The 115,343-nt window shown below is 68.4% G+C and carries 105 protein-coding genes, 3 tRNA genes and 4 pseudogenes (1 of these 112 running past the window's edge); 36 read left to right on the forward strand and 76 right to left on the reverse strand.

Going from position 1 to position 115,343, the window contains the following annotated elements; genetic code table 11:
- From H590_RS15505 to H590_RS17625, 9 genes are all read left to right on the forward strand, one after another.
- The coding region (locus H590_RS15505; RefSeq protein WP_036981548.1) for an ISL3 family transposase at window positions 1-364 on the forward strand (364 nt) is incomplete at its 5' end.
- 84 nt (window positions 365-448) lie between these two features.
- Window positions 449-1,243, forward strand: a complete 795-nt coding sequence (locus tag H590_RS0107305; protein ID WP_245569817.1) for a hypothetical protein — start codon at window positions 449-451, stop codon at window positions 1,241-1,243.
- Window positions 1,240-2,730: a VirB4 family type IV secretion system protein gene (locus tag H590_RS0107310; protein WP_028703041.1), complete on the forward strand. Its 1,491-nt coding sequence runs from the start codon at window positions 1,240-1,242 to the stop codon at window positions 2,728-2,730. Before H590_RS0107305 ends, H590_RS0107310 begins: the two co-directional genes overlap by 4 nt.
- 165 nt (window positions 2,731-2,895) lie before the next feature.
- On the forward strand, window positions 2,896-3,501 hold the full coding sequence (locus H590_RS0107315) for a helix-turn-helix domain-containing protein (protein ID WP_028703042.1): 606 nt from the start codon (window positions 2,896-2,898) through the stop codon (window positions 3,499-3,501).
- Window positions 3,494-4,219, forward strand: a complete 726-nt coding sequence (locus tag H590_RS0107320) for a B3/B4 domain-containing protein (protein WP_036981550.1) — start codon at window positions 3,494-3,496, stop codon at window positions 4,217-4,219. The genes H590_RS0107315 and H590_RS0107320 overlap by 8 nt, the downstream gene beginning before the upstream one ends.
- On the forward strand, window positions 4,216-5,121 hold the full coding sequence (locus H590_RS15510; RefSeq protein WP_232020973.1) for an EamA family transporter: 906 nt from the start codon (window positions 4,216-4,218) through the stop codon (window positions 5,119-5,121). The genes H590_RS0107320 and H590_RS15510 overlap by 4 nt, the downstream gene beginning before the upstream one ends.
- A gap of 179 nt (window positions 5,122-5,300) precedes the next feature.
- The gene (locus H590_RS18905) at window positions 5,301-5,465 is read left to right on the forward strand and encodes a hypothetical protein (protein ID WP_197720489.1); all 165 of its coding nucleotides are present in this window, start codon (window positions 5,301-5,303) and stop codon (window positions 5,463-5,465) included.
- Complete coding sequence (locus H590_RS0107335; RefSeq protein WP_028703044.1) at window positions 5,462-6,367, forward strand: dihydrodipicolinate synthase family protein; 906 nt, start codon at window positions 5,462-5,464, stop codon at window positions 6,365-6,367. Before H590_RS18905 ends, H590_RS0107335 begins: the two co-directional genes overlap by 4 nt.
- Window positions 6,324-7,556, forward strand: coding sequence for an MFS transporter (locus H590_RS17625; RefSeq protein ID WP_211221181.1), 1,233 nt, complete (start codon window positions 6,324-6,326; stop codon window positions 7,554-7,556). Before H590_RS0107335 ends, H590_RS17625 begins: the two co-directional genes overlap by 44 nt.
- Here H590_RS17625 and H590_RS17885 read toward each other — a convergent pair.
- Both H590_RS17885 and H590_RS19410 read right to left on the reverse strand, forming a co-directional pair.
- Complete coding sequence (locus H590_RS17885) at window positions 7,506-7,904, reverse strand: arsenate reductase/protein-tyrosine-phosphatase family protein (protein WP_084149349.1); 399 nt, start codon at window positions 7,902-7,904, stop codon at window positions 7,506-7,508. The two genes, H590_RS17625 and H590_RS17885, sit on opposite strands and share 51 nt — an antisense overlap.
- Window positions 7,877-8,302, reverse strand: a complete 426-nt coding sequence (locus tag H590_RS19410) for an arsenate reductase/protein-tyrosine-phosphatase family protein (protein WP_425393486.1) — start codon at window positions 8,300-8,302, stop codon at window positions 7,877-7,879. Before H590_RS19410 ends, H590_RS17885 begins: the two co-directional genes overlap by 28 nt.
- Between H590_RS19410 and H590_RS0107355 the strand changes: the two genes are divergently transcribed.
- Window positions 8,256-9,356, forward strand: a complete 1,101-nt coding sequence (locus tag H590_RS0107355; RefSeq protein ID WP_211221182.1) for a calcium:cation antiporter — start codon at window positions 8,256-8,258, stop codon at window positions 9,354-9,356. The two genes, H590_RS19410 and H590_RS0107355, sit on opposite strands and share 47 nt — an antisense overlap.
- Window positions 9,357-9,384: 28 nt before the next feature.
- On the opposite strand, the gene H590_RS0107360 is transcribed toward H590_RS0107355, so the two are convergent.
- Genes H590_RS0107360 through H590_RS0107370 form a run of 3 tightly spaced genes read right to left on the reverse strand, consistent with a single transcriptional unit; the run spans window position 9,385 to window position 12,534 of the window.
- Entirely contained in the window at window positions 9,385-11,058 is a 1,674-nt protein-coding gene (locus H590_RS0107360) for a hypothetical protein (protein WP_028703047.1), read from the reverse strand.
- A gap of 59 nt (window positions 11,059-11,117) precedes the next feature.
- Complete coding sequence (locus tag H590_RS0107365; RefSeq protein WP_028703048.1) at window positions 11,118-11,444, reverse strand: helix-turn-helix domain-containing protein; 327 nt, start codon at window positions 11,442-11,444, stop codon at window positions 11,118-11,120.
- Between the two features lie 7 nt (window positions 11,445-11,451).
- Complete coding sequence (locus H590_RS0107370) at window positions 11,452-12,534, reverse strand: tyrosine-type recombinase/integrase (RefSeq protein WP_051238288.1); 1,083 nt, start codon at window positions 12,532-12,534, stop codon at window positions 11,452-11,454.
- Between the two features lie 196 nt (window positions 12,535-12,730).
- Here H590_RS0107370 and H590_RS0107375 point away from each other — a divergent pair, with 196 nt between their 5' ends.
- From H590_RS0107375 to H590_RS15520, 6 genes are all read left to right on the forward strand, one after another.
- Entirely contained in the window at window positions 12,731-13,267 is a 537-nt protein-coding gene (locus H590_RS0107375; protein ID WP_036981576.1) for a hypothetical protein, read from the forward strand.
- Window positions 13,264-15,045, forward strand: coding sequence for a type IV secretory system conjugative DNA transfer family protein (locus tag H590_RS0107380; protein WP_028703051.1), 1,782 nt, complete (start codon window positions 13,264-13,266; stop codon window positions 15,043-15,045). Before H590_RS0107375 ends, H590_RS0107380 begins: the two co-directional genes overlap by 4 nt.
- Window positions 15,046-15,134: 89 nt before the next feature.
- Complete coding sequence (locus H590_RS0107385) at window positions 15,135-15,593, forward strand: single-stranded DNA-binding protein (protein ID WP_028703052.1); 459 nt, start codon at window positions 15,135-15,137, stop codon at window positions 15,591-15,593.
- Window positions 15,594-15,612: 19 nt separating this feature from the next.
- Entirely contained in the window at window positions 15,613-16,194 is a 582-nt protein-coding gene (locus H590_RS0107390; protein ID WP_028703053.1) for a hypothetical protein, read from the forward strand.
- Window positions 16,191-16,400, forward strand: coding sequence for a hypothetical protein (locus tag H590_RS0107395; protein ID WP_211221183.1), 210 nt, complete (start codon window positions 16,191-16,193; stop codon window positions 16,398-16,400). Before H590_RS0107390 ends, H590_RS0107395 begins: the two co-directional genes overlap by 4 nt.
- A 143-nt stretch (window positions 16,401-16,543) precedes the next feature.
- Window positions 16,544-18,532, forward strand: coding sequence for a recombinase family protein (locus H590_RS15520; RefSeq protein WP_084149352.1), 1,989 nt, complete (start codon window positions 16,544-16,546; stop codon window positions 18,530-18,532).
- Here the strand turns inward: H590_RS15520 and H590_RS17895 are convergent.
- From H590_RS17895 to H590_RS0107430, 6 genes are all read right to left on the reverse strand, one after another.
- Complete coding sequence (locus tag H590_RS17895) at window positions 18,526-19,356, reverse strand: toll/interleukin-1 receptor domain-containing protein (RefSeq protein ID WP_084149353.1); 831 nt, start codon at window positions 19,354-19,356, stop codon at window positions 18,526-18,528. The two genes, H590_RS15520 and H590_RS17895, sit on opposite strands and share 7 nt — an antisense overlap.
- Window positions 19,353-22,292: a type I restriction endonuclease subunit R gene (locus tag H590_RS0107410; protein ID WP_036981553.1), complete on the reverse strand. Its 2,940-nt coding sequence runs from the start codon at window positions 22,290-22,292 to the stop codon at window positions 19,353-19,355. The genes H590_RS17895 and H590_RS0107410 overlap by 4 nt, the downstream gene beginning before the upstream one ends.
- Complete coding sequence (locus H590_RS0107415) at window positions 22,292-23,362, reverse strand: ImmA/IrrE family metallo-endopeptidase (protein WP_028703056.1); 1,071 nt, start codon at window positions 23,360-23,362, stop codon at window positions 22,292-22,294. The genes H590_RS0107410 and H590_RS0107415 overlap by 1 nt, the downstream gene beginning before the upstream one ends.
- Window positions 23,363-23,373: 11 nt before the next feature.
- The gene (locus H590_RS0107420; protein WP_232020974.1) at window positions 23,374-23,610 is read right to left on the reverse strand and encodes a type II toxin-antitoxin system RelE/ParE family toxin; all 237 of its coding nucleotides are present in this window, start codon (window positions 23,608-23,610) and stop codon (window positions 23,374-23,376) included.
- A 108-nt stretch (window positions 23,611-23,718) separates the two neighbouring features.
- A complete protein-coding gene (locus H590_RS18325; RefSeq protein ID WP_126412621.1) occupies window positions 23,719-24,984 on the reverse strand; it encodes a restriction endonuclease subunit S domain-containing protein in 1,266 nt (421 codons plus the stop codon).
- A 98-nt stretch (window positions 24,985-25,082) separates the two neighbouring features.
- Window positions 25,083-27,053: a type I restriction-modification system subunit M gene (locus H590_RS0107430; protein ID WP_028703059.1), complete on the reverse strand. Its 1,971-nt coding sequence runs from the start codon at window positions 27,051-27,053 to the stop codon at window positions 25,083-25,085.
- 240 nt (window positions 27,054-27,293) lie between these two features.
- On the opposite strand from H590_RS0107430, the gene H590_RS17290 reads away from it, so the two are divergent.
- The 3 genes and pseudogenes from H590_RS17290 to H590_RS19415 all read left to right on the forward strand — a co-directional run.
- A complete protein-coding gene (locus H590_RS17290; RefSeq protein WP_060761032.1) occupies window positions 27,294-27,896 on the forward strand; it encodes a TetR/AcrR family transcriptional regulator in 603 nt (200 codons plus the stop codon).
- A gap of 139 nt (window positions 27,897-28,035) precedes the next feature.
- On the forward strand, window positions 28,036-28,239 hold the full coding sequence (locus tag H590_RS18330) for a hypothetical protein (RefSeq protein WP_060762966.1): 204 nt from the start codon (window positions 28,036-28,038) through the stop codon (window positions 28,237-28,239).
- A gap of 12 nt (window positions 28,240-28,251) precedes the next feature.
- Window positions 28,252-29,283 (forward strand): annotated as a pseudogene (locus H590_RS19415) (recombinase family protein); the annotation flags it as partial.
- Here H590_RS19415 and H590_RS19120 read toward each other — a convergent pair.
- From H590_RS19120 to uvrC, 27 genes and pseudogenes are all read right to left on the reverse strand, one after another.
- On the reverse strand, window positions 29,203-29,637 hold the full coding sequence (locus H590_RS19120) for a hypothetical protein (RefSeq protein ID WP_028703062.1): 435 nt from the start codon (window positions 29,635-29,637) through the stop codon (window positions 29,203-29,205). The pseudogene H590_RS19415 and the gene H590_RS19120 sit on opposite strands and share 81 nt — an antisense overlap.
- 250 nt (window positions 29,638-29,887) lie before the next feature.
- Window positions 29,888-29,960: transfer RNA gene (locus H590_RS0107460), tRNA-Ala, on the reverse strand.
- A gap of 42 nt (window positions 29,961-30,002) precedes the next feature.
- A tRNA-Ala gene (locus tag H590_RS0107465) sits at window positions 30,003-30,075 on the reverse strand.
- Between the two features lie 91 nt (window positions 30,076-30,166).
- On the reverse strand, window positions 30,167-30,814 hold the full coding sequence (locus H590_RS0107470) for a histidine phosphatase family protein (protein WP_028703063.1): 648 nt from the start codon (window positions 30,812-30,814) through the stop codon (window positions 30,167-30,169).
- Window positions 30,811-31,194 (reverse strand): ribosome silencing factor, encoded by a 384-nt coding sequence (gene rsfS, locus H590_RS0107475; RefSeq protein WP_028703064.1) that lies wholly within the window; start codon window positions 31,192-31,194, stop codon window positions 30,811-30,813. Before rsfS ends, H590_RS0107470 begins: the two co-directional genes overlap by 4 nt.
- Window positions 31,191-31,853 carry a nicotinate-nucleotide adenylyltransferase gene (gene nadD / locus H590_RS0107480; protein WP_036981555.1) on the reverse strand — a complete coding sequence of 221 codons (663 nt, stop codon included), beginning with the start codon at window positions 31,851-31,853 and terminating at the stop codon, window positions 31,191-31,193. Before nadD ends, rsfS begins: the two co-directional genes overlap by 4 nt.
- Window positions 31,854-31,869: 16 nt before the next feature.
- Entirely contained in the window at window positions 31,870-31,992 is a 123-nt protein-coding gene (locus H590_RS19300) for a hypothetical protein (RefSeq protein WP_268919831.1), read from the reverse strand.
- Window positions 31,993-32,001: 9 nt separating this feature from the next.
- Entirely contained in the window at window positions 32,002-33,246 is a 1,245-nt protein-coding gene (locus H590_RS0107490) for a glutamate-5-semialdehyde dehydrogenase (RefSeq protein WP_028703066.1), read from the reverse strand.
- 150 nt (window positions 33,247-33,396) lie between these two features.
- Window positions 33,397-34,527: pseudogene (gene proB, locus H590_RS15535) on the reverse strand (glutamate 5-kinase); the annotation flags it as partial.
- On the reverse strand, window positions 34,517-36,043 hold the full coding sequence (gene obgE / locus H590_RS0107500) for a GTPase ObgE (protein WP_028703067.1): 1,527 nt from the start codon (window positions 36,041-36,043) through the stop codon (window positions 34,517-34,519). The pseudogene proB and the gene obgE, both read right to left, overlap by 11 nt.
- 63 nt (window positions 36,044-36,106) lie before the next feature.
- On the reverse strand, window positions 36,107-37,105 hold the full coding sequence (locus H590_RS17295; protein ID WP_051238290.1) for a hypothetical protein: 999 nt from the start codon (window positions 37,103-37,105) through the stop codon (window positions 36,107-36,109).
- Between the two features lie 301 nt (window positions 37,106-37,406).
- On the reverse strand, window positions 37,407-37,676 hold the full coding sequence (gene rpmA, locus H590_RS0107510; RefSeq protein WP_028703068.1) for a 50S ribosomal protein L27: 270 nt from the start codon (window positions 37,674-37,676) through the stop codon (window positions 37,407-37,409).
- 12 nt (window positions 37,677-37,688) lie between these two features.
- A complete protein-coding gene (gene rplU / locus H590_RS0107515; protein WP_028703069.1) occupies window positions 37,689-37,997 on the reverse strand; it encodes a 50S ribosomal protein L21 in 309 nt (102 codons plus the stop codon).
- Between the two features lie 172 nt (window positions 37,998-38,169).
- Window positions 38,170-39,786: pseudogene (locus H590_RS19420) on the reverse strand (Rne/Rng family ribonuclease); the annotation flags it as partial.
- A 1,242-nt stretch (window positions 39,787-41,028) separates the two neighbouring features.
- Complete coding sequence (locus tag H590_RS15545) at window positions 41,029-42,669, reverse strand: glycoside hydrolase family 3 protein (protein ID WP_051238291.1); 1,641 nt, start codon at window positions 42,667-42,669, stop codon at window positions 41,029-41,031.
- A complete protein-coding gene (gene ndk / locus H590_RS0107530; protein ID WP_028703071.1) occupies window positions 42,666-43,103 on the reverse strand; it encodes a nucleoside-diphosphate kinase in 438 nt (145 codons plus the stop codon). Before ndk ends, H590_RS15545 begins: the two co-directional genes overlap by 4 nt.
- A 23-nt stretch (window positions 43,104-43,126) precedes the next feature.
- Window positions 43,127-43,450 carry a DUF4233 domain-containing protein gene (locus H590_RS0107535; protein WP_084149364.1) on the reverse strand — a complete coding sequence of 108 codons (324 nt, stop codon included), beginning with the start codon at window positions 43,448-43,450 and terminating at the stop codon, window positions 43,127-43,129.
- 38 nt (window positions 43,451-43,488) lie between these two features.
- Window positions 43,489-44,952 (reverse strand): bifunctional folylpolyglutamate synthase/dihydrofolate synthase, encoded by a 1,464-nt coding sequence (locus tag H590_RS0107540; RefSeq protein ID WP_028703073.1) that lies wholly within the window; start codon window positions 44,950-44,952, stop codon window positions 43,489-43,491.
- A complete protein-coding gene (locus tag H590_RS0107545) occupies window positions 44,949-45,305 on the reverse strand; it encodes an RNA polymerase-binding protein RbpA (protein ID WP_051238292.1) in 357 nt (118 codons plus the stop codon). The genes H590_RS0107540 and H590_RS0107545 overlap by 4 nt, the downstream gene beginning before the upstream one ends.
- Before the next feature lie 62 nt (window positions 45,306-45,367).
- On the reverse strand, window positions 45,368-45,610 hold the full coding sequence (gene secG, locus H590_RS0107550; RefSeq protein WP_051238293.1) for a preprotein translocase subunit SecG: 243 nt from the start codon (window positions 45,608-45,610) through the stop codon (window positions 45,368-45,370).
- A gap of 111 nt (window positions 45,611-45,721) precedes the next feature.
- Window positions 45,722-46,501: a triose-phosphate isomerase gene (gene tpiA / locus H590_RS0107555; protein ID WP_028703076.1), complete on the reverse strand. Its 780-nt coding sequence runs from the start codon at window positions 46,499-46,501 to the stop codon at window positions 45,722-45,724.
- Complete coding sequence (locus H590_RS0107560; RefSeq protein ID WP_028703077.1) at window positions 46,501-47,709, reverse strand: phosphoglycerate kinase; 1,209 nt, start codon at window positions 47,707-47,709, stop codon at window positions 46,501-46,503. Before H590_RS0107560 ends, tpiA begins: the two co-directional genes overlap by 1 nt.
- Window positions 47,710-47,837: 128 nt before the next feature.
- A complete protein-coding gene (gene gap, locus H590_RS0107565) occupies window positions 47,838-48,845 on the reverse strand; it encodes a type I glyceraldehyde-3-phosphate dehydrogenase (protein WP_028703078.1) in 1,008 nt (335 codons plus the stop codon).
- A 148-nt stretch (window positions 48,846-48,993) separates the two neighbouring features.
- Window positions 48,994-49,980, reverse strand: a complete 987-nt coding sequence (whiA, locus tag H590_RS0107570) for a DNA-binding protein WhiA (RefSeq protein WP_028703079.1) — start codon at window positions 49,978-49,980, stop codon at window positions 48,994-48,996.
- A 69-nt stretch (window positions 49,981-50,049) separates the two neighbouring features.
- Window positions 50,050-51,015 (reverse strand): gluconeogenesis factor YvcK family protein, encoded by a 966-nt coding sequence (locus H590_RS0107575; protein WP_028703080.1) that lies wholly within the window; start codon window positions 51,013-51,015, stop codon window positions 50,050-50,052.
- 53 nt (window positions 51,016-51,068) lie between these two features.
- Window positions 51,069-51,959, reverse strand: a complete 891-nt coding sequence (gene rapZ, locus H590_RS0107580) for an RNase adapter RapZ (protein WP_084149355.1) — start codon at window positions 51,957-51,959, stop codon at window positions 51,069-51,071.
- Between the two features lie 28 nt (window positions 51,960-51,987).
- Window positions 51,988-54,003, reverse strand: a complete 2,016-nt coding sequence (uvrC, locus tag H590_RS0107585) for an excinuclease ABC subunit UvrC (protein WP_028703082.1) — start codon at window positions 54,001-54,003, stop codon at window positions 51,988-51,990.
- A gap of 249 nt (window positions 54,004-54,252) precedes the next feature.
- Here uvrC and H590_RS0107590 point away from each other — a divergent pair, with 249 nt between their 5' ends.
- Window positions 54,253-55,002, forward strand: a complete 750-nt coding sequence (locus tag H590_RS0107590; RefSeq protein WP_028703083.1) for a histidine phosphatase family protein — start codon at window positions 54,253-54,255, stop codon at window positions 55,000-55,002.
- Between the two features lie 11 nt (window positions 55,003-55,013).
- Here the strand turns inward: H590_RS0107590 and H590_RS0107595 are convergent, their stop codons facing one another.
- On the reverse strand, window positions 55,014-55,469 hold the full coding sequence (locus H590_RS0107595) for a hypothetical protein (protein ID WP_232020975.1): 456 nt from the start codon (window positions 55,467-55,469) through the stop codon (window positions 55,014-55,016).
- Between the two features lie 365 nt (window positions 55,470-55,834).
- On the opposite strand from H590_RS0107595, the gene H590_RS0107600 reads away from it, so the two are divergent.
- Window positions 55,835-56,245, forward strand: coding sequence for a Rieske (2Fe-2S) protein (locus H590_RS0107600; protein WP_028703085.1), 411 nt, complete (start codon window positions 55,835-55,837; stop codon window positions 56,243-56,245).
- An 87-nt stretch (window positions 56,246-56,332) separates the two neighbouring features.
- Here the strand turns inward: H590_RS0107600 and H590_RS0107605 are convergent, their stop codons facing one another.
- Window positions 56,333-56,686, reverse strand: coding sequence for a hypothetical protein (locus tag H590_RS0107605; protein WP_028703086.1), 354 nt, complete (start codon window positions 56,684-56,686; stop codon window positions 56,333-56,335).
- Between the two features lie 89 nt (window positions 56,687-56,775).
- Window positions 56,776-59,805, reverse strand: coding sequence for an excinuclease ABC subunit UvrA (gene uvrA / locus H590_RS0107610; protein WP_028703087.1), 3,030 nt, complete (start codon window positions 59,803-59,805; stop codon window positions 56,776-56,778).
- 202 nt (window positions 59,806-60,007) lie between these two features.
- On the opposite strand from uvrA, the gene H590_RS0107615 reads away from it, so the two are divergent.
- Window positions 60,008-60,643, forward strand: a complete 636-nt coding sequence (locus H590_RS0107615; RefSeq protein WP_028703088.1) for a maleylpyruvate isomerase family mycothiol-dependent enzyme — start codon at window positions 60,008-60,010, stop codon at window positions 60,641-60,643.
- On the opposite strand, the gene H590_RS0107620 is transcribed toward H590_RS0107615, so the two are convergent.
- The 4 genes from H590_RS0107620 to rpsA form a co-directional block, all read right to left on the reverse strand.
- Entirely contained in the window at window positions 60,632-61,633 is a 1,002-nt protein-coding gene (locus H590_RS0107620) for a TerC/Alx family metal homeostasis membrane protein (protein WP_028703089.1), read from the reverse strand. The genes H590_RS0107615 and H590_RS0107620 overlap by 12 nt on opposite strands.
- 181 nt (window positions 61,634-61,814) lie before the next feature.
- Entirely contained in the window at window positions 61,815-63,899 is a 2,085-nt protein-coding gene (uvrB, locus tag H590_RS0107625) for an excinuclease ABC subunit UvrB (RefSeq protein WP_028703090.1), read from the reverse strand.
- A 36-nt stretch (window positions 63,900-63,935) separates the two neighbouring features.
- Window positions 63,936-64,568 carry a dephospho-CoA kinase gene (gene coaE, locus H590_RS0107630; protein WP_084149358.1) on the reverse strand — a complete coding sequence of 211 codons (633 nt, stop codon included), beginning with the start codon at window positions 64,566-64,568 and terminating at the stop codon, window positions 63,936-63,938.
- Between the two features lie 82 nt (window positions 64,569-64,650).
- Complete coding sequence (gene rpsA, locus H590_RS0107635; RefSeq protein ID WP_028703092.1) at window positions 64,651-66,153, reverse strand: 30S ribosomal protein S1; 1,503 nt, start codon at window positions 66,151-66,153, stop codon at window positions 64,651-64,653.
- Window positions 66,154-66,428: 275 nt separating this feature from the next.
- Here rpsA and H590_RS0107640 point away from each other — a divergent pair, with 275 nt between their 5' ends.
- Complete coding sequence (locus H590_RS0107640) at window positions 66,429-67,184, forward strand: class F sortase (protein ID WP_084149359.1); 756 nt, start codon at window positions 66,429-66,431, stop codon at window positions 67,182-67,184.
- A gap of 121 nt (window positions 67,185-67,305) precedes the next feature.
- Window positions 67,306-70,152, forward strand: coding sequence for an FAD-binding and (Fe-S)-binding domain-containing protein (locus tag H590_RS0107645; protein WP_028703094.1), 2,847 nt, complete (start codon window positions 67,306-67,308; stop codon window positions 70,150-70,152).
- Between the two features lie 220 nt (window positions 70,153-70,372).
- On the opposite strand, the gene H590_RS0107650 is transcribed toward H590_RS0107645, so the two are convergent.
- Genes H590_RS0107650 through cobF form a run of 3 tightly spaced genes read right to left on the reverse strand, consistent with a single transcriptional unit; the run spans window position 70,373 to window position 74,526 of the window.
- A complete protein-coding gene (locus tag H590_RS0107650) occupies window positions 70,373-71,002 on the reverse strand; it encodes a LysE family translocator (RefSeq protein ID WP_028703095.1) in 630 nt (209 codons plus the stop codon).
- Window positions 71,003-71,045: 43 nt separating this feature from the next.
- Window positions 71,046-73,727, reverse strand: coding sequence for a DNA polymerase I (gene polA / locus H590_RS0107655; RefSeq protein WP_028703096.1), 2,682 nt, complete (start codon window positions 73,725-73,727; stop codon window positions 71,046-71,048).
- Window positions 73,728-73,767: 40 nt separating this feature from the next.
- Window positions 73,768-74,526, reverse strand: a complete 759-nt coding sequence (gene cobF / locus H590_RS0107660; RefSeq protein ID WP_028703097.1) for a precorrin-6A synthase (deacetylating) — start codon at window positions 74,524-74,526, stop codon at window positions 73,768-73,770.
- Window positions 74,527-74,653: 127 nt separating this feature from the next.
- Here cobF and H590_RS0107665 point away from each other — a divergent pair, with 127 nt between their 5' ends.
- Window positions 74,654-75,088 (forward strand): PaaI family thioesterase, encoded by a 435-nt coding sequence (locus tag H590_RS0107665; protein ID WP_028703098.1) that lies wholly within the window; start codon window positions 74,654-74,656, stop codon window positions 75,086-75,088.
- 157 nt (window positions 75,089-75,245) lie between these two features.
- Here H590_RS0107665 and H590_RS0107670 read toward each other — a convergent pair whose 3' ends face one another.
- Window positions 75,246-75,923: an ANTAR domain-containing response regulator gene (locus H590_RS0107670; protein ID WP_028703099.1), complete on the reverse strand. Its 678-nt coding sequence runs from the start codon at window positions 75,921-75,923 to the stop codon at window positions 75,246-75,248.
- A gap of 164 nt (window positions 75,924-76,087) precedes the next feature.
- Here H590_RS0107670 and H590_RS0107675 point away from each other — a divergent pair.
- Window positions 76,088-76,170, forward strand: a tRNA-Leu gene (locus tag H590_RS0107675).
- Window positions 76,171-76,307: 137 nt separating this feature from the next.
- On the opposite strand, the gene pyk is transcribed toward H590_RS0107675, so the two are convergent.
- From pyk to mraZ, 21 genes and pseudogenes are all read right to left on the reverse strand, one after another.
- Complete coding sequence (gene pyk / locus H590_RS0107680) at window positions 76,308-77,735, reverse strand: pyruvate kinase (protein ID WP_028703100.1); 1,428 nt, start codon at window positions 77,733-77,735, stop codon at window positions 76,308-76,310.
- Window positions 77,736-77,917: 182 nt separating this feature from the next.
- Entirely contained in the window at window positions 77,918-78,859 is a 942-nt protein-coding gene (locus H590_RS0107685; protein ID WP_028703101.1) for an RluA family pseudouridine synthase, read from the reverse strand.
- A complete protein-coding gene (locus H590_RS15550; RefSeq protein WP_051238306.1) occupies window positions 78,856-79,308 on the reverse strand; it encodes a signal peptidase II in 453 nt (150 codons plus the stop codon). The genes H590_RS0107685 and H590_RS15550 overlap by 4 nt, the downstream gene beginning before the upstream one ends.
- A gap of 134 nt (window positions 79,309-79,442) precedes the next feature.
- Complete coding sequence (locus H590_RS0107695) at window positions 79,443-79,877, reverse strand: TraR/DksA family transcriptional regulator (protein WP_051238307.1); 435 nt, start codon at window positions 79,875-79,877, stop codon at window positions 79,443-79,445.
- Window positions 79,878-80,038: 161 nt separating this feature from the next.
- Entirely contained in the window at window positions 80,039-81,148 is a 1,110-nt protein-coding gene (locus H590_RS0107700; RefSeq protein WP_028703103.1) for a DivIVA domain-containing protein, read from the reverse strand.
- A 200-nt stretch (window positions 81,149-81,348) separates the two neighbouring features.
- Entirely contained in the window at window positions 81,349-81,639 is a 291-nt protein-coding gene (locus tag H590_RS0107705; RefSeq protein WP_028703104.1) for a YggT family protein, read from the reverse strand.
- 29 nt (window positions 81,640-81,668) lie between these two features.
- Window positions 81,669-82,205 carry a cell division protein SepF gene (locus H590_RS0107710; protein ID WP_028703105.1) on the reverse strand — a complete coding sequence of 179 codons (537 nt, stop codon included), beginning with the start codon at window positions 82,203-82,205 and terminating at the stop codon, window positions 81,669-81,671.
- 116 nt (window positions 82,206-82,321) lie between these two features.
- Window positions 82,322-83,101 (reverse strand): purine nucleoside phosphorylase YfiH/LACC1 family protein, encoded by a 780-nt coding sequence (locus H590_RS0107715; protein ID WP_028703106.1) that lies wholly within the window; start codon window positions 83,099-83,101, stop codon window positions 82,322-82,324.
- A 133-nt stretch (window positions 83,102-83,234) separates the two neighbouring features.
- Window positions 83,235-84,282 (reverse strand): annotated as a pseudogene (gene ftsZ / locus H590_RS0107720) (cell division protein FtsZ); the annotation flags it as partial.
- Between the two features lie 175 nt (window positions 84,283-84,457).
- A complete protein-coding gene (locus H590_RS0107725) occupies window positions 84,458-85,177 on the reverse strand; it encodes a cell division protein FtsQ/DivIB (protein ID WP_028703108.1) in 720 nt (239 codons plus the stop codon).
- Window positions 85,174-86,595, reverse strand: coding sequence for a UDP-N-acetylmuramate--L-alanine ligase (gene murC / locus H590_RS0107730; protein ID WP_028703109.1), 1,422 nt, complete (start codon window positions 86,593-86,595; stop codon window positions 85,174-85,176). The genes H590_RS0107725 and murC overlap by 4 nt, the downstream gene beginning before the upstream one ends.
- Complete coding sequence (murG, locus tag H590_RS0107735) at window positions 86,582-87,736, reverse strand: undecaprenyldiphospho-muramoylpentapeptide beta-N-acetylglucosaminyltransferase (protein ID WP_028703110.1); 1,155 nt, start codon at window positions 87,734-87,736, stop codon at window positions 86,582-86,584. The genes murC and murG overlap by 14 nt, the downstream gene beginning before the upstream one ends.
- 76 nt (window positions 87,737-87,812) lie before the next feature.
- The gene (ftsW, locus tag H590_RS0107740) at window positions 87,813-88,988 is read right to left on the reverse strand and encodes a putative lipid II flippase FtsW (protein ID WP_028703111.1); all 1,176 of its coding nucleotides are present in this window, start codon (window positions 88,986-88,988) and stop codon (window positions 87,813-87,815) included.
- Window positions 88,989-89,095: 107 nt separating this feature from the next.
- Window positions 89,096-90,595 carry a UDP-N-acetylmuramoyl-L-alanine--D-glutamate ligase gene (gene murD / locus H590_RS0107745; RefSeq protein ID WP_028703112.1) on the reverse strand — a complete coding sequence of 500 codons (1,500 nt, stop codon included), beginning with the start codon at window positions 90,593-90,595 and terminating at the stop codon, window positions 89,096-89,098.
- Window positions 90,577-91,641 (reverse strand): phospho-N-acetylmuramoyl-pentapeptide-transferase, encoded by a 1,065-nt coding sequence (gene mraY, locus H590_RS0107750; RefSeq protein ID WP_028703113.1) that lies wholly within the window; start codon window positions 91,639-91,641, stop codon window positions 90,577-90,579. The genes murD and mraY overlap by 19 nt, the downstream gene beginning before the upstream one ends.
- Window positions 91,638-93,074 (reverse strand): UDP-N-acetylmuramoyl-tripeptide--D-alanyl-D-alanine ligase, encoded by a 1,437-nt coding sequence (locus H590_RS0107755; RefSeq protein ID WP_028703114.1) that lies wholly within the window; start codon window positions 93,072-93,074, stop codon window positions 91,638-91,640. Before H590_RS0107755 ends, mraY begins: the two co-directional genes overlap by 4 nt.
- Window positions 93,071-94,780 carry a UDP-N-acetylmuramoyl-L-alanyl-D-glutamate--2,6-diaminopimelate ligase gene (locus H590_RS15555; protein ID WP_084149361.1) on the reverse strand — a complete coding sequence of 570 codons (1,710 nt, stop codon included), beginning with the start codon at window positions 94,778-94,780 and terminating at the stop codon, window positions 93,071-93,073. The genes H590_RS0107755 and H590_RS15555 overlap by 4 nt, the downstream gene beginning before the upstream one ends.
- A complete protein-coding gene (locus H590_RS0107765; RefSeq protein WP_051238308.1) occupies window positions 94,777-96,510 on the reverse strand; it encodes a peptidoglycan D,D-transpeptidase FtsI family protein in 1,734 nt (577 codons plus the stop codon). The genes H590_RS15555 and H590_RS0107765 overlap by 4 nt, the downstream gene beginning before the upstream one ends.
- 137 nt (window positions 96,511-96,647) lie before the next feature.
- Window positions 96,648-97,100, reverse strand: a complete 453-nt coding sequence (gene ftsL / locus H590_RS15560; protein ID WP_051238295.1) for a cell division protein FtsL — start codon at window positions 97,098-97,100, stop codon at window positions 96,648-96,650.
- Window positions 97,097-98,113, reverse strand: a complete 1,017-nt coding sequence (gene rsmH / locus H590_RS0107775) for a 16S rRNA (cytosine(1402)-N(4))-methyltransferase RsmH (protein WP_051238296.1) — start codon at window positions 98,111-98,113, stop codon at window positions 97,097-97,099. The genes ftsL and rsmH overlap by 4 nt, the downstream gene beginning before the upstream one ends.
- A 145-nt stretch (window positions 98,114-98,258) precedes the next feature.
- Window positions 98,259-98,696: a division/cell wall cluster transcriptional repressor MraZ gene (mraZ, locus tag H590_RS0107780; RefSeq protein WP_028703117.1), complete on the reverse strand. Its 438-nt coding sequence runs from the start codon at window positions 98,694-98,696 to the stop codon at window positions 98,259-98,261.
- Between the two features lie 288 nt (window positions 98,697-98,984).
- Here mraZ and H590_RS0107785 point away from each other — a divergent pair, with 288 nt between their 5' ends.
- From H590_RS0107785 to H590_RS15565, 3 genes are all read left to right on the forward strand, one after another.
- Window positions 98,985-99,905 carry an AAA family ATPase gene (locus H590_RS0107785; protein ID WP_036981598.1) on the forward strand — a complete coding sequence of 307 codons (921 nt, stop codon included), beginning with the start codon at window positions 98,985-98,987 and terminating at the stop codon, window positions 99,903-99,905.
- Between the two features lie 70 nt (window positions 99,906-99,975).
- Window positions 99,976-101,169, forward strand: coding sequence for a DUF58 domain-containing protein (locus H590_RS0107790; RefSeq protein ID WP_126412623.1), 1,194 nt, complete (start codon window positions 99,976-99,978; stop codon window positions 101,167-101,169).
- Entirely contained in the window at window positions 101,166-103,490 is a 2,325-nt protein-coding gene (locus H590_RS15565) for a transglutaminase TgpA family protein (protein WP_051238298.1), read from the forward strand. The genes H590_RS0107790 and H590_RS15565 overlap by 4 nt, the downstream gene beginning before the upstream one ends.
- 22 nt (window positions 103,491-103,512) lie before the next feature.
- Here H590_RS15565 and H590_RS0107800 read toward each other — a convergent pair whose 3' ends face one another.
- Together H590_RS0107800 and H590_RS18925 are read right to left on the reverse strand one after the other, a co-directional pair.
- On the reverse strand, window positions 103,513-103,818 hold the full coding sequence (locus H590_RS0107800; protein ID WP_051238299.1) for an excalibur calcium-binding domain-containing protein: 306 nt from the start codon (window positions 103,816-103,818) through the stop codon (window positions 103,513-103,515).
- Between the two features lie 63 nt (window positions 103,819-103,881).
- Complete coding sequence (locus tag H590_RS18925; RefSeq protein WP_028703121.1) at window positions 103,882-104,316, reverse strand: DUF3040 domain-containing protein; 435 nt, start codon at window positions 104,314-104,316, stop codon at window positions 103,882-103,884.
- A 328-nt stretch (window positions 104,317-104,644) separates the two neighbouring features.
- Between H590_RS18925 and gcvT the strand changes: the two genes are divergently transcribed.
- The 3 genes from gcvT to gcvP all read left to right on the forward strand — a co-directional run bounded on the left by gcvT (window position 104,645) and on the right by gcvP (window position 109,260).
- Complete coding sequence (gene gcvT / locus H590_RS0107810; RefSeq protein WP_028703122.1) at window positions 104,645-105,757, forward strand: glycine cleavage system aminomethyltransferase GcvT; 1,113 nt, start codon at window positions 104,645-104,647, stop codon at window positions 105,755-105,757.
- Between the two features lie 78 nt (window positions 105,758-105,835).
- Window positions 105,836-106,210 carry a glycine cleavage system protein GcvH gene (gene gcvH / locus H590_RS0107815; RefSeq protein WP_028703123.1) on the forward strand — a complete coding sequence of 125 codons (375 nt, stop codon included), beginning with the start codon at window positions 105,836-105,838 and terminating at the stop codon, window positions 106,208-106,210.
- An 89-nt stretch (window positions 106,211-106,299) separates the two neighbouring features.
- The gene (gene gcvP / locus H590_RS0107820; protein WP_028703124.1) at window positions 106,300-109,260 is read left to right on the forward strand and encodes an aminomethyl-transferring glycine dehydrogenase; all 2,961 of its coding nucleotides are present in this window, start codon (window positions 106,300-106,302) and stop codon (window positions 109,258-109,260) included.
- Here the strand turns inward: gcvP and rarD are convergent.
- Window positions 109,257-110,213 carry an EamA family transporter RarD gene (gene rarD / locus H590_RS15570; RefSeq protein ID WP_232020978.1) on the reverse strand — a complete coding sequence of 319 codons (957 nt, stop codon included), beginning with the start codon at window positions 110,211-110,213 and terminating at the stop codon, window positions 109,257-109,259. The two genes, gcvP and rarD, sit on opposite strands and share 4 nt — an antisense overlap.
- A 94-nt stretch (window positions 110,214-110,307) precedes the next feature.
- Between rarD and H590_RS0107830 the strand changes: the two genes are divergently transcribed.
- From H590_RS0107830 to H590_RS0107845, 4 genes are all read left to right on the forward strand, one after another.
- The gene (locus tag H590_RS0107830; RefSeq protein WP_028703125.1) at window positions 110,308-111,237 is read left to right on the forward strand and encodes an ABC transporter ATP-binding protein; all 930 of its coding nucleotides are present in this window, start codon (window positions 110,308-110,310) and stop codon (window positions 111,235-111,237) included.
- 4 nt (window positions 111,238-111,241) lie between these two features.
- The gene (locus H590_RS0107835; RefSeq protein ID WP_028703126.1) at window positions 111,242-112,102 is read left to right on the forward strand and encodes an ABC transporter permease; all 861 of its coding nucleotides are present in this window, start codon (window positions 111,242-111,244) and stop codon (window positions 112,100-112,102) included.
- A complete protein-coding gene (locus H590_RS0107840; protein WP_197720492.1) occupies window positions 112,099-112,941 on the forward strand; it encodes an ABC transporter permease in 843 nt (280 codons plus the stop codon). The genes H590_RS0107835 and H590_RS0107840 overlap by 4 nt, the downstream gene beginning before the upstream one ends.
- Window positions 112,942-113,043: 102 nt before the next feature.
- The gene (locus H590_RS0107845) at window positions 113,044-113,580 is read left to right on the forward strand and encodes a gluconokinase (protein ID WP_028703128.1); all 537 of its coding nucleotides are present in this window, start codon (window positions 113,044-113,046) and stop codon (window positions 113,578-113,580) included.
- 7 nt (window positions 113,581-113,587) lie between these two features.
- Here H590_RS0107845 and H590_RS15575 read toward each other — a convergent pair whose 3' ends face one another.
- The 3 genes from H590_RS15575 to H590_RS0107860 all read right to left on the reverse strand — a co-directional run.
- On the reverse strand, window positions 113,588-114,025 hold the full coding sequence (locus H590_RS15575) for an Hsp20/alpha crystallin family protein (RefSeq protein WP_036981563.1): 438 nt from the start codon (window positions 114,023-114,025) through the stop codon (window positions 113,588-113,590).
- A gap of 129 nt (window positions 114,026-114,154) precedes the next feature.
- A complete protein-coding gene (locus H590_RS0107855; RefSeq protein ID WP_028703129.1) occupies window positions 114,155-114,838 on the reverse strand; it encodes an alpha/beta fold hydrolase in 684 nt (227 codons plus the stop codon).
- 50 nt (window positions 114,839-114,888) lie between these two features.
- Window positions 114,889-115,343: the 3' portion of an ABC transporter ATP-binding protein gene (locus H590_RS0107860; RefSeq protein ID WP_028703130.1), read on the reverse strand. 370 nt of this gene lie beyond the right edge of the window; the window shows 455 of its 825 coding nt (coding positions 371-825); its start codon lies off the right edge, out of view; the stop codon is at window positions 114,889-114,891.

The following is a 115,343-nucleotide window of genomic DNA, read 5'->3' on the forward strand; positions in this document are numbered from 1 at the left end:
CGAGGCGCACACCGAACTTGAGGTCACCTGGGCGGCCTACCAACGCATGGTCACCGCCTACCGCGACCCCGACCCTGCTCGCGGCCGAGACCTCATGAACAAGCTCATCGCCAGCCTCGCCAGCGGCGTCCCAGCAGCGCTGGTCGAACTCCGCACACTGGGCCGCACGCTGAAGCAGCGGGCGGTCGACGTGCTGGCCTACTTCGACCAGCCCGGCACCAGCAACGGTCCCACAGAGGCGATCAATGGCCGCCTCGAGCACCTCCGCGGATCAGCCCTCGGCTTCCGCAACCTCACCCACTATGTCGCCCGATCCCTCCTCGAAACCGGCGGGTTCAGACCTCAGCTACACCGTGGATTGTGATGAGCCGGGAAAGTCATAGCCTAAGCGTACGGATGGGCACCGACATTGTGATGGTCCAGCGGCGCACCTGTCTCCCACACGACCATGAGGGAGACTGTCATGCCCACGTTCTACGATTCCGGCGCGGACGCCGGGGAAGCATCCGAGGCGCTGCGCGGGCTCGCGCACGCCACCCGCGCCATCGAGCACCCGCAGGACATGTACTCGGTGCTCGGTGACCTGCTCTCGGGAGTGAGGTCGCTGCGGCAAGTCCTTGACCAGCTCGCGTCGGCTCACGCCAGCAACCGGGACCTGGCGTTCGACGACTACGGGGACCACGCATCCGGCTCGGCCGACGCTCTGGCCGCCGCGGACGAACTCCACCAGACCGCGACCTTGATTGACCAGGCGGAGGACCGGCTCAACGTGGCGATGTCGGCAGCTGGGCGGATCGCCTGGCACAGCGAGCCTGCCACCGAGGAAGTGCCGGTGCGTCGCTGGATCTCCGTGGTGTTCCTTCAAGGGTCGGAGGCTGACGAGGTGCTCGACATGATCGACCGCGACGGCCCCGACGCCGCCATGGAGTACTTGAAGAACTGGGACTACGGGGACGAGACGACCGACGCGGCAATGGAGAACGGCCACGTCTACGACCTCCCACCGGCAGGCATGCTGGACCGGGAAGTCCGCGACGGGGACTACCAGATGACCTACAACCACACTTTCGGCCACGTCGGCCTCTGTCGCCTCCACACCATCGAACCCGACGACGTTCTCGACGACGAACCCGCCCGTCATGCTGTCGGACACGCGGAGTCGCTGCGGGCGGTGCCCGACGGGTCGTGGTTTGAGCATCCGGGCGTCGCCGCCGTGAAGCAGTCGCGGGGGTTGGGACTGTGACCGCCCGAGAGCCCGAGACTCTGCACACCGCAGTCCTTGTCGCCCCGGCGAAGGAACGGCGCCGCCTGCGGAAGCAGCGTCGTCAGGCTGCGGCCCGGCTCCAGGCCGAGCAGCGCGCCACTGAACGTGAGGCGGCCCGTGCGAAGGCCGAAGCGGAGCGCGCCGAGCGGAAAGCGATCACGTACCTGCCTGCCGCCGGTGAGCCCGGGCACGCCCAGCTGCGTTCACCCGGACGGTTTCGGCTCCCTCGCCATCAGGACACCTCCGCCACCCTGGCCGGGGCCTACCCGTTCCTCGCAGAGGGTGGGCTGGGCTCCGATGGCGTCTTCGTCGGCCAGGACCTCTACTCGGGAGGCAGCTTCGTCTACGACCCGTGGGTGCTCTACGCCCGCGGCGTCATCACCGCCCCGAACCTGGTACTCGCGGGCATCGTCGGCTCGGGCAAGTCATCGCTCGCGAAGAGCCTCTACACCCGCTCACTGCCATTCGGGCGCCGCGTGTACGTGCCGGGGGACCCGAAAGGCGAACACACCGCCGTCGCCGAAGCCGTCGGCGGCCGGGCCATCGTCCTTGGCCACGGCCTGTCGACCCGGCTCAACCCCCTGGATGAGGGATACCGCCCCTCCGGCATGGACGATGCCGGATGGGCCTCCACCATCGCCTCCCGCCGCCGCGACCTCATCGGGGCGCTGGCCGAAACCGTACTGACCAGACCCCTGTCACCGTTGGAGCACACCGCCATCGACACCGCCCTGACCCAGACGGTGCGCGGCAATGACGTGCCGATCCTGCCCATGGTCGTCGACCACATCCTCAACCCTAGCCAGGCGGCAGATCCGGATGGGCGGCTCGCCGAGGATGGGCGCCTCGTCGGCCACGCCCTGCGCCGCCTCGTCGCAGGTGACCTGGCCGGGCTCTTCGACGGCCCCTCAACCGTCACCTTCGACCCGGCCCTGCCGATGATCTCTCTCGACCTGTCCCGCGTGACCGAGAACTCCACCCTCATCTCGGTGCTGATGACGTGCTCCAGCGCGTGGATGGAGTCCGCCCTGCTGGACCCGGCCGGTGGGCAACGGTGGTGCATCTACGACGAGGCCTGGCGCCTCATGTCCCACCCGGCCCTGTTGAAGCGGATGGATGCGCACTGGCGGCTGGCCCGCCACTACGGCATCGCCAACATGCTGATCTTTCACAAACTCACCGACCTGGAAAACGTCGGCGACCAAGGCTCCGCCATGCGATCCCTCGCCAACAGTCTCCTGGCGAACGCGGAGACCCGGATCATCTACCGGCAAGAGTCCGACCAGCTCGGCACCACCGCCCGAACCCTCGGGCTGACCGGCACGGAGCAGAAGCTCTTGCCAGGGCTGGGGGTCGGCCAGGGACTTTGGCGCATCAAAGACCGCTCCTTCCTCTGCCAGCACCAGCTCCACCCCGACGAACTCGCCCTCTTCGACACCACCACCCGCATGACCAGCAAAGTTTAAAAGTTCCCTGGAATATTGAAGGTTTTCGTCGGAACTTGAGTACTCGACACCTGTTCAGACTAGCTCTTGTTTAATGTTCGCGGAACCTGTCATCGGAGTGCTTTGGCGGTTGCTCGGAGCGCCGGAATCTAGACCATGCCCGCGTAGTGCACTATCATGCACTGTATGGATGTGAGTGCGGAGTCGTTGGCGCGTGCGATCGGTACGCGAGTCAAGCAGCAGCGCAAAGACCGGGGATGGACTCTCGATCAGCTCGCCGAGTTCGCTGGGGTGAGCCGCCGCATGCTCGTGAACGTCGAGCAAGGTGCCGTGAATCCGAGCGTGGGCGCGCTGTTGCGGCTCTCAGATGCGCTCAGGGTGGGCCTTCCGGCTCTTGTGGAGCCTCCGGCCTCGCGTGCAGCGAAGCTCACTCGCAATGGACAGGGCGCTGTCCTCTGGACTGGCGACGCAGGGGGCCAGGGTGTGCTGGTTGCGGGCACGGAGCCGCCGGATGTGGTCGAGTTGTGGGACTGGACGCTCGCGCCGGGTGAGCGGCACGACAGTGAGGCGCACAGCCACGGCACCCGTGAGCTCCTGCACGTCCAGGAGGGAACGGTCACGGTCGAAGTCGACGGCGATCGCTATGACCTCGCACCCGGCGACGCTCTGTCGTTCCACGGCGATGCTCCCCATGCCTATATCAACTCGACCGATGCTTCTACCCGGTTCTCGCTGACGGTGTTCGAGCCGGGCGTGGGAGCCGCACACCGAACGGAGACCCCGAATGCCTGAGCCCATCACCCCCGAACAGTTCCTCAACGCCTGCACCGTGGATGCGGCGGTGTTCGAGCTGCGCCCGGACTACCGCACCCTCCTGCTCGTGGTCGATGGCCTCGACCCAGCTACGTCCGGTGAGGGCAACACCATGGTCGATGAGCTCATCGCCGCGGCTGAGGCACACGCGCGTGATCTCCTGGTGGGATCGCCGGTGGATGAGCTGCCGCATATCGCGTCGTGGCGTGAGGCGTATCGGGGGTTCGGGGCGAAGCCGCAGCGCACTCGCAACAGTCTCGAAGCCCTCACCCGCCGAGCCGAGAAGGGTCTGCCGCGCGTGAACGCGCTCACCGATATCTACAACGCAATCTCGGTGCTGCACCAGATCCCCCTCGGCGGTGAAGACTACGCGCACTATGCCGGGCCTGCACGTCTGGTCCGGGCCACGGGTGAGGAGCCGTTCGACACGACCGCGAACGGGGAGAGCGTGATCGAGCACCCCGAGCCCGGCGAGGTCGTCTGGTGCGACGAGGCCGGGGCGACGTGCCGCAGGTGGAACTGGCGGCAGGGCCGGCGCACCGGGCTCACCGATACGACCCGGACGGCATTGTTCATCCTCGACGCCCTCACCCCCGTCACCGACGAGCAACTGCACGCGGCCGGCGACACACTGGCGGACGCGCTGGGGAGCCTGGGCGAAGACGTGCAGGTCGCGAGACGGCTGGTGGGCGCGTGATCCGGCAGCGCATGACGGGGATACCGCCGTGGACGATGGCGGTCGCGGCCATGCTGTCCGTGCAGCTCTCCAACGCCCTGTCTGTGCCGGTGATCGACCAGGTCGGGCCGGCGGGTACTGCGTGGCTGCGCATGTGCTTTGGCGTCGTGTTCCTCTGGCTCATCGCCCGGCCCGCGATCCGCTCCCTCCGCAAGAAAGACATCCCCGCGCTGATCGTACTGGGCGTGGTGACGGGGTTCATGACGACGTTCTTCCTCGCAGCCGTCGACCGCATCCCGCTAGGTACCGCGGTCGCGATCGAGTTCCTCGGCCCGCTCACGGTCGCCGGGATCATGAGCAAGCAGCGCAAGGCCCTCATCTGGCCGCTGCTCGCCCTCATCGGCGTCGTACTGCTCACGGAGCCGTGGCACGGGAGCATCGATCTCGCAGGCGTCGGCTTCGCCCTCGCCGCGGGCACCTGCTGGGGCCTCTACAACGTGTTCACCCAGCATGTCGGAGACCGGTTCTCCGGCATCAGCGGGCTGTCGCTGACGATCCCGGTCGCAGCAATAGCGACTCTGCCGGTGGGGTTGCCGCAGGTGATCGTGGGCGAGTTCACCTGGTGGGTACTGCCCGCTGCGGCGGGGATCGCGCTCATTACGCCGGTGATCGCGTTCGGTCTCGAGATGCTCGCCCTGCGCCGCATGACCCACAACGCGTTCGGCACCCTGCTGTCGATCGAGCCCGCGTTCGGGATCCTCATCGGCCTGCTCGTGCTCGCCCAGACTCCCACGCTCGTGCAATTGGCCGGTATCGCGCTGGTCCTTCTCGCGGGAGCGGCGGCGCAACGCGGAGGCAGACGAACGACCGAACCCGTTGCGACAACTGACCTGCCCGCATCTACAGCGAAGGAGACCCGATGACCGCCACCCCGAAATACAGTTCCACGTTCATCTTCTAAACCCGGAACCTCACCGAGGAGTTCGACCGGATCGACAGCGAAATCGCCACCCGTGCCCGCCAGATCCCCGGCTTCCTCGGGGAAGAGGCGTGGCACAACGAGGACACGGGTCTGCACGCTGAGGTCTACTACTGGACCGACATGGACGCCCTGAAACAGCTCATGGGCATGGACACCCACCGTCTCGCCAAATCCCGGTATGGGGAGTGGCTGGGCGAGTACCGGGTCGTGATCTCCGAAGTGCAGACCGTCTACGGCAATCCGATCCTCGGCCTCGAACACCGCCCCGAACAGGAGCAGTCATGACCAGCAGCATCTTCACCGGCCTCTCCGCGTTCCCCCTCACCCCGCTCCACGACGACCACGTCGACGAGCGGGCCTTCACGGGCCTCATCGAGCGGCTGGCCGCGGCGGGGGTGGATTCGATCACCGCGCTCGGGTCGACCGGCTCCTACGCCTACCTCACCCCGGAGGAGCGCGCCCGCGTCGCGAAGCTCGCGGTCGAGCATGCCGGGTCGACGCCGGTGTTCGTCGGCGTCGGAGGCTTGCGCACCTCGCACGTCCTCGCCCATATCGATGCCGCGGAACAGGCGGGAGCTGCGGGGGTGCTGCTGGCTCCGATGACTTACCAGGCGCTTACCGCGGATGACGTGTTCGAGTTGTACCGCACTGTCACCGAGCATACGGAGTTGCCGGTGATCGTCTATGACAACCCCGGTACTACTCACTTCACGTTCACCATCGACCTCTACGCTCGCGTCGCAGAGCTGCCGGGGATCGCGTCGATCAAGATCCCCGGCGTTCCCACCAACCCCGAGGAGGCGCGCGAGCATGTCGCGGGGATTCGTGCGGTCGTGCCCGAGCATGTCACGATCGGGGTTTCCGGTGACGCGTTCGCCGCGACAGGCCTGAACGCGGGCTGCGAGGCCTGGTACTCCGTGATCGGCGGCACCCTCCCCGAACCGGCCCTCACCATCACCCGCGCCGCGCAAGCGGGCCGCACGAGCGAGGCGGTGGCGGAGTCGGAGCGCCTCGCGCCCCTGTGGGGGTTGTTCACCGAGTTTGGGGGCAGCCTGCGCGTGACCGCCGCGATCGCCGAGCACCTCGGCCTCGCACCGCACCAGTGCCTGCCCTTACCGATCCAGGGCCTCACCGAGGCGCAGCGTGCTCGCGTCGCGCAGGTGGTGGACGAGCTCGACCTTGCCTGACCAGACGAACCACGCCGCGGTGTCGGGTGGGTCGGGGTGGGCGCTGGCCCGGTATGTGTTCGCGGCCACGCTGGTACGTTCCGCAGACGGCGGCGCCGTCGTCGCGATCGGGCTCCTCGCCCACACATCCGGGCACCCCGGCTGGGTGGCCGGGCTCCTCGGGGCCGCGATCACGGCCCCGCACCTGCTGGGCCCGTTCATCGCCCGCCGCCTCGACACCGCCACAGACGGCCGCAAAGTCATCGCCCTCTCCGCCCTCGCACACGGCGCCCTCCTCGGAGCATCCGGGCTACTCCTCCCGGTGACATGGGCGCTGGTTCCGGCGGTGTTGTTGATCGTGTCGGGCTTATTCGGGCCGATGCTCACCGGCGGGGTCAGCAGCCGCCTCCCCTCGATCGCTGGGCCCTCGCAGCGGAGCCAACGGCGGGCGCAGAGCTGGGATGTCGCCAGCTACGGCATCAGCGGCACTCTCGGCCCCGCCGTCGTCGCCTCCATCGCCGCCACCACCGGCCCGATGGCCGCGACCCTGATCCTCGCAGCCGCGGCGATCATCGGCGCAGGTGCCGTGCTCGCCCTCCCACGGCAAGCCCCGGTCACTGATCCGGGGGCGGTGCCCTCTCCGGCGCGGACACTGGTGACGATCTGGCGCTCCGGTCCACTGCGCCGCACGCTCACACTCACGGTCGTGGTCGCGTTCTCTGTCGCGGCGCTGCCGATCTACGCCGTCGCCATCGCCCCGAGCCTGGGCAGCGCGGCCCTGGCCGGCACCCTCGTCGCCGGGTACGGGGTCGGCAACCTTGTCGGGTCCGCGCTGCTGATGGTCTGGCCGCTGCGCGGCGACGCCGACAAACTCACCACCCTCCTCGCCGCAGCCGTCGCGGTCACCCTCATGGTCGTGATCCCCATGCCGAACCTCACCGCCGCCTTGATCGCGTTCACCCTCGCGGGGGTCGCGAATGCGGTCTTCTTCGCGGCGACGCTCGCCGCCCGCAGCGAATACGCCCCCGACGAAGCCCGCGGGCAGGTATTCATCTGGGTCGGCGCCTTAAAGATCGCCGCAGGCTCGGCCGGAACCGCGACCGCCGGGGCTCTCATCGGCGGCGTCACCTGGATGCCCGTCGCGGCCGTCGCCGCCCTGTCAGCGCTCGCTGCTCTGGTGTGCGGGATCGAACGCTCCCGCACCACCTGACATAGGCTCATCACCCGTCGGCTCAACGCGGAGGCGGTCGCGGATCTCCGCCATCAAGCCGAGCATGCACCACATGATCCGAGTCAGGGTGTGCTCATAGGCGCCCTGGTCGGACTCGAACGGATCGGCGACATCCACCGGCGCGTCCGATTCCGGATCGAACCCTCCCAGCAGTAGTACGTGGTCGTTCGGAGCCCCGAGTTCACGCAGACGGTCGGCGTGACTGTGGTCGAGGGCGACGAACAGATCGGCCTCGCCGACGTCGCTCGTCTGGAGCGGCCTAACATGATGGTCGTCGCCGGGGTCGATGCCGCGCCCAGTCAGGGCGCGCACGGCCCGCAGATCCATCGGCGCACCCCCCCGACCAAAACGCGAACGCCCCGCGACGAGACCGTGCACGAGTCATCTAGCCCAGCCGAGCGGAGATAGTCGATGAGGACGCGGGCGGCTATCGGCGAGCGGCACGTGTTCCCCGTGCACACGAACACCACCCGAAACCCCGACTCCATGCACCCATTCTCCAAGCAGGTGCAGAACGGGGGCAAGTGGCCGGATGCCGGGGTGCGGGCTAGAATAGTGGGGTTGGAGAATGCTGCCGGGACGACCCGGGCAGCGACGAGAATGAGCCGGGACGACCCTGCAGAACAGGCCGTACCCGTGCCACACACTTCCACCCTGCGCACTATCCTCACGCCGTCGGTGATCGTCCGGATCGTGCTCGGCTGGGCCGCATTCGCAGCCCTCATCCTCGCCCAACCACTCCTCGCCGGGCACCTGCCCACACCAGTGCTGTTCCTGGTGCTTACAGCGATCGTGGGCGTGATCATCGTCTGCGCCGGCGGGGTCGTCACCCAGGCCGAGCACCTCGCACACCGCCTCGGCGACCCCTACGGCACCCTCGTGCTCACGCTCTCGATCGTGCTCATCGAGGTCATCCTCATCTCCGCAGTCATGCTCGGACCCGGCGAGCACGCCACCATCGCCCGCGACTCCGTCATGGCCGCCACGATGATCGTGCTCACCCTCGTCATCGGCGCCGCCCTCCTGGTCGGCGGGCTCCGCCACGACAATCTGCGTGTCAACCGCACCGGGATCTCCGCCTACCTCTCGCTCCTGGTCGTGCTCGTCGCCGTCGCGTTCGCGTTCCCCGCCGTCATCGGCGTCGACGGGGCGTACACGCCGGGGCAGGCGATCCCGATCCTGATCCTCACAATCCTGCTCTACGGGTTCTTCCTCTACCGGCAGACCGGAGCGCAGAACACCGACTTCCAGGAAGTCACCACACCGACGGCCGGCACTGAAGCGCACGATCCGCGCCCTGGCGTCACGGTCGTGCTGCGTGAGCACCGGGCCGAGGTAGTCGCGCGGGTGTTGGTGCTGCTGGTCACGGTCATCCCGATCGTGCTGCTCTCCCACGACATGGCCGTCTTCCTCGACGACGGGTTGAACCGGCTCGGTGCTCCGATCGCGCTCTCGGGCATCCTCATCGCGATGATCGTGTTCCTGCCCGAAGCGATCACCACCGTGCGTGCCGCGTGGATGGGAGAGGCACAGCGGGTGACGAACCTTGCCCACGGAGCCCTCGTGTCCTGCGTGGGGCTGACTCTGCCGGTGGTGCTCGCGATCGGGCTGTTCACCGGGCAGACCGTGATCCTCGCCGAAAGCCCCGTGAACCTGCTCTTGCTCGGGGTCAGCCTGCTGCTAAGCCTGACCACATTCAGCGCCAAACGCGTCACCGCGCTCCACGGCGCCGCCCACCTGTTCGTGTTCGTGCTCTACGGGCTCAGCGTCTTCGCTTAACCAACGATCTGAGCCTGATCTCTGAGTCCTACGTGGGCGTCGTAAGGTCGGGGTGTTCGAGAGTGTCGACGTAGCGGTTGGTGCCCTCGATACTCAGCCCGAACAGGTCCTTGAGGCGGCGCTGGTCGCCGCCGGTCGCATGGACTTCTGCGAGGATACGGTCCTCCCGGAGAGCCTTGGCGGAGATGCCGGCTTTCTTCCAGGGGAACTGATGGCCGGGCGAACTCAGTCTGGGAGCAGTCTGCATCGTGACGAACAGGTGCGGGTTGCGGGTGTTCGGCCACTTCGCCGCGCGGTAGTCCAGCCATCGGGCGAGACGGTCGCGGACCGGCCCTGCGAGCAGGACGGCGCGACCGTCGGGCATAGTCAAGCGTCCGTCACTGATGTCGGTGAGCTGGAGGTTGCGGACTTGGAGATTCGTGAGCGCGTGGAAGGCCACGATCGCGACGGCCAGAGCGATCGCCGGGTCGTCGTGGCCCAGGACGGCACGAATCTGCGCGGGTTCCAGCGGCAGCGGCGTGGTGCTGCTGAACTGGTAGGAGCCCAGGCTGCTGGTCGGGTCGGTGAAGACGAGCTTGCGGCCTTTGAGAATCGCGAACAGGGAACGCAGGCCGAGCATCGCGACCTGCCTCTTGGCCGATTCCTCGGGAAGGGAGTCGACCAGGACGGCCGGGCTGATCTCGGCAAGGGATTGGTAGCCGGCTTCGGCCCAGGCGGTGACGATCGGGGCGAGACCGATGATCTGAACGCGCACGGTCGTCTCCTCGCGGGGCTTGCGGCGAGGAGGGATGCGACTGCCATTGAGCATGATGTCGAACCAGAGCTCGAGCTGGGTGCGCATCGTATCGGGAAGCTGGTCGAACTTGCCCGCGAAGTAGCGGTCGATGGTCGGGATACGGTCGTCGATGAGGATGCCAGCGGCGTCGAGAACGTCGAGGGTGGAGCGGACGTTGCTGTCGCTGTCGTACCGGCGAAGCCGGATCACTTCGCTCGCGCGGATGGTCATCGCGCCCTCGGGGGCGAGAATCTGGAGCATCTTCACCGAGCGGCGCACCTGGTTGGTCTGCCGTTTGGACCAGCCGAACCGTTCGGCGTGCTCGAACACGATGCCATCAGTTCGCCAGGACCAGTCGCGAGCCTGAGCTGTGGTGAGCTCGCGGAGCACGTCCGGGTCAGGGGCAAGATCGAACAGGGCCGGCTGCTCCCAGTCGGAGATTTCCTCGGCCTGCTGCGCCAGGAGGATGCGGGCGGCCCGCACCGACTGCCTGGGCTGCTTCGGCTTGCGGCGGGGAGCCATGTTCGCGAAGAAGAGCTGCAGCCCCAGCCGGGCACCTTCCTCGAAGTCGAGGGGCCGGCCGGGTACCTGGATGCGGCGGGCGTTCTCAAGACAGAGGCGGCAGGCTCCCTGGTCGCCGACGGTGACGTGGCGTCCGCAGTAGAGGCAATCGCCGACCGGATAGTGACTCGACCACCAGCGGCATTGCCAGCACTTCCAGTTGTGTCGGCGGTAGACGCCCCAGGCGAGGCTGTCCTTGCAGGAGCCGACGTACTCCGGGCTGCCGGGGTGACAGCGGTCGCAGAGGCCCTGGCTGTAGTAGTTCTTCGACCCGCATCGCTCGCAGGGCGGAGCGGGGAACGGACCACCGGGCAGGCAGTCGTAGCAATAGTCGACGGCAGGCCAGGTCCATGCCGCCGCGTTCACGCCGCAGGTGAAGCACGTGCGAGGGGGCCGGAAGCGTGAGTTGAGCCCCTTCCTGGTGCTCACAGCGGCGGCTCGGACCGCGGGTTCCCGAACCTCGGAGAGACACGCGGTCCGGTCTCGTTCTCGCCGTTGATCGTCTCGGCCTTCTTCGGTCGGCGGGCGGCGACCTTCTCCGGCTCAGGGGTCATCAGGTCAGAGGGGGTGCAGCCGAGGATCGCGCAGATCACGTCGAGTTCTTCGAGCCGGATCGTCGGCGGAGTGCCCGACCACCAGCCCGACATCTTCCCGGCGCTGATCTCCACTCCGGCCGCGGCGAGCTGGCGGCGCAGCTCGGCTGACTTCCAGATGCCTCGTTCGGCGGCTCTCATCCGCAAGTTCCACTTCACGGTCTTCTCACCCTTCCCCTGTCAGGCGGGCCTCGACCCGCTGGTTGGCGTTGCGCCACGCGAGCTCGACGTGCTCGCTGCGCACATGGATATAACCCGATGTCGTCGCCAGCCACTGATGGCCCAGCAGTTCTTGGAGGGCCTTCAAGTCCATCCCGGTCCCATACAGCGACGAGGCGCAGTAGTGCCGCAGCACATGCGGCGTCAGCCGCCCCGCCCACGCGGGCAGGAACCGTTCGGTCTGGATCGTCAGCGCCCGCCGCAGCGAGTTGTGACCGATCCGCCCGCACCGGCCGAGTTCGTCATCGAACCGCTCGGAGGGCATCAGCGGCGCGTCGGGGTTCTGCCAGTCTTCGCCGAACTGGTGGCGGACCTCGGCCAGCCACCAGTCGATGAGCTGGTCGGCGCCGTTGATCGCCGGCACCAGTCGCGGCTTGAAGCCACGCCCGCCCGAGCCTTTCCCGAAGCGAACATGCAGTTTGCCGAACCCGCCCAGGTCAGGTCGCCAGTCGCGGATGTCGAGCATCACGGACTCGTTGATCCGCAGCCCCAGCCGCCGCCACAGCGACGCCGCGAAGTAGTCGCGGGCAGCGGGCAGATACTTTCTCGCACCGGGGATCGAGCCGCGCCACCGGGTGAACAGCTCCTCGATCTCAGCATCGGACGGCGGCACCCTGATCTTGCCCAGCGACTTGCCCTTTTGCCGGTTGAACTCGTCGATCGGCTGCTCGACCGTTACCCCGGTCATCCGGCGAATCTTGCCCTGATAGCGGGTGATTAGGAACTCGTAGAACTGCGCCAACGATCCGGCCTTGCCCGCCCGCGTCGTCACCGACAGGCCCCTGCGCCGCTGCTCGGCGAGGAAGCGGTCGGCATCGTCAGCCGACGCCTCCCACAACGGGCACGTCAACGACCGGGCGAACTCGATGACCGTCGCCCGTGTCGACCGCACATGCCCATCGGTGAGCCCGGCAGCAGCCATCGCCAGCGCGTACTCGTCGACGAGCTCCTGCTCGAAATCCTCCGCATCCTGCGCGCTGCGCAGCACCTCGTCAGCCACACCACCACCTTGCAGCGCGACGAGCTTCATGAACTTCTCGGTTCACTGTGACCGACCATGCTTCAATCATACCGACGAACCTTCAGTCACAGTGACGGTTCTTCAACATGTCTTCCGGGCACGGAGAACCTTGCACCACCTGGGAAGCAGGCCCCTTAGACAGCCGGGGCGTCAGGAGGAACTTGAGTGCATGGAGATTTGATACCAGGGACGACTGGTGCACCTGATGGGCATGAGTATTCACCACAGCCACTCAGGCGACCCGGAGGAGACGCCAGTCAGTCTGCCGCTGGCCGTCATCACGGTCGATTCCTACGGGGTCCTCAACGTCAGCTTGGATGGCGCCGAGTATCCGCCGCCCTCACCGACCGAGCCGTGGACGAAGGGCCGGTTCGGGGAACTTCTCGACGTCCTGACCGCGGACCGTACGCGGACCATCCGAGTCGAGATCCACGAGTCCGACGGAAGCACATTCACCGACATCATCAATGTAGCCCGCACCCCACGCTCGGAGCCGACGGATGAGTCGCCTGCGCCTCGTCGGGCCCGGCACCGCCACGTACCCGAAACCATCGAGGTGACTGGGGCCGGGTTCCAGCCGGGTGAAGAGGTGACGGTCGCCCTCGTCCGCACCACCGCCGAAGCGACCGCGGCCGGGACAGTCCGCGTGACCCTGGATCTCGGGGAACTGCCCACGGGTGGCGCGGACATTGTGCTGGTTGGCATCACCTCCGCACGGGTCGTGGCGCGGCGGGTGCCATGAGCACGCAGCGCCAGTCCGGCTCGATGGGTGACGAGCTGACGAACATCCTCATGGTCGGGCTCGCCGCCCTCTTCGGCCTCATCCTCACCCTCCGCGGCGCAGGGTCCGTCGCTGCGTTCGTGACCGGCGCCGACCAACCACAAGTAGGTGTCGCCGGTGGGCTGGCGGTCCTGTTCAGCCCCGGAGATCCTGCGGGCGCGCTCCACGCCGACGGGCTCAACCCCATCGCCTACTGGATCACCCTGACACTCATGCTCGGCCTCCTTGGAGCCGGAGGGACCTGGGGGTGGATCAAGTGGCGACGCCACTCCCGCGCGGTCGATGTGGACCCACACCGGTTGGCGGGCACGGCCACAAGCCACGAAGTCGCCACCGCAGCCTCCGCGAATACACTCGTCCGCCACGCCGGGACACTCCGCCCGTCCCTCGATACGCCAAAACCGCACGATGTGGGGTTCCTGCTCGGCCAGTCGAAGGGCAAACAGGTGTGGGCCAGCGTCGAGGACTCCATCCTCCTCATCGGCCCGCCCCGCTCCGGCAAGGGCCTACACATCGTCATCCCCGCGATCCTCGACGCACCCGGTGCCGTGGTCACCACCAGCACCCGGCCCGACAACCTCACCGCCACACTCAAGGCCCGGCAGCAGATCGGGCCAGTCGCCGTCTTCGACCCCCAACACTTGGCCGACGGCGTTCCCGCAGGTCTTCGCTGGTCACCCATCCGCGGCTGCGACGACCCACTCACCGCCATGATCCGCGCCACCGGGCTGGCCGCCGCGACCGGCCTCGCCGACGGCGGGGTCGATGGAGGCGGATTCTGGGAAGGCAAGACCCGCGTAGCGCTGCAAGCCCTCCTGCATGCGGCCGCACTGGATCACCGCACACCCGCCGAACTGTTCCGCTGGACCCTCGACCCCTCCGCCGCGGCAGACGCCGTCGCCATCCTCACCGGTTCACCCCACTCAGCGACAGGCTGGGCCGAATCCCTGGAAGCCAGGATCGACGCTGACCCGCGCACCCGCGATTCCATCTGGCAAGGCGTCTCCCTGGCACTGGCGGCCCTGGCCGACCCCCGCGTCCTCGACGCTGTCAGCCCCGGGCCCGGTGAACAGTTCGATCCCGAAGCCTTCATCCGCGACAAGGGCATCCTCTACCTGCTCGCCACCGGAGCCGGGGCGGGCAACAGTGCCGCCCTCGTCGCAGCGTTCGTGGAAGACCTCGTCGAAACAGCCCGGCGTATGGCCGCCCGCAGCCCGGGCGCACGGCTCGACCCACCACTCCTGCTCGCCCTGGACGAGATCGGCAACCTCGCACCCCTCCCGTCACTCCCGACTCTGATGGCAGAAGGCGGCGGCACCGGGATCACGACCATGCCCGTTCTCCAGTCCCTGGCCCAGGCCAGGGACAAGTGGAGCGAGAACCAGGCCGGGGCCATCTGGGACGCCAGCATCGTCAAGATCATCCTCGGCGGCGCCTCAAACAGCCGCGACCTTCAAGACCTCGCCACCCTCATCGGCGAACGCGACGAGTACACCGACTCCATCACCCTCGGCGACCACGGCACCCGCTCAAACCAGCGTTCCGTACGCCGTGTGCCGATCCTGCCACCCGACCGCATCCGCACCCTCCCATTCGGCACCGGCGTCATCCTCCTACGCTCCACACCGCCGATCATCACCGACCTACATCCCTGGCCCAAACGCGGCGACGCTGTACAGCTTCAACGCGACCGGGAAGGTATCGAGGCCCTCCTGCAACGGCCACCCAGCACCGAGTAGTCGAACGCCGGGAAGCCACGTGCACCTGCCTGTCAGAGCGACCCTGTCCGATGGGGCCGCCCCGATATGAAGGGCAGGAGGACAGTCCCATGGCTATCCGCACCCAGCAGTCCATCTCCGGCTTCATCGCCACCGACCCGCAGCTGACCGTGACGGATCGCGGGGAGGCGCGCTTCTACGCGAGGTTCGGTCAGGAGAACTTCCACCGCGAGGAGGATGGCTCGTTCACAAAGCTGGAGCCGACCTTCCACAACCTCGTCATGTACCGGGCCACCGCCGAACGCGCTTTCGAGCGGTTCGCCAAGGGCGACAGCTTCGTCGCCGAGGGCTACGCCCACGAGTACTCCTACGAGCGAGACGGCCAGTCCCTGTCCGGGGAGGAGTTCGTCGCCAAGAAGATCGGCCACGACACAGCCCGCACCCGCTACGACGTCGACCGAACGCCCCGAAACTCCCAGACCCGTGAGGCGGCCACGCGAGACCAGGAGCGCGCGTTCGACCCTCCAGTCTCGCGGCCGACCACCAGCGCTCCCGTGCTCGGCCGCTGAACCTGGAGAGGAGCGCACCATGACCACTCACACGCCGGGCTTCGACGAGGAGCCTGACTACGACGACACGCAAAATCTCATCGCCGAGCCGCCACACCCTGTCAACTGGAATCTGTTGACCGCCACCGACCTGGAGCAGGAACTCCTTGAGCTGAACCGGTGGGTCGACTGGCTGCGCCACACCTACGGACTCCCAGCCTCCATCATCCCGCCCTACTGGCACCGCCACCCCGAACTCCTCTGGGAACTCTCCGCCCTCCACCTGCACTGGCTCTGCGCCTACGACCCCGACCAGAACGGCTCCGCGCCGCTGGGCTGGCACCGCGACTTCGCCGACGCCCGCCAACGCCTGCGCGACTGGGTCACAGCCTCCGGAACCCGCCTCGACCGCGACCGCCCCACACGACAAACCACATGGCCCGGGGAATCGCCCGCCGAACACGCGGAAGAGACCGCGATCACCGACCGGGACCAGGACTTCGTCCAGTACGTCCTCGACGAGGTCCACCAGAGGCAAGAAGCCGAAGACGCGTTCTATGCGAGCATCGACGAACGCACCGGCGAGATCCACGACCACCCCGAGAGTGCCCAGGGCGGGTGAGGATGATGGTCCGCTCCTACAAGCGCACGACGGACCGGTCGGACGCCAACCGGCCGGTCCGCGTGCGCTACATCAAACGCAGCGAGATCGACGCCGAGAAGGTCGCCGAGGTTCTCATCCGCATCGCCCTGCGCGCTGCGGGCAACGGCACGACCACCGGGAACGCCGGTTCCTACGTCCGGGATCTTCTCGTCAGCGCCCGGTAGACTGTTGGGCAAGCTCAACGAACCGGCGTCGTTGGCACCAGACTCTTAAGCCCCGCACTCGGGGTGTTCTTCCTGCTTCTTGACGTGACCGCCATCCGGCGCCCCACAAGACCCCGCTCAGGGGTCCGTGAAAGGCGGTCACCATGACTCTCACGTCCCTCCCGTCCGGAATCGATATGGGCGAGCTGCGCAAGCTCGCCGCCACCGCCGCCAAGATCCAGCAGGCCGCGGGCGCGACTGACACGAATGGTCTGGTCCCTGCGATCAGCTACCTTCGGGTCTCCACCAAGGACCAGGCCACCCGAAACGGTCTTGAAGAGGGCCTGTCGATCCCCGCCCAGCGCAAGGCGGCTCAGCGAAAGGCTGACCAGCTTGGCGCCGTCATCGTCAAGGAGTTCATCGAGCCTGGCGAGTCCGCCAAGACGGCGCAACGCCGCGCCCTCCAGGACATGCTCGACTACGTCACCGAGAACCCCGTCCAGTACTGCATCATCAACAAGGTCGACCGCCTGGCTCGCAACCGCCTCGACGACGCGATCATCCACGCGACGCTTCGGGATGCGAACATCAGCTTGGTCTCCGTGACGGAGAACATCGACGAGACGCCCTCAGGGATGCTCATGCACGGCATCCTCGCCTCCATGGCCGAGTTCTACTCCCTGAACCTCGCTCAAGAAGTCCTCAAAGGAATGACCCAGAAAGCCAGCATGGGCGGCACTCCTGCCAAAGCACCCCTCGGGTACCTGAACGTGCGCACCACCGACGCGAAGGGCCACGAGATCCGAGACGTCACCGTCGATCCCGAGCGGGCAGATCTCATCACGTTTGCCTTCACCGCCTACGCCACCGGCGACTGGACCCTCTCCTCCCTCGCCGCCGAGCTGGAAGCCCGAGGACTCACCACCAGGCCGACGCCGTCCTTCCCGTCGAAGCCCGTGACGACGAAGGCACTGCACAAGATCCTCACCAACCCCTACTACCAAGGCAGCCTCACGTTCCGCGGCGTCACCTACGACGGCGCTCACGACCCTCTCGTCGACACCGAGACATGGCTACGCGTCCAGACCGAACTGGCCGCCAAGAACCAGCGCGGAGAGAAGCCCCGCACCCACGACCACTACCTCAAGGGACCGCTCTACTGCTCGTGCGGGGCGAAGATGATGATCGAATGCCCCACCGGCAAGTCCGGCATCACCTACGAGTACTTCACCTGCTCCGGGCGCCGCAAGAAGAACGGTTGCACGCGGTCCGCCATCCTCACCGACCGCATCGAGGACCGCATCGACTCCACCTACGGCGCCAACGGCCTCACCCCCGACGAGGCCGATCGTGTCCGCGAAGTCCTCGGAGCCGTCTTCGACCAGCTCGAAGCCACCACCGACCACGAACGTGCACTCCTGACCACCCAGAAGGAGAAACTCGACGCCGAGCGACTCAAGCTCGTCCAAGCCCACTACGCCGACGCCATCCCGCTCGACCTCCTCAAGTCCGAGCAAGAGCGCATCCGCACCACCCTCGACGCCATCGAACACCGACTGGAGAACCTCGCCACCAGCTACGAGGACGCCCGTGAGGGCCTCGACCAGCTCGCCGACATCCTCACCGATCTCGGCGACGTCTACACGCGATGCGAACCTGCTGAACGCCGCATCCTCAACCGAGCCCTCTTCGACAAGATCATCCTCGACGACGAGGAGACCGTCCGATACCAGCCCGACCAGGCCGTCCAGGCAGCGTTGGACTGCGTCATCCCTGGTCACGCACCGATCGCCGCGGCCGAAGCATCCGACCCCGAAGACACTTCGAACCCTGCCCGCTTGTCTGCGGGGCAGGGTTCGAAAATGTCACTTTTGGTGGACGTGGGTGAGCGTTGCGGGAACAAGCGACGGGTGGTCAAGAGGCTGAACACGGCATGGAACCGCAGCGTTGGCAATGCCTGCACTCCAGTCGAGCCGGTGGCCTACGCCGAGAGCGGGGTTGTCTCCGAGCCAAGGAGACGATCTCGAACACCGCTGACCGAGCAGGAAGTGGACGCCATGCGAACAGCCCGTGCCAACGGCGTCAGTGTCTCAACGATCGCGCGGCAGTTCAGAGTTCACCGTGGCACGGTCTGGGAGAAGACGCACTATTGACCGTCTTCCGCGACCGTTTCGGCGATGGCGTCGGCTATCTCCGAGAGCGTCATCGTCGCCGAGTTGAGGGCAAGGAGTCCTGCGAGTAGCGGCGAGTGAGCGGCCACCTCGTCCTTGGTCACACGGTGCCACACTGGGAGGATCATGCTGCGACTGCTATCAATCTTCTTCGTGAAGAGGGCGTCCAACTCTGCCTGTGTCCATTGCTTCGCGAAGAAGCTCGGGGAGAGTATCACTACGCCGAACCTAGCACCCTCAATACCCTTCTCAATCTCCTGTCGGATGCTGTGCCCGACTTTGATCTTCAATTCATCGAACCAGACTGTGAGGCCGCGGTCCTCTAGGGCTTTACGCAATGGCCGAGCGATCTCGTCTTTGTCCTCACTCGCGTGTGAAAGAAAGATGTCTGTCACGTCCGCGTTCTCTGGTTGGCGAACCAGTGGAGCTTCCGTTCTGGAGAAGGGCCCAAACTGGGAGGTTGCTGCGGAAGAGGCTTTGCGGATTGCATTGAAAGAGCGCTGAGACTCCGCTCGTTGCTCCTTCTCGTACCGAGCTTGAAGACGACCGAGCTTCCTCTCCACATCTGCAAGCTTCTTCTCAGCATCTGCGCGCTTCCGCTCGGCAGAGTTCGCCGCAGTCGTCGCAGCTTCCACCTCACGCCGCTTAGACCGAACCGTAGACACCGATCGGCTCCGAGAAGCCGCCGACTGGGCGTCCGCAGCCTTTTTTCGCTTGTCAGCAACAGTCTTCGAGTGACGACTGATCTCGGTGTGTAGCCGCGCAGCCTGATCCCGATAACGGTTCAGCTCGCTCACAGTGCTCATGCACTCCTCCTGTAGGTCGCGTTGAACACGGCGGCCGCGAGCCAGCGTTTGAAGCTCTCGTTATCTTGAAACTCCTTGAAAAGCTGGGTGTCGTCGGAGATAAGGCGCAGCATGACTTGTCCGAGAGCCCGATCACTTTCGACGCGCGCGTTGACCGGGTCGTTGTTGGTCTGAGCGTTCTTGTATGCCTCGTCTTCGGAGACGAGGCGCGGGATCTCCTCGGTGATGAAGCGCTGGACACGGTCGGCATCGTTCCACTCAATGTCGCCGAAGTGCGCGTTGAAACTCTTCACGATATCCGAGAGCATCTCCAAGTCGGGATCGACCAGGCCAGCGCCTCCAGCTGCGGGGACCGGCGCAATCAGACCGGCCTCATCGTCAAGGACGATCTGCATCGACGCAAGCTTCTCTGCCCGGTAGGACTCCAGGTCGACGTTCTCCAGAATCCCAGCCGCGAGGTCTTCCTCCTTCGGCGCGGGAAGTTTCGGGACGAGGTGGTCGAGGAAGATCGAGTGCTTCTCCCAGTCCGCGCTTCCGTAAGGAAGAACCGTGGACAAGAAGTTGTAGGTACGCAGGAACGCCTTCGCGTCTCCTTTGAATTTCACCTGGTCGTCTTCGTCGGACAGCTCGACGTACTCGGCGACGCACTCATCGAGCAGCGGATCGAGGCGGTCGCGAGTCTCGCCTCGCAGGTAGCGTTCGACGAACTCATCAATGTGTTCGGGCGTGTAGATGCCGAATGCGTCGAGGTCATGCACGAGATCGTGGAGCTTATTCGCGTCGGTAGCCTCAGCGAGCACTGTGGTGCGGTAGTACGGAGCGAAGGCACTCTGGATGTCGTCAGCAGTGTTGGCGAAATCGAGGACGAACGTCTCGTGCTTGGCAGGGTGCGCACGGTTGAGTCTTGAGAGCGTCTGGACGGCAAGCACCCCCGAGAGAGTCTTGTCGACATACATCGTGTGCAGCAGCGGCTCGTCGTACCCGGTCTGGAACTTGTTGGCGACTACGAGAATCCGGTAGGGGTCCGTCCGGATCTGCGCGGCGATGGCACGGGAAGGGAACCCGTTGAGGCTCGCCTCGGTGACCTGAACCCCGTTGTCGTCGTGTTCACCGGAGAACGCAACGATCGCCTTATACGGGCTCTTGCGGGCAGCCAGCACCCCCTCCACGGCGTGGAAGTACTCGATACACCGGGCGATGGACGAGGTGACGATCATCGCCCGGGCTTGGCCGCCGATCTTTTGCTTCGCGATGACCTGGCTGAGAAAGTGCTCGACCATGATGTCGGCCTTCTGCGCGATCGCGTGCTCGTTGCCCTCGACGTAGGCGCGCAGCTTCTTCGATGCCCGCCTCGCATCGAATTCGGGATCATCCTCGACCGTCTTCATGAGCTTGTAGTAGCTACCTACAGGCGTGAAGTTGGCGAGCACGTCAACGATGAAGCCCTCCTGGATGGCCTGCTTCATGGTGTAGGAGTGGAATGGCCGGTATCCGGTCTTGCCGTCGGGATTCGGAACCGGCTTTCCGAACATCTCCAGGGTCTTGTTCTTCGGCGTCGCGGTGAAAGCGAAGTAGCTCGCGTTGGGCAACAGTTTCTTGGATTCGATGATCCGGTTGATCTGGTCCTCGACGCTCTCTTCTTCGGCGGAATCTTCTCCACCTGCGAGCGCGCGCGAGATCGCCGCTGAGGTCTTCGAGCCCTGCGAAGAGTGGGCTTCGTCGATCACGATCGCAAAGCTTCGTCTTTGATGCTCCGTGCCGATGTCATCGAGGATGTAGGGAAACTTCTGCACCGTGGTGACGATGATCTTCTTGCCTGCTGTGATCGCTCGGCGAAGGTCACCGGAGCGGTCCGCATGAACAACGGTGGAGCCAACTTGGAGGAACGACTTGATGGTCTGGGAGAGCTGATCATCGAGGATGATCCGGTCAGTCACGACGATGATTGAGTCGAACGCGACGCGTCCGTCATGTCTGGTTTCGGCGAGCTGGTGGACGAGCCAGGCGATCGAGTTGGACTTGCCACTGCCCGCTGAGTGCTGGATAAGGTACTTTCGGCCAGGCCCGTTTTTCGCGACGTCGGCGAGCAGGCACCGCACCGCGTCGAGTTGGTGGTAGCGGGGGAAGATCGCCTTCTTCGTCTTCTTGCCCGTCGCAGGGTTCTTCTCGGTGAGGATGTGGGCGTAGTTTTCGATGATTTCCGCGAGACTCTTGGGGGCGAGGATCCGCCGCCACAGATAGTCCGTCTTCACCCCGTTGGGGTTAGGAGGGTTACCTGCGCCGTCGTTGTATCCCTGGTCGAACGGCAAGAACCATGATGCGGCGCCCTTCAGATGGGTGCAGAATTTCACCCGCTGGTCATCAACGGCGAAGTGCGCGAGCGTGCGTCCGAAGGCGAACAGCAGCTCCTTCGGATCGCGGTCGCGCTGGTATTGCTGCACCGCATCATCCACGGTCTGCTTGGTGATGTTGTTCTTCAGCTCGAAGGTGAACACTGGCAGCCCGTTGACGAACGCCACCAGATCCACCGCGTCGCCGCGGTTGCTCGGGCTGTGGTGCACCTGCCGGGTGATCACGAAGCGGTTGGCAGCAAACAGCGTGCTCGCCTTCACATTGCCCACGGTCGGTTTCGGGTAATAGAGGTCCACGTGCTGGCCGTGATGGTCGACACCGCCCCGGAGGATGTCAACGACCCCACGCTTCGTGATCTCCCCCTGCAACCGGGCCAGGAATCCGTGACGCGTGGGTGTCGGCTCGTCAAGCGACATGGCTTTCGAGACGCGCGGCTGGGTCGCCTCAATGAAGGCCGTCAAGTGGCCGAGGTCAAGCGCGTAGGACGGGTCGAAATCGGATGCTCGGCCCTCAGTCCAGCCGCCCTCGACCATCTGGGCGACGATGAGCTCTTCGAGGCTCGCTTCATCAAGACGCTGTGACATCACCGCTCCGGATCCGTGTCGTCCCACACCAGCTTCGCGCGCAGCTGCTGGCCCCACGCGAAGTCCTTCGTGGCCCGCTGCACCTGGCCGAGGACGATGCTCGGCGCGATGCCAAGTTCAGCGGCAAGGTCACGCACAGCAGCGATGTTTCGGCCGCTCGGCAGCCGATCGTGGTACTGCTGCGGGATCAGGGTCGATGAGGCGAAATCGTCGGCCTCGGCCTCGGCCTGGTCGCCGGCGCCTTGCAGGAAGATGGCCTTCTGACTGTGCAGCAGCACATGCCCCAGCTCGTGGAAGAGCGTGAACCACAGCTGGTCGTCGGTCTTTCCCCGCACCGAGAGCTGCACCACCGGATGACCTGCGATCCAACGGGTGGCGCCATGGACGCCGAAACCAGGAATTGGTGGGATCAGACAGAGCGCGACTCCCACGCCACCCAGCAGCTCGGTCGCCTCGCCGACCGCCTCGACGGGGTTCGGACGCGCCGTCAGCGCACGCAGCTGCGGGATCAACGCGTCGAGCCCGGCCCGGTCGTAGTCGCCCAAGCTCTCCACCTCGGCCGCACGCTCGCCGAGCGCGAGCCAGGTCGCTCGCTCGTAGACCTTGTCTGTGGCGAGCGTGACCCTGCGATACGCGACTTTCCCATGAACCCAGGTCGCGTCGAAGGCGTCCAGGTGCGCGATCCCGAAGAGGCTCAACAGGTCGCGCACCGTCCCCGCTTTGTCGCGCGCCGGGGCCGAGATGTACTTCCACTTGCGGAGGTATGCCAGCGGGAAGTGCTTCGCCTGCTCGAACTGGGCCGCAAGCCGGTCACTCTCCGCCAGGCGAGCTAAGTCCTCGCGATAGCCCGCCTCGAAGCGATTCCAGATGCGGGCTGGAATCCCGGTGACCCGCTCCAGGCCCAGCGCGACTGTCGCAGACAAGGGTGCCTTCCCCGAGAGCAGCTCCGAGACATGCTTCGGAGTCACGTCCAGGCGGCGCGCCAACTCGGCGGCGTTGATGCCATGGTCGTCCAACCACTCCCGGATGTGCTCGCCCGGGGAGACAGCGTAGTCGGGAAGGTTCGTCATGTCAGCTCCTCTCAGTGATAGTCGACGATCTCGCAGACCAGAACGATGGTGATGACGGTTTGGTCAGGCTCGATGATGAGGCGCCAATTGGCAGTCAGCCGACCCGACCACTGCCCGGCCCGGTCACCCGTGAGCTCCTCCCACTTGCCGCCGAAGAACAGCAGGTCGGCGAGTTCTTCGGCACGACGGAGTTCGTCGAGGCGCAGCCGCAAAGCCTTCGCCCGCTGAGCTCCGAGCTTGCGCTGCATGTAGCGCTGCTCGGTGCACCGGCGCTCCAGCTCACGATCCGCGTACCTCAGCTCCATCGCGTTACCTAAATCGTAACACTGGCGAGGTGGATGCGGTAGCCCTCCGCGTCATTCATCACCACCAGCCACCACCTCGGCCAACTCCTCACCGAGCATGGGATCGTCCTCCTCGGCAACATCGGCAGCCGCCTCAGCGAAGTCAGGCAACGTCGCCGCTACCGCGCGCACGTCCACCTGGCCCGTCACCACATCAGCCACGAGACGGACGCGGAACTCCTGGAGGAGGCCGATCTCATGATGGATACGAGAGACGACGGTGTCGACTTCACGGAACTCAGATTGGATATCTGAGACAACTCTCCGTTGCTCCAAAACAGAAGGCATTGGAATTCTATGCGTCAAATACGCGTGAAGATCCAGATTCTGGATACCGGTTGTTTGCTTGATGTATCTGCGGACTTCACCACTCATATGAACTCGTCTGAGCATCAGCATAAGAAACTCAGATTCAACATCGTCAGACGATCTTAAGCGCTGTAAGAAGTTCGAGCATACAGCATCATCATCGTAATCGAACAGCACTACACGCCCAACGGGAGTCTTTTCCCCTCCGCCAGAACCTTCCAGTAGAAGGTCCCCACGTCTGAGAGAACGCCTCGAAAACTCTCGGTCTGAGATGGCGCGATACGTTTTTGGAGAATCAGCCACACCTCCTGAGGAGTAGTCAAAGTCAGCCACTCGAACACACCATTTCACAGGATCATTCGACTCTTCGACGGCAGCTCCCCAACTACCCGCCGTGACCGATCGCAGTGCTCGCTTAATGGGAATCCTGGGCCAATCTGCACGGATAACACTGTTGACAACCGCCACCTTCTGCTCCTCGAGGAAAGCGATGAGGCGACGCTTGGCGGCGATGGCCTTGTTGATGCGGGCGTTCGCGTGGGCGAGGTACTTCACGATCGCCGCCTGCTCATTGAGAGGAGGCGTCGGAACATGGCTCGCTAGAAATTCCTCAACGGGTATCGTCTTGCGCAAGCCGCGATACAGGGGCCGTAGTGCTTTCGTGTTGTCCATCGCGATATAGAACCAGTTGAGATATTCCGCGAGAGTGTCGCCCGTAGCCACAAACCTTTCGTAGGCTCCGGTAATCATCCCATCTTGTCGTGCCCGACCCACAGTACGCGGCGTCTCATCGACGTCGAACAGACACATCACCATGTCGCCCGAGCGAATTCGCTGGTAGTTCTCGAAAGACGCGGGTATCTTCCCCTTGCCTGTTGACAGGTCTCGCGTAACAACACCAAGTTTCGTCAGCGATAAAAGCTGATATTCACCGCTGAATGCGCCGACCGGCTCGGCTCGCCACACCATCACTGTCTTGTTTCGAGGGGTGTCCCAATGCGAGGGGACTTTGGGACACCAAGGGATGCCGGTGTCCCGTTGCGAGGAGTACTGAGCAAACCGAAACATCAGTCTTCACCCGCGATCTCGGTGATGAGATCGTCGGTTTCGGCGGCGAGGGCTCGAATGTCGGCCTGAATCTCGACGAGCGTACGCATTGGCGTGGGCTTGTAGAAGTGGCGAGTGAAGCTGATCTCGTAGCCGATCTTCGTCTTCGACGCATCGATCCAGGCATCAGGAGCGTAGGGCAGCACCTCTCGACGGAAGAACGCCTCAATCCCGTCGGCGTACTCGCCGGCAGGCTCAGTGAGTGCTACCTGTTCGGTGTCGCGCAGTTCGGGGTCGGGTTCGTACTCGACCACGCGGGTGCGCCCGTCGATGACCGCTTTGTAGCGTCCGTGCAGCGGGTCGGGCTTCGCGGCGTAGGGCAACGCCTTCTTGATGACCGGTGACGCGGACTCGTCGCGGACGCCTTCTTCCTTGAGCTTCTTGATCTCAGCCGCCTTGTAGACCCGGTGCGGGTCGACCCCGGCAATGCGCAAGGGGCGCTCGACGGCGATCTTGGAGTAGCCGAAGTCCACTCCGTCGAAAACCTTCGAGTGGTCGGGGTCGTCGGCTTGGTCGAAGGCCTTGAGCGTTTGGAGGACGCGATCGGCGTCGGTGGTACTGATCTCGACCCCTTTCTCGCCAAGATTCTTGCGCAGCGGTGTGAACCAGCTGGTCGCGTCGATGAGCTGCACTTTGCCGCGCCGACGTTCTTCCTTGCGATTGGTGATCACCCACACGTAGGTGGCGATGCCGGTGTTGTAGAACATCTTCAGCGGTAGGGCGACGATCGCCTCCAGCCAGTCGTTCTCGATGACCCACCGTCGAAAGTTGCTCTCACCCTGACCCGCATCACCGGTGAACAGCGAGGAGCCGTTGTGCACCGAGGCGATGCGCGACCCCAGCGCCGTGTGGTGCTTCATCTTCGAGATCAGGTTCGCCAGGAACATCAGCTGCCCATCGCTCGACCTGGTAACCAGCGAGTACTCCGGGTCTCCGTCATGGGTGACGATGAATCGCGGGTCGATGACATGGCTCTTGCCCCCGAGTCGATTGAGGTCGGTCTTCCAGCTCTTGCCGTAGGGAGGGTTGGAGAGCATGAAGTCGAACTCCTGGCCGGCGAACGCGTCGTTGGACAGCGTCGACCACTCCGGTCCGCCCACGATGTTGTCGGCCGCCTGGCCGTCGCCTTTGAGGATCAGGTCGGCCTTCGCGATGGCATAGGTCTCTGCGTTGATCTCCTGCCCATACAGGTACGTGGAGATCTGCTTGCCGGACGGCGCGGTGAGCCTCTTGAGGGTCTCCTCGGCGACGGTGAGCATGCCCCCGGTGCCCATCGCACCGTCGTAGAGGCGGTAGGTGCCCGATGGGATGACATCGGCGATCGGCTCGAACATGAGGCGGGTCATCAGCCGCACAGCGTCGCGGGGCGTCCAGTGTTCGCCAGCCTCCTCGTTGTTGTCCTCGTTGAACCGGCGCACGAGCTCCTCGAACACGGTGCCCATGCCGTGGTTGTCCAAGCCAGTCGGGGACAGATCAAGGTCTAGCGAGAGGAACTTCTCGATGAGCGCGCCCAGTGCGTCAGCCTTGGTGAGCTTCGGAAGCTGGTGACGCAGGTCGAAGTTTTCGATGATCTCCTGCACGTTCGGCGAGAAGCCGTCGAGGTACGCCTCGAAGTTCTGGCGGAGCCGGGTCTTGTTCGCTGTGCTCCGCAGATCCTTGAACGTAAAACCCGACGTGTTGTAGAACGCCTGCTTTGCCGCGTCGCGCAGTGGCGCGTCCTGATCGACGATCCCAGCATCGTCGAGGAGCTTCTTCATCTCCATCACCGCGTCGCGGGTAGACTCCAGCACTGTATCGAGGCGCCGCAGCACCGTGAACGGCAGGATCACGTCGCGGTACTTGCCGCGCACATAGAGATCACGCAACACGTCGTCGGCGATGCCCCAGATCAGTGAGACGATCCTGGCGTGATTGATGGAGTCGTGCGGCAATGAGGGTCCTTCGTCTTGTGATTCCAGTGGCTGAAAAACGGGGAGACAAGCGACTGCCGACGAACAGATCGCGACAGCCCCGCTTCCCCCGAGGGGGGACGATACGAGTCCCCACCGACATTTTCGCAGACGACCACGTCGACGAAGGGACCCGCATGCGTCTTGCAGATCGAGGTACATACTAGTCCGTACGAAACTTAGGACGCGGCTTGCGAAGCGGCGGAGTGAGGAGTGGCCTGGATGGAGAAGCGGCGTGGGCCGGGGCGACCAGCGTATGACTCAAAACAGAAGCTCGTCGCGGCGGCATGTGCACTGCTGGCGGAGCGGGGGTTCGACGCAACGAGCCCGCAGATGTTCCAGCAGCGCTCTGGGGTGGGTCACGGGAGCATGTACCACCACTTCCCCGGCAAGGGGAAGGAAGGCCTCGCACTGGACGCGATCAGCCATATGCGGGCAAGCACGATCGCGTTCCTCGACGGCACCATCGCACCCGCGAGCAGCGAGCCGGAGGTGGTGCGAAAGAGCATCGTCGCGGCGCTGAACCGGCTGTTCTCTCGCAGGGAAGGCCAAGCGCTGGTCAGGCTCCTGGCCGACCCGGTGGCCGGAGCAACCTCCTCGCTCGCGACCGCGATACAGGACTGGTGCGACGACATTCGGGCTGCGATCGTCATGAGGCTCCGCGCCGACGAACCCGCGGATGACCCGGAGGCCGCCGATGCCGCCGCGCGCCTGCTCGCGCCAGAGTTCGACGCGCTGGCTGACGAGTTGTTCACGGCCGCTGCGGGGCACGGTTTGCTGGCGCTGCCGAAGGTCTCCCTTTCGGAGACACCCGAGGAGCGGTAATCTGGCCTCAACACAATCCCATACGGACTAGTCCGGTCCTTGATCTGCAAGACGCGTGGCTGCTCGAAGCAGGTCGATTCTCAGGGCAGTAATCCGGTGAGCGGCCGGGTGCGTGGGACCGGGTGCGCACCTACCTGGCATGAACGGCGAGGCAAGGAGCCTGCGGCTGCGGGTGACACGGCGGGATGAGCCTGATGCGGATCGGCTGGTGGAGTGGGTGCTGAACATCGCCGAAGCCCGGCACCGCGCTTGGCTCAACGGTGACCCCGACCCTTACGGGCTTCCGCCGCTCAGCCTGGACAGGCCGCCCGACCAGCAAGACGATGAACTCAACGCGAACTGATCGGAGCACATCATGAGCACCCCCGCTCCCACCCCCACCAAGACTGACGCAGATGCGCCGCTATTGCTGGCGGTGTCATACCTGCGAGTGTCCACGCGGGAGCAGGCCGAACGCGGCGGCACCGAGGAAGGCTTCTCGATTCCCGCCCAGCGTGGGGCGAACCAGCGCAAGGCCGACGAACTCGGAGCGCGGATTGTCCGCGAGTTCGTGGACGCGGGCGAGTCCGCACGCTCGGCGGATCGTGACGGGTTGCAGGAGATGCTGGCGTTCATTGCGGCGACGCGGGTGCAGTTCTGCATCGTGCATAAGCTCGACCGCCTCGCACGCAACCGCGCCGACGATGTGAAGATTCACGAAGCCCTCATCAATGCAGGTGTCACTCTCGTGTCGGCTACCGAGAGCATTGATCAGACACCGTCGGGGATGCTCGTCCACGGCATCATGTCCTCCATTGCGGAGTTCTACAGCCGCAACCTCGCCACCGAAGTCACCAAGGGGCTGACGCAGAAGGTCGCGCAAGGCGGCACCCCGATGCGCGCACCCATCGGGTACTTGAACGTGCGCAAGACGGACGACAACGGCCGCGAGGTGCGCACGGTCGAGGTCGATCCCGAACGCGCCCCACTCATCACCTGGGCATTCGAGCACTACGCGACCGGCGAGACCTCCGTCACCGGTCTCCTGCGCGAGCTGACAGCGCGAGGCCTGTTGACCGTTCCGACGCCAAAGCGCCCCTCCAAGCCGCTGGGCAAGAACACCCTCTATAAGCTCCTGACGAACCCATACTACGCGGGCGTGATCCGGTACAAAGGTGCTCTGCATCCCGGCGCACATGCCCCCATCGTGGACCCAGCGCTGTTCGACAAGGTGCAGTCACTGTTGAAGGTGCGGACGGCGAAGATGACCCGCCACGTCCAGCATGCCCACCACCTCAAAGGACTCCTGCACTGCGGCACCTGCGGGTCACGGATGCTCCTGGACTTCGCGACCAACCCACGCGGCACAACCTACGCCTACTTCGTCTGCTCCGGCAGAGCCGCCAAGAAGACCAACTGCACGAGACGGGCGGTGCCCGTCGCTCTCGCGGAACGACTCGTCGCAGACTCCTACGCCTTCATCACGATCAGCGACACCACCTACCAACGCCTGACCGCTGACGTGGATGCGGCGTTCGACAAGCGCAGTGCCGGGAACGATCAGGAATTCACTGACCTCACCGCGAATCGGGCACGCCTGGAAGCCGAATCCGACAAGCTGCTTGCGGCGCACTTCGCCGACGCCATCGACCTCGACACCTTGAAGCGGCATCAGGACCGCATCCGCACGGGCCTCGCCGACGTGAACCGTCGCCTCGCCGAACACAGTGAGCACCACACCGGCGGACGCGCATTCCTCCACGACTCACTCCAGCTACTGACCGACGCGCACCGGGCCTACGCGCACTCCGGTGACGCCGACCGACGACTCGCGAACCAAGCGTTCTACACGCGCCTCGACATCACCGACGACGAACAGTTACGCCCACGCCTTGCCGAGCCCTTCGCGACGATCTTCCGCGAAGCACACAACAGCGGCGACGAAGGCAAGGAAGCGAAACGGGAACACACCACATCTTTCGATGTCGCGTGTTCCCGTAAGACACTTTGGGTGGAGCATAGGGGATTCGAACCCCTGACCTCTTCCATGCCATGGAAGCGCGCTACCAACTGCGCCAATGCCCCAGATTCAGACCTTCCGGTCCGTCTGGCTGATCTTCGTCAGAGTGGAGCATAGGGGATTCGAACCCCTGACCTCTTCCATGCCATGGAAGCGCGCTACCAACTGCGCCAATGCCCCGAGAACCGCCATTTCAGGCCGTCCCCGCGCCGCCATCCTTGCTCCGGCGACCGGAGAAACTATAGAGGATCTCCAGTCGCGGTGCCAACTCTCAGTCCCCTGCCACCTGGCAGTTGTAGGCCCGCAACCGCCACGGCGTGGCCAGTCCGCGGGCCCGGGACTCCTCGTTGCTGAACCGGTCCAGCAGGGTCCACGAGCAGTTCGACAGCCCGCCCAGCCCCCGCGACGCCGAGTAGTCGCCGCCCAGCAGCCGGCAGATCCCGGTCCGCAGCGCGAACCCGTGGCTCACCACCACCACCGTCTGGCCCGGATGATGGGCGGCGAGCCCCTCCATGGCGCCGGCGATCCGGTCCATCACCTCGGACCCGGTCTCTCCCCCGGGCCTGCGGAAGTCCTTTCCGACCTCCCTGGCGGCCACCAGGTTCGGTGCCTCGCGACGCAGGTCGGCGACCCGCAGTCCTCCCCAGCGTCCGACGTCGATCTCCATCAGACGGTCATCGGGCACCGGGTCGATGCCGCACGCCCGACCGATCCTCCGGGCGGTCTGGCGGGCCCTGGTCAGCGGCGAGCAGACGATGACGTCGGGATCCATCCCGGCGATCACCGGGGCCACCGCCTCGGCCTGCCGCACCCCCCGCTCCGCCAGCGGGATGTCCATCCGGCCCTGCAGCCGGTTCTGCGCGTTGTACTCGGTACGCCCGTGTCGTACCAGGATGAACCGTGTCAGCGCATCGCTCACCGGGCAGCCTCGTCGGAGACCGCCGGAAGCTTGAGGTCGACCTCCGGGCAGTCCTTCCACAGCCTCTCCAGGGAGTAGGTCTGGCGCACCTCGGGCTGCTGCACGTGGACGATGATGTCGTTGTAGTCCAGCAGCACCCAGCGGTTCTCCCGCTCCCCCTCGCGGCGCACCACCTTCGCGCCGGCCTCGCGGGCCGCCTCGTCGACGGCGTCGACGACCGCCCCGACCTGACGCTCATTGCCGGCGGTGATGATGAGGAAGATGTCGGTGAGGGCGAGGTTCTCCGAGACGTCCAGGGCGAGGATTTCGGTGCCCTTTTTGTCGGCTGCCGCGCGGGCGGCGGTCCTCGCCAGTTCGATGGCCTGTTCCGTTGCGCTCAATGGTCCTCCGGATGGTCGGGTTGTCCGTACAACCCACGTTTGTTGATGTACTGCACGATGCCGTCGGGCACCAGGTACCAGATCGGCAGGCCGGTGTAGACCCGCTTGCGGCAGTCGGTCGAGGAGATCGCCATCGCCGGCACCTCGAGCAGGGTCACCTTGTCGGCCGGCAGGTGGGAGATGTCCTTCCTGCCGAACGGTACCCCGGGCCGCGATACCCCCACGAAGTGCGCGAGGTCGAAGAGCTCCTCGGCCCCCCGCCAGGTGAGGATGTGCGACAGGGCGTCGGCGCCGGTGATGAAGAACAGGTCGACGTCGGCGCCCCTCTCACGCCGCAGGTCCTTGAGGGTGTCGACGGTGTAGGTGTCCCCCAGCCGGTCGATGTCGACCCGGGAGACCGAGAAGGAGGGGTTCGAGGCGGTCGCGATGACCGTCATGAGGTACCGGTCCTCGGCCAGGGAGACGTTGCGGCCCTTCTTCTGCCAGGGCACCCCGGTCGGCACGAAGACGACCTCGTCGAGGCCGAACCGCGAGGCCACCTCGGAGGCGGCCACCAGGTGTCCGTGGTGAATCGGGTCGAAGGTGCCACCCATCACACCCAGTCGGTAGCGGCGACCGTCATGGGCGCGCGCAAGTCCAAGTTCCACGCTGTTGCTCATCCAGAATCTGCAATCCTCAGCTGTGCGGACGAGCCTTGCCGATCCCGCGCACCGCGAGAAGGGCCCCGAACAGAACGACCAGGACGACGACGGCGACGACCCAGGTGGGGGTACCCGCCAGAAGGGGGACAATGCTCATGGCCACACCCTATCCGAGACGCGTCTGACCGCTGCCGTTCAGACGGTAGGTGGTCGAGGTCATCTCCGCCAGACCCATCGGTCCGCGGGCATGGGTCTTCTGGGTCGAGATCCCGATCTCGGCGCCGAAACCGAACTCGGAGCCGTCGACGAACCGGCTCGAGCAGTTCACCAGCACCGCGGCGGCGTCCACCGAGTCCTGGAAGGTCCGGGCGGCCGCCAGGCTGTCGGTGACGATCGTCTCGGAGTGCCCCGAGCCGAACTGCCGGATGTGGGCGATCGCCGCGTCCAGATCGTCGACGACCCTCATCGCCAGGTCCAGCGACAGGTACTCGGCCTCGTACTCGTGCTCACCGGCGGGCACCACACGGTCGTCCAGGGCCTTCGAGCGTTCGTCGCCGTGCACCCTCACCCCCGCCCCGGTGAGCGCTCCCACCAGCCGCGGCACGGCCTCGGCAGCGATCTCGGAGTGCACCAGGACGGTCTCCAGGGCGTTGCAGACGCTGGGCCGCTGGGTCTTGGCGTTGAGGATGATCTTCTCGGCCATCGCCAGGTCGGCGTCGGCGTCCACCACCAGATGGCAGTTGCCGGTGCCGGTCTCGATGACGGGCACCGAGGACCCGGTGACCACCGCGTTGATCAGCCCCGCCCCACCGCGCGGGATGAGCAGGTCCACCAGACCGCGGGCGTGCATCATCTCGTCGGTGATGTCATGGCCCCCCTCGACGAGGTTGACGGCGTCGACCGGCAGGCCTGCGTCGGCCAGCCCGGCGCGCAGCGCGCCGATCACCGCCCGGTTGGACTCCAGGGCCGAGGAGGACCCCCGCAGCAGCGAGGCATTGCCCGACTTGAGGCAGATCCCGGCCGCATCGGCGGTGACATTGGGGCGGGCCTCGTAGATGATGCCGATCACCCCGATCGGCACCCGCACCTGCTCGATCCGCACCCCCTGGGGGGTGGTCCAGCCGCGCACCACCTCGCCCACCGGGTCGGCCAGTCCGGCCAGCGACTCCAGGCCGGCAGCCATCGACTCGACCCGCTCCTCGCTGAGCGCCAGCCGGTCCTGGAGGCCCTCGGCCATCCCGGCGGCGCGGCCGCGGTCCAGGTCGGCACGGTTGGCCTCCAGCACCTCCCCGGTCGCCGACCTCAACCGGTCGGCCATCACACGCAGAGCCTCATCCTTGGCGGCGCGATCGAGGCGGCGCAGCAGCGTCGCCGAGACCTTGGCGGCACGCGCCTGGTCCTGAAAAGTCATGGCGCCATGCTACGTGCTGGCCGCACGCCCCGCTCAGCTGCGGGATCGGTCGGCCGCCGGGGCGGTCTGCCCTGCGGCCCGCTCGCCGGCCGGGGCGGGCTGTCCCACCGGCCCCTCCCCCGTCGCGGCGGGCTTCTTGTCGGCGCTGGGGCGGCGTCTGCGGGTCAGCACCAGGGCGTCGCGGTGGATCACCTCGCGGCTGGCCCCCTGTCCCATCTCGCGGGCCAGCCAGGCGCTGGAGCGGCCGCGCATCTCGCGGACCTCGTCGTGGGAGTAGGAGACGATGCCGCGCCCCTCGGTGCGCCCGTCCGGGCCGATCACCAGCACCGGGTCACCGGCCTGGAAGTCCCCGTGCACCTCGGTGACCCCCACCGCCAGCAGGGAGGCCTTCCGGTCGCGCAGGGCGTGCACCGCCCCGACGTCGATCCGGATCTCCCCCTGGGGTGCGGCGGCGTCCGCCAGCCACAGCAGTTTTCGCGGCCGGCGGCGCGTGGAGGGGACGAAGTAGGTGCCGACGTCCTGGCCGGTGATGGCCGCCAGGGCGTCTCCCGAGTCGGCCAGCACCACCGGGATGCCCGAGGCGGTGGCGATCCGGGCGGCCTCCAGCTTGGTGGTCATCCCGCCGGTGCCGACCCGCGAGCCGGACCGGGAGGTGTCGACGTCCAGGGCCTCGACGTCGTCGACCCGCTGGATCCGCCGGGCCGAGGGGTCGGAGGGGTGGGCGGTGTACAGCGCGTCGACGTCGGAGAGCAGCACCAGGGCTTGGGCCCGGATGAGCTCGGAGACCAGCGCCGCCAGCCGGTCGTTGTCGCCGATGTGGATCTCGCCGGTGGCCACCGTGTCGTTCTCGTTGATCACCGGGATCACCCCCAGGGCGAGCAGTTTGCCCAGGGTGGACCAGGCGTTGCGGTAGCTCTTGGGCCGCACCAGGTCCTCGACGGTGAGCAGCACCTGGCCGGTGGTCACCTTGTGGCGGGCGAAGTCCTCCTCGTAGCGGTGCAGCAGGATCCCCTGGCCGACCGAGGCGGCCGCCTGGCGGCCGGCCAGGTCGCGGGGCCGGCGAGCCATCCCCAGGGCTGGGAAGCCGGCGGCGATCGCCCCCGAGCTCACCAGCACCACCTGCCGGCCGCGATCCCGGGCGGCCGCCAGCACCTCCACCAGGGCGTCGACCTTGGAGACGTCGATCCCCCCGCCGGGCAGGGTGAGGGAGGAGGAACCGACCTTCACCACGACCCGGACGGCGGAGGCGACGTCGGGACGGTGGGCCTGCTCAGAACTCATCGGTCTGCTCGCCGGCCTGCTCCTCGGCCAACCGCGCCCGCCAGGACCGTCCCTCGGGGTCGCGGCCGACGACACCGTAGGCGTCCCGGGCCTCGTGGTACTCGCGGTCCTCCTCGCGGCGACGGGTCGCCGAGGGCCGCTCGTGGTCGAGGCGCTGGTCCTCACCGCGCCGCGACAGCAGCTCGGCGCCGGACTGCACCTGGGGTGCGAACTCGAAGATGACGGCGTCCTGGCCGCCGACCGCCACCGAGTCCCCGGCCTGGGCGCCCATCGCCAGCAGCTCGTCCTCGACCCCCAGCCGGTTGAGACGGTCGGACAGGTAGCCCACCGCCTCCTGGTTGGAGAAGTTGGTCTGGGCCACCCAGCGGGTCGGCTTCTCCCCCTTGACCCGCCACAGGAAGCCTCCCTCGCCGTCGCCCTGCCGGGCGATGGTGAAGTCCTTGCCGCCGGTGTCCACCGGGTTGGGCCGGATGACGATCCGGGCCGCCTCGGGCTCGGGGGCCTCCTTGCGGGTTTGCGCCACGATCTCGGCCATCGCGAACTTCAACGCGTTGAGTCCCTCGCCGGACTTCGCCGAGACCTCGAAGACCGGCAGTCCGCGCGCCTCGATGTCGGGGCGCACCATCTCGGCCAGTTCCGCGCCGTCGGGCACGTCGACCTTGTTGAGGACCACCATCCGGGGCCGGTCCTCCAGGCCGCCGTGGGCCTTCAGCTCGCCCTCGATGACGTCCAGATCGGTCACCGGGTCGCGTCCGGGCTCGTAGGTGGCGCAGTCGATGACGTGGACCAGGGCGCGACAGCGCTCGATGTGGCGCAGGAAGTCGAAGCCGAGTCCCTTGCCCTGGGAGGCGCCGGGGATCAGCCCGGGGACGTCGGCGACGGTGTAGGTGGTGTCCCCGGCCACCACGACGCCCAGATTGGGCACCAGGGTGGTGAAGGGGTAGTCGGCGATCTTGGGCCGGGCCCGCGAGATCGCGGCGATCAGGCTGGACTTGCCGGCCGAGGGGAACCCGACCAGACCGATGTCGGCGACCACCTTGAGCTCCAGGGTGATCTTGCGCTCCTCGCCGGCCTCCCCCAGCAGGGCGAATCCGGGGGCCTTGCGGGCCGAGCTGGCCAGTGCCGTGTTGCCCAGACCGCCGCGGCCGCCGGCGGCCGCGATGACCTCGGCGCCGGCCCCGGTGAGATCGGCCAGCACCTCGCCGGACTCGGCATCGCTCACCACGGTGCCGTCGGGCACCGCGAGCACGATGTCGTCGCCGTTGGCGCCGTTCTGGTCGTCCCCCTTGCCCGCCTGGCCGCTGGTCGCCTTGCGGACCGACAGCCGGTGGAAGTCGACGAGGGTGGTGAGCTGGGGGTCGACGCGCAGGATCACGGACCCGCCACGGCCGCCGTTGCCGCCGTCGGGGCCGCCCAGCGGCTTGAACTTCTCGCGGCGGACCGAGGCGCAGCCATCGCCTCCCTTGCCGGCTACTGCGAGCAGAGTCGCGCGGTCGACGAACGACGGGATGGCCATCCGGTTCCTCCTGGCTACGGGTGCGGTGAGGCCCACCCTACTGGTCCCGGGGAAGTCGGCGGGTCACCTGACCGCGGCCCGCCAGGCCTCCTTGAGGTAGGGCCAGGCCTGGTCCCACATCTCGCGGGCCCGGTATCCCGAGGAGGTGATGTTGATGAGCTGCTGGGAGACCGACCCGCCCATCTCATTGGTCAGGATGATGGCGCCGATCACTCCGGTGCCCAGGGTCACCGCCAGGGCGACGCCGACGGTGCGCAGGAAGACCCCTCCCCGACCTCGGCGCGCCGCAGGGGCGGAGCGGTCGGAGCGATCGGATCGAGCGGTGGTCCCGGCGCCGGTCCCCCGACTGCGGTCGCGGGTCAGCAGCTTGGCGAAGACGGCGCCGGCGATCGCGATGACGATGCTCGTCATGGCGCTGCCGAAGGCGGTTCCCCCGATCCCGAGGGTCGAGGTGACCAGGGTGGCCAGGGCCGACGCGCCGGCACCGGCGATCACCTCATGGCCGCGCAGACCCAGCCCGCGGGACCGGGCGCGGACCACCTCGACGTCCTTGCGCACCTGTCCCAGGCCGTCGCCGAGCGGACCGGCGGGAGAGGGTGCCGGGGTGCCCGCAGCGGTTGCGGCAGGCGACGCGCCGGCACGGGTGGTCTCGGCAACACGGCTTGTCGCGGCGGCACGGGTGCCCGCCGTGGGACCGGCCGGCGCTGTGCCGGGAGCTCCGGCCGTCAGCGAGGCGACCGGGAGACCCGGCTCCAGCTCGAGCTCGGGTTCGCTGCCCGGCGAACCGTCGGGCCGGCGCGAGGCGGCCGGGGACTCCGGACGGTAGAGGCCCAGCGGGTCGTCCTCGGCGGACCTGTCGGTCCCCCGATGATCGGCTCCCTCGGTCGCGGAGTGGCCGATGGCACGAGCGCTGCGATGACGGACCGGGCGTCTCACCCGCACGGCATGGTCGCGGCCTCCGGGGAAGCCGGTCCCCCACCCCGCGGGAAGGGTGACGTGGCTGCTGCGCGTCGCTGGTGCCGGACTGTCGGAACGCGTGGCCGATGTCTTCTGGTCTCGCACGTCTGCCTCTCTCCTGTCCCATCCGTGTCGGCCGGTACTGGCTGCTGTTGCGCCTTGTGGGAGCGCTGTTGTCGAGCTCCGTTCCGGAGCCTGCGCTGTGTGCTGTGCTGGTACCTGCCGTGACGAAGGGCCGACCATCATCACTCGGTCACGACGCTAGGCCACCATGTCAGCTATCTCAACCTGGCTATGTCATCTCATACCGGGGTCGTACCGGAACCACATGAAAGCCGCACCCACATGACAGAAGGACCCCCTCCGCAGGGAGGGGGTCCTTCAACGTCGGTGAGGAGGTCTGCGCTCAGGCCTGAGCGGGCTCCTCGACCGGAACGACGTCGATCACGCGGCGGCCGCGACGGCTGCCGAAGGCGACGTTGCCGGCGCGCAGCGCGAACAGTGTGTCATCCTTGCCGCGGCCGACCCCCTTGCCGGGGTGGAAGTGGGTGCCGCGCTGACGGATGATGATCTCGCCGGCGTTGACCAGCTGACCGCCGAACCGCTTGACGCCCAGACGCTGAGCGTTGGAGTCGCGGCCGTTGCGGGACGAGGATGCGCCCTTCTTGTGTGCCATGTCTGCCTACCTTCAGCCCTTGATCCCGGTGACCTTGACCTGGGTGTACTTCTGACGGTGCCCCTGGCGCTTCTTGTAACCGGTCTTGTTCTTGAACTTGAGGATCCTGATCTTCGGACCCTTGGCCTCACCCAGCACCTCGGCGGTCACCGAGACATTGGCGAGGGCATCCTTCTGTGAGGTGACAGACTCGCCGTCCACCAGCAGAAGGGGAGTCAGCTCAATGCTGCTGCCCACCTCGTCGGTGACCTTGTCGATCTCGACGACGTCACCCACTGCCACCTTGTGCTGGCGGCCGCCACTACGCACGATCGCGTACACGCCTGACCTACTCTCGTTCGATGTCTTCTCAATGAAACGGAACCACGGGGGTTCCGACCGAAGTCTGACCGACTCTGGGGCGAGCTTGCACCAACAGGTCGGACCGGCCGCCAACTTTACCGTTGAACCCCTACGGGGTCAAAACGCTGCTGCCGACGGCCGGAGTCACACCTCAGTCCGACTTTCTGGAGCCGTGGCCCGAGTGCTTCGATCCCGACCGGGAGTGGTTCGAGCGACCCTTGTGGGCCGACCTCTCCCCGCCGTCGGCCGGAGCCTGCGAGTCCACAGGTTCGGTGAACCGATGATATCCCCGGCCGCCGCACTCCTTGCACTCCTCGGTGAAGGCCTCGGCCAGTCCGGTGCCGATCTTCTTACGGGTCATCTGCACCAAGCCCAGGGAGGTCACCTCGGAGACCTGGTGGCGGGTCCTGTCCCGTCCCAGGCACTCCACCAGCCGCCTCACCAGCAGCTCCCGGTTGACCGGAAGCACCATGTCGATGAAGTCGGTGACGATGATGCCGCCGATGTCGCGCAGCCTGAGCTGGCGGACGATCTCCTCGGCCGCCTCCAGGTTGTTGGCGGTGACGGTGGCCTCCAGGTTGCCGGCCGATCCGGTGAACTTGCCGGTGTTGACGTCGATGACCGTCATGGCCTCGGTGCGGTCGATCACCAGGGAGCCGCCGGAGGGCAGGAAGACCTTGCGCTCCAGGGCCTTGGCGATCTGCTCGTCGATCCGGTACTGGGCGAAGGGATCGCCCTGGGTCTCGGTGTCCCAGCGGGTCAGCCGGCCGCCCAGATCGGGGGCGACGTGGTCGATGTAGCCCTTGATGGTGTCGTAGGCGTCATCGGGCCCACCGGCACCGGCCACCACCAGTTCGGTGAAGTCGGCGGTGAACAGGTCGCGGATGATCCGCAGGGTCAGGTCGGGCTCGGTGTACAGCATCGCCGGGGCGTGGCTGCTCTTGGCCTTGCGCTCGATGACCTCCCCCTGGGCCTTGAGGCGATTGATGTCGCGCTCCAGGTCCTCCTCGGAGGCGCCCTCGGCGGCGGTCCGCACGATCACGGAAGCGTCGGAGGGGATGTTGCTGTCGATGATCTTCTTCAGCCGCTTGCGCTCGGTGTCGGCGAGCTTGCGGGAGATCCCGGACAGCTGTCCGCCCGGGGAGTAGACGATGAAGCGACCGGGGATCGAGATGTGGCTGGTGAGCCTGGCGCCCTTCTGACCCACCGGGTCCTTGGACACCTGGACCAGCACCTGGTCGCCCGACTTCAGGGCGTGCTCAATGCGCCTGGGCTCGCCCTCCTTGCCGTACCTCGACCAGTCGACCTCGCCGGCGTACAGGACGGCGTTGCGGCCGCGACCGATGTCGACGAAGGCCGCCTCCATCGAGGGCAGCACGTTCTGCACCTTGCCGAGGTAGATGTTGCCGATCGAGGAGGCCGCCGAGGACCGGTCGACGTAGTGCTCGACCAGTGCCCCGTCCTCCAGGACCGCCAGCTGGGAGTAGTCCTCGGACTGGCGCACCACCATCCGGCGCTCGACCTGCTCGCGGCGGGCCAGGAACTCGGCCTCGGTGAGCACCGCGCTGCGGCGCCGGCCGGCGGCCCGGCCCTCGCGGCGGCGCTGCTTCTTGGCCTCCAGGCGGGTCGACCCCTCGATCCCGGTGACCTCGTCGGTCACCGAGTGGCGCGGGCGCGGCTCGCGGACCTTGACGACGACGTCGCTCGGGTCGTCGTCGGCACCGGTGGTGTCCTCCCCGCGGCGACGGCGACGACGGCGGCGACGACGGCTCGAGCCGGCCTCCTCCTCGCCGTTGCGGTCGTGGTCCTGCTTCTCGCGGTCCTCGTGCCGGTGGTTCTCGTGCTTGTCGTGCTGATCCTCGCCGTCGGACTCCTCGGAGTCCTCGCCGTGCTGGTCCTCGTGGTCCTCGGCGGCCTCACCGCGACGACGGCGGCGTCCTCCGCGACGACGACGGCGACGGGTGCCGCGGGACTCATCGGCGTCCTCGGACTCGCCGTGCTGGTCCTCGTGGTCCTCGTCGTGCTGGTCCTCGTGCTGATCGGGCGCGGAGCTCTCCCCGGCCCGGTCGGCGGGAGCCTGGCCGGTGGGGCCGTCCTGCTCGGCGGCCTCCTCGTGCTGCTCCGCGGGCTTCTGCTCGTTGTCGTTCGGCTCGTTGTCCCTCTGTGCACCGTCCTTCTGTGCACCGTCCTTCTGCTCAGGGGTCTTCTCGCCCGAACGGGTGCGACGACGACGGGTCCGCTTCGGGGCGGCCTCCTCGCCACCGATCTCGGCGGCCAGCGAGTCGAGGATGTCTGCGGTCGACCGGTTCGGGTCGGCGGAGGCGAAGGGGTTGGCGACCGCGGCGTCCAGAGCGTCGGTCCGGTCGGCGGCGTGCTCGGCGGCCTTCGACAGGGCCGCGTCGATGGCACCCTCATCGGTGCCGGGGGCCTGAGAGCGGGTGGCGCGGCGGCGCGTGGTGCGGGCCGGCTTCTCGTCGGTCTTCTCAACGGCCTTCTCAGCGGCCGTGGCGACCGGCTTCTCGGCCGTCCTGGGGGCGGCCTTCTCGGCGGCCGGGGAACTGCTCGAGCGGGTGGCGCGACGACGACGTCCGACCGGGGGGCGGGGAAGGTCGGAGGTGTCTGTCGCGGAGGTGATGACGCTGCCGCCGGAGCCCGCGGCGCCGATCGTCAGGGCCGGGGCTGCCGGGCTGGCGGTGATCGCGGGGGTGGTGGGTGCCCCTGCCGGTCGCGACGCCGCCCTGTGGTGTCGCGATCTCGACTTCTCAGGTGTCGATTCCGAGGTGGTGCTGTCGTTGCTGTCCTGGACCATGTGGTCTCCTCCGCCTTGCGGCGTGTTCAGATGCACACGATCACCGGGAGGCCGCTCGCAATGTGGAGCGGCAGACATCCGGCCCGTTCCTGCGGAGTGTTCCGCACGTTCCGGTTCCCGGTGCGATGCAAAAGCTGGCGGTGAGCTCTGTCGCCGTCATCCCCCGCGGTCGCCGTGGCGTCGCGGTATGGATCTCCGACTTCAGAGGTTGGGGCGGTGCCCCGTCACCTGATGGTGATTATGCCACACCGAGAGATCCACCGGGGACATCCCGCACGGCGGCCGGTCATCAGTGAGAACCTTCACCACTGCTGCGGGCACCGTCTCGGCCGACGAGTACGCCGCCAGCTGAGTGACCTCAGCCGGCAGCTCCCAGAGGTCGTAGGGGGTTCCCACCGAGACCGTCAGCACCGCCGGGCAGGCCCGTGCCAGGTCGGCGACCAGCCGAGCCTGGTCCGATCCCGCTGCGACGTCATGGGTGAGGCAGACCACCAGATCGGCCCGATCGACCCTGGCGACCGGGGTGGCGCCGGCGACCTCCAGCGCGTCGCCGAGGGATGACACCAGGTCGTGCTCCGGAGGCCGCCACCCGCAGACGTGGACCCGACGGCCGGCCAGGTCGACCGGCAGCGCCACCCTCCCCCGGTGGACCAGGGTGATGGCGCGCCGCGCCAGATCGGCGGCGAGGTCCAGATGCTGCGGGGTGCCGACCGTCTGTCGCACCGTCTCCGGGTCGACCGGAACCGGGTCGAGCATCCCGCGGCGGGCCTTCATCCTCAGCACCCGCAGCACCTTGGCGTCGATCTGCCGCGGGTCGATCCGCCCGGACTCCACCGCCTCGACGATGGCGTCGCGGGCCCCCCGCGGGTCCGGCGGCATCAGGATGAGGTCGGCGCCGGCGGCCAGCGCCATCACCGGGACCTCGCGGTCCGAATGGCTCTGGCGCACCCCGGCCATCTCCAGCGAGTCGGTGATGATGACCCCCTGGAAGCCCAGCCGGGTGCGCAGCAGGTCGGTGAGGACCGCCCGGCTCAGGGTGGCCGGTTCGCCGCTGGGTTCCAGGGCGGGGAACCGGATGTGCGCGGTCATCACCATGTCGACCTCGGCCGCCACCGCCGCCTCGAAGGGGGGCAGGTCGGTGTGCTGCCACTCCTGCTGGGAGTGGTCGATGACCGGCAGTCCGGTGTGGGAGTCGGTGGCCGTGTCGCCGTGGCCGGGAAAGTGCTTGGCGCAGGCCGACACCCCGGCGTCCTGCTGATACCCCTCGACCTGGGCCACCACCATCTCGGCGACCCGGGCCGGATCGGCGCCGAAGGAGCGGACCCCGATGACCGGGTTCGCCGGGTTGACGTTGACGTCGGCGTCCGGGGCGAGGTCTGTGGTGATACCCACCGCCGCCAGCTCCCGGCCGGTGACCGCCGCGGCGGCGCGGGCGGCGTCCAGATCCCCGATCGCACCCAGCGGCATCGCCCCGGGGAAGGGGGTGGCGGGGCGCCCGAACCTGCTGGAGGGGCCCTGCTCCTGGTCGGTGGCGATCATCAGTCCGACTCCCGCCCCCGACCCGGTGGCCGCGGCCTGGAGTCGGTTGGACAGTCTGGCGAGCTGCTCGGGGCCATCGGCGAAGGAGTCTGTCCAGCGGAAGTAGACCACCCCGCCCAGATGCAGCTCCTCGATCACCCGGGCCGCGGCGGCGGTGCCGAAGTGGTCGAGGTTGCCCGGGTGGGGCCGGTCCGGATCGGTGCCGTAGATCTCGCAGACCAGCAGCTGGCCGACCTTCTCGGCCAGGCTCATCCGGGCCAGGATCTGCTCGGGCCGGGGGTCACCGCCGGGGGACCGGCTCATGCGGTCTCGTCCGGCTCCTCGGCGAGCTGGGGGAACCACAGGGCGACCTCGCGGGCCGCCGACTCCGGGGAGTCCGAGGCGTGCACCAGGTTGCGACGGTAGTGCACCCCGAGATCCCCGCGGATGGTGCCGGGGACGGCCTCGGCGCAGTCGGTCTTCCCGTTCATGGCGCGGACCACCGGGATCGCCTTGCGTCCCTCCAGGACCATCGCCACCAGCGGGCCGGAGGTGATGAACTCCACCAGGGGCTCGTAATAGGGACGTCCGATGTGTTCGACGTAGTGCTGGGCGGCCATCTCGGCGTCGATCGTGCGCAGCTCCATGGCCCGCACCGTCAGCCCGCGCGCCTCGTACCTGCCGATGATCTCTCCGATGAGACGACGCTTCACTGCGTCTGGCTTGAGGAGGACGAGGACTCTCTGCTTGTCGCTCATGGCCAAGACCATATCGCACCGGTTCAGTGGGTGTCGGGCGACCTTTTCTCGAGTCGGCGTCCCATCACGAAGCTCGCCACCCAGATCACCGCGAAGATCACCCCGACCAGGTACATCATCGGGGTGGCCAGTCCCAGCGCGATCCCCGCGACCTGGGTGAGCCAGGCCACCGGATAGCCCCAGCCGCGCCGAAGGCCGGCCGCCGCGACCAGTGCCAGCAGGGCGCACAGTCCGCCCAGCAGGGCGGCGGTGCCCGCCGGCACCGCCGACACCAGGATCATCCCGGGAATCGCCAGCCCGAAGACGACGACCTCGCTGATCAGGGTGGCCGCCAGCGGGGTGCGCATCGGATTGCCGGGGGCCAGCCGGGCGAGGGAGGAGACCCTCACCAGGACTCCTCGTCGCCGTCGGTGGGATCCTCCTCGACGGGCTCGAGAACCTCCCCCTCCATGGCGGCGATCTGCTCCTCGGACAGCTGAGGGGTCTCCACCACCGCCTGCGGCCCGGCATGGACGTGATTGATCCCGTCGGGCACCAGGATGGCTCTGGCCTGGCCGGCCAGCACCGCCGACCCGCCGACGAGCACGCCGGCACCGGGGCCGGACATGTCGGCGATCCGGACCGCCTCCTCGAGGGCCTGGGAGACCGTCGGACAGGTCATCCGGTGGTCGGCGTCCCAGTACTTCGAGGCGATCTCGTCGAGTTCGGCCACCGGCAGTGCCCGGGGCAGCTCCGGCATGGTGGTGAGGACCACCCGGCCGACCGCCTCCGACATCTCCGAGAGCACCCCGTCGACGTCCTTGTCGCGCATCGCGGCGACGACGGCGACCAGCGGGTTCAGGTCGAAGGCCTCGGTGAGCCCGGCCATCGCCGAGTGCGCACCGTGCGGGTTGTGGAAGGTGTCCAGCACGATGGTGGGGGTCCGCCGCACCACCTCGAGCCGGGCCGGGGCGACCACATCGGCCAGTCCCTGCTCGATGATCTCGGGGTTGAGCGGCTTGCCTCCCATGAAGGTCTCCACGGCGGCCACCGCCAGGGCGGCGTTGTGCGCCATGTGCTCGCCGAACAGCGGCAGGAAGAGCTCCCCCAGCGGGCCGCCGGCGGTCTGGATCCGGATCACCTGGCCGCCGACCGCGCCACGGCGGTCCAGCAGCCCGAAGTCCGGCCCCTCGAGGATCGGCTTGACCCCCACGTCGGCGCACTGGGCCAGCAGCACCTGGGCGGCCTCCGGCTTCTGGCCGGCGATCACCGCGCTGCTCACCGGCTTGATGATCCCCGCCTTCTCGCCGGCGATCTTGGCCAGCGTGTCACCGAGGATGTGCATGTGGTCCATCGCCACCGGGGCGACCACGGCGACCTGGGCGTCGACCACGTTGGTGGCGTCCCACCGGCCCCCCAGGCCCACCTCGACCACCGCGACGTCGACCGGGGTGTCGGCGAAGGTCGCGAAGGCCATCGCCGTCATCACCTCGAAGAAGGTCGGCTCGATGCCGTCGATGTGCTGCTCGTCGACCATTCGCACCATCGGTGCGATCTGCTCCCAGATCTCATCGAACCGTTCGACGCCGATCGGCTCGCCGTCGATGCAGATCCGCTCCCGCAGGTCCACCAGGTGCGGTGAGGTGTACCGACCCACCCGCAGACCGGCGGCCCGCAGCAGGGAGTCGATCATGATCGCGGTGGACCCCTTGCCGTTGGTCCCCGCGACCTGGATCACCGGGTAGGCCCGCTCGGGGTTGCCGAGCAGGTCCAGGATCGCCCTCTCGCGATCCAGCCCCGGGCCGATCCGGTGCTCGGGCCAGCGTGCCTGCAGTCCCTCGACGAGCGTGCGATGGGTCGTCGCTCTCAATAGATGACCTCGCCGTTGCGGCGACGCTCGCGCAGGCTGGCGAGTGCCTCGGCCAGGATGGCCGCGGCCTCGGCGTCGCTGCGACGCTCCTTCACATAGGCCAGGTGGGTCTTGTACGGGGTGATCTTCGGCGGCGCGGGCGGGTTCTCCCGGTCGCGATTGGCCGGCATCCCACACTTGGGGCACTCCCAGGTGTCGGGCACCGTGGCCTCCGCCGAGAACACCGGACGGACCACATGGTGGTTCGAGCAGTAGTACTGCACCACCTCGCGGGGTGCGGCCTCTCCGCGCTCGGCCTCACCAGCCGGCCCGGCACCTACTCTGCTGCCTCGGATAGCGCTTCCACCAGCCACGTCCCGGTCACTCTCCTATTGATGTCTGTTGCTGTCGTACTTGAAATGGTCCGGACGCCGACTCAGGCGTACCGGTACACGAACAGCAGGCCGATGATGCAGGCCAGCCACAGCAGGCCCATGATCACCGTCAGCCGGTCTAGATTGCGTTCCGCCACCGAGGTGCCGCCCATCGAGGTGGACACTCCCCCACCGAACAGGTCGGACAGCCCGCCACCCTTGCTCTTGTGCAGCAGCACAAACAGGGTCAGGATCACGCTGAACACGCACAGGATGATCGACAAGGTCATCACGGGCCATGTCATGAGGGGGGCTGAAATCACAACCGCTACCCTAACTCACAATGGCGAACAGAACACTGCGCCCCGGGTCGGTGACCCGGGGCGCAGCGGTTCGTCGAGGAGATCCTCAGGCGGTCACTTCTGGTAGAAGGTGACGATGTCGGCGAAGTCGCCGGCCTTGAGGGAGGCCCCTCCGACCAGCGCGCCGTCGACGTCGGGCTTGCTCATGATCTCGACGACATTGCCCGGCTTGACGGAGCCGCCGTACTGGATCCGGACGGCCTCGGCGGTCGGGGCGTCGTAGAGCTTCTCGACGGCCTTGCGGATCGCGCCGCAGACCTCCTGGGCGTCGTCGGCGGTGGCGGTCTCGCCGGTGCCGATTGCCCAGATGGGCTCGTAGGCGATGACGAGCTTGGCGACATCGGCGGCGTCGATCCCGGCCAGCGCGCCCTCGATCTGAGCCACCGTGTGCTCGACGTGCTTGCCGGCCTTGCGGACCTCGAGGGCCTCGCCGCAGCAGATGATCGGGGTCATCCCGTACTCGATGACCTTCTTGGCCTTGGCGTTGACCAGCGCGTCGGACTCGGCGTGGTACTGGCGGCGCTCGGAGTGGCCGACGACGACGTAGGAGCACTTGAGTGCAGCCAGCATCGAGCCGGAGATCTCTCCGGTGTAGGCGCCGTCATCGTGGGCCGAGATGTCCTGGGCTCCCCAGGCGATCGGCAGCTTGTCGCCCTCGACCAGCACCTGGACGGTGCGGATGTCGGTGAACGGCGGGATGACGACGGCCTCGGCCTTGCTGGGGTCGTGGTCCTTGTCGGCCAGGGCTGCACCCAGGTCCTGGACCAGGCTCAGGCCGGCCAGGTGGTCCAGGTTCATCTTCCAGTTTCCGGCCAGAATCGGCTTGCGGGACATCAGTTGCTCTCCTTCAGGACTGCGATACCGGGAAGTTCTTTGCCCTCCATGAGCTCCAGGGAGGCGCCACCACCGGTGGAAATGTGGCCGAACTGGTCGTCGGCGAAACCGAGCGAGCGGACCGCGGAGGCGGAGTCCCCGCCACCGACGACCGACAGGCCCTTGACCTCGGTGAGGGCCTGCGCGACGGCGCGGGTGCCCTCCTCCAGGCCCTTGATCTCGAAGACCCCCATCGGGCCGTTCCAGAACACCGAGGCGGCCGAGCGGATGGCATCGGCGTAGAGCTTCTCGCTCTTGGGGCCGATGTCCAGGCCCATCTTGCCGGCGGGCATCTGGTCGGCGTCGACGACGTCGATCTCGCCGACGGTGTGCGCGCCGAAGTCCACGGAGTCGGAGACGCGGACGTCCACCGGCAGCAGGATCGACTTGCCGGCGGCCTTGGCCTGGGCGAGGTAGCCCTTGACGGCCTCGAGGGAGTCGTCGTCGACAAGCGAGGTGCCGACCTCGTGGCCCTGGGCCTTGATGAAGGTGAAGGCCATTCCGCCGCCGATCACCAGGGTGTCGGCGACCTTGAGCAGGTTGTCGATGACGGCCAGCTTGTCGGCGACCTTGGCGCCGCCGAGAACGACGACGAAGGGGCGCTTCGGGTCGGCGGTCAGGCCCTCGAGGACCTTGACCTCCTTGGCGACCAGGGATCCGGCGGCGCTCGGCAGAAGCTTGGCGACGTCGTAGACCGACGCCTGCTTGCGGTGCACGACGCCGAATCCGTTGGAGACGTAGAAGTCGCCGAAGGAGGCGTACTTCTTGGCCAGCTCGGTGCGCTCGGCCTCGTCCTTGGAGGTCTCGCCCTTCTCGAAGCGGACATTCTCCACCAGGGCGATCTCGCCGTCCTTGAGGGAGGCGGAGGTCTGCTGGGCCGAGGGGCCGACGACGTCGGTGGCGAGCTTGATGTCGAGACCCATCAGCTCACCGAGACGCTTGGCCACCGGGGCCAGCGAGAACGTGGGGTCCACCGCGCCCTTCGGGCGTCCGAGGTGGGCCAGCACCGTGGTGCGCGCACCGGCCTGGTGCAGCTGCTCCAAGGTGGGCAGGGCGGCCTTGATGCGGCCGTCGTCGGTGATGGTCTGGCCATCCAGCGGGACGTTGAAATCGCAGCGGATGACGACCCGCTTGCCTGACAGGTCGCCGAGGTCTTCAACTGACTTCATGGACGATCCTTTCTGTGCTTCCGTAATGGTTCGGTACACGTGTGATGGCGGCGGACGCGAACGACGGCCCCGCGCCCCGCGAGGGGCACGGGGCCGTCGTGCATGTCACGCCGAAGGGCTCAACGCGCTCAGGCCAGCTTGCTGGCGACGAGCTGGGTGAGGTTGACGAGACGGTTGGAGTAGCCCCACTCGTTGTCGTACCAGGACAGCACCTTGACGAGCTTGCCGATGACCTTGGTCTCGGTGGCGTCGAAAATGCTGGAGTGCGAGTCGTGGACGATGTCGGAGGAGACGATCGGGTCCTCGGTGTAGGCCAGGATGCCCTTGAGCGGGCCCTCGGCGGCCTTCTTCACCGCAGCCTGGACGGACTCGACGGTGACCTCCTTGGAGGCCTCGAAGGTGAGGTCGGTGAGGGAGCCGGTCGGGGTCGGCACGCGAACGGCCAGACCGTCGAACTTGCCCTTGAGGGCCGGGATCACCAGGGCGACAGCCTGAGCGGCACCGGTCTTGGTCGGGATCATGTTCAGGGCGGCGGCGCGGGCGCGACGCAGATCCTTGTGGGGGGCGTCCAGAAGCTTCTGGTCGCCGGTGTAGGAGTGGATCGTGGTCATGATGCCGCGCTCGATGCCGAACTCGTCGTTGAGCACCTTGGCCAGCGGAGCCAGGCAGTTGGTGGTGCAGGACGCGTTCGAGATGATGTTGTCGGTGGCGTTGTCGTAGTCGGCGTCGTTGACGCCCATCACGAAGGTGCCGTCGACATTCTTGCCGGGAGCGGAGATGACGACCTTCTTGGCGCCACCGTCGAGGTGGGCCTTGGCCTTGGTGCCATCGGTGAAGAAGCCGGTGGACTCGACGACGATCTCGACGCCCAGCTCGCCCCAGGGGAGCTCGGCGGGGTCGCGGTGGGCCAGCACCTTGATGTGCTTGCCGTCGACGATGATGCCCGCCTCGTCGTAGGACACCTCACCGGGGAAGCGGCCCAGCAGCGAGTCGTACTTGAGCAGGTGAGCCAGGGTCTTGTTGTCGGTCAGGTCGTTGACGGCGACGACGTCCAGATCCGCCTTCTGCTCGAGCAGTGCGCGGAAGAAGTTGCGGCCAATGCGACCAAACCCGTTGATACCAACCTTGACGGTCATTCAGGGATCTCCTACAGGTGAGATGTGTGCCCCGCGGGGCACGCGGACACCCCTAAGGATAGCCAAAACTTCTCAGAAAGGCGCACGGAGGGTTGCCTTTTTCACGTTCGTTCAGCAGGACCGCGGTTGAGCCCCTGAAATGACCAGCTCAGGAGTGCTCGTCGCGGATCTCGGCGGGCAGGCTCTCCAGGGTGGTGGGGATCCCCCGGGCCCTGGCCGCCTTGTCCGCGGTGGCGAGCAGCCGGCGGATCCGTCCGGCGACGGCGTCCTTGGTGAGCGGCGGGACGTGCAGCCGGCCGAGCTCCTCCAGACTCGCGTTGCCGTTGTCCAGGCGCAGCCTGCCGGCCTCCAGCAGATGGTCGGGGACGTCGTCGCCGAGGATCTCCAGTGCCCGGCGCACCCGGGCGCTGGCGGTGACCGCCGCCCTGGCCGAGCGTCGCAGGTTGGCGTCGTCGAAGTTCGCCAGCCGGTTGGCCGAGGCGCGCACCTCGCGGCGCAATCGCCGGTCCTCCCAGGCCAGCAGGGACTCGTGGGCCCCCATCCGGGTGAGCATCGCGGCGATCGCGTCCCCGTCGCGGATCACCACCCGCTCGACGTGGCGGGCCTGGCGGGACTTCACCGGGATGTCCAACCGCCGGGCGGCCCCGACCAGGGCCATCGCGGACTCCGAGCCGGGAGCGGTGATCTCCATCGCCATCGACCGTCCCGGTTCGGTGAGCGAGCCGCGTGCCAGGAAGGCGCCCCGCCAGGCCGCCGCCTGGCAGCACTGGCCGCCCCCCACCACCGCGGTCGGCAGACCGCGGACCGGCCGGCCGTGCCTGTCGATGAGGCCGGTGAGTCGGGCCAGATCACCGCCGCCGCGGGCCAGTCTCAGCACGTAGCGGGTGTTCTGGTGGATCCCGGAACCGCGCACCACCACCACGTCGGGGTCCAGGCTGTAGATCTCCTGGATGGCCTGGCGCAGCCGGCGGGCCGCCCCGCCGCTGTCCAGCTCAGCCTCGATGACGATGTGTCCGCTCACCAGGTGGACCCCACCGGCGAAGCGCAGAGTCGTCGCGATCTCCGAGCGCCGGCAGCACATCTTGGGCACCACGACGGTCGACAGTTCCGACTTCACGCGAGCGGTGAGAGCCATCTGGTGAGTCCTTTCCGGGGGTCGGGGGATCAGGGGTGTCGGGAGGGCGGATCTGGGCCGGGGGTCGGGTCAGTGCGGCAGACAGCCCATGATCTCGGCGTAGGCGGAGGCCAACCGTAGCGTGTCGTGTCGAGCCGAACCGTCCCTGGCGGCCAGATCGGCCTCGACCAGTTCGGCCCCCAGGTTGCGGGCGTAGCTGGCCAGATGGGCGTCCTCGCCGGCGAATCCGCGGTCGGCGAGGATGGTGTCGAAGCGGATCCTCGCCTCGTGCTCGGCGAGCACCTCCAGGTGGCGCGCGGGGCTGAACCCGTCGGTCTCCTCGGTGGGGGCGATGTTGAGGGTGAGGATCTTGTGGGCCCGCGACTCGATGATCGCGTCGGCGATCTCGGGGACCAGCAGGTGGGGAATCACCGAGGTGAACCAGGATCCGGGGCCCAGCACCAGGTAGTCGGACTCCCGGATCGCCTCGACGGCCTGCGGGCAGGCCGGCGGGTTGGCGGGATCCAGGTGCACGGTGAGCACCTCGGCCATCGTCTTGGCCACGGTGGACTGCCCGGTGAGGGTGTAGGTCTCGTCGGGGCGCATCGGGTCCAGACCGATGACCTCCGCCGAGATGTCGAGGGGGACCAGGGACATCGGCAGCACCCGGCCGCGGGTGCCGAGCAGCTCCCCCACCATGTCCAGACCGGCGACCGGGTCGCCGAGCTCCTGCCACAGCCCGGCGATGAGGAGATTGCCGATGGCATGGCCGGCGAGTTCGCCGTCCCCGTGGAAGCGGGCCTGCAGCACCTCGGCCCAGGTGCGCCCGACCCGGTCGTCGGCGCACAGCGCCGCCAGTGCCCGGCGCAGGTCCCCCGGCGGCAGGCAGGAGAACTCCTCGCGCAGCCGGCCCGAGGAGCCGCCGTTGTCGGCCACCGTGACGACGGCGGTGATCCGGGAGGTCACCCGGCGCAGCGCCCGCAGCGAGGCGGCCAGGCCGTGGCCGCCCCCGAAGGCGGTGACCACCGGGCCCTCGCCGAAGCTCTCGGAGCTCAGCCGGCTCGCGCCGCTGGTCCGCCCCGTCGTCGTGTCGTGAGTCGAGGACACCGTCACTCCCTTCCCAGATCCCGGTGCAGGACGGCGACCGGCCGGCCCCTGGAGCGCAGCCGGGTGGCCAGCTCCTCGGCGATCGCGGTGCTGCGGTGCTTGCCTCCGGTGCAGCCGATGGCGACCGTCACCTGCTTCTTGCCCTCCCGGATGTAGCCGGGCTCCATTCCCTCGAGCAGTTCGTCGACCCGGTCGATGAACTGCCGGGCGCCGGGCTGGGCGAGCACGTAGGAGGCGACGTCGGGTGACAGTCCGGTCTTGGGCCGCAGCTCCGGCACCCAGTAGGGGTTGGGCAGGAAGCGCACGTCGAAGACCAGGTCGGCGTCGATCGGGACGCCTCGCTTGAACCCGAAGGTCATCAGCTGGATGGTGAGCGGGGCGTCCTCGCCGCCGAAGACCGAGTCGATCCGCTGGGCCAGCTGGCGGGCATTGATCGAGGTGGTGTCGATGACCAGGTCGGCGGCGGCCCGGATCCCCGAGAGCATCCGGCGTTCCAGCGAGATGGCGTCCATCAGGTGGCCGCCGTGCTGCAGCGGCAGGGGGCGACGGCTGGACTCCTGACGTTTGACGATCGCCTCGTCGGAGGCCTCCAGGAAGACCGTCTCGGGATCGATCCCGCGTCGGGTGAGGTCGGTCAGGGCGACGTCGATGCCCTCGAACATCCGGCGGGTGCGGACGTCCAGGACGACGGCCAGCCGGTCCACCCCGTTCTCGGAGGTCTCGTCGATGAGCGCCCCCAGCATGGTCGGGGGCAGGTTGTCGACGACGTACCAGCCCAGATCCTCCATCGCGTGCGCCGCGGTGCGCCGTCCGGCACCCGAGATTCCCGTGATGACGACCACGCGCTGCGGACCGGTGTCGTCGTCCCGGCTGGAGTGGTCATGTGTGCTCACGGGGCCATGGTAGGACCCCGGGCGGCGGTCAGGGTGCGGTTGGACCGTCCTCGAGGACCTCGCCGGTGGCGGTGTTGACTGCGGGCAGCGGTCTGTCGGCGGTCAGCGCCTCGACCACCGAGCGGGCCAGCACCGGGCCGAATCCCGGCACCTCGCCGATCTGGTCGGCGCTGGCGGCGCGCAGCGCCTTGAGGGAGCCGAAGTGCTGCATCAGGGTCTTGCGGCGGACCTCGCCGAGCCCGGGGACCCCGTCGAGGACCGACTCGATCATGGCCTTGGACCGGCGCTCCCGGTGGAAGGTGATGGCGAACCGGTGGGCCTCGTCGCGCAGTCGCTGCAGCAGGTAGAGGCCCTCGGAGGTGCGCGGCAGGATGACCGGCCACTCCTCGTCGGGAAGCCACACCTCCTCCAGGCGCTTGGCCAGGCCGCACAGTGCGATCTCGTCGGCCAGGCCGTACTCCTCGAGCACCTCCTGGGCGGCGTGCACCTGGGGGGCGCCGCCGTCGACCACGATGAGGCTCGGGGCGTAGGCGAACGACCGGGGGGAGCCGGTGGTCGGGTCGATGAGGGTGCCGGTGGTGTCCCCGTCGGCGACTCCCCCGGCCATCGCCTCGCGGTCGTCCAGCAGCCGTCGGAGACGCCGGGAGAGCACCTCGTGCATGGCGGCGAAGTCGTCCGAGCCGTCGAAGCTCTTGATGATGAACCGGCGGTACTCGGACTTGCGGGGCATCCCGTCCTCGAAGACCACCATCGAGCCGACCACCTGATGGCCCTGGATGTGGGAGATGTCGTAGGACTCCATCCGCAACGGCGCCCGGTCCAGACCGAGGGCCTCCTGGATCTCCTCGAGGGCCCGGGTGCGGGTGGCCAGGTCGGAGGCCCGGCGCAGCTTGTGCTGGGCCAGCGCCTCCTCGGCGTTGCGGGTGACGGTGTCCATCAGGGTGCGCTTGTCGCCGCGTTGTGGCACCCGGATCTCGACATGGGAGCCTCGGGACTCGCTCAGCAGATCGGTCATCGCGTCCAGGGAGGCCGGTTCGTGGGAGACCATCACGAGTCTGGGGACCACCGGGCCCTGGCCGGTCTCGCGGACCTGGCCGCGGGAGACGTCGCCGGCCCCGTAGAGCTGGAGCAGGAAGGTCTCCATCAGGTCCGGGGCCCCGGCCTCGTCGGCCCGGTCGGCGACCCATCCGCGCTCCCCGCGGACCCGTCCGCCGCGCACGTGGAAGATCTTGACGGCCACCTCCAGGGGGTCCATCGCCAGGGCGATGACATCGGCGTCGGTGCCATCGCCCAGCACGATGGCGTTGCGCTCGGTGGCCTTGGCCAGGGCGCCCAGGGAGTCCCGCAGCACGGCGGCCCGTTCGAACTCGAGGTTGGTCGCGGCGTCCTCCATCTGCCGCTCGATGCGATGGACCAGACCGGTGCTGCGGCCGGCCATGAAGGAGCAGAAGTCGTCGGCGATGTCGCGGTGGGCCTCGGGGGTGATCCGTCCCACGCAGGGGGCCGAGCACTTGCCGATGTAGCCGAGCAGACAGGGCCGGCCCTGGGCCCGGGCCCGGTTGAAGACCCCGGTCGAGCAGGACCGCATCGGGAAGACCCTCAGCAGGGTCTCCATGGTGTCGCGGATCGCCCAGGCCTGGCCGAAGGGCCCGAAGTAGCGCCATCCGCGCCGGTGGGCGCCCCGCCCCACGAAGACCCGGGGGAACTCGTCGCTCCAGGTGACGCACAGCCAGGGATAGGTCTTGTCGTCGCGGTACATCACGTTGAACCGCGGGTCGAACTCCTTGATCCAGGTGTACTCGAGCTGAAGGGACTCCAGCTCGTTCTGGACCACCGTCCACTGGACGTGGGCGGCGGTGGTCACCATCCGCTGGGTGCGCGGGTGCAGGGCCGAGATGTCCTGAAAGTAGGAGTTGAGCCGGTTGCGCAGGTTCTTCGCCTTGCCGACGTAGATCACCTGGCCGTGCTCGTCGCTGAACCGGTACACCCCGGGGTCGGTGGGGATGGTGCCGGGGGCAGGGCGGTAGCTGGACGGATCGGCCATGTATCGCACTATAAGCGGCAGCGCAGACACCGCCTCCGCGTCACTGGGCTGCTGCCTCCGCGCTGCGGTGCTGCCTCCCCGCGCCATCGACGGCGGGGACTCGCGAGCCGAACGTGCACATTTCACTCGCGCAACACCCGTCCCCGGCCGCCAGGACGACTCACCGGCTGTTGCGCGAGTGAAATGTGCACCCCGGAGTCGTTGCCGGGCACGCAGGCCACATCCCCGGCACCCCGATAACCTGAGGCCGTGCACCTGATGCTGATCCGACATGGCCAGTCCGCCAACAATGCCCTGGCCGCTCAGGGCGCCGAGGTCTTCGGCGCGGGCCGGGTGGCCGATCCCGCGCTCACCGAGCTGGGGGCCCGTCAGGCCGACGCCCTGGCCGGTTGGATCGGCGGTGTCGACCCGCGGCCCACCCGGCTCTACTGCTCCCCGATGAGACGGACTCTCCAGACCGCCGCCCCGGTGGCCGAGGCCCTGGACCTACCGCTGGAGGTGGAGGACTTCCTCTACGAGCGCCCGGGCCCCACCGAGGGCTTCGGGGAGACGGTGAGGGCCGCACCCGGTTCTCCCCTCGCAGAGCTGTCGGCGATCACCGCGAGGGCAGTCTTCCCCGGCTCGGTGACCGAGCGGGGCTGGTACACCGGCGAGGTCGAGACCCCCCAGCAGGCCGCCGCGCGGGCCGTCCGGATCGCCGCCTGGGTGCGCGAGGCCCACGACGAGGACGACTGCGTGGCGATCGTCGCCCACGGTGCGATCGGAGCCCTCATCCTCTCGGCGATCATCTGCCCCGGCCGCCAGGAGACCCTGGGCGGCTTCGTCGCCGGGACCGAGCCCTGGTGGTTCGACCTCGCCAACACCTCGACCTCGATGGTCGAACTCATGCCTGGTGACAAGATCGAGGTGCACTGGATCAACCGGGTCGACCATCTCGTCGCCGCGGGAATGGTCACCGGAGCCAACGCTCACGCCACCGGCAACCCCGGGACGCGGTGAGCCGAAGCTCTCTACTCGTGCTCGACCAGGAGAGCGACGACGAGGGTGTGACAGTCCATGGCGAGCACCGAGGCACCCGGAAATCGCCACACATGGGCTTGAATGGGTTCTCCGTCCATGGAGACAACAGTCGTCGCATGTGGCGGAGTGCGATTCCACTGCTCGGCACAGGAGACGTTGTCCCGGTGGAAATAGCGCGCCACTTCGGCGATGACCGCATCATCGCATTCAAGATCAAGCCACTCCAGCAGGCCCTCGATGGCGCCCATGAACTCGTCCCGATCCTGATGCTCGTAGGCCGGCGCGGCCAGATCACTGACGGGCCCTCGCGCTGCGATGGCCCACCGGCCCGAGGCGTTGCGCGCCTCGGCGGTCATGGCTGGATCACTGTCGGACAACTCAACCGGTCCATCGATTCCTTTGAACCAGAAGATCCGACCCTTGTTCAGGTTCCAGAGCTGGAGCACAGCGTCACCGACTTTGCGTTGCAGACATCCCACCCGCGAATACGGTTCGTTCAAGCTACACCGCAACGCCTGCCGGGCGCCTCCAAGAGGGAGAAGTCCGCACTGCTGGACTCGCTGACTGTCACCACCTACCGGTACCCGAAACCGTTGAAGGACCCCGCCCATCCGCCTGCCCTCTCACGGTGCACGCCCCACACGCCATCTCAGAAAAGGCTTTCGCCTACGCTGTGCACGCGGCGATCCGCTTCCCCGAACGTGTAGTCGTAGGTACCTGAGTAGCGTCAGAAGTGGCGGCGGCAGCGCCGACAACCCAAGGACGCGCCAAGAGAAGTCCAACTGCGCGGTTCAGTAACCAGGAGGTTCACATGTCACCCACCAGGCGCACCATTCTCAGGGGCGGTCTCGGGATCGCTGCACTGGCCACCGGAGCGGCCCTCACCGGTTGTTCCGGGGGCGGCAGCTCCCAGGGGGTGGGGCCGTCCGCCCCGGCCACCATCGACGCCGACCAGGTGCCGGTCGGCGGAGGTGCAGTGCTCGGCAAGAAGGCCGGATTCGTCGTCACCCAGCCCACCAAGGGCTCCTACAAGGCGTTCAGCGCGGTCTGCCCGCACGCCGGGTGCGACGTCTCCAAGGTCGCCGACGGGCAGATCATCTGCCCCTGCCACGGGTCCCGGTTCAAGATCACCGACGGCTCGGTGGTCCAGGGTCCCGCCACCAGCGGTCTGGGCAGCGCGAAGGTCACCGTGGAGGGATCCACCCTGAAGGTCTCCGCCTGACACTCCGGACGGTCCGCGGATGCCGGTTCGCCGGGCGGGCGCTCCCCCGACCGCTCAGCGACTGCGGGTTCTCTCGGGTGAGCGGTCCTAGCGCCTCAGCGCCAGGGCGATGTTGACGACGGCCAGTCCGACCCAGCAGATGAGGGTTCCGAGCAGGCCGCCGTGGGTGCCCATCATGATCCCGGTCAGCGGGATGGCCATCACCACCGAGACGATGGCCACCGCGATCCGGCCGCCGGCCGGCACGGCACCGGTGGACCGGGCCACCTGGGCGCCGCGCTCGGCGGCCATCTGCTGCTGGATCTCCGCGGTCACCCTGGAGGCGAAGGAGTCCACCAGGGCCGGGTCCATGGAGTCGCCGAGTTCCTTGCGGGCGGCGAGGACGGCCTCGGCGTCGGCGCGACCCACCCTCGGGTCCTTGGGAATGGGATTGCTGGCCATCTCTGGCTCCTCTCAGGTGCGTGTGCACGGGCCATCCTGCCTTCTCAGCGCCGACCGGGGCATCCTCCGGCCGATCTACGGGGAGAAGATCAGGAGGCTTTCCGGGTTCTGGTCGCCCCGGCCGTGCTGGGCCTGCGGGTGCCCGCCGCCTTCCGGCCCGCCTTGCCACTACTGGTCTTCGCAGTTCCAGTCTTCGCGCTGCTGGTCCGCCCGATCCCCTTGTGAGCCACCGGCCTCATGACGACAGGCTGGTCGCCGACCGGCACCTCGTGGCCGTCCAGCACCTCCTTGAGGTACTTCCCGGTGTAGGACTGCGGGCATGCGGCGACCTGCTCCGGGGTGCCCTCGACGACGACCGTGCCGCCCCCGTTGCCGCCCTCCGGGCCCATGTCGATGAGCCAGTCGGCGGTCTTGATGACGTCGAGGTTGTGCTCGATGACGATCACGGAGTTGCCCTGATCGACCAGCCTCCCCAGCACGGCGAGCAGCTTGCGGATGTCCTCGAAGTGCAGGCCGGTGGTCGGCTCGTCCAGCACGTAGAGGGTGTTGCCGGTGGACCGCCGGGCCAGTTCGGTGGCCAGCTTCACGCGCTGCGCCTCGCCTCCCGACAGGGTGGTGGCCGGTTGGCCCAGCCGGACGTACCCCAGTCCCACCTCGACCAGGGTCTTGAGGTGGCGGTGGATCGCCTGGATCGGCTCGAAGAAGGCGCAGGCCTCCTCGATCGGCATGTCGAGGACCTCGGCGATCGTCTTGCCCTTGTAGTGCACCTCGAGGGTCTCCCGGTTGTACCGGGCCCCGTGGCAGACCTCGCAGGGGACGTAGACGTCGGGCAGGAAGTTCATCTCGATCCTGATGGTCCCGTCGCCCTGGCAGTTCTCGCAGCGTCCCCCCTTGACGTTGAAGGAGAACCGGCCCTGAAGATAGCCGCGGACCTTCGCCTCGGGGGTCTGGGCGAACAGCGCCCGGATCTTGTCGAAGACGCCGGTGTAGGTGGCCGGGTTGGACCGCGGGGTCCGCCCGATCGGGGACTGGTCGACGTGGATCACCTTGTCGACATTGCCCACCCCGTCGATGGTGTCGTGCTTGCCGGGCACCGCCCGCGACCCCTGGATCCGGTGGGACAGGGAGCGGAACAGGATCTGGTTGACCAGGGTCGACTTGCCCGAGCCGCTCACCCCGGTGACCACCACGAGCTGGCCGAGCGGGAAGGAGACGTCGATCCCCTTGAGGTTGTTCTGCCGGGCGCCGCGCACCACGACGTCGCGGCCGGTGCGGGGACGCCGGTCAGCAGGCAGCGGGATGGACCGCCGTCCGGACAGGTAGGCGCCAGTGATGGACTCGCGACTGGCCATCAACTCGCTCACCGGCCCGGAGACCACGATCCTTCCGCCGTGCTCGCCGGCTCCGGGGCCGACGTCGACCACCCAGTCGGCCACCCGGATGGTGTCCTCGTCGTGCTCCACGACGATGAGGGTGTTGCCGAGATCGCGCAGCCGGATGAGGGTCTCGATGAGTCGCCGGTTGTCGCGCTGGTGGAGCCCGATGGAGGGTTCGTCCAGCACATAGAGGACGCCGACCAGCCCCGAACCGATCTGGGTGGCCAGCCGGATCCGCTGGGCCTCCCCGCCCGACAGCGAGCCGGCCGAGCGGGACAGCGTGAGGTAGTCCAGGCCGACGTCGATGAGGAACCGCAGCCTCGCCCGGACCTCCTTGACCACCCGCTCCGAGATGGCCAACTCGCGGGTGCTCAGTTCCAGGGACTCCAGGAAGGTCCAGGCGTCACCGATGGACAGGTCGGAGACCTCGGCGATGTCGCGGTCCCCGACCGTCACCGCCAGGCTGGCGGGCTTGAGCCGCCGACCCTGGCACGCCGGGCAGGGGCTCTCCCGCAGGTAGGCGCCCCACCGGGAGCGCGCGGTGTCGGTCTCGGCCTCGTCATAGCGGCGCCGCACGTAGTGCATCACTCCCTCGTAGTTCTGGGAGTAGCTGCGCAGCCTGCCGAACCGGTTGCGGTAGCTGATCATCACCGGATCCCCGTCGCCGTGCAGGACGAGGGCGCGGGCATGGGCGGGAAGGTCCTGCCAGGCCAGCTCGGGGTCGAAGTCGTTGTCGCGGCCGAGGGCCTCGAAGACGTGCCGGTAGTGATTGGCGACCTGCGGGGTCGACCAGGGGGCGATCGCACCGTCGGACAGGCTGACCTGCCGGTCGGGGACCACCAGGTCGGGGTCGACATCGAGGGTGGTGCCCAGCCCCGAGCACTCCGGGCAGGCCCCCCAGGGGCCGTTGAAGGAGAACTGCCGGGGCTCCAGCTCGTCGATGTCGATGTCGTGCTGGTTGGGGCAGGCCATGTTCTCGCTGAACCGCCGGATCCGGTCCGGGGCGGCCTGCTCCCGGTCGACGAAGTCGATCGCGACCACCCCGTGGGCCAGCCCCAGGGCGGCCTCCACGGACTCGGTGAGGCGCTGCTTGGCGGACTCCTTGATCGCGATCCGGTCGACGACCACCTCGATGTTGTGCTTGCGCTTCTTGTCCAGGGCCGGCGGGTCGTCGAGGCGGTGCACCTCCCCGTCCACCCGGACCCGGGTGTAGCCGTCGGTGACGAGCTGACGGAACAGCTCGACGTACTCCCCCTTGCGGCCCTGGATGACCGGGGCGAGCACCTGGATGCGGGTCCCCTCCGGCAGTGCGATCAGCCGGTCGACGATCTGCTGGGGGGTCTGCCGGGAGATCCGCTCCCCGCACACGGGGCAGTGCGGCACCCCGATCCGCGCCCACAGCAGCCGCAGGTAGTCGTGGATCTCGGTGATGGTGCCGACCGTGGACCGGGGATTGCGGGAGGTGGACTTCTGGTCGATGGACACCGCCGGGGAGAGCCCCTCGATGAAGTCGACATCGGGCTTGTCCATCTGGCCGAGGAACTGCCGGGCGTAGGCCGACAGGGACTCCACGTAGCGGCGTTGGCCCTCGGCGAAGATGGTGTCGAAGGCCAGCGAGGACTTGCCGGACCCGGACAGGCCGGTGAACACGATCATGGCGTCGCGCGGCAGTGACAGGCTGACGTTGCGCAGATTGTGTTCCCGGGCTCCCCGGACGATGATGCGATCACTCACGGGGTTCATCGTATGTGTCGACTCTGACAGTTCTGCGACGCTCCAGTTCCGGGCGCTCGGGGCACGCACCCCGTGGTGGACGGCGGTGGCGCACTAGGTTGGACCCATGATCTCCGAATCGACCAGGACTGGGGGGTTGCGGATCGACGCCGGGACGGACGAGGTTCGCGCCGCCAAGCTCGAGGCCACCCAGCGGCTGCTCGGCAGCACGATGGGCATCTCCGACGAGCAGTGGCAGTCTCCCAGCAGACTGCCCGGCTGGACCCGGGCGCATGTCGCCACCCACCTGGCCCGCAACGCCGACGCCCTCACCCGGCTGGTGGAGGAACTGGCCCTGGGACGCCATGTCCCGCTCTACCCGTCCCTGGCGGCCCGCGACCAGGAGATCGAGCGCGGTTCCGAACGGGACGGACTGGCCCTCCAGATCGATCTGGACACCAGCGCCGGGCGCCTGCACGGCGCCTTCGACCTGCTGGAGGAGATTCCCGTCTCCTCCGTGGAACTGGCCCCCGGACTCGAGGTGGAGACGAGTCAGCTGCCCACCGTCAGACTCTCCGAGGTGCTCCTGCACCACCTCGATCTGGACGTCGGCTTCAGCCTCGATGACATCTCCGCCGATGCCGGCCGCTGGCTGCTGGCCTGGGTGTGCTTCCGGCTGCGGCGCCGGATGAGCACCCCGGCGATGCGGATCATCAGCGACTCCGGGCTCACCGACCGGATCGGCGGCTCCGGCTACGCCACCACGGTCCGCGGCTCGGACGCCGCCCTGGCGGGTTGGCTGTCCGGCCGCACCGGGTCCGACCAGTTGCGCGGAGCGCAGAACCTGGCCCTGCCGCTACTGGGCTGAGTCCCGGGCGGCCGGGCCGTCGGCGGACCGGGAGCGGATCAGGCTGGCCGCCGCGGTGATCACCAGGGTGCCGACGATGACCCCCAGCGACACCTCGGTGGAGATCTCGGTGGTGATGCCGAACCATCGGCGATCCAACCCGTAGTGGTTGAGGGCGTGCAGGATGAGCTTGACGGAGATGAATCCGAGGATCACCGACAGCCCGAGCGGCAGGTAGACCAGCTTGTGGAGCAGGTTGCCGAGCAGGAAGTAGAGCTGGCGCAGCCCCATCAGGGCGAAGACGTTGGCGGTGAAGATGAGATAGGCCTCATCGGTGAGGCCGTAGCTCGCCGGGATCGAGTCCAGGGCGAACATCAGGTCGGCGGTGCTCAGCGCGATGACGACGGTCAGCAGCGAGGTGGCCAGCACCTTGCCGTCCTCCCTCACCAGGAAGGAGGTGCCCCGGTAGTCGCCGGTGGTGGGCAGATGGGTCCGCATCCAGCGGGTCACCGCGTTGTCGCCGGCGTCCTCCTCGCCCTCATCGGGGTCCTTGGAGAAGTAGTCGCGGACCAGGCCGATGGCGGAGTACATGAGGAATCCACCGAAGATGAAGAACACCCAGGCCCACGCATTGAGGACGACCTGACCCAGCCCGATGAACACCCCGCGGAAGATCAGCGCCACCATGATGCCGATCAGCAGGGTGAACTGCTGGAGGTAGCCGGGCACCTTGAACTTGGTCATCAGCACGATGAAGATGAACAGGTTGTCCAGGGAGAGACTGTACTCGGTGAGCCACACGGCGAAGAACTCCTTGCCGTGCTCGGCCCCCTGGAGAAAAATGACGCCCAGCCCGAAGAGTCCGGCCAGCACCACGTAGAGCCCGATGAAGGCGCTGCACTCCTTCATCGAGGGCATGTGGGGACGTCGGCCCAGGATCAGCGCGTCGGCCAGCAGCAGCCCCACCATGACGACGATGGTGAGAATCCAGACATAGGGATGAATGTGCACCCGGGCCTCCGAAGGCGTGCTGAGGGTCCGGAGGTCTCGTCCGTCCCGGCTCCCGGCATCACCCGGGCAACCGGAACTGCGTGGCCGGATCGCGATGGCACGATCGTGGTGACGACCACAGCGTTCTCAGGAGTACTCCCCTCCAACCCGGCCGAGTCTTGCACCTGACGGCGGGGTCGCGCTACTTGGCGGCCTCGACCATCTGACGCAGTTCCTGCTTGAGGTCGGCGATCTCGTCGCGCAGCCGGGCCGCCACCTCGAACTTCAGCTCCGCGGCGGCCTGGCGCATCTCGGCGCTCAGCTCAACGATGAGATCGCCGAGCTGGGAGGCGGCCATCGTCGAGGTGTCCAGATTGCGTCGACCCTCCATCCCGGCGGCATCGGCCCCCTTGCGACCGCCCGCCACTGAGGCCACCAGCGAGTCGGTGTCGGCGTCCTCCCGGGCGAGCATCTCGGTGATGTCGCCGATCTTCTTGCGCAACGGCTGCGGGTCGATGCCGTGCTCGGTGTTGTAGGCGATCTGGATCTCGCGTCGACGGTTCGTCTCGTCGATCGCCACCTGCATCGAGTCGGTGATCTCGTCGGCGTACATGTGGACCTGCCCGTTGACATTGCGGGCGGCTCGACCGATGGTCTGGATGAGGGACCTCTCCGAGCGCAGGAAGCCCTCCTTGTCGGCGTCCAGGATGGCGACCAGGGAGACCTCGGGAAGGTCCAGCCCCTCCCTCAGCAGGTTGATGCCGACCAGCACGTCGAACTCCCCCATCCGCAGCTGCTTGAGCAGTTCGATCCGTTTGACGGTGTCGATCTCCGAGTGCAGGTACCGGGTCCGGATGCCGTGCTCCATGAGGTAGTCGGTGAGGTCCTCGGCCATCTTCTTGGTGAGGGTGGTCACCAGCACCCGCTCCTGCTTCTCGACGCGGATCCGGATCTCGCCCATCAGGTCGTCGATCTGGCCCTTGGTGGACTTCACGATGATCTGCGGGTCGACCAGCCCGGTGGGGCGGATGATCTGCTCGACGACGCCGTCGGCCCGCTCGGTCTCGTAGGGGCCGGGGGTGGCCGACAGATAGACCGTCTGCCCGATCCTGCTGACGAACTCGTCGAACTTGAGCGGCCGGTTGTCCATCGCGCTGGGAAGCCGGAAGCCGTGCTCCACGAGGGTGCGCTTGCGGCTCATGTCCCCCTCGTACATCCCGCCGATCTGGGGGATGGTGACATGGGACTCGTCGACCACCAGCAGGAAGTCCTCCGGGAAGTAGTCCAGCAGGCAGTTCGGCGCCGACCCGGGCTCGCGTCCGTCGATGTGACGCGAGTAGTTCTCGATCCCCGCGCAGCTGCCCACCTGGCGCATCATCTCGATGTCGTAGTTCGTGCGCATCTTCAGCCGCTGGGCCTCGAGCAGTTTGCCGTCGCGCTCCAGCACGGCCAGCCGGTCGGCCAGCTCCTTCTCGATCCCGGTGATCGCCCGCTCCATCCGCTCGGGGCCGGCCACGTAGTGGGTGGCCGGGAAGACGTAGACCTCCTGGTCCTCGCTGACCACCTCGCCGGTGAGCGGGCGCAGGGTGGTGAGGGCCTCGATCTCGTCGCCGAAGAACTCCACCCGCAGCGCGTTCTCCTCGTACATCGGGAAGATCTCCAGGGTGTCGCCGTGGACCCGGAAGGTGCCCCGCTCCCCCGCCAGGTCGTTGCGGACGTACTGCTCGGTGACCAGCTGGCGCAGCAGCTTGTCGCGGTCCCACTCGTCACCGACCCTCAGGGTGACCATCCGGTCCACGTACTCCTGCGGGGTGCCCAGGCCGTAGATCGCCGAGACGGTCGCCACCACGATGACGTCGCGCCGGGTGAGCAGCGAGTTGGTGGCCGAGTGCCGCAGCCTCTCCACCTCCTCGTTGAGGCTGGAGTCCTTCTCGATGTAGGTGTCGCTCTGCGGGATGTAGGCCTCGGGCTGGTAGTAGTCGTAGTAGGACACGAAGTACTCGACGGCGTTGTCGGGGAAGAAGGTCCTCAGCTCCTGGGCGAACTGGGCGGCCAGCGTCTTGTTGGGCTGCATCACCAGCATCGGGCGCTGCACCCGCTCGGCCAGCCAGGCGACGGTGGCCGTCTTGCCGGTGCCGGTGGCGCCGAGCAGCACGACGTTCTGCTCCCCGGCCTTCAGCCTCTTCTCGAGCTCGTCGATGGCCTTCGGCTGGTCGCCCGAGGGCTGGAAGTCGCTGACGACATGGAAGGGTGCCACCCGGCGGGTGATCTCTGAGACGGGGCGCATGGGCCCAAGACTAGGCGGCGGGTGTGACAGTTCCGCTCAGCCGCGGTCGGTGCGACCCCTCAGGTCGAGCAACTGCTGCCAGACGCCGTCGACGATCCCGGGCAGCACGTCGAGCGGGCCCGAGGTGTCGATGACGATGTCGGCCACCGCCAGGCGCTGGCGCCGGTCGGCCTGGGCGGCCACCCGGGCCCTCGCGTGGGCCTCGGTGGTGCCGTCGCGGCGGACCGCGCGGCGCACCTGCTCGTCCGGATCGATGTCGGTGACGATGACGACGTCGAACCCCTCGGCCAGACCGGCCTCGACGAGCAGCGGCAGGTCGTGGACGACCACTCGCCCGGCGGCCGCGCCGGCCTCGATGCGGTCGGCCTCGGCCTCCACCAGAGGATGGATGATCCCCTCGAGGCGGCGTCGCCGGCCCGGGTCGGTGAAGACCAGACCGGCCAGCACGGCACGGTCCAGTGAGCCGTCGGCAGCCAGCACCTCGGGCCCGAAGGCGGCCACCACGGCGGCCAGTCCACCGCTTCCGGGATCGACCACCCGGTGGGAGAGCAGGTCGTAGTCGATGACCAGGGCGCCGTGCTCGGCGAGCAGTCGGCTGACGGTCGACTTGCCCGAGGCGATCCCACCGGTCAGTGCGATCCGGGGCCGGCGGTGCTGAGGGCTGTCCATCTGGGATCCTCGTCGAAGTGGAGTGCGGGCCCCATCCGAGACTCGGATGGGGCCCGCACCAGGTGTGCTGTCGAACAGCCGATCAGTTGCCGGTCAGCTTGTCGCGCAGGGCCTGCAGAGCCTCGTCGGAGGCCAGCGAACCCTCACCGGGGGTCGGGGAGGAGTAGGACGCGGTGGACTCGCCGGAGACGGCGGCCTCCTGCTCGGCCTGCTCGGCCGCGATGACCTGCTTCTTGTGGGCCTCCCAGCGGGACTGGGCCTCGGCGTACTGCTGCTCCCAGGCCACTCGCTGCTCGTCGTAGCCGGCCTTCCACTCGTTGGTCTCCGGATCGAAGCCCTCGGGGTAGATGTAGTTGCCGTCCTCGTCGTAGGAGGCGGTCATGCCGTACAGCGACGGGTCGAACTCGTCGGAGTCGACGTCGACGCCCTCGTTGGCCTGCTTGAGGGACAGCGAGATACGGCGGCGGTCCAGATCGATGTCGATGATCTTGACCATGACGTCCTGGCCCACCGAGACGATCTGCTCGGGCAGGTCGACGTGGCGCTCAGCCAGCTCGGAGACGTGGACAAGGCCCTCGATGCCGTCCTCGACACGCACGAAGGCGCCGAACGGGACGAGCTTGGTGACCTTGCCGGGAACGATCTGGCCGATCTGGTGCAGACGGGCGAAGGCCTGCCACGGATCCTCCTGGGTCGCCTTGAGGGACAGCGAGACGCGCTCACGGTCCATGTCGACGTCCAGCACCTCGACGGTGACCGGCTGGCCGACCTCGACGACCTCGCTCGGGTGGTCGATGTGCTTCCAGGACAGCTCGGAGACGTGGACCAGTCCGTCCACCCCGCCGAGATCGACGAAGGCACCGAAGTTGACGATCGAGGAGACGACGCCCTTGCGGATCTGCCCCTTCTGCAGCTGCTGCAGGAAGTTGTGACGGACCTCGGACTGGGTCTGCTCGAGCCAGGCGCGACGCGACAGGACCACATTGTTGCGGTTCTTGTCGAGCTCGATGATCTTGGCCTCGATCTCCTGGCCGACATAGGGCTGGAGGTCGCGGACCCGTCGCATCTCCACGAGGGAGGCCGGCAGGAAGCCGCGCAGGCCGATGTCGACGATCAGGCCGCCCTTGACAACCTCGATCACGGTGCCGTTGACGACCCCGTCCTCATCCTTGATCTTCTCGATCGTGCCCCAGGCGCGCTCGTACTGGGCGCGCTTCTTCGACAGGATCAGTCGACCCTCCTTGTCCTCCTTCTGCTGGACAAGAGCCTCGATCTCATCGCCGACGTGGACGACCTCGAAGGGGTCGACGTCGTGCTTGATGGAGAGTTCCTTGGAGGGGATGACACCTTCGGTCTTGTAACCGATGTCGAGGAGAACCTCGTCCCTGTCGACCTTGACGACGGTGCCGGTGACGATGTCACCGTCGTTGAAGTACTTGATGGTGGCGTCCACGGCGGCCATGAAGGCCTCGGGGCTGCCCAGGTCGTCAACGGTGACCGAGTCAGTTCCGGTCGCGGTGGCGGCAGTCTGCTGGTCGCCGGCGGCGACCGTGTTCGAGGTGGAGGCCTCAGTGGGGGAGGTCATGTAGTAGGGCTCCGATTGGTTGATGTGCGGTCCAAGCACCATGGCCCCCGCCACTGTCCACGTGCCGACCGGCGGCCGGGCGTGGCTCCAGCGAACGCGTCCTGCTACGTCCGAGGCCGCGCAGGCCACAATGCCCTCCCCACAGTACGCTGTGCGCCAAGCCTCCGGCAAACCCCGGGGCACTTTTCCCGACAGGAGGGTGTCGTCGGTTCCGGATGGCTCTGCGTAGAGTGCATCCGGCAGTACGACCGGCGAGGCCAGGAGGCCCGACCCCCATGAACTCCGACCCAGTGAACCCCGACCCTGTGACCGCTGATCCAGGGAACCACGATGCACCCGGCCCGTCCCGGCGGCGCACACCGGGCCTGATCATCGGAGTCGCGGTGGTCGTCGTCCTGGTCGTCCTGGCGGGAGTCCTGGTCTGGTCCCAGGCCAGCAGTGGCTCCTCATCGACCCCCTCGCCCGCCACGACCCCTTCGCTCGCGGGCGGCTCGACCGGGGCCGCCGCCCCGGCGTCCTCCCACGCCGTCCCGGCCGGCTGCAGCACCGATCCCTCACCGATCGTGCCGGTCTCGATGCAGATCGACCGGATGGGGGTCCGCACGAATGTGCTGTCCCTGGGACTGGACGCCGACAATGCCGCCGCCGCACCTCCCAAGGACGAGCCGAGCACCGCCGCCTGGTACAACAAGGGGCCGCGGCCGGGGTCGGCGCGCGGCAAGGTGGTCCTCACCATCCACACGTACCACCGGGGCGGAGCCCTGGGCAATGCCCTCCACGACCCGGGCACCGGGCTGCGCAAGGGCGACATCATCAGGCTCACGAGTGCGTCGGGAAGCACCGTCTGCTACCGCTACGACCGCAGCCTCAAGGTCGCCGTCAAGGACTACGACCCGGACTCCACCATTCTCTACGACACCGCCGGCAGGCCGATGGTGGCCATCGTCATCTGCTGGGACTACGACGCCGCCAGGGCCGACTGGGACTCCCGGGTGATCTACTACGCCAGTCAGCTCCCGGACTCCCACTGACCCCCGATCCCGGGCCCCGGATGTCGCTCCCAGTCAGACCCGAGTTCTCCGCCGATTTCCGGTTGTCCGCACTGCCGTAATTACAGCCTGGTCGGACCATGTCGCGGTTTAGGCTGACGCCATGCTTCGCAGCGAACACTCCCCCATGCCCGCAGACCTCGTCGCAGAGTTGCGACACACTCTCGGGCAGGCCGCCGTCACTCAGGACAACCTGGACCTCGCGGCCGTCTCCGTCGACGCCTCCCACTACCTGCTCACCCCGGGAGCCCTGGTACGAGCCACCTCGGTGTCCGACGTCGCCAAGTCGATGGCAGCGGCCAAGCGCCACAAGGTCTCCCTCAACTTCCGCTCCGGCGGCACCAGCCTGTCGGGTCAGGGCCTCACCCGCGGCCTCATGATCGACACCCGCCGGGCCTTCCGGGGCATCCAGGTGCTGGACAACGGCGAGCGCGTCCGCGTGCAGCCCGGAGCCACCGTCACCGCCGTCAACACGGTGCTCGGTCGGCTCAACCGCAAGCTGGGTCCCGACCCGGCCTCCTCGGTCGCCTGCACCCTCGGCGGTGTGATCGCCGACAACTCATCCGGCATGAGCTGCGGCACCGTCGCCAACACCTACCGGACCCTCGAGTCGATGGTCTTCGTCCTCACCAGCGGCACCGTCGTCGACACCGGCGACCCCGACTGCGAGGACAAGCTGGCCAGCGCCGAGCCCGAACTCGTCGAGAACCTGCTCGCGATGCGCGACCTGTGTCGCCGTGACGACCTGGCCGCGGAGATCCGCCACCAGTTCTCCATGAAGAACACGATGGGCTACGGGATCAACTCCTTCCTGGACTACGACACCCCCGCGCAGATCCTCTGCCACCTGATGATCGGGTCGGAGGGCACCCTGGGCTTCATCGCCTCCGCGGTGCTGCGGACGATGCCGATCATGCCGCAGATCTCCACCGCTCTGCTGCACTTCCCGACCCTCGACGCCGCCGCGAAGGCGCTGCCCGACCTGGTGGCCTCCGGGGTCAACGTCACCGAGCTGATGGACTCCGCCTCCCTGGAGCTGGGCCGTCAGGATCCCCGCGACGGACACGTCATCCCGGCGCGTCCGGGCGAGGCCGCCGACGCCGCCCTGCTGGTCGAGTACCACTGCCCCGACGCCCAGTCGCGTCACGAGGCCGAGGAGCGCGGCAATGCCGTGATCGCCGGCCTGGACCTGGTCAACAAGCCGGTCTTCACCGACGACCAGGCGGTCCGCGGACCGATCTGGAACATCCGCAACGGCCTCTACGCCAAGGTGGCCGGAACCCGGCCCTCCGGACAGACCGCCCTGCTGGAGGACATCGCGGTGCCGGTGGCCTCGCTGGCCGGGGTGTGCGGCAACCTGCAGGGTCTGTTCAGCGAGCACGGCTACCCGGACTCGATCATCTTCGGCCACGCCAAGGACGGCAACATCCACTTCCTGGTGCTGGAGGACTTCCGCCAGAAGCAGGGTCTGGACCGCTACGAGGAGTTCACCGAGGGCATGGTGGGACTCGTCCTGGAGGCCCACGGCACCCTCAAGGCCGAGCACGGCACCGGCCGGATCATGGCCCCCTTCGTCGAGCGCCAGTACGGCCCCGACCTCTACGGGGTGATGAAGCAGCTGAAGAACTCGCTGGATCCCGACGGCATCCTCAACTCGGGCACCATCATCACCGGTGACAAGGACATCCACCTCAAGGACATCAAGCTCACCCCGACCGTCCAGGAGGAGGTCGACCGCTGCGTCGAGTGCGGCTACTGCGAGCCGGTCTGCCCCAGCCGCGACCTCACCCTGACCCCCCGCCAGCGGATCGTCATCCAGCGCGCCATCGCCCAGGCCAAGGCCGACGGCAACACGGAGCTGGAGGCCGAGCTGCGCGCCAGCGAGGAGTACAAGGTCATCCAGACCTGTGCGGTCGACGGCATGTGCCAGACCACCTGCCCGCTGCACATCAACACCGGCGACCTGGTCCGCCGGCTGCGCGGCGAGGAGAACCCGGCTGCCTGGCAGCTCGGCTGGTCGGCGGTCGGCAAGGCCTGGAACCCCTTCGTGACGGTCGCCAGTGCGGCGATGTCGGTGACCCACCCGATTCCCGCCAAGGCGACCAATGTGGTGACCAAGGCGGCCCGGGCGGTGCTCGGCTCCGACCGGATCCCGATGGTCTCCGACGAGCTGCCGGTCGGCGGCAAGCGCCGGGTTCCCGGCCACCGCAGCGGAATGGCCGGTCGCCCCGAGGTCGTCTACATGCCGGCCTGCGTCAACACCATGTTCGGCTCTGCGGTCCCCCAGGAGGAGACCATGCAGTTCGCCGTCCTCAGCCTGCTCACCGCGGCCGGAGTCGGCGTCACGGTGCCCAAGGGGATCAACTCGATCTGCTGCGGCACGCCGTGGAAGTCCAAGGGGATGACCAAGGGCTACGCCTCGATGCGCGCCCGGGTGGTCGACGTGATGCGCCGGGCCACCCATGACGGCGAGCTCGTGGTGCTCTCCGACGCGGTGAGCTGCTCGGAGGGATTCGTCCACGAACTCGAGTACGAGGGCGTCACCAACATCAAGGTGGTCGACGCCGTCCAGTACATCGCCGATGAGCTGCTGCCCTCCCTGCCGCCGCTGCCGAAGGTGGCCTCGGCCGCCCTCCACCCGACCTGCTCGTCGACCCGGATGGGCTGGAACGACTCCATCCGCAAGTGCGCCGAGGCGATCGCCGATGAGGTCTACGTCGCCAACAACTGGGGATGCTGTGGCTTCGCCGGTGACCGTGGGATGCTCCACCCCGAGCTGACCGCATCGGCCACCGCGCGGGAGGCCGCCGAGCTGGAGCGTCGTCACTTCGACTACTACCTGTCGGCCAACCGCACCTGTGAGCTCGGCATGGAGCGGGCCACCGGCAAGCCGTGGCGCCACGTGCTCAATGTGCTCGCCGAGCGGATGGTCGAGTTCGCCCCGGCATGATCGACAGGGTGCTGATCAGCACGGTCTGATGGCACCGGTCCAGACGCCGATGGCGGCAGCGAGATCTCGCTGCCGCCATCGGCGTCTGTGTGTGCCTGCTGCCGTTCCGGGGTTCAGGTTCACACCGTTCCCGGGGTTCACACCGTTCCCGGGGAGCGAGCCTCCCGGGGAGCGATCCTCCTCGGGGACGAGCCTCCCGGATCCCACTGCAGGGACGGGTTCAGCTGCTGTGGGTGAGGGCGAGGATGCCACCCAGACCGACCATCAGCACCCCGCCGCCGGCGGCCAGGTCCTGCTGTCTTCTGGGGGAACGGGCGAACCAGGCCCGGGCGGTGCCCGAGGCCAGCGCCCACAGGCAGTCGGCCGTCATCGCCAGAATCCAGAAGATCACCGCGAAGATCGCCATCTGCAGGGGCACCGGTCCGGCACCGCGCACCACGAACTGCGGGAACAGGGCGGTGCAGATGGCCAGCGTCTTCGGGTTGGTGACCCCTACCACGAAGGACTTGCCGAACAGCGCCCGCATCTCCCCCGGCGCTCCGACGTCGCCGTCACCACCGGCCCTGCGGTGCCGGATGGTCTGGACACCGAGGTAGATGAGATACCCGGCCCCGACGAACTTGATGACCCAGTAGGCGGTCTCAGAGGCCGCCATCAGCGGGCCGACGCCGAAGGCCACAGCCAGGGCCAGCACCAGCAGTCCGAGGTCGGTGCCCAGCACGGTGAGCAGCCCGGCCCGGCGGCCGTGGGCGATGGAGCGTCCGACGATGAACAGCACGCTCGGGCCCGGGATCCAGGACAGCAGGGCAGCAGCGGCGATGTAGGCCAGAAGAGAACCAGCGGGAATCATGTCCCGACAGTAGAAGCGCTGTGTTTCAGTTCGGCGCTGCTGGTCAGTGCGCGGCGGAGAACCAGGACCGTCCGGTTCCGATCGAGACCGTCAGCGGCACCGACAGGTCCATCGCATGGCCCATCGCGTCGATCACCACCTCGCGGACCGCCTCCTCCTCGTCGACCGCCACCTCGAGGATCAACTCGTCGTGGACCTGCAGCAGGACCCGGGAGGACAGTCCCCGATCGGCCAGCTCCTTGTCGGTGGCCAGCATCGCCAGTTTGATGAGGTCGGCCGCCGATCCCTGGATTGGCGCGTTGAGGGCGGCCCGCTCGGCCATCTCCCGGCGCTGACGGTTGGTTGAGGTGAGGTCCGGAAGGTACCTGCGCCGTCCCAGCAGGGTCGAGGTGAACCCGTCCTTGCGGGCCTGGTCGACAACCGCGGTGAGGTACTCGTGGACCTTGCCGAACCGGTCGAAGTAGTCGTCCATCAGGGACCGCGCCTCGGGCACCGACAGATGGAGCTGCTGGGACAGTCCGTAGGCGCTCAGCCCGTAGGCCAGGCCGTAGTTCATCGCCTTGATCCTGGACCTCTGGGCCACGCTCACCGCCGCCGGATCGACCCCGAAGACATGGGAGGCGGTGACGGTGTGAACGTCGAGTCCGGATCGGAAGGCATCGATGAGGGAGGCGTCACCGGAGACGTGGGCCATGATCCGCATCTCGATCTGGGAGTAGTCGGCGCTCATCAGGGTCTGGAATCCCTCGCCGACCACGAACCCCTCGCGGATCCGGCGGCCCTCGTCGGTGCGCATCGGGATGTTCTGAAGGTTCGGATCGGTGCTCGACAGCCGTCCGGTGGCCGCCACCGTCTGCTGGTAGGTGGTGTGGATCCGGCCGTCGTCGGAGACGCTCTTGAGCAGCCCGTCGACGGTCTGGCGCAGCCGGATGGCGTCGCGGTGCTCCAGGAGGTGCTCCAGGAAGGGGTGCTGGGTCTTCTCGAAGAGGCCGGCCAGGGCGTCGGCGTCGGTGGTGTACCCGGACTTGGTGCGCCTGGTCCTCGGCATCTTCAGCTCGTCGAAGAGGACGCTCTGCAGCTGCTTGGGGGAGCCGAGGTTCACCTCGTGGCCGATCACCTCCCAGGCGGCCTGCTGGGCGTCCAGCACCCGGGTGTCGAAGTCGGAGCGCAGGGTCTCCAGGACCTGGGTGTCGACGGCGATTCCGGCCCGCTCCATCCTCACCAGGGCGGTCTGGACGGGCATCTCGAGGTCGTGGAGGAGGCTGGTCTCCCCGCGCCGGTTGAGGTCGGCCTCCATCTCGCGGGCCAGCCGGACGACCGCCACCGCCCGGGTCATCGCCGACTGGGCGCGGGCCGCGTCGTCCTCGCCGAAGTCGAGCATCGACTGGTCGGAGTCGTCCTGGTCGGCGCTCAGCTCAGCGCCCAGATGGTGACTCACCAGCTCGTCGAGAGGGTAGGAGCGCCGGTCGGGACGCAGCAGGTAGGCGGCCAGCTCGGTGTCGCAGGAGACCCCCGACACCTCCCAGCCACGAGCCGCCAGGGCCTCGATCGGCCCCTTGCCCGAGTGGATCGCCTTGTCGGCGGCGGGGTCGGCGAGCCAGCCGGCCAGGGCCTTGTCGTCGGCGGGAGCGATCTGGGCGGGATCCAGCCAGATCGCGGTGCCGTCCTCGCATCCCAGGGCCAGTCCGGTGGCGTCCCCGGTGCCCCGGCTCCATGTTCCGCTCACCTCGAGGCCGATCCGCCGGCCGGTGCGGCTCCGCAGCCATCCGGCGAGGTCGCCCTCGGTGAGGACCTGGCCGTCGACCTGGACGGTGGCGGCTCCGGCCGGCTCCTCCTCGGGGCCCTCCAGGGCCTGGACGCGGTCCCACAGGTTGCGGAACTCCAGCACCTCGAAGAGGGTTCGGGTGGCCTCGGCGTCCCACGGCCGCTGCGCCAGGTCGTCGAGGTCGACGCCGAGGTCGAGATCGCGCACCAGGGCGTTGAGTCTGCGGTTGCGCCGGACGTCGTCGAGATGATCCCGGAAGGACTGCCCGGCCTTGCCCTTGACGGAGTCGGCCTGACGCACCAGGTTTTCCAGGCCGTCGTAGCCGGCCAGCCACTTCGCGGCGGTCTTGGGACCGACCCCTGGGACGCCGGGGAGATTGTCGGCGCTCTCCCCGACCAGGGCCGCCAGCTCGGGGTAGCGGTCGGGCCTCACCAGGTACTTCTTCTCGACCGCGGCCGGGTCGAGTCTCAACAGGTCGGAGACCCCCTTTCGGGGGTAGAGCAGGGTGACGGAGTCGTCGACCAGCTGGATGGCGTCCCGGTCTCCCGAGACGACGAGGGTCCGCATCCCGGCCCGGGTGGCCCGGGTCGACATGGTGGCCAGGATGTCATCGGCCTCGTAGTCGGGCTTCTCCAGGTGGACGATGTTGAGGGCGTCCAGAACCTCCTTGATGAGGTCGATCTGGCCGGGGAACTCCGCCGGGGTCGGAGCGCGCCCACCCTTGTACTCGCCGTACTGCTCGGTGCGGAAGGTGCCGCCCGCCAGGTCGAAGGCGACGGCCACGTGGCTCGGCTGCTCCTCGCGCAACAGGTTGATGAGCATCGAGACGAACCCATAGACGGCATTGGTGTGCTGGCCGGTACTGGTGGCGAAGTTGTCCACCGGCAGGGCGAAGAACGCCCGGAAGGCCATCGAGTGGCCGTCGAGGATCAGCAGTGTCGGACGGGAGGTCTCGCTCATGGCCCCGACTCTAGCGGGAGGCTGGGACAGCTCTGCGCGGCTAGCGGCGCCGGATGAGGTAGGTGTCGAAGATCCAGCCCTTGCGATCGACGGCGGCGGCGCGCACCTCGAGGATCTCCTGGCGGACGGTGGCCAGGTCGCCGTGCACCAGGATCTGGTCGGGGCTCCCCAGGTAGGCGCCCCAGTAGATGTCCAGACCCTCCGGGTCGATCGAGGCGAAGGTCTGGTGGCCGTCCAGCATCGCCACGACGTCGTCGGTGCCCTCCGGCATCCCCTCGGCCAGCAGCCGGGCAGGTTCGATGACCACCGCCCGGCCCTGTCGGTTGAGTGGGATCTGGTGGGCGGCGGCCAGCGCCATCACGCTGCTGATCCCCGGGATCACCTGCACCGATATCTCGGTCTCGGCGGCGGCCACCAGCTGCTTGACGATGGCCAGGGTGCTCTCGTACAGCGAGGGGTCTCCCCAGACCAGGAACCCACCGGTCTGGCCCTCCCCCAGCTCGGCGGCCACCGCCTGTCCCCACTGGGCCAGCCGCTGGGTGCGCCAGGTGCGCACCGCCGCCGGGTAGTCGGGGGTGCTGCGCCAGGGGCGGGGCGGGTCGTGGAGCTCGACGGTGCGCAGAGGCCGGTCACGGTGCTCGGCGACGATCCGGCGGCGCACCTCGACGAACTCGTCCAGATCCTTCTCCTTGACGACCACGAAGAGCACGTCGAGCCGTTGGATGGCCTTGACGGCGGCCTGGGTCACCCAGTCCGTGTTTCCCGCCCCGATGCCGATGAGTACCAGTTCGCGCGCCATCGGCACGTCCTCCCGTCCGCCATGCCGGGAGGGTCCTCCCGCCGGCCCGATGCTACCGGGCCCGCTCCGGTCCGCGACCCGACCACCCGGGGTGCGACCGACGGCCGGGAGTGCCAGTGTTGGATCCATGACATATGCGATCCCCGGAGAAGAGCTTCCCGAATGGCTGTCCGAACTCGTCAGCCCGTTGGACGACAAGCTGGGGGTCAAGGTTCACGAGATCTCGCCCGACCGCTGCGTGGTGAGCGCTCCGCTGCACGGCAACACCCAGCCCACCGGGCTGTGGCACGGAGGCGCCTCGGGAGTGCTGGTGGAGACGGCCGGCTCACTGGCCGCGATGGCTCACGGCCGTCAGGGCGGACGGTGGGCGGTCGGCACCGAGTTGAGCGTCTCCCACCTGCGCGCGCCTCACGGGGAGACGATGACGGCGACCGCGGTCGCCGTCCATCTGGGCCGCCACACCACCACCCATGAGGTCCAGATCCTCGACGACGAGGGTCGCCTCTGTGCGGTCGGCAGGGTGACCTGCCAGATCGTCACCAGGAACCGGTCCGCCGCCTGACCCGGGGCCGCAGCGGCGTCATCCCGCAGCCCACCCCCGGGATCGTCGACCACGCCGGATCAGCGACGCGGCCGGGTATCAACGACGCAGCCGGGTATCAACGACGGCGCGGCCCGGTGTCGCCACCGGGCCGCGCCGTCGCATCAGATGAGCAGGATCAGTCCTGGGCCTGCGGACGGTCCCGACCGTCGTCGTGGGCGATGACCCCCTGGGCGACCTCGCGCATCGGCTTGCGCAGGTCCATGGCGGTCTTCTGGATCCATCGGAAGGCCTCCGGCTCCGAGAGCCCGAGGCTGCTCTGCAGAATCCCCTTGGCGTGGTCGACGACCTTGCGGGACTCGAGCCGCTCCTCCAGGTCGCTGACCTCGTCCTCCACGGCGCGGATCTCGGCGAACCGGGCCAGCGCGATCTCGATGGCGGGGACCACGTCGGAGGCATCGAAGGGCTTGACGACGTAGGCCATCGCACCGGCCTCCTTGGCCCGCTCGATGAGATCGCGCTGGCTGAAGGCGGTGAGCATCACGACCGCGCAGATCCTGTCCTCGGCGATCTTGTCGGCCGCGGTGATGCCGTCCATCTTCGGCATCTTGACATCCATCACGACCAGGTCGGGCTCGAGCTCGGTGGCCAGGGCGACGGCCTCCTCGCCGTCACCCGCCTGACCGACGACCTCGTAGCCCTGCTCCTCGAGCAGCTCGGTGAGGTCCAGGCGAATGAGCGCCTCATCCTCGGCCACCACCACGCGCGGGCGTTTGGTCGCGGCGGAGGAGGCATCATTCGAGGAAGCCTCGTGATCGGAACTCACATTGTTAACCACAGTGGTGCTTCCTTGCATCTCGGACGCTGGCACATTTCTTCGACATCATACAGCCCGCGCCCTGATCGGCACACCATTGCACGGGTACCCCCGTCATCCTGACCCGGGAGCCCCGGCCACTGCCCGGTCGGCGTATCCGTGTTGGGGTCACCACGCCATGGTGTGACAGAATGGCCGGTGCGGCCCGAGTGGCGGAATGGTAGACGCGGCGCACTCAAAATGCGCTGTCTGAAAGGGCGTAGGGGTTCGACTCCCCTCTCGGGCACCGCACTTCCCGGGACAACTGTTCAACGCGACAACCGGTCGAGCGCACAACAGTTCTGCGGGAACGACAAGAGGCGGGCACCACGAAGGTGCCCGCCTCTTGATCCCAGGAATTCATCGATTCCCGGGATCAGTCATTCACTTCTTGATCCTCAGGACCCGGATGTCATTGGTCTTGCCGGGAATGTCCATCGGGGAGCCGGAGACGACCACGATGCGGTCGCCGACCTCGGCGAGCTGGTGCTCGCGGATGTAGTCGTTCACCCAGACGTACAGGTCCTCGGAGTTCTTGAACACCGGGGTCACGATCGCATTGGCGCCCCAGGTCCAGGCCAGCGTCTTGGTGGTCACCTCGTCAGGGGTGAAGACCAGCAGCGGGGTGGACGGACGCAGCCGGGAGATCCGCTTGGCGGTGTCGCCGGACTTGGTGAAGGCGACGATGAACTTGGCCTCGGCGCGCTCGGCGATCTCGGCAGCAGCCTTCGAGATGATGCCGCCGGTGGTGTGCGGGGCCCAGTCGATCGGGGCGATCTTGCCGAGGCCGTGGGCCTCGGTGGACTCCACGATGCGGGCCATGGTGCGCACGGTCTCACCGGGGTAGTCGCCCACGGAGGTCTCGGCGGAGGTCATCACGCCGTCGGCGCCGTCCAGAATGGCGTTGGCGACGTCAGCGGCCTCTGCACGGGTCGGACGCGGGGCGTGAATCATCGACTCCAGCATCTGGGTGGCGACGATGACCGGCTTGGCCTGCAGACGGGCCTTCTCAATAATGGTCTTCTGGATGAGGGGGACCTCCTCCAGCGGGCACTCCACGGCCATGTCACCACGGGCGACCATGACGGCGTCGAAGTTGTCGATGATGGAGTCGAGGTTCTCGATGGCCTGCGGCTTCTCCAGCTTGGCGATGACGGGGACCCGACGGCCCTCCTCGTCCATGATCTGGTGGACCCGGTCGATGTCATTGCCGTGCCGCACGAAGGACAGCGCGATGAGGTCGATGCCGACGCCCAGGCACCAGCGCAGGTTCTCCTCGTCCTTCTCGGTCATCGCAGGCAGCGAGACCGGGACGCCGGGCAGGTTGATGCCCTTGTGGTCGGAGACCGGGCCGGGGACGATACACACGCAGTTGACGTCGGTGTCGGTGACCGACTCGACCTTCAGGGAGATGTTGCCGTCATCGATGAGGATGATGTCGCCCGGGTGGCAGTCACCGGGAAGGCCCTTGAAGGTGGTGGAGACGCGCTCCTGGTTGCCGATGATGTCATCGGTGGTGATGGTGAACTTGTCACCCAGTCCAAGAATGATCTTGCCGTTGGATGCGCCCTCGGGCTTCTCGAAGACCCCGGTACGGATCTTCGGGCCCTGGAGGTCGCCCAGCGCGGCGACGTTGAGGCCCAGCTCAGCGCTCACCGAACGCACCAGGTCGAGGCGACGCTGGTGCTCTCCGTAGTCTCCGTGGCTCATGTTCAGGCGGGCGACATTCATGCCGGCCTCCATGAGCTCCTTCATTCCGTCGTGGCTCTCAACAGCGGGTCCGAGGGTATTTACAATTTTCGCTCTACGCACGCCACAGACTGTACCGTGGCCCCGCCACCGCCACGACCTGCGGAGGTCATTTACACAGTGTGTGCATCCTCACAGAGCCAGTCGTGCACCATCGTCCGATATTCGCAAACATTCGTGCACCGCTCCTGGGAGCCTTTCTCTGTCCTCGTCAGGGGCCGGTTCAATCCTGATCGGTGACTGGTTCAGGGGTGCGCGATGAACTCGTTTCCGGCCCTCACCACCGCCAGGGCGTGGTCCAGATCCTCGGGAAGCGGGCTGGTGAAGGTGACCCAGTGACCCGAGCCGGGATGAGTGAAGGACAGTTCGGCAGCGTGCAGCCACTGCCTCTGCAGGCCCAGCTCGGCGGCCAGCACCGGGTCGCAGCCGTAGAGCGGGTCCCCGCAGCAGGGGTGGTGGACGGCGGCCATGTGGACCCGGATCTGGTGGGTTCTGCCGGTGTCCAGGTGCACCTTGAGCAGGCTGGTCCCCCGGAACGCCTCGAGGGTCTCGTAGTGGGTCACCGAGTGCCTGCCGCCGTCCACCACCGCCATCTTCCAGTCGTGGCCGGGGTGGCGTCCGATCGGGGCATCGATGGTACCGGCCAGCGGATCGGGGTGGCCCTGGACCAGGGCGAGGTAGATCTTGTCGACCGTGCGGTCGCGGAATGCGCGCTTGAGCAGGGTGTAGGCGTGCTCGCTCTTGGCAACCACCATCAGACCGGAAGTGCCGACGTCCAGCCTCTGGACGATCCCTTGACGCTCGGCGGCGCCGCTGGTGGAGATCGCGAACCCGGCGGCGGCCAGGTGCTCGACGACACTGGGCCCGTCCCAGCCCTGGGAGGGGTGGGCGGCCACCCCGGCCGGCTTGTCGACGACGATGATGTCGGAGTCGTCGTGGACGATCCGCATCCCCTCGACCAGTTTCGGGGTGAGGGGGGCGATCGGGCTGGGATCGGCCAGGTCGACCTCCAGCATCTGACCGGTGACCACCCGGGTGGCAGCCCGTTGCACGGGTCGGCCGTCCAGCATCACCTTGCCCATTTCGATGAGATCGGCGACACGGGACCGCGAGACGCCGGTCATCCGCGCCGCCGCCGCGTCGACCCGGGAACCGTCCAGTCCGTCGGGGACCAGCAGCACACTCACCGTTCGCCCCGTCCGCCGAAGGCCATCGCCGCGACCACCAGGACCGCGGTGGCGGTGATGAACATGTCTGCGACATTGAAGACCGCGAAGTGCGGCAGGGCGAACAGATCGACCACATGGCCGCGGAGCACACCCGGGGCCCGGAAGAGCCGATCGGTGAGATTGCCCGCGATACCGGCCATCACCATCCCGCAGGCGACCAGGGTCCAGCGGTGCCGGCACCGTGGGGCGGCGTACCCGATCACCACGCCCAGGGCGATGGTGGCGAAGACGCTGATCACCACGGTCGCCGAGGACCCCATCGAGAAGGCCGCACCGGGATTGCGCAGCAACTGGAGCCTCAACAGCCCGCCGAACAGGACCGGCGGGTCGGCAGGATCCAGATGGGCCACCGCCAGGCCCTTGACGATCTGGTCGAGGGCCAGCCCGCAGATCGCGATGAGCACCATCACGATCCTCCAGCGCCGCAGCAGCGCACCGCTGAGCTGCTCGGCAGGGCTGCTCGCCCGGTCCTCGGCAGAACTCGTCGCCCGGTCCTCGGCAGAGCTCGTCGTGGGATCCTCGGCAGGGCTGGTCGTCGAGCTCACCGGCGCTCTTCGCGCTGCTTGCACCGCACGCACATGGTGGCCCTGGGGAATGCCTGGAGCCTGGCCTTGCCGATCGGTCGGCCACAGCTCTCACAGGTGCCGTAGGTGCCCTCGTCCAGCATCTTGAGGGCCAGTCGGGACTGGTCGTAGACCAGCTGGGCGTTGTGGGCCAGAGTCATCTCCTGGTCGCGCTCGAACTGGGAGGAGCCGACATCGACGGGGTCCTTGCCGGCACCGTCGGAGCCCTCGGTCATCAGGTCGGCGAGACTGTCCTGGGCAGCGGCCAGATTGCGCCCCGTCCGCTCGACATCGGCCTGAAGGGACCCGATCACCTCGGCCACCTCCTGCGCGGTCCACGGCTCGTCGCCGTCCCGAACCGGCAGCGAGGCCGCGATACGTCCATCCCGGACGGCACCATCTTGCTGCGCCATGATCACGTCTCTCCATCCTGACTGGGACGGGGCTGCCCGTCCATGCTGCGACCCGCGAGGCGCGGAACTGTGCGCAGACAATACACCTCGTACGAACAGACGCATCGGCCCCATCCCGGAGGATGGGGCCGATGCGTCTGACGGTCGGTGACGCCTGCAGATCAGTTCTGCTGGCTGCGACCGGTGATGAGGGCATCCAGCCTCGGGGTGGCCGAGGTGCCGGGGGCGACCCGGTTCTCCGACCTCACCAGGTCAGCGGTCTCGGTGGGCTCGAAGACGCCCTTCTCGATGCTCTCCGCCTGGCCGCGCAGCTGGTTCACCAGGTTCTGGAGGTAGCCGGACTCGAAGGTGCGCAGCTGGTCGACCTTGCCGGCCAGCTCGTCGCGCTCCTTCTCCAGCTTGGTGAACAGATCATTGCGGCGCGCCTTGGCGTCCGTGGTGACCTGCTCGGCGTTCTGCTTGGCCTCGGAGACCATCCGATCGGCGTTGACCCGGGCAGCCGACTCGATCCGCTCGGCACGGGTCTGGGCGTCGACGATGTGCTCGTGAGCCTTCTTCTCGGCGTCGGAGGTCTTGCGGTGGGCCTCCTCCTGAGCCTCGTGGACGACCCGCTCGGCATCGGCGATGGCCAGCTCGACCATCCGGACGACGGCCGGGGAGGCCTGGGCGCTGGTGGTGACGACGATGTGCTCGGGGCGGACCTGGCCCTCGGTGCTGCCGGACGGCTGGGCAAGAGGTGCCGGGGCGGGAGCCGCGGCGGCCTGCTGGGCCGCCTGGAGCTTGTTCTGGAGGTCCTGGTTCTCACTGCGCAGGCGGGCCAGCTCGGCATTGGCGGCAGCCTCGCCGCCGGACTGCTGAGCAGCTCGCTGGAGCTCCTCGAGCTGAGCCTTGAGACCGGCGTTGGCCTGCTCGGCACCCTGGAGCTTCTGCTCGGCATCCTGCAGCTTCTGCTGGGTCTCGGCCAGGGAGCGCTTGGCGCTCTCGAGCTCGGCATTGCCGGCGTTCTGCTTCTGGGTCCGCAGCTCCTCAAGCTGTGCCTTGAGGTGCTCGTTCTCCTCGCCGAGGCGGGGATCGGGCTGGGCGGTGGCACCGTCGGCGGTCTTGAGGGCGTCCATCTGGGCCTTCAGCCGATCGTTCTCGTCGATGATCGCCGCGAAGGTGGCGTCGACCTTGTCCACGAAGTCGTCGACCTCACCAGCGCGGTACCCTTCGCCTGGGCGTCGCGCCATCGGAAAACGAATTCTGCGCACCTCGTCGAGGGTCAGCGTCATTGTGCACTCCAACAGTTCGGATACAGTCTGAGCCAGTGACGGAGCCACCATGAAGTCGGCGGACATCGCCACGAGACTGGGTCTACGGTACTCCCCGGCACCGGGCCGCGTCATCAGGAGTCTCACCCGCGACTCGAACCCTCCACCTCGGGTCGGGGTTCCGGCACCACTCCGGTCCTGATTCTGCTCCTGGGAATGGCTCAGAAGAAGACCAGCACAGTGACCCGCTGCAGGGCGATGAGGACCACGAAGAGCAGCATGAATCCGAGGCTGAGGGCGACGCCGCCGAGCCGGACCGGAGGAAGAATCCGGTCGAAGAACCGCACCGGCGGATCGGTGACGGTGTAGACCAGCTCGAAGATCACCGCCAGCACCCCGTGCGGCTGGAAGCCACGGGCCAACAGCGGGACCCAAGAGATGATCATCCGCACCACCAGCAGGACCATGTAGAACTGAATCGCATAGAGAACGATGATGCCGGCCAGCGCCACGGGGAGTACTCCTCAGTTGTCGGGGTTCCTCAGGACTGGTTGAAGAATCCCTCGCCGGCGATCCGCGCCTTGTCCTCAGGGGTGACGTTCACATTGCGTGGGCAGAGCAGGAAGACCTTGCTCGTCACCTTCTCGATAGTGCCACGAAGACCCAGGATCAGGCCGGCGGCGAAGTCGACCAGCCGCTTGGCGTCGCCGTTCTCCATCTCGGTGAGGTTCATGATCACCGGCACCCCGTCACGGAAGTGCTCCCCGATGATCCGGGCGTCGTTGAAGGCCCGGGGGTGCACCGTCATGATCCGGTTGATGTCGGCGATGCTCTGCTCCTCCACCGCCCCCTCCGGGGAGTCCTGCCGCTCCAGCGGCTGCGGAGCGCTGGGACGGCGGGTCTGGGCCGGCGTGGTGCTCTCGTTGCGGCGCTGGGGCATCGGAGTGATGCTGGAGGGTTCATACCCGTCGTCGGAGTACACCTCGGTGGTGAGGTCCTCGTCCGGCAGATCCTCGTCATAGCGCCGGTCGTCGACAAGCCCGACGTACGAGGCCAATTTCCTGCCGAACCCAGCCATCTGGCTCTCCTCACTCGAGTCTGTCGCCCGCTTGATGTGATGTCCGGACGATTCCGTCCACGGTACCGCCGCCTACGTTGCCACCGCACCAGTCGGCCCCGTCGGGGGACACGCTACTAGTTCTTGATCCACACCAGTCCGGCAAGCCTGCCCGATCCGGGATCTCTGCGATGGGAGAACAGCTCCGGGCTCTCCCTGGTGCACGGGTCCAGGCCGACCGCGGCCACCCCGAGACCCTCCAGCTGGGCCAGCGCCTCCGCGCCCAGATCCAGCGAGGGGGTGCCCCACGAGGTGATGGCCCGGGTGGCGGGATGGCTCGCCCAGACCTCCTCGGCCATCTGCCGGGGAACCTCGTAGCAGGAGCCGCAGATGTGGGGGCCGATCCAGGCCAGGATCTCGCGGGCCCCCTGCCTGCGCATCTGCGCCACCACGGCCTCCAGCACCCCGCACAGCAGTCCGTTGCGCCCGGCGTGTGCGGCACCGATCACCCCTGCCTGCGGGTCGGCGAGCATCACCGGAAGGCAGTCGGCCACCCGGATCGCCAGCGCCAGCCCTCCGACCCGGCTCACCATCGCGTCGGCCGCGGGCATCGGGTCAGCGGCATCGGGCGCCTCGTCCAGCACCGTCCGGTCGGGGTAGCCATGATGACGACGGACCGTCTCCTGGTCGATGGACAGCACCCGGTTGCCGTGCACCTGATGAACCAGGGCGATTCCGTCGACCCCCGTCGCGGCGCGCAGCGCGGCCACATTGGCCACCAGGCAGTCCGGCTCGTCGACGTCGACGCGACCGAGGTTCAGCTCGGACAGGGACCCTTCCGACACCCCGCCCCAGCGATCGGTGAAGGCCACCCCAACGCCGTGGTTGGCGCCGGGGTCGATCCGCATTCTCAGCATCCGCGGAACTACTTGAGGAAGTCCGGCACGTCCAGATCGTCGTCCTCGGGGGTCGCCACGACCCGCGGATTGGTCGGCTCGGCGACCGGGGTCTCCTCGGGGGTCACCCTCGGAGCGACCTTCGGGGCCGGCTTGACCGGGGGGGTCTGGGCCGGACGGGAGGAGTTCTGGCCGGGGGTTCCCGGACGCGCCGCGGCGCGGGTGGTCACCCCGGGCTGGCGCTTGGGGGGCTGGCCGCCGTCGAAGCCGGCGGCGATCACGGTGACCCGCACCTCGTCGCCCAGGGCGTCGTCGATGACCGTTCCGAAGATGATGTTGGCCTCGTCGTGGGCGGACTCCTCGATGAGGTTGGCCGCGCTGGCCACCTCGAACAGGCCCAGGTCGGAGCCGCCGGCGATCGACAGCAGGACGCCGTGCGCACCGTCGATGGAGACCTCCAGCAGCGGCGAGGAGATCGCCATCTCGGCGGCGGCCCGCGCCCGGTCCTCCCCGGAGGCGTGCCCGATTCCCATCAGCGCCGACCCGGCGTTCGACATGATCGACTTGACGTCGGCGAAGTCCAGGTTGATCTGACCGGGGGTGGTGATGAGGTCGGTGATTCCCGAGACGCCCTGCATCAGCACCTGGTCGGCCTGCTTGAAGGCGTCGATGATGGCGATCTGCTGATCGGTCATCGACAGCAACTTGTCATTGGGGATGACGATGAGGGTGTCGACCTCCTCGCGCAGCCGGTCGATACCGTCCTCGGCCTGGCTGGTGCGCCGACGCCCCTCGAAACTGAACGGCCGGGTGACCACCCCGATCGTGAGGGCTCCCAGTGAACGGGCGATCTTGGCGACCACCGGTGCGCCACCGGTTCCCGTGCCACCGCCCTCCCCGGCGGTGACGAAGACCATGTCGGCGCCCTTGAGACACTCCTCGATCTCGTCGGAGTGGTCCTCGGCCGCCTGCCTTCCCTTGTCGGGGTCGGCGCCGGCACCGAGGCCGCGGGTGAGATCGCGACCGACATCGAGCTTGACGTCCGCGTCGCTCATCAGCAGCGCCTGGGCGTCGGTGTTGATGGCGAGGAATTCCACTCCCTTGAGTCCGGCCTCGATCATCCGGTTGACGGCATTGCATCCGCCGCCGCCGACCCCCACGACCTTGATCACGGCGAGGTAGTTCTGGGATGGAGTTGCCACGGGAGTCTGCCTCACTTCGCATTGAACGCTGGTCGCATCACAGGCTATGAGCACTCACCGGGGGTGTCCACCGGGCCCGCCGCATGGCCCCCGACTCTCAATCCCTACTTGAGAGATCGACACCTGAGGTGAGTCCGGCACCGGCACGGATCGGCACCAGAGAGGATCGGCACCCTCAGCGTGCGGTGGGATGATCCGGCGAGGAGACGTCGTAGGTCCTGGCCGGGGTGCCGAGCATCGCGGTGGCCACCGTCGACTTCGTCGCCGACTGGTCGGCACTGCCCCAGACCACCCTGCGGTCCTTCGAGAGAACCACCACGATGGCGTCGGGACTGGTGGCCTCCAGGTGATCGGTCTGGGACCTCAGGGTCGTGGAGAGGCTGGCGACGGTGGTCGCCAGATCGCCCAGGAGGCGCTTGTCGCCGGGATCGGCGAGCGCCTGCGGGAGCCCCGGGCGCACCTGACCGGCGACGTGGAAGATCGTTCCGGTCCGGTCGACCCAGTAGTAACGACCGGCGTCGCGCACCTGGTAGACGGGGGTGCGCTCGGTGACCACGATCCGGATGCCGTCGGGCCATGAGCGGTGCACCCGCACGCCCTCGACCGGCGGGAGCTGAGCGATCCGGGCGGCGACCGCACCGACGTCTACCCTGGCCAGCGGAGTGCCCTGGGGGACCCGTCCGGCGGCACGCACCTGACCGGCGCTGAGCAGGCCGGTCCCCTCGACGGTGACGGTGCGCACCGCCAGCAGACTGGACCAGCGCACCACCCACACCCCGGCCCCCAGCAGCACCACCAGGGCAACCAGGGCCGCCACCAGAATCTGCCTGCGACGCCGCCGCTGGCGACGCCGCAGGTCGATGGGACGGGTGAGGTCCGAGACCCTCGAGGTCATCGCTCGCTGTCGCCGCCGGGCAGCAGGCCCAGCAGGATGGGACCGACCAGGGTGACGTCCCCGGCGCCCAGGGTGATCACCAGATCCCCCGGACGCACCTCCTCGGCCAGCGCCGCGGGCAGGTCGCCCTTGTCCGGGACGTAGCGGGAGGACCCTCCGGCCGCCTCCACGGCGTCCTCCACGAGTCGACCCGAGACCCCGGGGATCGGGTCCTCGCGGGAGGCGTAGATGTCGGTGACCAGGACCCGGTCGGCCAGCGCCAGGGCCTTGCCGAACTCGGTGGCGAAGTCGCGGGTGCGGGTGTACAGGTGGGGCTGGAAGCAGGCGATGACCCGGCCGCCGGCGGCGGCCCGACGAGCGGCCCCCAGGGTGGCCCGGATCTCGGTCGGGTGGTGGGCGTAGTCATCGAAGATGCTCACCCCGCCGCGGCGTCCCACCAGCTGGAAGCGACGCAGGGTTCCCGTGAAGGAGGCCAGTCCGGCGAGCAGTTCGGCCTGGTCGACCCCGAGCAGACTTCCGACAGCGAAGGCCGCCGCCGCGTTGGACAGGTTGTAGCGACCGGGAACCTGAAGCTGAAGCCGGCCCGAGGACCGTCCTCCGGTGAGGGTGGCGGCGACGGTGGACCCCTCCAGGTCCAGGTCGGTCAGCCGGACGTCGGCACCGGCGCCCTCACCGTAGGTCACCACCTGGACGTGGCCGGTCTCCTGGAGCCGTCGGGCCAGTTCGGCGGACCCGGGGTTGTCGATGTCGACGACGACGTAGTTCACCCGCGGCCCGGAGGCCATCCGCACGAATCCCTCGAAGTAGGCCTGCGGGGTGCCCCAGTTGTCCAGATGGTCGGCCTCCACATTGGTGACCACCACGATCTGGCTGGGGTACTGCAGGAAGGACCCGTCGGACTCGTCGGCCTCCACCACGAAGGCCTTGCCGCCTCCGAGATGGGAGCTGGTACCGGTGGAGGCCAGCGGGGAGCCGATGACATAGGAGGGGTCCGCGCCGGCGTGGGACAGCGCCACCGCGATCATCGCGGTGGTGGTGGTCTTGCCGTGGGTGCCGGCCACCGAGACCCCCTCGTGACCGAGCATCAGCGCGGCCAGCCCGGCGCTGCGGTGCCAGATCCGCAGTCCACGGCGTCGCGCCTCGACCAGCTCGGGGTTGTCGGCGCGGATCGCCGAGGAGACCACGACGGTCTGCGCGCCGTCCAGATGGCTGGGATCGTGGCCCACCCAGGTGCGCACCCCGGCCTCCGCCAGGGAGCGCAGATTGGCCGAGTCCACCTGGTCGGAGCCCGACACCGGTACGCCCAGCTCCTCGTAGATCCGTGCCACTCCGCTCATCCCGGCACCCCCGACGGCGATGAAGTGGACCGGCCCGATGGATCGGGGGTCCGCCAGCTCAACGGGTTCACGCAGCGTCATCGGGGTCCTCCTGGGGAACGGGGCGGGCAGTTCGGGAGCGGTCGGCCGCTCCCAGCACGATCTCGGCGAGCTTCTCGGCGGCATCGGCCGGCATCAGGCTCTGACCGGCCGACGACATGGCGGCCAGGGTCTGCGGCTGATGGATCCGCGCTGTCTCGGTCAGCAGCCGGGAGGCGTCCAGTGCGGCGTTGTCGACCAGCACGCCGGCGCCGGCCTCCACCACCGAGACCGCATTGCGCGCCTGTTCGCCGTTGCCGTGGGGCAGCGGCACGTAGATGGTGGGCAGGCCGACCGCAGCGGTCTCCACGACCGTTCCGGCCCCCGCCCGGGCGACCATCAGGTCGGCCGCCGCGTAGCCCTGGCTCATGTCGTCCAGATAGGCCACCGGGACCCATCGGGCGCCGGTGTCGGGATCGGTGACCGTGACCGCCGATCCGATGTTCTTGGGTCCCAGCACGTGGAGGATCTGGACCCCGTCCGCCAGCAGCCGGTCGCGGGCCGCCACCACCGCGTCGTTGATGGCCACCGCCCCCTGGGAGCCGCCGCTGACCAGCAGGGTGGGACGGTCCGGGTCCAGGCCGAGTGCGGCCCGGGCGGCCAGCGCGCTGCTGCGTCGTGCCGCGGCGTCCTGTCGGGCCAGTCCGGTGACCGCGTCGCGCAGCGGCATCCCGATGAACCGGGCGCCGGGCAGCGGGGTGCCGGGGAAGGCGACCGCGACCCTGGCGGCGAACCGCGAGGCGACCTTGTTCGCCAGGCCGGGCACGGCGTTCTGCTCATGAATGACGATCGGCACCTTGGCCCGGCGGGCCGCCAGGTAGCCGGGCATCGAGACGTACCCGCCGAAGCCGACCAGCACATCGGCCTGCCGGGTGCGCAGCACCTCGGCGGCCTGGTGGACGGCCCGGCGCAGGTGGGCGGGGACCTCGAGCAGTTCGGCGGAGAGTTTGCGGGGCAGCGGGACCGGATCGATCATGTCCAGTTCCAGGCCCGCCTCCGGGATGACCCTGCCCTCCAGCCCCTTGGGGGTGCCGATGCACGACAGGTGTCCCAGATCGGGGTGGCGCACCAGCGCCTGGGCGGTGGCGATCAACGGCGAGGTGTGCCCTGCGGTACCACCTCCAGCCAGCACGACATTCACCATCTGCGGGTCACCTCTCGTCTCATCGGTCGTCCTCTCATCCTGTCTGTCCCGATCCCGGGAGGTCGTGGCGGCCCCCTCAGCCGCGCCGACCGCCGTCCACCACGGTAGTCACTCGGAGCGGTCCCGAGCGTCGCGACGCGTCGAGATACTTCGCGGCCGCCCGTTCTCCCCGGGCGCAGGCCAGCAGCAGTCCGGCGGCCACCAGGTTCGAGATGAGCGCCGACCCGCCGATCGAGATGAACGGCAGCGGCACCCCGAAGACCGGGAACAGATTGAGCGCGACGCCCATGTTCATGACGGCCTGGATGGCCGTCCACGCCGTGATGGTGGCGGCCAGGGCGCGGCTGAACTGCGAACTGGACCGCATCGCCACCCTGATCCCCGCCCAGGTGAGCAGGGCGAACAGGACGATCACGGCCATCGTGCCGACCAGACCCATCTCCTCACCCAGAACGGCGAACACGTAGTCGTTCTGGGCGCCATCGTACAGACCTCCCCACTTCTGCCGGGAGGCTCCGATGCCGACCCCCCACCAGCCTCCGGAGGCCAGCGCGAAGATCGCGCTGAGCGGCTGCTGGGAGGCGTCCGGGGAGTCCGTGGGACTCAGGAACAGCAGCACCCTGCGCATCCGACTGGGTCGGGTCGCCACCGCCACCGCCACGCTGCCCGCGGCCAGCACCATCAACCCCAGTAGATAGCGCAGCCGGATCCCGAAGGCCCACATCTGGGCGAACATCACCGCGCCGATGATCATCACGGTTCCCAGGTCTCCCTGAGCGATGATGAGGATCACCGGCACCGCGAACATCAGCAGGTAGGGCACCAGGTGGCGCGCTCTGCCGAGGTCCTCGCGACGGGCGGCCAGGTAGCTGGAGCCGGCGATGACCAGGGCCAGTTTGGCGAACTCCGAGGGCTGCAGGGTGACCGGCCCCAGGGCCAGCCAGTTGCGGTTTCCCTTGCCGGCGTCGCTGCCCAGTGGGGTGAAGACGAGGATCAGCATGAGTACCGATGCCGCGTAGGCGGCCAGCCCGGCGATCCGGATCCATCGTTCGCGCAGCCTGGAGGCGATCGCCGCGACTCCCCCGCCGACCACCAGGAACAGCACCTGTCGTTGGGCGTAGTAGTACGGGCTGAGGTCCTGGGACTGCGCGTAGACCGATGAGGAGGACAGACTCATCAGGGCTCCGATGGATGCCAGCAGGATGGTGGCGACCAGGATGACGTAGTAGTCGAGCAGGGCCAGCGACAGCAGCGGCCGGTCGGAGCCGGCCACCTTGCGGGTGCCGCCGTCCAGGCGCAGCAGGTGGCCCAGCCAGGCGATCAACCGATCGAAAGGGCCGTCGGACTGCGAGGGCACTCTCAGCGCCTGACTGGACCGTCGATCGTCCGGGCCGCCTTGGCGAAGTCGTCCCCACGGGCCGCGTAACCGGGCCAGATGTCCAGGCTCGCGCAGCCGGGGGCCATCAGGACGGTGTCGCCGGCCTGGGCCATCTCGGCAGCCCGGTGGACCGCCTCGGCCATCACGGAACGGTCAGTCGAGTCGAGGACCACCACGGGAACCTGAGGAGCGAGGCGGGCCAGCGTCTCGGCGATCATCTTCCGGTCGATGCCGATCACCACGGCGCCGCGCAGCTTGTCGCGGTGGGTGGTGACCAGGTGGTCGAAGTCGGTGCCCTTGGCCTGACCCCCGGCGATCCACACGATGTGGTCGTAGGCCCGCATCGAGGAGTTCGCGGCGTGCGGGTTGGTGGCCTTCGAGTCGTCGACCCAGGTGAGCCCGCCGGCCTGGTGCACGGTCTCGATGCGGTGGCCTCCCAGGTGGAGGTCGCGCAGTCCCTGGGCGACCGCGCGGGGGTGCACCCCGAAGGACCGGGTGAGGGCGGCAGCCGCCAGGGCGTTCTCCACGTTGTGGGGGGCGAAGGGGTGGACGTCGGACAGCTTGGCCAGCTCGATGGCCGAGCTCTGGCGCTGCTCGAGGAAGGCGCGGTCGACGATCTGGTCGTCGACCACCCCGACCATCGAGGGGCCCGGGGTGCCCAGGGTGAACCCGATGGCACGGGCCCCCTCCACCACGTCGGCCTGCTCGACCATCCGCTCGGTCGCCGGGTCGGCGACGTTGTAGACGCAGGAGTGCTGCACCCGGTGGAAGATCTTGGCCTTGTCGGCGCCGTAGGCGGCGAACGGGTCGGGATGATCGGCGTACCACTCCAGGTGGTCCTGGTGCAGGTTGAGCACCGCCGCAGAGTGCAGGGACAGCGACGAGGACCAGTGCAGCTGGAAGCTGGACAGTTCGACGGCGAAGACCTGGTAGTCGACCTCGTCGGCCATCGCCTCCAGGATCGGCCGCCCGATGTTGCCGACCGCCGCGGCCCGCAGACCGTCTGCCTTGAGGATCGCCTCGGTCATCTGGGTGGTGGTGGTCTTGCCGTTGGTGCCGGTGACGGCCAGCCAGGGGATCACGTGGTCGGGGTGCATCAGCCGCCAAGCCAGCTCCGGCTCGCCCCAGACCGGGATGCCGGTGGCCAGCGCCTCGGCCACCAGCGGTTGGAGCGGTCGCCAGCCGGGAGAGACGATCACCAGATCGGTGTCCTGCGGCAGGGACGCGGTGGAGCCGGGCCCCAGGTGCACGGTGGCGCCGAGCACCTCGAGCAGTCCGCCCTTGTCCCGGTGCCCCTCGTCGATGGCGTCGTCGACGACCGTCACCTGGGCGCCGAGCTCCAGCAGGGCGTCGGCCGAGGCGTACCCGGAGGTGCCCAGACCGGCGATCACCGCCCGCACCCTGGTCCAGTCGAAGGTCCGGTCGGCCCCGGCCAGCTGCTGCCTCACGTCGTTCCTGTCGTTCACTGTCCGACCACCCATTCCGCGTAGAAGATTCCCAGTCCCGCCGCCACCATCAGACCGCAGATGATCCAGAACCGGATCACCACGGTGATCTCATTCCATCCCTTGAGCTCGAAATGGTGGTGCAGCGGTGCCATCTTGAACACCCGTTTGCCGCCCGTCATCTTGAACACGCTGATCTGGATGATCACCGACAGGGTCTCGATGACGAACAGGCCACCGATGACGATGAGGAGCAACTCGGTGCGACTCATCACCGCGAGCCCGGCGACCGCGCCGCCGATGGCCAGCGATCCGGTGTCGCCGAGGAAGATCTTGGCCGGCTTCGCGTTCCACCACAGGAATCCGAAACAGGCCCCTGACAGGGCCAGCGCCACGACGGCCATGTCGTGGGGGTCGCGGACCGTGTAGCACTGCGGGCCGGCATGGCCGGTGCACCACTGGTTGAACTGCCACAGGCTCAGCAGGGTGTAGGCGGCGAACACCATGGTCGCCGAGCCGGGCGCCAGACCGTCCAGCCCGTCGGTGAGGTTGACGGCGTTGGAGGCTCCCGCGATGAGCAGGATGACCCAGATCACCCCGAGCCACAGCGGCAGCTGCAGCCACGAGATGTCGCGCAGGAAGGAGATCGCCGAGGATCCGGGGGTGACACCGACGCGGTTCGGGAAGTACATCACCCCGACCGCGAAACCGATCGCCACGATGGCCTGGCCAATGAGTTTGCCGCGGGGTTTCAGGCCCAGCGAGCGCTGGTTGGAGATCTTGCGCCAGTCGTCCAGGAAGCCGATGAACCCCAGGCCGGCGAACAGCCACAGGACCAGCAGGGCCGAGATCGTGACATGGGTCCAGGTGATGAGGTGGGCCAGGAAGTAGGCGACGATCACCGAGACGATGATGGCGGCCCCACCCATCGTCGGGGTGCCCTTCTTGGCGGCGTGGGTCTTGGGACCGTCGTCGCGGATGAACTGGCCGAAGCCGCGCTTGGCGAGGTAGCCGATCAACCACCGGGTACCCAGAAGGGTGCCCAGCATCGATATTCCACCCGCCAGCAGAATGTTCTTCACGCCCGGCCTCCCTTGTCGTCCAGGATCTCCGCGGCGACCCTCTCAAGCCTCAGGGTCCTGGATGCCTTGACCAGCACGACATCATGCGCGAACCAATCTACCGAACCGGCGACCTGGGTGGCATCCACCACGCGGGACTCCACTCCCCCCTCGGCGACGCCGCCGGCCAGGTCGGCGGCGTGCTCGCCCAGGCACAGCACCAGGTCGAATCCCGCCCGGGCCGCCTGGCGGCCGGCCTCGCGGTGCAGTTGCGGTGCGCTGGGTCCGAGCTCGCGCATCTCCCCCAGCACCGCGATCCCCCGGGTCGCGGGGTCGTGCCCACGTCTCCTGGAGAGGATCCCCGACAGCGCGTCGAGGGCGGCTCTCATCGAGTCCGGGTTGGCGTTGTAGCAGTCGTTGACCACGACCAGTCCGTCCCGCCGCTCATCGAGCTCCATCCGCCAGGGCGACCTGCTGGTCGCCGCCGACAGCCGGGCCGCGATGGTGGCGGCGTCCATCCCGCAGCAGGCGGCGGCCGCGGCGGCGGCGACTGCATTGGCCACCTGGTGGGCGCCCATCGTGCGCAGCCGGACCTGTTCGGCCGACTCGGTGCCACCGGAGCGCAGATGGAGGGTGAAGCTGTGGCGCTCCAGGTCGTCGTAGCTCACCTGGTCGGCCCAGGCCTCGATGGCGGCCCCGGGGTGACGGTGGGAGTCGTCGGGACTGAACCAGGCGATCTGACCGGCGGTCCGCGAGGTCATCGCGGCGACCCGGTGATCGGCGGCGTTGAGGACCGCCCACCCGCCGGCCTCCAGAGCCTCGACGATCTCCCCCTTGGCGGCGGCGATCGCATCGCGGGAGCCGAACTCCCCCAGGTGCGCGGTCCCGACGTTGAGCACCATCGCCACGTCGGGGGGCACGATCGAGGTGAGCCACGCGATGTGGCCCTTGCCGCGGGCGCCCATCTCACTCACCAGGAAGTCGGTCTTCTCGTCGATCCCGCAGGCGGTGAGCGGGACGCCGATCTCATTGTTGAAGCTGCCCACCGGGGAGACCGTCGCTCCGGCGGCGTCCAGCACCTGGGCGAGGATGTCCTTGGTGCTGGTCTTGCCCGAGGAACCGGTCAGCGCGACAGCCCGCATCCCGCGCGCCCTCTCGAGGGCCACCAGGTGACGGGCCAGATCGGTGAGTCCCTGCTGGGAGTCGGAGACCACCAGGTGCGGCAGGTCGGCATCGGTGAGCCGGGTGGCCAGCACCGCCGCGGCTCCCGCCCGGGCCGCCGCCCCGGTGAAGTCGTGGCCGTCGACCCGCTCCCCGGGAAGTGCGACGAACAGGCTCCCCCGGTCGGCCAGCCGGGTGTCGATGACGACCCGGGGGCCCACCGGGGTGTCGGCCTTCCCACTCAGCCGGGCTCCGATGGCGGCCGCAATCTCCGACGTGGTCAGGATCCTCATGCCTTCTGGTCCTCTCCGTTCCCCGCGTGGGCATTCTCGACGTGTGCTGTGCCAAGCCGGGCTGGATCACGCCGGGCTGGGCCGTCGGACTCGTTCTCCGCGGCCTCCCCGCCCGGGTCGGTGTCGCCGGCCCTGAACCTCTCCAGAGCGCGCCACTGCTGGCCGGCCACCACCCGATCGTCGAAGGGCATCACCCGGCCGGCGATCTCCTGGCCCGTCTCGTGCCCCTTGCCGAGGATCGCGACGAGGTCATCGGGGCCGGCCAGCTCCAGGGCGGTGCTGATCGCCCGGCGGCGGGCACCTCCGTCGACGACCTGACGGTCCCCGGGCACCGACCTGGCCCCCTCCAGCACCTCGGCCCGGATCGAGGCCGGATCCTCGGAGCGAGGGTTGTCGTCGGTGACGACCACGACGTCGGCCTCCTGGGCCGCGGTCCGACCCATCGGCCCCCGCTTGGCGACGTCGCGGTCGCCACCCGCCCCCAGGACGGCGACCAGCCGTCCCCGGGTGGCGGTGCGGGCGGCCCGCAGGGCCTCCCCGATCGCCTGGGGGGTGTGCGCGAAGTCCACCAGCACCTCGGGGGCGCCCGGGTCCAGCGGCACCCGCTGCATCCTGCCCGGCACCTGGGCGATCGCCAGCCCGGGGGCCACCGACTCGAAGTCGTGCCCGGCGGCCTCCAGCATCGCCAGGGCCATCACCGCGTTGCGGACGTTGAACTCACCGGGCAGGCTGAGGTGCAGCTGGCGACGGCCCGAGGGGGTGTCGACCTCCAGCTCACTGCCCAGTCCGCCCTCGGGACGCCAGCTGACCACCCGGTAGTTCGAGGGCGCCTCGATCGAGGTGGTGATGACCCGGACCCGGCCCAGGACTCTCACCTCGTCGGCCAGTCGTCGGCCGTGCTCGTCGTCGACGTTGATGACCGCGACGCGGCTGAGTTCGGAGCTGAAGAGCCGGGCCTTGGCCCGGTAGTAGTTCTCCATCGTCTTGTGGAAGTCCAGGTGGTCGCGGCCCAGATTGGTGAATGCGGTGACGTCGAAGAGGGTGCCGTCGACCCGGTGCAGGGCCAGCGCGTGGGAGGAGACCTCCATCACGGTGTCGCTGGCGCCGTGGTCGGCCAGCGCGGCGAACAGGGCCTGCAGGTCCGGGGACTCCGGGGTGGTGATGGTGGTTCTGGCGCTGGCCAGCGGATGGCCGGCCAATCGGTAGCCGATGGTGCCGATGCTGCCGGCGCAGCGTCCGGCGGCCAGCAGACCGGCCTCCACCAGGAAGGCGGTGGTGGTCTTCCCGTTGGTGCCGGTGATCCCGTACATCGTCATCCGCTCGGCCGGGCGACCGAAGATGAGGGCCGAGGCGCGGGACATCGCGATCCTCAGCTGGTCGACCACCAGGGCGGGCACCTGGTCCAGGCCGTTGTCGGCCAGGATCTGGCGGCCGGCGTCATCGGTGAGCACTGCGACCGCCCCGGAGTCGAGGGCCTGACCGGCGAACTGGGCGCCGTGGAAACGGGTCCCCGGCAGCCCGACGTACAGGTCGCCGGGATCCACCTGCCGGGAGTCCAGGGTGATGCCGCGAACCCCGGTCCCGGGCAGCTCGCCGACCACCGTGGCGCGGGGCAGCACCTCGAGCAGGTCCTGCCACCCGGTGGTGCGCACCACGGAGGGGCGCAGCAGGTGGGAGGAGGGCAGATGGGACGAGGCAGGGCTCACGGCTGATACTCCAGAACGGCTCTGGGGGCCTTCGTGGTGGAGGGTTCAACACCGTACCGGGGCAGCGCCACAGACATGATCTGCTGTGCCACCGGAAGGGCGACCCCACTTCCCTCATGGCCCTTGACGGGATTGTTGAGGACGACATAGGTGAGGATGCTCGGATTCTCGGCCGGGCCGACCCCCACGAAAGACGCCGTGTAGCCACGGTAGCAGTGACAGCTCGGATCGATGCGCTGAGCAGTTCCGGTCTTGCCGATGGTCCGGTACCCCTTGACGGCGCGATCGGGCTCCAGGGTCACCACCGCCTCCATCATGTCGCGCACCTGGGCCGAGGCCTTGGCGGAGATCACCCTGCGACTGGCCGACCCGGGGACCTTCACCTGCTCCCCGTCCCCGTTGCGCGCAGAGCGGATGATGGTCGGCGAGTGGTAGACGCCGCCGTTGACGATCGCGGCGACCGCCGCCGCCTCCTGGACCGCGGTCACCGACAGTCCCTGCCCGAAGGAGATCTGGTCCCGGGTGAAGTCGGCCATCGAGGCGCCGGGTACCGACCCGGTGGCCTCCCCGGGAAGCCCGATTCCGGTTGTCGAGCCCAGCCCGAAGGACCGCAGGTATCGGGCGAGGGTGGCCTTGTCCATCTTGCGGGTGAGCAGAGTGGTGCCGATGTTGGAGGAGTAGGCGATCACTCCTCGGGTGGTGAGGTTGAGGGTGCCGTGACTGAAGGCGTCCTTGATGGTGCCGCCTCCCGAGCTGATCGACGGCGGCACCACCAGGTGCGAGTCGGCGGTCACCAGTCCCTTGTCGGCCAGCGCGGCCATGGTGAGCACCTTCTGCACCGATCCTGGCTCGTAGGCGTCCTGGACCGCGTGATTGATCATCTCGTTGCCGGTGGCCGAGCCCGCCTTGCTGGAGTCGAAGGTGGGCATCGAGGCCATCGCCAGGATCTCGCCGGTCTTGACATTCATCACGATGGCCTCGCCACTGGCCGCCCTGGTGTTGGCCACCGCGCTGGCCAGGGCGTTCTGGACGGTGAGCTGCATGCTGGCGTCCAGGGTCAGGGTGTAGTCGGTCCCGTTGACAGCCGGCACCAGGGTGTCGCGGCCCAGCGGGATCCGGCCGTAGGTCGACGCCTCGTAGGACTCCCGGCCCTTGGTCCCGCTCAGCTGCTTGTTGAGGGAGTACTCCAGTCCCCCGGCGCCCACCCCGTCTTGGTTGACGAAACCGATGACGTTGGAGGCCAGGGTGCCCGAGGGATAGGTGCGCACCGGATCATGGGTCGCGTTGATGCCGTACCACTTGCCCGCGGCCAGGGCCTTGCGGATCAGGTCGTAGGTGTAGCTGGGGACGTGCTTGCGCACCAGGGAGTACCGCGCCAGGGTGCCGTCGGGCTTCCTGCTGGTGACCATCTCGCGGTAGTCCTCGGGGGTCCCGCCCAGGTAGCGGGCCAGCACCTTGGCGATCGCCTTGGGGGCCGCCGCCGCCTTCTGGGTCTCCAGCGGGCCCATCGAGACACGCTCGTCGACGCCGTTGCGGCTGATCATCAGGGGGTCCGCGAAGACCAGCACGGCCGGTTCGCTGGCCGCCAGCACCGTGCCGTTCCGGTCGGTGATCTGTCCACGGTCGGGATAGAGGTCGTAGGCCTGCTGGATCTTCTTCGCCGCCGAGGCCGCGTAGGCCGGGGCCTTGATGGCCTGGAGCTGGAGGGCACGGCCCGCCAACGCCGACATCGCCAGCAGAATGAACACCAGGGCGAGGGTGAGCCGTCCGCGCTGGCTGGCGAGGGCGGTGTGACGCGGTGGGCGCGGCCTTGGACCGATCGCCGATGATCCCCGAGCCGGCCTGGCCGTTCCCGGCCGGTCGGAGGTCATCGAGTTCCCGCCGACACCGGGGCCCTGGTGAGGTCCTCGACCTCATTTCCGGTGACCTTGTGCGGGGTGCCGATCACCTTGCCGGTGCGCAGATCGATGAAGGCCGGGGTGAGATTGGGCACCATGCCGAGATCGGAGGCGGCGCTCTGGAGACTGGTCGGGGACCTCTTGACGTCGATCTTGCTGCTCAGCGCGGCCTGCCGGTGGGACAACGAGTCGACCGCCGCCTTCTTCTCGGCGATCGCCGCCGACTGGCTCTGCAAGGAGGTGTTGAGCACCAGGGCGACCACCAGTCCCAGAGCGAGGATCAGCAGCACCACGACGGTGAAGGCGAGATTGCCCATCTGTCCCGCGGCACGGGGCACCGCCCGCAGCAGGGGTCTGCGACGCTCCCGCTGGGACCCGGGACGGGAGAACCAGCCGGACGGCGTCGCGATCTCGGCGCTCATACTTCCTCCTTGATTCTCTGCACGGCCCTCAGGCGGGCCGAGCCGCTGCGCGGGTTGGTGGTGAGCTCATCGGCGTCGGGCCGCTCGGCCCCCCTGGTGAGGGTGATGAAACGGGCCGTCATCGACTCGGGGACGACCGGAAGTCCGGCCGGTGCCGAGTCCGAGGAGGCGGCCCGGAAGGCCTCCTTGACGGGCCGGTCCTCCAGGGAGTGGTAGGCCAGCACCGCCATCCGACCGCCGACCGCCAGGCGGGACAGCGCCTCGGGGATGACCCGGGCGAGGGTGTCCATCTCCCCGTTGACCGCGATCCTCAGCGCCTGGAAGGTCTTCTTGGCCGGGTGACTGTGGCTGCGTCGGCGCACCGCGGCCGGGATGGCCCCGCTGATCACCTCGACCAGTCGGGCGGAGCTGGTGAAGGGCTGTTCCTCGCGGGCCGCCACGATGGCCGCGGCGATCCGGCCGGCGAACCTCTCCTCGCCGTATCGCGAGATGATCCGGGTGAGCTCCTGGCGGGAGTCGGCATTGACCAGATCGGCCGCCGTGCGCCCCTTCTCCTGGTCCATCCGCATGTCCAGGGGGGAGTCGACCGAGTAGGCGAACCCACGGTCGGCGCGATCGATCTGCAGGGAGGACAGTCCGAGGTCGAGCAGCACGGAGTCGACCCGGGCGAGCCCCAGGTCGTCCAGAACACTCGGGAGCTCGTCATGGACGGCGTGGACCAGGTGCACGCGGTCGCCGAACCGGGCCAGCCGGCGTCCGGCCAGTGCCAGGGCCTGGGTGTCTCGGTCGATGCCGACCAGGCTGGCGGCCGGACAGGCCTCCAGAACCGCCTCGGCATGGCCCCCCATGCCCAAGGTCCCGTCGACATGGACGGCCCCGGGATGGTTCAGCGCAGGAGTCAGCAGCGCAACCACCCGGTCACGCATCACGGGCTGGTGGAGGGAGTCGCTCCCGATGGTCGGGGCGGGGTCGGCGCAGGAGGCACCCTCGGGTGCGCCGTCTGTCCGACCCATCGGTTCCCTCCCGCATACCTGTCATCGTGGAACGAGGTTCCGGCCCGACGAGACCACCTGGCACAGGGGAAGTTGTGCCAGGGGATCTGCGTCGGGACGAAGCCACGCCCCGCGTGTCCGTCACCGTCGTCCCCAGTGCTGTTGGTCACTGGGAGGAGCCGTCGGTGAAGACCTCCTCGTTCATCTCGGCGAACACCGATTCCTGCTCGGTGGAGTAGCGCTCCCACTCGGCGGCGTCCCACACCTCGACGCGGGTGATCGCCCCGACCACGACGATGTCCTTGGACAGCCCGGCGTACTGCCGCAGCGTCGGCGGGATCATCACCCTGCCCTGCTTGTCGGCGACCGTGTCCGAGGCGCCGGCCGCCAGCATCCGCTGGTAGTCGCGCACCTTCTTCACACTCACCGAACCCTTGGCGATCTCCTGGGTCATGGCCACGAAGGTGGCCGTCGGATAAATGGCCAGGCAGTGATCCTGACCCCTGGTGAGTACCAGTCCGCCGTCCAGCTCCTCGCGGAACTTCGCCGGGAGGAAGAAACGGCCCTTCTCGTCGAGCCGCGGAGTGTGTGTACCCAGGAACACCTGGCACCTCCTGATCGTCGAGAGCACCATCTCGCTCCACCGCGCTCCACCATACTCCACAACTCCCCACCGGGTTGCCCTCTCGGAGGCGATCCGCGGATGACACCTCGAGGCCGGTCCGGCGGGCCCGGCGGGCCGCCCCGAGTAGGATCTGCACGAGTGGGACCGAGTGGACGCGAGGAGTGGGACCATCTCCTCGCGAGAAACCGAGCAGAACCAGTGGAGTCAGCAGCACCAACCCGCAGGAGGACGCAAGTGATCGAGTCTGTCCAGGATGTCGTCGAGGTGATGGACCGGGTCCGGGCCGCGGTGGCAAGCGTGATCGAGGGCAAGTCCGACCGCATCGACACCGCGCTGGTCGTCCTGCTGGCCGAGGGTCATCTGCTGCTCGACGACGTCCCCGGGGTCGGCAAGACGATGCTCTCGAGGACCATCGCGCGGTCCATCGACTGCACGGCCCGACGAATCCAGTTCACCCCCGACCTGCTGCCCTCCGACATCACCGGGGTCAGCGTCTTCAACCAGCAGACCCGCGAGTTCGAGTTCAAGCCGGGCGGCATCTTCGCCAACATCGTGGTCGGCGACGAGATCAACCGGGCCTCCCCCAAGACCCAGTCCGCGCTGCTCGAGGCGATGGGCGAGCGTCAGGTATCGGCAGACGGCGTCACCCACCAGCTGGAGGCCCCGTTCATGGTGGTCGCCACCCAGAACCCCGTCGAGATGGAGGGCACCTACCACCTGCCCGAGGCCCAGCGCGACCGGTTCATGGCCCGGATCACGATGGGCTACCCGGAGCGGGCGGCCGAGCTGGAGATGCTCGAGCACCACGGCGCCAGCAATCCGCTGGACTCCCTGGAACCGGTGGCCACCGCCGAGGACATCCGCGCCCTGGTGGCCGTCGTGCGCACCGTCTACGCCGCTCCCGCCGTGATGGACTACATCGTCGACATCACCGAGGCCACCCGCAACCACCCGGACCTGCGGCTGGGCGCCTCCCCCAGGGCCAGCCTCCACATGCTGCGGGCAGCCCGGGCCAGGGCCGCGATGAGCGGCCGTGACTACGTCATCCCCGACGACATCCAGGCGCTGGCGGTGCCCGTGCTGGCCCACCGGCTGATCCCCTCGGCCCACGCCCAGCTCGACGGACGCGCCCTGGCCGACGTCGTCAACGCCATCGTGGCAGACACCCCGCTGCCGGAACGGAGCTGACCGGGTGCGGCTCTGGCGACACCTCACACTGCGCGGACGGGTCCTCCCGATCTGCGGAATCCTGCTCACCGTGGCCAGTCTCGGCCTCGGTCAGCGCGACATGGCCTGGGTGGGGCTGCTGCTCATCCTGCTGCCGGTCCTGGGACTGCTGCTGGTCACCTCCACCCGGCTGAGGATGAGCTGCGTCCGTGAGGTCGAACCCTCCCAGTGCCCCCTCGGCGAGACGATGGCGGTGCGCACCACCCTCAACCGGGGACAGGGGATGCCGATCGGCGTGCTGCGCTTCGAGGAGACCGTTCCGCGCGCCCTGGGGCTGCGACCGCGGTTCAGCGTGCACACCCTGGCGCGCAGATGGCGACGCAGTATCGACTACACCCTCACCGGGCGCGCCCGCGGCAGGTACACCGTCGGCCCGATGCTGGTGCGGGTCTGCGACCCCTTCGGCACCGCGGTCTCGGACCACCAGTTCGCCGCCACCAACCAGATGATGGTCACCCCGCGGGTGTGGCCCCTGCAGCATCTCGGCAAGGTCGCCGGGACCGGCCGCAGCGGCGAGACGATCCCCCAGCAGATCGGCACCCAGGGTCAGGACGACGTCCTCATCCGGGAGTACCGGCAGGGCGACGACCTGCGTCGGGTGCACTGGCGCTCGAGCGCCCACCAGGGTGACCTCATGGTGCGCCGCGAGGAGCAGTCCTGGGATCCCGCGGCCACCGTGCTGCTGGACTCGCGGGCCGAACGGCACTCCGGTCTGGGCGCCCAGGGATCCTTCGAGTGGTCGGTCTCGGCCGCCGCCTCGGTGTGCTCCCACCTTCTCAGGAGCGGCTACCAGGTGCGCCTGGCCGACGCCTCCGGCCCGGTGATGACCTCTGCGGAGGTCGATCTGGGAGTGGCCCTGGAGCGTTCCCTCACCACTCTCACCGACCAGCGGATCGGCAAGGAGGAGGATCTTGTCGCGGCCGCCCGTGCCTGCACCGGTCGCCAGGCCGGCGAGACGGTGGTGGCCATCCTGGGACGCCTGAGCCAGGCCGACGTCCTCCCCCTGGACGTCGCCCGGACCGGACACACCCAGGCACTCGCCCTGGTGCTGGACACCGACTCCTTCACCGCACGCCGGTTCCGGGGCACCCCGGAACAGGCCGATGAGCACGACCAGGTGGTCGACCAGCTGCGCGGGCAGGGCTGGTCGGTCGTCACGGTGCACCACGGAGACACCGTCCCGGCCGCCTGGCAGGGGTTCGAGCAGATCGGAGCATCCCGATGAGCGCCCCCAGCGCAGAGCGGACCAGCAGGAACCGGACCAGCGGGAATCAGCCCGGTGCGGACCCGTCCGGTACCGGCGCGGGCGGGATCGAGCCGACCAGTCGGCCCCCGCTGCGCAGCTCCGATCTTCCGATGTGCTGCGCGATCGCGCTGGCCATGATTCTTGCCACCCTGGCACTGAGCCCGCTCACGGTGGACCGCAGCTTCTGGCTGCTGGCCGGGTTGACGGTGCTCATCCTCGAGGGCCTGTCGGCGCTGGGGCACCGGTTGCGACTGGCTCCCTGGCTGATCCATCTCGTCCAGCTCCTGGTCCTGGCGGCGATCGGGGTGGGACTCGGCCTGTCGGCCGCCCACGAACTGGGTCTGACCGGCTCCCTGCCCTCCCAGCTGTGGCAACTGTGCCTGAACTCCTCGGTGGTCGCCCAGACCCAGCCCGCGCCGATGCCGGCCCATGTCGGCGTCCGCTGGCTCACCGTCCTGCTCGTCGGCGTGGTGACCATCCTCGCCGATGTCCTGACCCTGAGCCTGGAGAGCCCGGTGTGGGCGATCGCCCCGCTGCTCACCATCTATGTCATCCCGGCGCTGGCCGCCGAGCAGGCCGCGACCTGGTGGAGCTTCGCCCTGATCGCGGTCGGCTACCTGGTCGTGCTCGCCACCGAGCAGTTCTGCCTCAGTCGACGGTGGACCCGCAATCTGTCCGGGGACACCGCGAGGGCCTCGCGGGTGGCAGCCGGAGTGCCACTGGCCGGGCTCGGCACCGCCCTCGCGGTGCCGGCCGTGGTGCTCTCCCTGGTGCTGGGCAGTGCGCTGCCGACGTTCGGCAGTCTCGACATCGACTCGGCCCGCCCTCGCGGCTCCGGTCCGATGCAGCTCACCGATCCGACCATCGATCTCCAGCAGAATCTCACCACCCAGTCCCGGCAGGTCGTGCTGAGCTACCAGACCTCCAGTCGCACCGGGGAGTACCTGCGGATGGCCTCGCTGACCCGGGTGGACGCGTCAGGCTGGCACCTCGCACCGGTCGATCTGTCGACCACCGCCCCCGACAGCACTCCCGGGCTCGACATCGCCAGCAGCCGGCGCACCGTCCAGGTGAGCATCGGCGACTTCGGATCGGAGTTCCTTCCCGCGCCCTACGCCCCGGTCTCCACCACGGCCGGCGGGCAGTGGTCGTGGGATCCGGGCAACCTCACCATCATCAGCACCTCGGACGACCGGGACGACGCCACCCGCAACCTCCGCTACTCGGTGACCTCCGAGCAGCCCGACCTCGACACCGCGGACTTCGCGAGCGCGGCCGCCGGCACCCCCGCCGACCGCACCACAGTCGCCGTCCCGAAGGACACCCCCCAGGCCATCATCAGACTGGCCCGCTCGGTGACCGCCGGGGCCACCACCCCGGTGGAGCGGGCCGCGGCCATCCAGGACTACCTGCGCGATCCCCGACGGTTCACCTACAGCACCAGCGCACCTCCCGGCGACGGCTTCGACGTGATGACGAACTTCCTCACCAGGAGCCGATCGGGGTACTGCATCCACTTCGCCGCGGCGATGGCCCTGATGGCCCGCGTCGAGGGCATCCCCTCCCGGGTCTCGATCGGCTTCCTGCCCGGCACCCGGACGAACGGCGCCTGGCAGGTCCGTGGCTCGAACATGCACGCCTGGCCCGAGCTCTACTTCCAGGGTTACGGCTGGGTGCGCTACGAGCCGACCGCGGCGGTCGGCCAGTCCCCCACCTGGTCGGTGCAGAACCCGAACTCCGTCCCCCAGACGCAGTCCTCGGCCGACGCCACCGAGTCGGCCAGCGCGGCGGCGACCCCCTCGGCACCGTCGGCGAGCACCTCGGCGGGCGCTGCCTCCTCGGCCCCGGCGTCCTCCCAGGAATCCGGACCGTCGCTTCCCTGGCGCACCATCCTGATGAGCCTGGCCGGGGTGCTCGTGGTGGCCCTGCTGGCCTGCACCCCGATGCTGTTGAGGGCCGGCAGACGTCGCCGCCGGTTGTCGTCGGGTGACCCGTCGGCCCTGGTGGCCGGTGCCTGGCGGGAGGTCCACGACTCGTGGACCGACCACGGCCTGAGCTGGGCGGCACTCAGTCCGCGCGCCCAGCTCGCGGCTGTCTCGGACCAGCTGGGGCCAGAGGGCGCAGCGGCCCTCGGTCGACTGGCCGGGGCCGAGGAGAGGGCCCGTTACGCCCGCTCCCTCGGCGAGATCGGAGATGTCGGCGGCGATGTCGAGGTCATCCGGAAGGGGCTCGCCGCAGCAGACACTCCCCGGGCCCACTGGCTGGCCACCTGGTGGCCACGCTCCCTGTGGCACAGGTGACCGCGGTCAGCGATCAGCGGGGTCAGCGCTCGCAGGCGATGCCGTCCCTGTCGGCGTCCAGGCGCTTGTTGTACCTCATCGCCTGGTTGTAGAGGGAGTCGGACCGCTTGAAGGTGGTGACCGGGCGGCGCTTCGCCTTGCCGACCACCCTGTCCTTGGCCTTCGCCCGGCCCACGCCATGCGGGTAGGCCTTGTTGACGGTGCTGCAGTTCCTGGTCCAGGAGGGTGCTCTGGTGGCCGCTGATGAGGAGGTTGTGGAGACCCCGGTGAGACCTCCGGCCACCAGGGCGGCGCTCAACGCCAGTGATGCGATGCGACGACGTGTCATGAGCGCACCGTAGCGACGCCGGTCACCGGCGTCCACCGGGGGCCCGGATGAGCGAGGTGGGAATCAGCGCTGTCCGTCGCTGCGACGGCGCCAGCGCTCCTCCATCCTCTGGGTGAAGCTGCGCCCGGTGCCGGCCGGATGGGATCCGCGCGTGGCAGCCGAGCCGCCCTTGCCGGTCGGGGCCCCCTTGCCACCGCCCTTGTGCTGGAGTCCGCTCATCAGCGTCACCGCGCTCACCAGCATCACCACGAAGCCCAGGATGCTGACGATGATGTTGACGATCGCCTCAAGTTCCATCCCGACCAGCAGGAGCACCAGTCCGATGACGATCCCGAGCACCGACCACAGTGTGCGGCCACGGGGTGGACGTCGTTTTCCGGTGCGCCCCTTCGGCCTCGGGGCGTTGCGCGAGAAGTTGCGGGCGAAACTGGGATCGTCGGCTGACAGGGACTCCTCGAGTTCCGCGAGCCGCCGCTGCTCCTCTGCTGAGAGTGGCACGTCGCGCCTCCTTCATCAGTCGATCCCCAGTGGGGTTGACAGACGTCATCTGGTGCTCCCAAGTCTAGGTCGCACCCGGTTCGCGGGGAAACCGATCAGCCCAACTGACAGCAACTGACAGCAACCGCCGATCTCCCGCGGTCCCGTTGCCCGTCCTGGTGCCGCGACCGTTCCTGCTGTGCTGCCCGCGCGGTGATGACCTCGCCTTCGGGCAGATCCCCGGTGACCTCCCGGTCGAAGTGCCATACTTCCTCGTGAGGCCCGCCTTCACGGCAGGGACGCGCCCGCACCGACCGAACTGCACCGAGGTGCTCAGGAAGGCCCATCCATGACCCATCACGATCTCCGCCACTCGCCGCTCGAGTCCGTGCACGAGGAGGCCGGGGCGACCTTCACCGAGTTCGCCGGCTGGCGGATGCCGGTCCGCTACACCTCGGATCTCGATGAGCACCGTGCGGTCCGCACCGGGGCGGGGATCTTCGACCTGTCCCACATGGGCGAGATCCGGTTCAGCGGCCCTCAGGCGGGGGCGGCTCTCGACCATGCCCTGTCGGGAAATCTGTCCGGACTGGCCACCGGCCGGGCCAAGTACACCCTGCTGCTCACCGAGGAGGGCGGGATCCTCGACGACATGGTCGTCTACCACCTGGCGGACGACGACTACCTGGCGGTGGTCAACGCCGCGAACCGGGAGGTCGACCTGGCCGAGCTCACCACCCGGTCAGCGGGATTCGACGCCGAGGTCGTCGACGAGTCGGCCGACACCGCCCTCATCGCGGTCCAGGGGCCCCGGGCCGCCGCCATCGTCGTCCAGACCATGGCGCAGTCGAACCTGGACCCCGAGGAGCTGGCCGCACTGCGGTACTACCGGTGCTGCGCGGGACGGTTCGAGGGGGATCCGGTACTCATCGCCCGCACCGGCTACACCGGGGAGGACGGATTCGAGCTGTACTTGCCGGCCGGGACGGCCAGCCGGATGTGGCGGGCGCTCACCGCGACCGGGGACCTCACACCCTGCGGCCTGGCCTGTCGCGACACCCTTCGTCTGGAGGCCGGGATGCCTCTGTACGGCCACGAGCTCACCACCTCGACGCGGCCCTCGCAGGCCGGCCTGGGCCGGGTGGTGTCCTTCACCAAGTCCGACGATTTCGTCGGACGGCGGGCTCTGGAGGGCCGCGACGCCTCCGGCGACCGGGTCCTGGTCGGTCTGGCCGGGGAGGGCCGCCGGGCCGCCCGGGCCGGATACTGGGTGCTCGACGCCGACGGGACCACGGTCGGCGAGGTGACCTCGGGAGTGCTCTCCCCCACCCTGGGTCATCCGGTGGCGATGGCCTACGTGGATCCGGGCCTCGCCGGGACCGGGACCGCGCTGTCGGTCGACGTGCGGGGCACCCCCATCGCCTTCACGGTGGTGCCGCTGCCCTTCTACCACCGATCCTGACCCCCGACCACCCCCAGAGAACCAGCGCCGACCGCACACGACAGCCCCGACCGCACACGACAAGCACAGGAGACACACATGACACGCGATGACCTGCTCTACTCCAAGGAGCACGAGTGGCTCTCCACCGATGGCACCGGAACGGCCACGGTCGGCATCACCGACTACGCGACCCAGGAACTGGGAGATGTGGTCTTCGTCTCCCTGCCGCAGGTCGGCCAGCAGGTGAGCGCCGGAACCGCGATCGGCGAGGTGGAGTCGACGAAGTCGGTCTCCGACCTGTTCTCACCGGTGAGCGGCACCGTCACCGAGGTCAACGAGAAGCTCGCCGAGGCACCGGAGCTGGTCAACAGCGACCCCTTCGGCCAGGGATGGCTGTTCAAGGTGGAGTACACCGAGGAACCCACGGACCTGCTCGGCCGCCAGGAGTACCTGGCACTGACCGCCGACTGACTGCCGACTGCTGCCCCGATCCGGACCACTGCTCCCCCCGATTCCCGGCCCGACGGCCCACCCGCCGGCTCCCCGTTGAAAGGACCACCATGCCCGCCAACCGTCCGTCATCTGCCGATCAGACCTTCGCGGCGCGTCATGTCGGTGTCATCGGCAGGGACCGGGAGCGCGCCCTCGCCGAGCTGGGAGCGGACTCCCTGGACGAGCTCATCGAGCTGGCGGCACCGGCCGACATCCTGACCCCGGTGACGGCGCCCAGCCTGCCGCCGGCGGCGGACGAGGCGAGCGTGCGCGCGGAGCTGGCCCGTCTGGCCGGCCGCAACCGGGTCACCCACGCCCTGATAGGCCAGGGGTTCCACGGCACTCTCACTCCCGCGGTGATCCGCCGCAATGTCTTCGAGAACCCGTCCTGGTACACCGCCTACACCCCGTACCAGCCGGAGATCTCCCAGGGACGACTGGAGGCACTCATCACCTTCCAGCAGATGGTGGAGGACCTCACCGGCCTGCCGGTGGCCAACTCCTCCCTGCTCGACGAGGCGAGTGCCGCCGCCGAGGGGATGTTGCTGGCCCGGCGCGCCTCCCGGGCCAGGACCTCCCGGTTCATCGTCGGGCGGGCCCTGCTTCCCCAGGTGCGTGCCGTGGCCGCCGGGCGGGCGGCCGCTCTAGACCTGGAACTGGTGGAGGCCGATCTCACCGATCCGGCATCCTGGCGGCCCGAGGTCGAGCAGGGGTGCTTCGGCCTGCTGGCCGCCTACCCGGATGCCGAGGGACGGGTCTGGGACCCCAGAGAGGTCTTCGAGGCGGTCCACGAGGCCGGTGGGATCTGCGTGGCCGAGTGCGACATTCTCGCCCTGGCGATGCTCACTCCGCCCGGGGAACTGGGCGCCGATGTGGCCGTCGGGACGACCCAGCGGTTCGGCGTCCCGATCGGCTACGGCGGTCCGCACGCCGGCTACATGGCGGTGCGCAAGGGCCTGGAGCGCCAGATCCCCGGCCGCCTGGTGGGGATGTCCAGGGACGCCGACGGCGTCCCCGCCTACCGGTTGGCCCTGCAGACCCGCGAGCAGCACATCAGGCGCGACCGGGCGACCTCCAATATCTGCACCGCGCAGGTGCTGCTGGCCGTGATGGCGGCGATGTACGCCGTGTGGCACGGGCCGGAGGGGATCCGGCGGATCGCCCAGCAGGTCCACGACCGGACGGTGGCGCTGGCCGAGGCGCTGGGCGCGGCGGGGCTGGATCCGGCCGAGGGGCCGTTCTTCGACACGCTGCGGATCAGGCTTCCCGGGCGGGCCGAGGAGATCTGGCTGCGCGCCCGCCAGGCCGGGTACACGCTGGCCCTGCTGGACGCCGACACCGTGGGACTGAGTCTCGACGAGACCGTCACCGCCGAGGACGTCACCGCCCTGGCCGGGCTGATCGGGGGACGCCACACCGACGCCGGGGCCGGCGCGGACGCCGCCTGGGAGTGGCCGGGCGCCCTCATCCGGACCAGCGACTTCCTCACCCACCCGGTGTTCACCAGCTACCGCTCCGAGACCTCTTTCATGCGCTACCTCAAGCGGCTGGCCGATCGCGACTACGGGCTGGACCGCGGCATGATCCCGCTGGGCTCGTGCACCATGAAGCTCAACGCGGCCGTGGAGATGGAGCCGGTGAGCTGGCCGGAGTTCGCCGACCTGCACCCCTTCGCACCGGCCGACGATGCCGCCGGGACCCTGCAGCTGATCGACGACCTGGAGACCTGGTTGGCCGAACTGACCGGCTACGACACCGTGAGTCTGCAGCCCAATGCCGGCTCCCAGGGGGAGTACGCCGGTCTGCTGGCCATCCGCGGCTACCAGCACTCCCGCGGCGAGGACCAGCGCCGGGTCTGCCTGGTGCCCTCCTCGGCCCACGGCACCAATGCCGCCTCGGCGGCGCTGGCCGGACTGCGGGTGGTGGTGGTAGGCTCCGATGACCAGGGCAACATCGATCTGGCCGATCTGGCCGCCAAGATCGAGGCCAACGCCGACCAGTTGGCGGCGATCATGCTCACCTACCCGTCCACCCACGGCGTCTACGAGGCCAAGGTGCGCCGGGTGTGCCAGATGGTCCACGACGCCGGCGGGCAGGTCTACATCGACGGGGCCAATCTCAACGCCCTGCTCGGGGTGGCCCGACCCGGCGAGATCGGCGGGGACGTCTCCCACCTGAACCTCCACAAGACCTTCGCCATCCCGCACGGGGGCGGCGGACCGGGAGTCGGACCGGTGGCCGTCAAGGCCCACCTGGCACCCTTCCTTCCCGGCCATCCGCAGAGCCCGCGCCACGACCATGTCAACACCCGGGGCGGCAGCCTGGAGCACGGCAGTGCGCCGGTGGCGTCGGCCCCCTACGGCTCGGCCTCGGTGCTGCCCATCTCGTGGGCCTACATCCGGCTGATGGGTGTGGACGGCCTGCGGGAGGCGACCGGCCAGGCCGTCCTCAACGCCAACTACGTGGCCAGGCGGCTGCAGAGCCAGATCCCGGTGCTGTACACCGGGGCCAACGGTCTGGTGGCCCACGAGTGCATCCTCGACCTGCGCCCGCTCACCCACCGGACCGGGATCAGCGTCGACGACGTCGCCAAGAGGCTCATCGACTACGGCTTCCACGCCCCGACGATGTCCTTCCCGGTGGCCGGCACGCTGATGGTCGAGCCCACCGAGTCCGAGGACCTGGCCGAGCTGGACCGGTTCTGCGACGCGATGGGGGCCATCGTCGCCGAGGCCGACAGGGTGGCCGAGGGGGCCTGGCCGGCGGACGACAACCCGCTGGTCAACTCCCCCCATCCGGCATACCGGTTGATGGCCGACGACTGGCAGCACCCCTACTCCAGGAAGGTCGCGGCCTATCCCGGGGTCGCCGCCTCAGCCGGCCGGGACGAGGAGTCCGGTCTCCACATGAACCCGGTGACCCGGATCCAGGCGAAGTACTGGCCCCCGGTGGGCCGCATCGACAACGCCTTCGGCGACCGACACCTGGTCTGCTCCTGCCCTCCCCCCGAGGCCTTCGAGGAGGTCTAGGACGGATCGACCGCCCGGCGGGCCGCCCGCCGGGCGGCGCTGCCGGCGATCAGCGAGTCGACGGTCAGCACGATGAGGGCGATCCACACGATCCCGAAGCCGATCCACCGGGAGGTCGACATCGACTCGCCGAGCACGGCGACGCCGACGATCAGCTGCAGGATCGGGGTGATGAACTGGATCAGCCCGATCAGCGACAGCGGTATCAGCCGGGCCGCCTCGGCGAAGAAGAGCAGCGGCAGGGCGGTCACCACACCCGAGAGCACCAGAAGTCCGGTGTGCACCCCCGCCGGTGCCAGGAAGGTCGAGCCGCCCTGGATCTGGAGGACGACGAGGAAGGCCAGGGCGACGGGGGCCAGGGTGGCGCTCTCGGCTCCCAGGGACTGCCAGGGGTCCAGCGAGACACCGATCCGGTTCTTCGCCAGCCCGTAGAGGCCGAAGCTGAAGGCCAGCACCAGAGCGGTCCACGGCACCGTCCCGGTGGAGACGGTGAGGAAGACCGCGGCCACCAGCCCGATGCCGACCGCCACCCACTGGAGCCGGCGCAGCGTCTCGTGCAGGACCAGCACCCCCAGCCCGATGGTGACCAGGGGGTTGAGGAAGTACCCGAGGGCGGCGTCGGTGGTGTGGCCGGCGCGAACCGCCCAGACATAGGTGCCCCAGTTGCAGGTGATGAGGACCCCGGCCAGGGCGACGCCGGCGGCCAGCCCGCGGTGGTGGAGCAGGTCGCGCAGCCATTCCCAGTCGCGGCGCCAGAGCAGCACCACGGCGCAGGTGGCCATCGTCCACAGGATCCGGTGGGCCAGGATCTCCATCGCGCCGGCCGGGGCGAGTGCCACGAAGTAGAGCGGGAAGGCGCCCCAGAGCCCGTAGGCGATGAGGGCTGCGGTGACGCCGCGCCCCCGGGAGGCCTCCGCCCAGGGGGCCGAGGGGGACGGTTCCGAGGAGATCACCGCGCAAGAGTAGCCCGCCTCCGCGGTATCCGATGACCGGTTCCACAGGCACCGATGCCGCTGCGGATGACACCTCGCCGATAGGCTCTGACGGGTGAGTGATCAGACCGTCGTCTCCGCCCGTGGCCTGCGCAAGGTCTACGGAGACTTCGTGGCGGTCGACGGCATCGACTTCCGGGTCCGCCCCGGCGAGTCCTTCGGCCTGTTGGGACCCAATGGCGCCGGGAAGTCCACCACGATGCGGATGATCGGCGGCACCCTGGGCCGCTCCGGGGGAACGCTCACGGTTCTGGGCCTGGATCCCCAGCAGCGCGGCCCCCAGGTCCGCGCCCACCTCGGCGTGGTCCCGCAGTCCGACAACCTCGACGAGGAGCTCACCGTCGGCGACAACCTGCTGACCTACGGCCGGTACTTCGGCCTGCCCACCTCCTGGCTGCGCCCCAAGGTCGCCGACCTGCTGGCCTTCGCCCAGCTCACCGAGAAGTCCGCGGAGAAGGTCCGCAATCTGTCGGGCGGCATGAAGCGGCGTCTCACCATCGCACGGGGGCTCATCAACGAACCCGGCATCCTGCTGCTCGACGAACCCACCACCGGTCTGGACCCGCAGGCCCGCCACATCCTGTGGGACCGGCTGTTCCGACTCAAGGAGCAGGGGGTCACCCTCATCGTCACCACCCACTTCATGGACGAGGCCGAGCAGCTGTGCGACCGGCTCATCGTCGTGGACCACGGCCGGATCATGGCCGAGGGCTCCCCCGCCGACCTCATCGGCCGGTACTGCTCCCGGGAGGTCCTGGAGCTCCGGTTCGGGTCGGCCCGCAACGGTGAGGCGGTGGCCGCACTGGAGGATGTCGGGGAGCGCCGCGAGGTGCTGCCCGACCGGATCCTGGTCTACGCCGAGTCCGGGGACACCGCGATGGCCGCGGTGACCGCCCGCGGGCTCGAACCGATCACCTCGCTGGTGCGTCGCACCAGCCTGGAGGACGTCTTCCTCACCCTCACCGGCCGCTCCCTCATCGACTGACGCCATGACCACCCGCATCCACGACGCCGGCTCCGAGATCGCCCAGCGCGGGACGCCGCTGCGCCCCGACCAGATGGCCGCCCGGATGTCGAGGCGCGGCATCTGGCAGGTGGCTCGCTGGCAGCTGCTGGCGATGCGGTCCTGGACGTGGTCCCTGATCATCGAGTCGATCGGTCAGCCGCTGCTCTACATGGTGGCGATGGGGGTTGGTCTGGGCACCCTCATCAGCGCCAACGGACGCACCGTCGACGGCGTCTCCTACCTGGTCTTCGTCGCGCCGGCGATCATGGTGCTGACCGCCACGATGAGCGCCGCCACCGAGTTCTCCTACCCGGTGATGCGGGGATTCCGCTGGGACCGGCTCTACCAGGGTCCGGCCGCCACCCCGGTGACCCCCGCCCAGATCGCCCTGGGTCACCATCTGGCGGTGATGGTCCGGTTCCTCGGCCAGGCGGTGGTGTTCTGGCTCATCATGATCGCCTTCGGCGCAGCACCCGGGCCGTGGTCCTGGCTGTGCGTGCCCATCACGATGCTGTCCGCATCGGCCTTCGGCGCTCTCCTGCAGGGCTATGCGGCGGGTCTGGACAGCGAGGGGGAGGAGTTCAACTTCGTGCTGCGGTTCGTCGTGATGCCCCTGGTGCTGTTCTCGGGGACCTACTTCCCGCTCTCCTCGATGCCGGGCTATCTGCAGTGGATCGGCTGGATCTCCCCCATCTGGCACGGCACCGAGCTGGCCCGCGAGGTCAGCTACGGAGCCGGCGAGCCGGGATGGCTGATCGTCGTCCACCTCGCGGTGCTCGCCGGGCTCAGCGCGGCCGGGATGGTCTGGGCCTGCCGCAACTACACCCGAAAGCTCACGCAGTGACTCGCCCGGCGAACAGCCAGACCCAGGAGATCATCAGGAGGCTGGAGAGACGCCGCCCGGCGCCCGGCCTCTACTCGGGAAACACCACCGCGGTGCTGGAACGGGGGCTGCGCGCCATCAGGTCCCAGAACTGGGCGGTGCTCGTCTCCGGGTTCTTCGAACCGGTGCTCTACCTGCTGGCGATGGGAGTCGGGATGGGAGGGCTGGTCGGCACCGTCGAGGGTCCCGGCGGCCATCCGATCTCCTACGCCGCCTACATCGCCCCGGCCCTGCTGGCCACCTCGGCGATGAACGGGGCGATCTACGACTCCACCTGGAACGTCTTCTTCAAGCTCAACTTCTCCAAGCTCTACCAGGCGATGCTGCAGACCTCCCTGGGACCCCTGGACGTCGCCATCGGCGAGATCCTGCTCGCCCTGCTGCGCGGACTCCTCTACGCCCTGGGATTCATGGCGGTGCTGGTGACGATGGGCCTGGTGACCAGCTGGTGCGCGGTGCTGATGATTCCCGCCGCCCTGCTCGTCGCGCTGGGATTCGCATCATTCGGGATGGGGATCACCAGTTTCATGAAGACCTTCCAGCAGATGGACATGATCAACCTCGTGATGCTGCCGATGTTCCTGTTCTCGGCCACCCTGTACCCGATCAGCGTCTACCCGCAGCCCGTCCAGTGGATCGTGCAGGCGATGCCGCTGTGGCACGGCGTGGAGTTGATGAGACAGTTGTCGGTGGGACACCTCACCGCGGCGACCGGGGCCCACGCCCTCTACTTCCTGGTGATGTCGGGACTGGGGCTGTGGCTGACCGCCGGCCGGCTGCGAGCACTGTTCCTGCGATGAGACGTCAGCCGGAAGGCCCCGGCCGGCTGCGTCGAGCCGGCCGGTTCTCGAGGGATCAGGGCCCTGGCGCAGCAGATTCGTGACTCACGGAACGGAGCAGAGATGGCAGCACCCGGCGTACCGCCGCTGGTCGTGGTGATGGGGGTCTCGGGCTCGGGGAAGTCCGCCCTGGGGACTCGACTGGCGGCCCGCCTGGACCTGGCCTTCGTCGACGGGGACGATCTGCATCCGGCCCGCAACATCGCCAAGATGGCCGCCGGCCATCCCCTGGACGACGCCGACCGGGAGCCCTGGTTGCAGATAATCGGCCGGTGGCTCGAGGACCACCGCGACCGCGGCGGGGTGGTGGCCTGCTCGGCCCTCAGGAGGAGCTATCGCGACCTCATCCGAGAGCACTGCCCCGAGGTGGTCTTCCTGCACCTGGCCGGGAACCGCGACCTCATCGTCGAGCGGGTCGCCGCACGGTCCCACCACTTCATGCCGGCCAGTCTCGTCGACTCCCAGTTCGCCACTCTCGAACCGTTGGGCCCCGATGAGGCCGGGACCACTCTGGACATCGCCCGGACGATCCCGGATCTGGTCGTCGAGGCGGCACACTGGCTGGCCGGTCGCGGCCCCTCGGCCGCGACCGGCGGCTGAGCTGCGCTCAGACCTCGACGCTGCTGCGGACGCTGCCGGCCCTGGCGGCATCGCTGTGACGCACCGAGATCTTGCGCGGCTTGGCGGCCTCGGCGACCGGAATGGTCAGGCGCAGTACGCCGTCGGAGTAGTCGGCCCCGATCTGGTCGGTGGCCAGTCCGTTGCCCAGGGTGAGCTGGCGGGCGAAGGTGCCCACCGCGCGCTCGCGGGTCAGCCACTGGGACTGCTCTCCGGCGTGGGAGCTGCGCTCGGCGCGAATGGTGAGGGTCTGGCCGTCGATGTCGATGTCGATGCTCGCCGGGTCCACCCCGGGCAGATCGAGCTCGGCGACGTAGGAGTCGCCGTCGCGGTACAGGTCCATCGGCATGGCGACCGAGGCGGGAGTCCGTGAGACTCCCGAGAACAGGCGATCCATCTCACTGAGCGAGTCAAACGTACGTGCCATCGGTGATCATCCTCCGAGTTGTGCGGTCTGTGGTCTGGGGACGATGCCCGTCCCCGGCTCCTTGAGCCTTGCAGACTTAACTTTAGACACCGATACCCCAGAACCCAAACAGAGTTGAGTCTGCTTCGCTCAATTCTGTGTCGGCCCGAGGAGAAATGGCACGACCTCGGCGAGGAACTCCTCCTGCCGGGTGATGTGCCCCCGGTGACCGCCGTCGATCTCGACCAGACGGACGTCGGGCAGTTCGGCGGCGACCAGCGCGAACCGGGTCTGGTCGAGATAGGAGTCGTTGCCCCCGGCGATCATCAGGACGGGCATCGTGATCCTGCCCAGATCCCGCCACCACTGCGGCCTCGGCCGGCCCAACTGGTCGAGGACGCGGGAGACCATCACCGGATCGAAGCGCCGGTACCCCGACAGGGCGCCGACCTTGATGAGAGCCCCCGACCAGCGGTGGTAGACGGGTCCGGAGTCGGCACGCGATCGTGCCGGGACCGGGAGCTCCTCGAGGACCAGGCGGCTCACCCGCTGCGGGAACCTCTCGGCGATCATGCTCGCCACGTGGGCGCCCAGGGAGTGCCCCACCAGCTGGAACCGTTGGAGGCCGAGGCGATTGATCTGCGCCATCACGTCGGCCACGAAGGCCTCAAGGCAGTACCCGTCCGCCCTGCGCCGTTCCCCCACCGGACCGTGTCCGAGCAGGGTGAGGCAGTGCGGGTCGGTGCCGAGCGGCTTGGCCGCCAGCACCAGGCCGCCCCAGGTGGTGCGCGAACTGGTGATGCCGTGCAGACAGACGATCGGATCAGTGGTCACCTGCGAGACATATCACGACCCGCACGAGCCCGGGCAACTCGGCGCAGGCGTCAGGACAGCAGGTCGAGGATGCGACGTCGCAGCCGGCGGAACTCGGGGTCGTCCAGGGTGCGCGGTCGGGGAAGGTCGATCGGGACATCCTCCAGGACGCGCGCCGGTCTGGCGGAGAAGACGACAATCCGGTCGGACAGCAGCAGCGCCTCCTCGACGTCATGGGTGACCATCAGGGCGGTGAACCCCTGTCTGCGCCAGAGCCGATCGATCTCGACCTGCAGGGTGGACCGGGTGAGGGCGTCGAGCTTGCCGAGCGGTTCGTCGAGCAGCAGGATCTCCGGACGTGTCACCAGGGCGCGGGCCAGTGAGGCCCGTTGAGCCATTCCCCCCGACAGTTCGGCCGGCAGGGTCTGGCGGAATTCCTCCAGACCGACCATCTCGATCATCGCGTCGACCCGGTCCCGCCAGACCGGATCATCCCTGTGCCCCTGGACGCGGGGCCCCAGCCCGA

Origin of the sequence: Acidipropionibacterium jensenii DSM 20535, from assembly GCF_000425285.1 — a bacterium.
Taxonomy (GTDB): Bacteria; Actinomycetota; Actinomycetes; order Propionibacteriales; family Propionibacteriaceae; genus Acidipropionibacterium; species Acidipropionibacterium jensenii.

Excerpts from the sequence above, each read along its gene's own strand:
- H590_RS19300 (WP_268919831.1), bottom strand. The coding sequence starts at position 31,992 with ATGAGCATTGTCCCCCTTCTGGCGGGTACCCCCACCTGGGTCGTCGCC.
- gcvT (WP_028703122.1), top strand. The coding sequence starts at position 104,645 with ATGACCCATCACGATCTCCGCCACTCGCCGCTCGAGTCCGTGCACGAG.
- H590_RS0107420 (WP_232020974.1), bottom strand. The coding sequence starts at position 23,610 with ATGCAGCGCAAGCTCGGAGCTCAGCGGGCGAAGGCTTTGCGGCTGCGC.
- H590_RS0107785 (WP_036981598.1), top strand. The coding sequence starts at position 98,985 with ATGGACCGGGTCCGGGCCGCGGTGGCAAGCGTGATCGAGGGCAAGTCC.
- H590_RS0107640 (WP_084149359.1), top strand. The coding sequence starts at position 66,429 with ATGAACTCCGACCCAGTGAACCCCGACCCTGTGACCGCTGATCCAGGG.
- H590_RS0107390 (WP_028703053.1), top strand. The coding sequence starts at position 15,613 with ATGACCACTCACACGCCGGGCTTCGACGAGGAGCCTGACTACGACGAC.
- uvrC (WP_028703082.1), bottom strand. The coding sequence starts at position 54,003 with ATGGCCGATCCGTCCAGCTACCGCCCTGCCCCCGGCACCATCCCCACC.
- H590_RS0107370 (WP_051238288.1), bottom strand. The coding sequence starts at position 12,534 with ATGAAGCTCGTCGCGCTGCAAGGTGGTGGTGTGGCTGACGAGGTGCTG.
- H590_RS0107715 (WP_028703106.1), bottom strand. The coding sequence starts at position 83,101 with ATGCTGAGAATGCGGATCGACCCCGGCGCCAACCACGGCGTTGGGGTG.
- gcvH (WP_028703123.1), top strand. The coding sequence starts at position 105,836 with ATGACACGCGATGACCTGCTCTACTCCAAGGAGCACGAGTGGCTCTCC.
- murG (WP_028703110.1), bottom strand. The coding sequence starts at position 87,736 with ATGGTGAATGTCGTGCTGGCTGGAGGTGGTACCGCAGGGCACACCTCG.
- H590_RS0107380 (WP_028703051.1), top strand. The coding sequence starts at position 13,264 with ATGAGCACGCAGCGCCAGTCCGGCTCGATGGGTGACGAGCTGACGAAC.
- tpiA (WP_028703076.1), bottom strand. The coding sequence starts at position 46,501 with ATGTCCCGCAAGCCGATTCTGGCCGGAAACTGGAAGATGAACCTGGAC.
- H590_RS0107415 (WP_028703056.1), bottom strand. The coding sequence starts at position 23,362 with ATGACGAACCTTCCCGACTACGCTGTCTCCCCGGGCGAGCACATCCGG.
- uvrA (WP_028703087.1), bottom strand. The coding sequence starts at position 59,805 with ATGAACCCCGTGAGTGATCGCATCATCGTCCGGGGAGCCCGGGAACAC.
- polA (WP_028703096.1), bottom strand. The coding sequence starts at position 73,727 with ATGAGCGAGACCTCCCGTCCGACACTGCTGATCCTCGACGGCCACTCG.
- murD (WP_028703112.1), bottom strand. The coding sequence starts at position 90,595 with ATGGGTGGTCGGACAGTGAACGACAGGAACGACGTGAGGCAGCAGCTG.
- rsmH (WP_051238296.1), bottom strand. The coding sequence starts at position 98,113 with ATGGGTCGGACAGACGGCGCACCCGAGGGTGCCTCCTGCGCCGACCCC.
- H590_RS0107490 (WP_028703066.1), bottom strand. The coding sequence starts at position 33,246 with ATGACTTTTCAGGACCAGGCGCGTGCCGCCAAGGTCTCGGCGACGCTG.
- H590_RS0107375 (WP_036981576.1), top strand. The coding sequence starts at position 12,731 with ATGGGCATGAGTATTCACCACAGCCACTCAGGCGACCCGGAGGAGACG.
- H590_RS0107670 (WP_028703099.1), bottom strand. The coding sequence starts at position 75,923 with ATGCAAGGAAGCACCACTGTGGTTAACAATGTGAGTTCCGATCACGAG.
- H590_RS0107645 (WP_028703094.1), top strand. The coding sequence starts at position 67,306 with ATGCTTCGCAGCGAACACTCCCCCATGCCCGCAGACCTCGTCGCAGAG.
- gap (WP_028703078.1), bottom strand. The coding sequence starts at position 48,845 with ATGACCGTCAAGGTTGGTATCAACGGGTTTGGTCGCATTGGCCGCAAC.
- H590_RS15520 (WP_084149352.1), top strand. The coding sequence starts at position 16,544 with ATGACTCTCACGTCCCTCCCGTCCGGAATCGATATGGGCGAGCTGCGC.
- H590_RS0107600 (WP_028703085.1), top strand. The coding sequence starts at position 55,835 with ATGTCACCCACCAGGCGCACCATTCTCAGGGGCGGTCTCGGGATCGCT.
- H590_RS0107535 (WP_084149364.1), bottom strand. The coding sequence starts at position 43,450 with ATGCGCACCCCGCTGGCGGCCACCCTGATCAGCGAGGTCGTCGTCTTC.
- H590_RS0107695 (WP_051238307.1), bottom strand. The coding sequence starts at position 79,877 with ATGGCGCAGCAAGATGGTGCCGTCCGGGATGGACGTATCGCGGCCTCG.
- nadD (WP_036981555.1), bottom strand. The coding sequence starts at position 31,853 with ATGAGCAACAGCGTGGAACTTGGACTTGCGCGCGCCCATGACGGTCGC.
- H590_RS0107765 (WP_051238308.1), bottom strand. The coding sequence starts at position 96,510 with ATGTCGGCGTTGGCGGGCCGTGCCCTCCAGCTCCAGGCCATCAAGGCC.
- H590_RS0107560 (WP_028703077.1), bottom strand. The coding sequence starts at position 47,709 with ATGAAGTCAGTTGAAGACCTCGGCGACCTGTCAGGCAAGCGGGTCGTC.
- H590_RS17895 (WP_084149353.1), bottom strand. The coding sequence starts at position 19,356 with ATGAGCACTGTGAGCGAGCTGAACCGTTATCGGGATCAGGCTGCGCGG.
- H590_RS0107385 (WP_028703052.1), top strand. The coding sequence starts at position 15,135 with ATGGCTATCCGCACCCAGCAGTCCATCTCCGGCTTCATCGCCACCGAC.
- coaE (WP_084149358.1), bottom strand. The coding sequence starts at position 64,568 with ATGGACAGCCCTCAGCACCGCCGGCCCCGGATCGCACTGACCGGTGGG.
- H590_RS18325 (WP_126412621.1), bottom strand. The coding sequence starts at position 24,984 with ATGGTGTGGCGAGCCGAGCCGGTCGGCGCATTCAGCGGTGAATATCAG.
- cobF (WP_028703097.1), bottom strand. The coding sequence starts at position 74,526 with ATGGCGCGCGAACTGGTACTCATCGGCATCGGGGCGGGAAACACGGAC.
- H590_RS0107710 (WP_028703105.1), bottom strand. The coding sequence starts at position 82,205 with ATGGCTGGGTTCGGCAGGAAATTGGCCTCGTACGTCGGGCTTGTCGAC.
- rpmA (WP_028703068.1), bottom strand. The coding sequence starts at position 37,676 with ATGGCACACAAGAAGGGCGCATCCTCGTCCCGCAACGGCCGCGACTCC.
- H590_RS0107615 (WP_028703088.1), top strand. The coding sequence starts at position 60,008 with ATGGGCATCTCCGACGAGCAGTGGCAGTCTCCCAGCAGACTGCCCGGC.
- H590_RS17885 (WP_084149349.1), bottom strand. The coding sequence starts at position 7,904 with ATGGATCTGCGGGCCGTGCGCGCCCTGACTGGGCGCGGCATCGACCCC.
- H590_RS0107305 (WP_245569817.1), top strand. The coding sequence starts at position 449 with ATGAGGGAGACTGTCATGCCCACGTTCTACGATTCCGGCGCGGACGCC.
- H590_RS0107725 (WP_028703108.1), bottom strand. The coding sequence starts at position 85,177 with ATGACCTCGAGGGTCTCGGACCTCACCCGTCCCATCGACCTGCGGCGT.
- H590_RS0107605 (WP_028703086.1), bottom strand. The coding sequence starts at position 56,686 with ATGGCCAGCAATCCCATTCCCAAGGACCCGAGGGTGGGTCGCGCCGAC.
- rpsA (WP_028703092.1), bottom strand. The coding sequence starts at position 66,153 with ATGACCTCCCCCACTGAGGCCTCCACCTCGAACACGGTCGCCGCCGGC.
- H590_RS0107700 (WP_028703103.1), bottom strand. The coding sequence starts at position 81,148 with ATGACGCTGACCCTCGACGAGGTGCGCAGAATTCGTTTTCCGATGGCG.
- H590_RS0107320 (WP_036981550.1), top strand. The coding sequence starts at position 3,494 with ATGCCTGAGCCCATCACCCCCGAACAGTTCCTCAACGCCTGCACCGTG.
- H590_RS0107835 (WP_028703126.1), top strand. The coding sequence starts at position 111,242 with ATGACCACCCGCATCCACGACGCCGGCTCCGAGATCGCCCAGCGCGGG.
- gcvP (WP_028703124.1), top strand. The coding sequence starts at position 106,300 with ATGCCCGCCAACCGTCCGTCATCTGCCGATCAGACCTTCGCGGCGCGT.
- H590_RS0107800 (WP_051238299.1), bottom strand. The coding sequence starts at position 103,818 with ATGACACGTCGTCGCATCGCATCACTGGCGTTGAGCGCCGCCCTGGTG.
- H590_RS15575 (WP_036981563.1), bottom strand. The coding sequence starts at position 114,025 with ATGGCACGTACGTTTGACTCGCTCAGTGAGATGGATCGCCTGTTCTCG.
- H590_RS15545 (WP_051238291.1), bottom strand. The coding sequence starts at position 42,669 with ATGAGCCGGTCCCCCGGCGGTGACCCCCGGCCCGAGCAGATCCTGGCC.
- H590_RS15565 (WP_051238298.1), top strand. The coding sequence starts at position 101,166 with ATGAGCGCCCCCAGCGCAGAGCGGACCAGCAGGAACCGGACCAGCGGG.
- H590_RS0107315 (WP_028703042.1), top strand. The coding sequence starts at position 2,896 with ATGGATGTGAGTGCGGAGTCGTTGGCGCGTGCGATCGGTACGCGAGTC.
- secG (WP_051238293.1), bottom strand. The coding sequence starts at position 45,610 with ATGACATGGCCCGTGATGACCTTGTCGATCATCCTGTGCGTGTTCAGC.
- H590_RS0107755 (WP_028703114.1), bottom strand. The coding sequence starts at position 93,074 with ATGAGGATCCTGACCACGTCGGAGATTGCGGCCGCCATCGGAGCCCGG.
- H590_RS0107665 (WP_028703098.1), top strand. The coding sequence starts at position 74,654 with ATGACATATGCGATCCCCGGAGAAGAGCTTCCCGAATGGCTGTCCGAA.
- whiA (WP_028703079.1), bottom strand. The coding sequence starts at position 49,980 with ATGGCTCTCACCGCTCGCGTGAAGTCGGAACTGTCGACCGTCGTGGTG.
- H590_RS0107650 (WP_028703095.1), bottom strand. The coding sequence starts at position 71,002 with ATGATTCCCGCTGGTTCTCTTCTGGCCTACATCGCCGCTGCTGCCCTG.
- H590_RS18330 (WP_060762966.1), top strand. The coding sequence starts at position 28,036 with ATGAACGGCGAGGCAAGGAGCCTGCGGCTGCGGGTGACACGGCGGGAT.
- H590_RS19410 (WP_425393486.1), bottom strand. The coding sequence starts at position 8,302 with ATGAGGGCTGCGAATGCGGCCCAGCCGAGCACGATCCGGACGATCACC.
- H590_RS0107410 (WP_036981553.1), bottom strand. The coding sequence starts at position 22,292 with ATGTCACAGCGTCTTGATGAAGCGAGCCTCGAAGAGCTCATCGTCGCC.
- obgE (WP_028703067.1), bottom strand. The coding sequence starts at position 36,043 with ATGGCCATCCCGTCGTTCGTCGACCGCGCGACTCTGCTCGCAGTAGCC.
- H590_RS17290 (WP_060761032.1), top strand. The coding sequence starts at position 27,294 with ATGGAGAAGCGGCGTGGGCCGGGGCGACCAGCGTATGACTCAAAACAG.
- uvrB (WP_028703090.1), bottom strand. The coding sequence starts at position 63,899 with ATGCGCCCCGTCTCAGAGATCACCCGCCGGGTGGCACCCTTCCATGTC.
- murC (WP_028703109.1), bottom strand. The coding sequence starts at position 86,595 with ATGACGCTGCGTGAACCCGTTGAGCTGGCGGACCCCCGATCCATCGGG.
- H590_RS0107845 (WP_028703128.1), top strand. The coding sequence starts at position 113,044 with ATGGCAGCACCCGGCGTACCGCCGCTGGTCGTGGTGATGGGGGTCTCG.
- H590_RS0107335 (WP_028703044.1), top strand. The coding sequence starts at position 5,462 with ATGACCAGCAGCATCTTCACCGGCCTCTCCGCGTTCCCCCTCACCCCG.
- ftsL (WP_051238295.1), bottom strand. The coding sequence starts at position 97,100 with ATGAGCGCCGAGATCGCGACGCCGTCCGGCTGGTTCTCCCGTCCCGGG.
- ndk (WP_028703071.1), bottom strand. The coding sequence starts at position 43,103 with ATGAGCGACAAGCAGAGAGTCCTCGTCCTCCTCAAGCCAGACGCAGTG.
- H590_RS15550 (WP_051238306.1), bottom strand. The coding sequence starts at position 79,308 with ATGGTGCTCATCGCGATCTGCGGGCTGGCCCTCGACCAGATCGTCAAG.
- H590_RS18905 (WP_197720489.1), top strand. The coding sequence starts at position 5,301 with ATGGACGCCCTGAAACAGCTCATGGGCATGGACACCCACCGTCTCGCC.